The organism is Longispora urticae, assembly GCF_053902585.1.
Genome location: NZ_JAQZSH010000002.1, coordinates 227,507 through 309,208 on the forward strand (window position 1 = coordinate 227,507; position 81,702 = coordinate 309,208).

Genomic DNA, 81,702 nt, shown 5'->3' on the forward strand with positions numbered 1-81,702 from the left:
CGCTCGCCAACATCCTCACGGCCCTCCAGCTGGGGGTCACCGAGTACGACGCGGCGATCGGCGGCCTGGGCGGCTGCCCGTACGCCCCGGGGGCCACGGGCAATGTCGCGACCGAGGAGGTCGTGCACATGCTCGAGGACATGGGAATCGACACCGGCATTGATCTCGCGGCGCTGATTGAATCCGCGAAAATCGCTCAGGAGATCGTGGGTCGCGAGTTGCCTTCGGGGGTCCTGAAAGCCGGCCCGAGAATCTAATATCTTTTTCCCGAATAACCCGTGACGCCCGAGTTGGCCCCTTCGTTGAGTCAGTAGTTGCGAAAGACCAACGAAGGGGACGATTCAGCGATGACCACGCCGAAGACCGAGCGCGTAGCGCGGTCCTGGCGTGCGCACGCTCTGAAGGCGCTCACCATCGCGGGTTTCGCCGCAACCGCCTGGCTGCTCTCCGGTTCCGCCGCCCAGGCGGACCCCGGTGTCCAGGCCGACGCACTGAACGTCGCGCCGATGACGGAGACCGTCACGGCGCCGCTCGGCGCACCCGACACCGCCAAGGACGCCGGACTGGCACCGGCGAACTCCCAGGTCAAGGCCGCAGTTGAGCCGATCCTGGGTATCGTGCCCAGCATTCTGAGCACGGGATCCGAGGCGGACCGGGCATCTTCCCCCGGCACCACCAACCAGGTGGTGACGGTTCTCGCGCAGACCACGCGGGCTGTGGTCTCGGTCGTCACCGAGACCCCCGCCGAGACGGGTGACTCCTCTCTCCTGGCACCACTTTCCACGCTCACCGCGCCTGTGACGGACATGGTTCGTCCGCTCACGCAGCCGGTGTCGCGGACGCTGGGGCTGGGACTGGACAGGGGCACCGACGACACGCCGCGGTTGGTCATCCCGGCGAACAACGGTCAGGCACCCTCGCCTCTCGAGGCGAGTGCTCGTGCCGTCCGTGGCGGCCCCCCGGCCGCCCCGTGGGAGCGGACGCTCCCCGAGTACGACAGTGCGGCTCGCGACCTGGTCGCAGCTGTCGGCGACGCCACCTCACCGGTGGCGCCGCGCCCCCTGCCCGCACCGACGCCATTCGGCCACGGCATGGGCTCGACGGGAAGCACGGGCAGCCTGCCCGGTTCCCAGCAGGACGGTGGCTCTTTCGCCTCGTCTCCTGCCTCCGTCACACACGGTGCCCCGGTTTCCGGAGTGCTGCCTGTGACGTCCTTCATCGGGATCTCGCGGGACTCTGCCGCGGACCCGATGGTCTCGCCTGACTAGTTGACTAGCACTCTGCTCGCGCGGTTCTTCATTCCGCGGTAGGAGACCGTGCGCGCTGGGGCGAGACTTCTTTTCAAGAAATAGAAAATCTGTTCGCGACTATTCGCGGCCGGATGAATTGCGCACCAATAAAAAGCAAACCAATTTCTCAGTACCTTTATTGAAAGGTTCTACTTCAGTCATGAAGACTTGGATCCGCAAGACCATCAACGTCGGTGTTCTCGCTGCTGGCGCCATCCTGCTGACCGCCGGTGCGGCGTCGGCGGCCCCCGTCGGCGGCGGCCACTCCGCGGCTGGCAAGCCCACCCAGATCGCCCAGCCCGCCCGGCACGGCGGCGGACACGGTGGCGGCGGTGTCGCGCAGATCTCCTCGGACAACGACGGTGTCCTGAACGGCAACCAGGTTTACATCCCGGTGCAGGTGCCGGTCAACGTCTGTGGCAACGGCGTGGGCGTCGTCGGCGTGGGCGTCGGCCTCGCGGGCTGCTCCAACGGCGCGCAGAACAACGTCGACACCGAGTCGGCCCGCACCGAGGGTGCTGGCGTCGCGCAGGTCTCGCACGACAACGACGGTGTCCTCAACGGCAACCAGGTGTACGTGCCCGTGCAGGTCCCGGTCAACGTCTGCGGCAACGGCGTGAGCGTCCTGCTGGTGGCCGGCATCGGCATCGGCTCCTGCTCCAACGGCGCGGTCGACAACGTCGACAGCGGCGACCACAACGGCGGCCCGGACTACCGGCACAACAAGGAGGCCGGCGCGACCGACGCTCTGCCCTTCGCGATGCCGGGCGGCGACGGCAACATGCTCGGCAAGCTCCCGCTGGCGGGTGCCCTGGGCAACCTGACCCCGGGCAGCAACGCTGTGAACGTGGGCGGCCTGGACGCGGGCAACCTGCTGAGCAACGCGGGCGGCAGTGTTGCGCCGACCGAGGCTGCCAAGGACAAGAAGGCCAAGAAGGCCACCAAGGCCCCGGCCGCCCCGAAGATGAACCCGCAGGTCTCGCAGATGGCCAGCATCCTGCAGCCGGCTCCGGCCGCGCCGAAGGCCGCTGCCCCGCAGGTCGCCCCCGCGCCCCGCTACGACGGTGGCGACCACGGTGGCGCCGGCGTCCTGCAGCTCTCGGACGACAACGACGGTGTCGCGAACGGCAACCAGGTCTACGTGCCGGTCCAGATCCCGGTCAACGTGTGTGGCAACGGCGTGGGCGTCGTCGGCGTCGGCCTCGGCATCGCGGGCTGCTCCAACGGCGCGGTCGACAACGCGCAGGAGTCGGCTGGCCTGACCGAGGGCAACTTCCTCGCCGAGACGGTCACCGCCACGCGCGAGCTGTTCTAAGCACCACTGAGTTCCTTCTGAGCACGACGCACTGAGCACGACGCACTGAGCACGTAGCACTGAGCATGTAGTTCCCGGCGGGCCGGTCCGCGCTGGCCCGCCGGGAACCAGAAACTTCTTCGCTCGAGTACGGCCCTTGAGTACGACCCTCAGCAGACTCGCGAAGCCGCGCCGCCAGCACGGTAGACGTGTATCGATAAATTCGGGTGCAAGGCCCCAAGTTGGGGCCTTGCACCTTTTTTAACTTTTTACGGATATCACAGACTTTCAGGTCATGTATGTGTAAAGTTCCCCTGGTAAGCGAGGTCCCTCAGTAGTTCTGTCCTCCGAGAAAGGCATCTCTCTCATGAAGCCGTGGATCACCAAGAGCATCAGCGTGGGCATGCTGGCCGCCGCCATCGTGGCCGGCGGCGCGACGCAGGCCTCCGCTGCCGTCGTGACCGAGGGCGCTGGCGTCCACCAGGTCTCGATCGACAACGACGGCGTCCTGAACGGCAACCAGATCTACGCCGTGGTTCAGGTCCCGATCAACGTCTGTGGCATCGGCGTTGGCGCGGTCATCGGCCTCGGTGTCGGCGCCGCCTCCTGCAACAACGGCGCGTGGAACAACGTCGACGCCGGCTAGTCTGGCCCTCTTCGCCAGCTAATTTGTCCCTCACTGCCGGGTAACCAGCCCCGGTCGCACGTCGAAGGCGGGTCTCCTCGGAGGCCCGCCTTCTTGCGTGGGCGCGCCTTCTTGCGTTTGGCTGTACGCTGACCTAACGATCGTTTAGGAGGGCGGCAGCGGTGGAAGGTCTGGAGCATCTGCGGAAGCGGATCCAGGCGGGCGGCGCGGAGAAGTACCACGCGGCGAACGCGGCGAAGGGCAAGCTCTTCGCACGGGAGCGGGTCGCCCTGCTGGTGGACGAGGGCAGCTTCGTCGAGGACGGGATGTACGCGAACGCGCTGGCCGAGGGCCTGCCCGCCGACGGTGTCATCACCGGCTCGGCGACGGTGGACGGCCGGCCGGTGTGTCTGATGGCGAACGACTCGACGGTCAAGGCGGGCTCCTGGGGCGCGCGGACCGTGGAGAAGATCATCCGGATCATCGAGCGGGCGTACCAGACCGGTGTCCCGATGGTCTACCTCGTCGACTCGGCGGGCGCGCGGATCACCGACCAGGTCGACCTGTTCCCGGGCCGGCGCGGCGCGGGGAAGATCTTCTACAACCAGGTCAAGGCGTCGGGTTCGATCCCGCAGGCGTGCGCCCTGTTCGGGCCGAGCGCGGCCGGTGGTGCCTACATCCCCGCGTTCTGCGACGTGGTGGCGATGGTCGACGGCAACGCCTCGATGTACCTGGGCTCGGACCGCATGGTCGAGATGGTCACCGGCGAGAAGACCACCCTGGAGGCCATGGGCGGCGCGTCGGTGCACTGCAAGGAGTCCGGCGTCGGGCACTTCCTGTGCAAGACCGAGGCCGACGCGATCGAGACGATTCGCGCCTACCTGTCCTACCTCCCGTCGAACTGGGAGCAGGCCCCGCCGGTCGCCGAGCCGGTCGCGGCCAACGGCGTCGACCTGGCCGCGATGGTGCCGCCGAGCGAGCGCCAGGCGTTCGACATGCGGCGGTACGTGAAGGGCATCGTCGACGAGGGCACGTTCTTCGAGATCCACGCGCTGTGGGCCAAGGAGCTGACCATCGGCTTCGCCCGGCTCGACGGCGAGGTGATCGGCGTCGTCGCGAACAACTCGATGTTCAAGGGCGGCGTGCTGTTCATCGACTCGGCCGACAAGGCCAGCCGGTTCGTGCAGCTCTGCGACGCGTTCAACGTGCCGCTGCTGTTCCTGTCCGACGTGCCCGGCTTCATGGTCGGCTCCGTGGTCGAGCGGCAGGGCATCATCCGGCACGGCGCGAAGATGATCACCGCGATCAGCGAGGCCACGGTCCCGAAGATCTGCGTCGTCGTCCGCAAGGCGTACGGGGCGGGGCTGTACGCCATGGCCGGCCCCGGCTTCGAGCCCGAGGCGACCATCGCGCTGCCCACCGCCAAGATCGCGGTGATGGGCGCGGAGGCCGCCGTGAACGCGGTGTACGCGAACAAGATCGCAGCCCTTCCCGAGGAGGAGCGCGACCAGTTCGTGGCGGACCGCCGCCGGGAGTACGACGAGGACATCGACGTGGTGCGCCTCGCCAGCGAGCTGGTCATCGACACGATCGTGGAACCGGCCGACCTGCGGGGCGAGCTGATCCGCCGGTACGCGGCGGCCCGCACCAAGGACCGCTCCTTCTCCCGTCGCCGACACGGCGTCACCCCGGTCTAGGGCGCGACCCGCCCTCCCACCAGCCCAGCCGCCCGGCGGACCCCGGTCGCGGCCACGCCATGAGGAGTACACAATGGACTTCAAGCTCAGTGACGAGCACGAGGCCCTCCGCCAGAGTGTCCGCGAGTTCGCCGAGAAGGAGATCGCCCCGGTCATCGGGGACTACTACGAGCGGCACGCGTTCCCGTACGAGATCATCGCCAAGATGGGCGAGATGGGCCTGTTCGGCCTGCCGTTCCCCGAAGAGGTCGGCGGCATGGGCGGCGACTACCTCGCCCTCTGCCTCGCCCTGGAGGAGCTGGCCCGGGTCGACTCCAGCGTCGCGATCACCCTGGAGGCCGCGATCGGCCTGGGCGCGATGCCGATCTACCGGTTCGGCACCGCCGAGCAGAAGGCGCAGTGGCTGCCCGACCTGCTCGCGGGCCGCAAGCTCGCCGGCTTCGGGCTGACCGAGCCCGGCTTCGGTTCCGACGCGGGCGGCACGGCCACCCGGGCGGAGCTCGACGGCGACGAGTGGGTGATCAACGGCTCGAAGGCGTTCATCACCAACTCGGGTACGGACATCACGTGCCTGGTCACCGTCACGGCCGTCACCGGGATCGACGCGAACGGCAAGAAGGAGATCTCCTCCATCATCGTGCCGTCGGGGACGCCCGGGTTCACCGTGGCCCCCGGGTACTCGAAGGTGGGTTGGAACGCCTCCGACACCCACGAGCTGACGTTCGACAACGTGCGGGTGCCGGCGTCGAACCTGGTCGGCGAGCGGGGCCGGGGCTACGCGCAGTTCCTCCGGATCCTCGACGAGGGCCGGATCGCGATCTCGGCGCTGGCCGTCGGGCTGGCGCAGGGCTGCGTGGACGAGTCGGTCAAGTACGCGAAGCAGCGGCACGCGTTCGGGCAGCCGATCGCGAACTTCCAGGCGATCCAGTTCAAGATCGCGGACATGGAGCTGCGCGCGCACACCGGCCGGCTGGCCTACTACGACGCGGCCGCCCGGATGCTCGCCGGCGAGCCGTTCAAGCGCCAGGCCGCGATCGCGAAGCTCTACTCGTCCGAGGCCGCGGTGACCAGCGCCCGCGAGGCGACCCAGATCCACGGCGGCTACGGCTTCATGAACGAGTTCCCGGTCGCCCGGTTCTGGCGGGACTCGAAGATCCTGGAGATCGGCGAGGGCACCAGCGAGGTGCAGCGGATGCTGATCGCGCGGGACCTGCTGGCCTGACGATCGACGCGGCGGCCCCCGACCGTGGGGGCCGCCGCAAACCTCTTGACGGGTACTGGGCCGCGCGCGGCCGGTCATGGTGGCGCGACGACGCAGGTACCCGTGACCCCGACACGTGCGGCCCCAGCCGTCGGATGTTCGCCGGCAGCGCGGAGACGCCGTGACACGTCTCCGGCGGCCCGAAACGTTCGGTGATCCCGCCACGGAGCGCCCGTCCGATGACCGGCTGGGCGGAGTCTCAGCGCCGGCCGACCGACTCCGCGATGGCTGCCGCGGCGGCCCGTAGCCTGCCGGCACTGACATTCCCGTAGCCGATGACCAGGCCCGGAAAGGGCGCGGTCGTCATCGCGTACGCCGACAGCGGCGCCAGCAGGATCCCGTCTTCGGCCAACCGGTCGGCCAGCTCGCGGTCGTTCGTACCGGGCGGCAGGCGCAGCACGACGTGCAGGCCGGCCGCGATGCCGATCGGCTGCCAGTCCGGGACGCGGGCCGCCAGTTCGGAGAGCAGGGCGTCGCGGCGTTGCCGGTAGAGGCGCCGGGTGCTGCGCAGGTGCCGGTCGTAGCCGCCCGATCGGAGCAGCTCGGCGAAGCCCGCCTGTTCGAGTACCCCGTTGCCCCCTTCGTGCAGCCGTTTGCTCTCCACGATCGGCGCCCGGTGCGGCCCCGCCAGGACGAGCCAGCCGAGCCGGAGACCCGGTGCGAGCGTCTTGCTCGTCGTGCCGAGGTACGCGACCCGGTCGGGGGCGAGCGCCTGGAGGGCCGCGTGCGCCGGACGGTCGTAGCGGTGCTCCGCGTCGTAGTCGTCCTCGATGATCGTCCCGTCCACGGTGCCGGCCCACCGGACCAGCGCCCGCCGACGCCGGGGACTGAGCGCCACGCCCAGCGGGTACTGGTGCGCGGACGTGACCACCACGGCCCGACACCCCGTGCGCAGCAGCTCGGCGACGTTCAGTCCCTCGTCGTCGACCCGGACCGGCACCGGACGCAGCCCGTGCTCGATGATCAGTTCGAGCTGGCCGGGGTAGCTCGGATCCTCGACGGCGAGCTCGGTGTGGCCGGCCTCCCGCAGCGAGCGGACCAGGAGCGCCAGTCCCTCCGCCGAGCCGTGCGTGACCACCACGTCCTCGGGCCGGACGGCCATCGCACGGACCCGGGCCAGGTAGCCGGCGAGTTCCCGGCGCAGCGCGGGCAGGCCGGCGGCCTCCGGGTAGCCCAGGTCGTGATCGGACAGGCCGTTCAGGGCGGCCCGACAGGCGGAGCTCCACGCGGTCCTGGGGAACGCGCCGAGCGCCGGCATCCCGGTCCGCAGCTCGTGCTCCCAGCGCACCGGTCGCGCGGCAGGCGTCTCGGCGGCGGAGGTGACGGCGGCGGCGAGGGCGATCCGGGTGCCCGAGCCGCGCCGGGCCTCCAGGTACCCCTCGGCGGCGAGCTGGTCGTAGGCGGCGGTGACGGTGCCCCGGGCGATCCCGAGCTGCCCGGCGAGGTCCCGGGTGGAGGGCAGCCGCATGCCCGCGGGCAGGTGCCCGGCGCGGATCGCCTCCCGCAGGGCGCGCTCCAGGCCGCGGGGGCCAGCGGTGGGCAGCAGCAGTTCCCGGAAAGTGGACCAGTTTTCCTTCATTGAAGTGGAGTTTACTTTCGGTCCACCGGAAAACAAGATCACAGCCATGGAATCCTTGACCCGCTGGCTGCGGGAAACCACCGGCGGACTACCCAGGACCTTCTGGTACCTGTGGAGCATCACGCTGATCGGCAACATCGCCTCGTTCGTGCTGATCTTCCTCACCTTCTACCTGCGGAGCGCGCGGGGCTTCACGGCCACCGAGGTCGGCGTCGTGCTCGCGGTGGCCGGGGTCGGCAGCGTCATCGGCAGCACCCTGGGCGGCGTGCTCGCCGACCGGTGGAGCCGGCGCCGCACCGCGATCACGGGCTACCTGATCTGCATGGTGTCCCTGATCGGCACCGGACTGAGCCCCGACCTCCCCGTCGTCCTCGCGATGATGCTGCTCAACGGGCTGGGAATGTCGGTCGCGGGCACGGCGAGCAGCGCGCTCGTCACCGACGTGGTCGCCGAGGCCGACCGGACCAGGGCGTTCAGCATCAACTACTGGTCGATCAACATCGGCACCTCCGTCGCGGCCCTGCTCGCCCCGCTCGCGATGCGGGCGGATTTCTTCCTGCTCTTCGCGGTCGACGCGGCGGGGGTCGCGGTACTCGCCACGATCATGTTCGCCCTGGTGCCGGAGACCCGACCGGTCGCCGCCGGGTCCGGGCCGACCGCCCCGGGTTCGCTGCGCGACGTCCTCACCGACCGGGTCTTCCTGACCTTCGTCGTCCTCTTCTTCGTCTTCCAGCTGATCTTCAAACAGAGCAACGCCGGGCTGCCGCTGGCCGTGCAGGGCGACGGGCTGGACGCGACCGCCTACGGCTGGATCTACGTCGTCAACACCCTGCTGATCGTGGTCGGGCAGCTCTTCCTGCCCCGCCTGATCCGCGACCGGGCCCATTCGAAGGTCCTCGCGCTCGGGGTGTTCCTCGTCGGGGCCGGGTTCGGGCTGACCGCGCTGGCCGACGTGGCCTGGTTCTACGCCGTGACCGTCGCCGTCTGGACGCTCGGCGAGATGGCCTACTTCTCCGTGCTCGACGCCAGCGTCGCCGGCCTGGCCCCGGGTCACCTGCGCGGCCGGTACTTCGGGATCTTCTCGTCGGCGAGCCAACTGTCGAGGTTCGCCGCGCCGCTGCTGGCCGGGTACCTGCTGCACAGCCACGGCGAGGCGCTGTGGATCCTGTGCCTCGTCCTGGGCGTCTCGGCCGCCGTGGCCTACCTGGTCACCGCGCGGCTCCGGGAGCACCGGATCGCGCAGCTCCGGTCCGCCGAGCTGACGACCGTGGCATCGCCGTGAGCCCGACCCGGGCTCGGCCGGACCCGACCCGGGCTCGGCCGGACCCGACCCGGGCTCGGCCGGACCCGACCCGGGCTCGGCCGGACCCGACCCGGGCTCGGCCGGACCCGGCCCGGGGTGCCGGTCGCCCGACTTCGGACCGTACCCGGAGCCGCCGGCACTCTCCGTAACCGACTGGTGTCGATCTCCCCGGTCCGGTGCTGGTCCTCCCGCCTGCGCGCCGTTTGCTGGACCAGCGTCCCTTTCCTGGCGTCACGCTCCGTCGCATACCCGACCGGCGCTTCCACCCCCCGCCCCGGTGTGTTTTAGTGCCGGGGTGCTGGGTCGAGTTGGGTACAAGTTCCGCCACGGTGTCATCGCCTTCTGGCTGGTGGTCGCCGTGCTCGGTGGCACCCTCGGCGGGGGCGTTTTCGACCACCTGGGCGAGACCCCGACCCTCAGTCCGCACGCGGAGTCGAAAAAGGCCGCTGACCGGCTCGAACGGCTCATCCCCGAGGGTCCGGTGATCATCGCGGTGGTCGGCGGGCTGGACGTGTACGAGGAGCCGTTCGGCCGGGCCGTGCAGGACATCGTCACCAAGATCAAGAAGCTCGACCTCGTGGTGGACGTGGACGACCTGTACTCCTCGCCCGGCGGTCAGGTCAGTGGCGACAACCGGACAACGACGGTCCGGGTGACCCTGCGCCAGAACCTCACCGAGGACGAACGGCACGGCGTCGAGGACGAGGTGACCGCGCTTCTGCACACCATTCCGGCACCGAGCGTGCTCGTCGGCGGCAAGGAACTGGCCGAGCGCGCGTTCGAGGAACAGTCGGTCAAGGACCTGGCGGTCGGGGAGGGCGTCGCGTTCGCGCTGCTGGTCGTCGCGCTGTTCCTGATCTTCGGCGGGTTCCTGGGGGCGGCCACCCCGCTGCTCGTCGCGCTCGCGTCGATCAGCGCCACGTTCCTGGCCCTGGTCGGGCTGGCCCGGGTCGCGCCGGTCAGCGAGTACACCGTCAACATCGTCACGCTGCTGGGGCTCGGCCTCGCCGTGGACTACTCGCTGCTGATCGTCGCCCGGTTCCGGGAGGCCCGCGCCGCCGGGGCCGACGTCCCCGACGCGGTCGCCGAGGCCGGCAGCCGCGCGGGCCGCACCATCGTCGTCTCCGCGCTCACCATCGCCGCCGCGCTGCTCGGCCTGCTCGTGTTCGCCGAGCCGCTGCTGGTGTCCATGGCACTCGGCGGCTGCGTGGTCGTCCTGATCGCCGCGGCCACCGCCGTGACCCTGGTACCCGTGCTGCTCGGCGTGTGGGGGCACCGGATCAAGCCGGCGAAGGTGACCGACTCCGTGCTGCCCCGGCTCGCCGCGTTCGCCCAGAAGCGCCCCGGGCCCGTCGCGCTGTGGACCGTCCTGGTGCTCATCCTGCTCGCCGTGCCGTTCGCCAGCGTGAACCTGGAGAACTCCGACGCGCGGGCGCTGCCCCAGAGCCAGGAGGCGCGCCGGGCCCACGACGCGTACCAGAAGCTCACCGGGGGGCTCGCCCGGCCGGTGGAGATCGTCGCCGAGGTGGACGACGCGAAACCCGAGCTGCGCGCCTACCTCAACCAGCTCCAGCGCCTGCCCGGCCTGCACCGGCTCGCTCTCGACTCCGACGCGCCCGACGGCGCCACGGTCATCCAGCTCACCCCGAAGGGCGACACCGCCGGGGCCCAGGCCCGCAATCTCGTCGAGGCCGTGCGCGCCGTTCCGACCCCTTTCCGGGTACTGGTCGGCGGAGAGGCCGCCGAGATCGTCGACTACAAGTCCTCGGTCGCGCAGCGGCTGCCCTGGGCGGTGCTGATCGTGTTCGTGGCCACGTTCGGGCTGCTGTTCTGGTTGACCGGCTCGCTCGTCGTACCCGTCAAGGCCCTGGTCTTCAACGTTCTCAGTGTCGGCGCGACCTTCGGGCTGCTCAGCCTCCTGTTCGGCCGCCTCGACCTGACCACGCCGGTACTCCTCTTCGTGTTCGTCTTCGGGCTGTCCTGCGACTACGAGGTGTTCCTGCTGTCCCGGATCACCGAGGCGTGGCGGCGCGACCCGAACACCGACCGCGCCGTGCTCGCGGGCGTGACCAGCACCGGACCCGTCGTCACCGCCGCCGCGCTGTGCATCTGCCTCGTGTTCGCCGGCTTCGCGGTCGGCCAGCTCAGCGCCGTGCGCGAGATCGGGGTCGGCATGCTGATCGCCGTCGTCCTGGACGTGACGGTCGTGCGCGGCCTGCTGCTGCCGGCGTCGATGACGATGCTGGACCGCTGGAACTGGTGGCCGGCCAGGAGCAGGACATGACCTTCGCGGAACGGCTCAAGATCCTGCGCCGCGCGGCCGGCCTGACCCAGGTGGAACTCGCCACCCGGGCCCGGGTCGGCATCCGCACCCTCCGCGACATCGAACGCGGCCACGTCGCCCGCCCGCAACGCGCCACCGTCGAACTGCTCGCCGACGCGCTCGCCCTGACCGGGGTGGACCGGGCCGAGTTCGACGCCGCCGCCCGGGGCCAGGCCATCGTCGTGCAGGGCGCCGACCGCAGCCTGCCGCCCGTGCAGCCGCTGATCGGCCGGGACGCCGCCATCATCGAACTCGGCGACCTGCTCGTCGTCGCGGACATGGTCACCCTCGTCGGGGTCGCCGGGGTCGGCAAGAGCAGCCTCGCGCTGGCCGCCGCGCACCGGGTCGCCGACCGGTACCCGGGCGGGGTCGCCTGCGTGCCGATCACCGACGCGGCCGGGGACGCCGACGTGCTCGCCGCCATCGCCGCCGCCTACCAGGTGGTCCGGATCGAGGAGCTGCCCGAACGGCTCCAGGGCCAGCCCGCGCTGCTCCTGCTCGACGCCGTGGAACGCTCGCCGTCCGCCGTGGTGGAAGCACTGCGGGTACTGCGCCGGCACGTGCCCGGCATCCGGATCCTCGCCACCGGCCGGCACCCGCTCGGCCTCGCGGGGGAGTACCAGCGCCCGCTCCCGCCCCTGGAACCCCAGCCCGCCGCGCTCCTGTTCCTCGACCGATTACGCCGGGTCCGCGCGCACGAGGTGTCCGACGACGAACGCGACGCGCTCGGCGAACTGGTCGAGCGCCTCGGCGGCCTGCCGTACGCGCTCGAACTCGCCGCCGCCCGGGGCCGGGTCCTCAGCGTCGTGGAGATCCTCGCCCGGTACGGCAGCCGGGTCCTCGACCTCGGCGCCGGCCTGCGCGTGGCCGTGGCCAGCAGCTACCAGCTCCTCGACGAGCAGGAACGGCACGCCCTGCGGCTGCTGTCCACGTTCGCCGGTCGGTGGTCGATGGAGCTCGCCGAGGCGCTGGCCGAGACCGACATCGTGCCCACCGTCGACCGGCTCGCCTCGCTGGGCCTGGTCACCCTGCTGCCGGGTACCGACCTGCGGTTCCGGCTCCTCGACGTCGTCCGCGACTACGCCGTCGAGTGCACCTCCCCCGAGGAGCTGCGCGCACTCCGCGCCCGGCACGCCGCGCTGATCGCCGACCAGGTCGTGGCCCTGTCCGCCGGGCTGACCGGTGCCGGCCAGAAGGCGGCCATCACCCGGCTGTCGGACATCTACAGCGAGATCCGGTACGCGCTCGTCTGGGCCTCCGGGGAGGACCCGTGCGCGGCGCTGCGGATCGCCGCCCGCCTGCCCCGGTACTGGCGCGCCCGCGGCCGGAGCGAGGAGGGCGAGAAAGCCCTCGCCGGCCTGCTCGCGGACCCCAGGGTCGCCGATGTCGACCGGCTCACCCGGGCCTGGGCCACCCTCGGCCTCGTCATGCTCGCCCACGAACCGGGCCGGGCCAACGCCGGACTACCCGCGCTGCACTCCGCCATCGCCGTGTTCGTCGAGGCCGGGGACACGGCCGGCGAGCTCCAGGCGCACGGCATGGCCGCCGGGGTGTGCCAGGCGCTCGGGGACCACGCCGGGGCGTACCACCACGCGCACGCCGCGGTCGGGGTCGCCCAGCGCACCGGCCAGCCCCGGGACGCCGTGGTGGCGCAGAACAACCTGTTCTGGCACGACATCCGGGCCGGGGACCTCGCGGCCGGCCGGACCAGGCTCGAAGCCGCCGAACGCCTCGCCCGGCAGATCGACGACACCCGGCTGATCGTCATCGTCCGGATCAACCTCGCGGAGGTGGCCCGCCTCGACATGCGGTACGCCGACGCCATCCTCATCGCGCGCCAGGCCATGCCGCTGCTCGTGGACCTCGGCGAACCCGGGCTGCACCTGCGCCTGCTGTGCACGGCCGCGCTCGCGTACGCCCAGGACGGCCGGGTCGCCGACGCCGTCGCCGTGCTCGCCGACCTGCGGGCCCGGCCGGGCTACGACACCAACCGGGCCGTCCGGGGCCTGTGCACCTCCGTCGAGGGGTACGTGGCCCTGAGCCGGGGCGAACGGCCGCTCGCCGCGCTCCGGTTCGCCGCCGCCGTCGAGCAGCTGACCGAGCAGCACGACGCGCGCGACGCCCTCGAGGCGCTCGTCGGACTCGCCGTGAGCACCGAGGACCCGGCTGAACGGTCGGACGCGCTGACCCGGCTCGACCGGCTACGGAGCGTGTTGGCGATGAGCCTGGTACCCCGAGAACAGAAGGCACTTACCCAGCTGTTGTGACGTTTACCTGACGCCGGGGATTCGCGCAGCACTCGCGACCGGCAGAACTAGCGGCAGAAGTTCCGCCGGTTGATCTTCAGACGCCATCTTTTCGGGCAAAGCGGGGAATTCTCCCGGCTAGTGTCCCTTCCCGAGGGCACGTACATGGGGCCGAGTGGGTGGATTGCTGGGGGCATCACGGGGGTGACACCCACTCGGGAATGAGCTCCGGTTGGTCCTGGAGACGTCTTGGGGGCATCTCCAGGCCAACCGGAGCGTTACCGCCCGTCGCCGCCGCTGGCTAGAAGCCGAACTCCGCCACCAGAATCGCGCGCCCGATCGTGTGCGCCGTGACCGTGAAGCCCACCGACGGCGGCCGTGCTTCCTCCGACAGACCCAGGGTCGGCACATCCAGCGCGTGCACCGCGAACACGTACCGGTGGGCGGGGCCCGGCGGCGGGCACGGGCCACCGTAGCCCGACTGGCCGTAGTCGTTGGGGGTCGTCACCGAACCGAGCGGCCCGGCCGCACCCGCATCCAGACTGGTCACGTCGGCCGGCACGTCGAACAGCAGCCAATGCCAGAAACCGCTGCCCGTCGGGGCGTCCGGGTCGAAGCAGGTCACCGCGAAGCCCTGCGTCTCCGCGGGGAAGCCCGACCAGGACAGCTGGGGGGACACGTTGCCCCGGTTGTAGACCTGGGCGTCGGGAACCCGGCCGCCGTGCACCAGGTCGTCGCTCTTCAGGGTGAACTCCGGCACGGCCGGCAGGAACTCGTACGGAATAGGTGCTCTCATACCTCTTTGGTATCAGACCCCGTGACCGGACGGCGGGCCCGCCGCGAGCCGGGCGGCGCTGGCCTCGAAGATCTGCTCCTTCTCCAGCCCCCAGTTGGCCTCCAGCCAGAACGTGACCCCCGCGTCGGCCCACTGCCGGACCTGCTCGGCGGCCGCCGCCCGGTCGTCGGTGGGCGTGTGGCCCTCCATGACGATCTCGAACCCGTCGAGGGAACCGCGCTCGCTCCGCAGCCACTCGACCGCCTTCGGCACCTCCTCGACCGGGGGGATCCCGCCCTCGGAGGCGTCCTTCGGCAGGTAGTTGGGCAGCCAGCCGTCCCACCGGGCGGCCCGGCGCATCGACTTCGGCCGGGGCCACGCGCCGACCACCCAGACCGGCACCCGGGGACGCTGCACCGGCGGCGGCGGGACGTAGAAGTCGGTGGGCCGGACCTGGTAGTGCTTGCCGTCGTAGCTGAACGGGTCGCCCGACCACAGGCCGGCGACGATGTCGAGGCCCTCGTCGAGCTTCTCCGCGCGGGTCCGCAGGCCCTCGTCGGCCTCGAACGCCTTCCAGCCGTCGTGCAGCGCGCCCATGCCCACCGACAGGATCACCCGGCCGCCGGACAGGTTGTCGAGCGTCGCGACCTGGCCGGCGAGGTCCCACGGCTTGCGCCGGGCCAGCGGGGTGAGCATGGTGCCGAGCCTGATCCGCTCGGTGCGCGTCGCGGCGGCGGTCAGCGCGACCCACGCGTCGATGCCCCACACCGGCTCCCAGACGAAGAACGCGTCCCAGCCGGACTCCTCGGCGATCACGGCCAGCTCGGCGGTCTGGCGGGCGTCACCGTACGGCAGCACGAACCCATATCGCATGGGCCGACCGTAGCGGTGGGGTGTGACAATTCGCGGGTACACCCGGATTTCGTGTCCGGGTGTACCCTGGCCGGCCGTCGGGCACCTGTTCTGTGGGCGGGCGTGGCGCGTTCTGGGGCGGGCGTGGCGCGGCGGCATCCCTGGGCCGGGTCGACACGCCGGCCGACCTCCCGGTCCGGGCAACCCGGTCGCCATGTCCGGCGGGACCCCCACCTGACCTGACAATCTGAACGTCGACAACGCGAGAGGTGGGAACAGGTGACCTGGCACCCGGTGGAGATCGGCAAGTCCGGCGCGGTGGTCGAGTGGCGGGAGGGCATGTTCCGCAAGACCTCCGACGATCCGCGGCTGGACCTGGAGGCCGAGGGTGCCCGGCTGCGGTGGCTGCGCGACGCCGGCATCCCGACCGCGGAGGTGCTCGACTGCGGCCCCGGCTACCTGATCACGGCCGAGGTGCCCGGCCGGTCGGCGGCCGACCCGTGGCCCGTCGAGCTGCGGCCCCGGGTGATCGACGCGCTGGCCGACCTGCTGCTGAAGCTGCACGCCCTGCCGGTGGAGGAGTGCCCGTACGACCGGTCGCTGCACGTCACCCTGCGCGAGGCGCTCAACGCCGAACCCGACCTCGACGACCTGGACGTGGAGCGGGCGGGCTGGACGCGCGACCAACTGGTCGAGGAGCTGGGCCGGACCCAGCCGGCCGACGAGGACCTGGTCGTCACGCACGGCGACCTGTGCCTGCCGAATGTCCTGTTCGCGCCGGACACCTGCCGGGTCACGGGTGTGATCGACGCGGGGCGGATGGGCGTCGCGGACCGGTGGGTGGACCTCGCGATCGCGACCCGGTCGATGACGAGCGAGATGAACGCGCAGTTCGGGCCGTGGGCGGCGGAGCGGTTCCTCAGCCGGTACGGGGTCGAACCCGACCCGGCGAAGATCGCGTTCTACCGGCTGATGGACGAGTTCTGCTGATCGGCCGCGCGGCGACCCGGGACCGGGCGGGCAGCGATGGCACGGGCGCGGGCTGTCCGCCCATGGCTGCGGGGCCGCTCGGCAGGGGCTGACGCGGGTCGCGTGCCGCGCCTCCACCGGGCATGGGAGCCGACCCGGTCAGGCCCCGGCCGTCGCCCCGGGGTGCACCTCGTCGCGGATCACGCGCAGCGTACCCAGGAAGGTCTCCAGTTGTTCCGGGTCGAGCAGCCCCGTGAACCAGCGGTCAATGATCTTGACGTTCTCGGCGGCCAGCTCGTTGACCAGCGTGACCCCGCTCGGCGTGAGCACGGCGAACGCGCTGCGCCGGTCCGTCGGGCACGGCTCCCGCACGATCAGGCTCCTGGTCTCCAGCCGGTCGACGAGCCGGGTCACCCCGCTGGTCGACAGACTGGTCTGGGTGGCCAGGTCGGAGAGGCGGAGCTTCTGGCCGGGGCTGCGGGCCAGCCGGATCAACACGCTGAACTCGGGGGCGGACAGGCCACGGCCGGCCGGGTCCTGGGACAATCGGATCATTAGTCCGTTATGCACCTCAGTGAGCAGGCCGAACGCAGTGATGCGGGGGTCCTCGTACGCGTTCATGTGACCAAGCCTATCAGTAGTTGACAAGTCAATGATTGCTGTGTGTATAGTTGCCTGAGCAACGAAAACTTCGGACATTGAAGAGGGCATCCATGAGCAACGAAGCCGCCGCGATCGTCACCCGCGACCTCAACGGCCTGACCATCCCCACCGCCGGCACGTTCGCCCTGGATGTGGCGCACAGCCGGGTGGGCTTCCTCGCCCGTCACATGATGGTGAGCAAGGTCCGCGGTTCCTTCGGGGAGTTCGCCGGCGAGATCACCGTCGCCGAGAACCCGCTGGAGTCCTCGGTCAACGTGACCATCCAGGCCTCGAGCTTCACCACCAACAACGAGCAGCGCGACGGTCACGTCAAGACCGACGAGTTTCTCGGGATCGACACCTTCCCGACGATCACCTTCGTCTCCACCGGTGTCAAGGACGTGGACGGCAACGAGTTCGTCCTGGACGGCGACCTCACCATCCGCGGCGTGACCAAGCAGGTCGAGCTGGCGGTCGAGTTCGAGGGCATCGCCAAGAGCCCGTGGGGCCAGGAGGTCATCGGGTTCTCCGCGACGACCGAGATCGACCGCGAGGAGTTCGGCATGACGTTCAACGCCACGCTGGAGACCGGCGGCGTGCTCGTCAGCAAGAAGATCAAGATCGAGATCGAGGCCGAGGCGATCCGCTCGTAACTCCAGGTCAGCAAGGCAAGTGGGGCACCCGAGGGTGCCCCACTTTTTGTCCGATTAGCGACATGAGTGAATACGCTATGCGATTGGGTACTAGCCGTGGGTGCGCGATCCCCCTAACCTAGGAAGCTCACCGCCGCGACCGACCATCCAGGAGAATCGATGGGCAGGGACGTCCAGCAGCGTGAGTTCACACATGACGATCGGCAGAGATACCGACAGAAGGTCCGCCGTTGCCTCGACGTGTTCGCTCTCATGCTTGACGAACTTCGATTCGACGCAGACCGTCCGCTGACGGGGCTGGAGATCGAACTCAACCTTGTGGACGGAGAATCCAACCCGGCGATGAAGAACGCCGAGATCCTGACGTACATGGCCAGCCCGATGCTCCAGACGGAGCTGGGCCAGTTCAACCTCGAGATCAACGTCCCACCCCGGCTGATCGCCGAGGACGGTCTCGCCGCGTACGAGGCGGGGCTGCGCGCCACCCTCGCCCAGCTGGAGGAACGTGCCGCCAAGGCCGACGCGGGAGTGGCCCTGATCGGTATCCTTCCGACGCTGGAACCCGAGCACACGGTGCTGGAGAACCTGTCGGCGAACCCGCGCTACCGCCTGCTCAACAGCCAGATCATGAACGAGCGCGGCGAGAACATGGAGATCGACATCCGCGGGGTCGAGCGGTTCACGACCACGATGGACTCGATCGCCCCGGAGGCCGCCTGTACGAGCATCCAGTTCCACCTCCAGGTCTCCCCCGAACAGTTCCCCGCGTACTGGAACGCCTCCCAGGCCATCGCCGCCGTCCAGTTGGCGGTGGGCTCCAACTCGCCCTACGCGTTCGGGCACCGGCTGTGGTCGGAGACCCGGATCGCCCTGTTCACCCAGGCCACCGACGTGCGCCCCGAGGAGTTGCGGGTGCAGGGGGTCCGGCCGCGGGTCTGGTTCGGCGAACGCTGGATCACCTCGATCTTCGACCTGTTCGAGGAGAACGTCCGGTACTTCCCGCCGCTGCTCCCGCTGATGGAGGCCGAGGACCCGCTGGAGGTACTCCGCTCCGGCGGCATCCCCCGGCTCGGCGAACTCCGGCTGCACAACGGCACCGTCTACCGCTGGAACCGCCCGGTCTACGACGTCATGGACGGCCGCCCGCACCTGCGGGTCGAGAACCGGGTCCTCCCGGCCGGCCCCACGGTCGTCGACATGATGGCCAACGCCGCCCTCTACTACGGCCTGGTCCGCACCCTGGCCGAGGAGGACCGTCCGGTGTGGACGAAGCTGCCGTTCACCGCCGCCGAGGCGAACTTCTACTCGGCGGCCCGGCGCGGTATCGAGGGCGTCGGGCAGTGGCCGGGCGAGGGCGAGGGCCGGTTCTCCGACCTGCTGCTGGAGCGCCTGCTGCCGCTGGCCTACGAGGGGCTGGACCGGTTCGGCGTGGATCCGGAGGTCCGGGACCGGCTGCTCGGCATCATCGAACGGCGGTGCGCGCTGCGCCGGACCGGGGCGACCTGGCAGACCGCGATGGTCAACAAGCTGGAGAAGTCCGGGCTCGACCGGTCGGCGGCGCTCCGGGAGATGCTCGCCAGATATCGACGGTACTCAGCTGCGAATGCGCCCGTGCACACCTGGCCGCTCGAATAGTCTGAGATGGTGTCGCCGACGCGGGGGGTACTCGCCGTGGCCGTGGTCCTGGTCCTCGGTGGGTGCTCCTCGCCGGCCGGCACCCGTTGGGGCGCACCGCGACCGACCGCCGTCGCCTCGGCCGCCTCGACGTGGACCCCGCGCGAGTTCACGGTGCTCGGCGCGGGGGACGTGCTGCTGCACGAGTCGCTGTGGAACACGGCCAAACAGGACGCCGGCGGCACCGGGTACGACTTCGGGCCGATGTTCGCGGCCGTGAAGCCGGTGGTGTCGGCGGCGGACCTGGCGATCTGCCACATGGAGACCCCGCTCGGGGAGCCGGCCGGGCCGTTTTCGGGCTATCCGCTGTTCAACGTGCCGCCGCAGGTCGCGGTGACCCTCGCCGACGTCGGTTACGACTCGTGCTCCACGGCGTCCAACCACACGCTCGACGTCGGGGAACGGGGCGTGTACCGGACCCTGGACGTGCTGGACGCCGCCGGACTCCGACACGCCGGCAGCTACCGTGACCAGCGCGAACACGACACTCCCACTCTGGTGTACGCGCGAGGAGTCCAGATCGCGCACCTGTCCTACACGTTCTCCTTCAACGGCCTGCTCCGGCCGGAGGGCAAGGAGTGGATCGCCAACGCGCTCGACGTCCGGGCGGTGCTGGACGAGGCGCGCCGGGCCCGGGCGGCGGGGGCGGAGGTGGTGATCGTGAGCGTGCACTGGGGGACGGAGTACCAGCACGAGGCCGACGACTTCCAGCAGGCCACGGCGCGCGACCTGCTGGCCTCCCCGGAGGTGGACCTGATCCTGGGCGCCCACGTGCACGTCGTGCAGCCGTTCGAGGAGCTCGGCGACAAGTGGGTCGCGTACGGCATGGGCAACCAGGTCGCGTGGCAGAACCAGTCGCTGGTCACCCGGGACGGGGTGATGCCCCGGTTCACGTTCACCGAGTCCGCGCCCGGGGTGTGGCGGGTGTCGAAGGCCGAGGCGCTGCCGACGTGGATGCGGCTGGACAGCGGGCCGGGCCGGCTGGAGTACTGCCCCGGATCGGCCGGCGAGGCGTGCGCCGCCTCGGCCCGGAGATCGATGGAGATCGTCCGTTCGATGGGGGCTACCGTTCAGTAGGTTGGGGGCTACCGCCCGGTAACAAACGGGTCTACCCTGCGAACATGACGATTGTCTATGAGCGGCGCGGGAGCGGCAGCCCGTTGGTTCTGCTGCATGGCATCGGTCACCGGTGGCAGGCCTGGGAGCCGGTGATCGACCGGTTGGCCGAGGTGCACGACGTCATCGCGGTGGATCTGCCGGGCTTCGGAAGTTCGCCCAGGCTGCCGGTCTACGGCATGCCGCAGATCGTCTCCGCGCTGACCACGTTCTTCGCCGGGCTGGGGCTGACCCGGCCGCACGTCGCCGGCAACTCCCTCGGCGGGGCGCTGGCCCTGGAGCTGGCGGCCGGCGACCACGTCGCGAGTGCCACGGCGCTCGCCCCGGCCGGCTTCTGGACCACCTCCGAGAAGGGGTACGCGCTGAGTGTCCTGCTCACCCACCGGGCGCTCGGCTTCCTGCCCAGGCCGGTCGTCACCCCCTTCCTGAAGACGCCGAAGCTGCGCCGGATCAGCTGCGGGATGCTCTACGGCCGCCCCGAGCTGCTGGACCCCCTCGTGCCCTACGACGACCTGCGCGGACTGCGCGGCGGCCGGGGCTTCAACCCGGTGGCGTGGGCGAGCCGGGGGTACCGCTACACCGGGAAGCCGACCGCGCCCGTCACCGTCGCGTGGGGGACGAAGGACCGGATCCTGTTGCCCCGTCAGGCGGAGCGCGCCGAGGTGCTGCTCCCCGACGCCCGGCACGTCCGGCTGCCCGGCTGCGGCCACCTGCCGATGCACGACGACCCGACCCTGGTGACCAAGGTGATCCTGGAGACCACCGCCACCTGACCCCGGACTGGTCAGTTGGGTTGGGAGCGGGGCATCGAACGGCGGGGCTTCGACCGGCGACGGTGACCGGGACCGGGACGCCGGCCGCGCAGCCGACGGGCCGGGATCCCCGCGACCATGGCCTGGTGCAGCAACCCGGCCAGCGGATACTCCGGATCATCGGCCCGGGCGCGTTCCAACGCGAGGCTGGCGAGCGCCCCCTGCCCGTCCAGATACGCCGCGTACGCCAACAGGGTGGCCACCGGCGCGACCAACCCGGGCTGGGCGCGCCGGGTCAGGTCCGTCCACAGGGGAAGGTGCGGGTCGTCCGGCCGGTGCTCGACCAGGTGCGCGGCGGCGTCCCGCACGGGCAGGAGCAGCAGCAACGCGCACAGCCACGCGGCCTCGTCATCGGTGAGCGTGCCGCCCGCATAGTGCCGGTTGAGGGCCGCCTCCACGAACGCCGGCCCCTCGGCCGCCAACGCCGCCTGCCCGCCCGCCCCCTCCAGCGCCGCGATGAACCGGGACTCCGCGCGGTCCGTCGCCTCCTCCATCGCCTCCCGGACGGCTCCCGACACCGGTGCGATGACCTGCGCGAAGGCCGACCGGTCGGGCAGGGCGACCTTGCCGGCGAGCGTGGCCTCGGCGGCGACCACGGTGCTGCCCGGGTCGTACGCCCGGCCGCCGGGTGGGCAGCAGTCACCGCTCTCGCAGACGTACGAGAAGTAGCGGTTCTCGGTCACCCGGAGCGCGTCGATGATCGGGATGCTCCGGCCGGCCAGCGCGCGCCGGGCCGCGTCGACCACGGGGGTGACCTGGGCCGGCGCGCCGTAACCGATCACCACGGCCGCGTCGGCCCGCTGGTCGTGCAGCACCTCGGCGAGGTGCAGGGCCGCGTGGTCCGGCTCCTCGGCGCACTCGTCGAGGTCTACCCGGACCGCGAAGTGCAGCTTTCTGGCCCGGACACCGATGACCACGAGGCTGTCGGTCGGATGGAAACCGAGCACGTACGGCACGGAGGCCAGGAGCTCGGCGGGTTGGCTGACCCGGATATTCGGCATGCCGCGACAGTACTCAAAAAAGAGGTTTGTCTATTTTATCCCTGTGGACAACCCGACCCGATGGCCCGGGCCAGCGCCTAGTTGTCCACAGCCACGAGCCGGTGCGCCCCGGCATACACGTTCATCGTCTCGCCGCGCAGGAACCCGACCAGGGTCAACCCCAGCTCACCGGCCAGATCCACCGCCAGCGTGCTCGGAGCGGACACGGCGGCCAACATTGGCACCCCCGCCAACGCCGCCTTCTGCGTCAACTCGAAACTGGCCCGCCCACTGACCATCAGAATGTGCCCCCGCAACGGCACCCGCCCGGACCGCACCGCCCACCCCAGCACCTTGTCGACCGCGTTGTGCCGGCCCACATCCTCCCGGACGCACACCAGCTCCCCGTCCGCCGTGAACAGCCCCGCCGCGTGCAGCCCCCCGGTGCGCGCGAAGGCCTTCTGGCGCTCGCGGAGGGCGTCGGGGAACCCGTACAACAGACTGGGTCTGATCGTCAGCGGGTCAGCCTCGACGGAGAACGCCGAAGCCACCCGCACCGCGTCGATACTCGCCTTTCCGCAGGTCCCACACGAGCTGGACGTGTAGAAATGCCGGGTCGGGTCCGTCGCCGGGGGCGGCAGGTCGGGCCGGAGCGTGACCTCCAGGACGTTCAGGTTCGTGTCCGTGCAATGTTTGGCCAGCAGGATGTCGCCGGGCCCGGTGATCACGCCCTCGGTGAGCAGGAACCCGTGCGCCAGGTCCACGTCGTCGCCCGGGGTGCGCATCGTGACGGCCAGCGGGGCGCCGTTGACCCGCAGCTCCAGGGGTTCCTCGACGCTGAGGGTGTCCGGTCGCCGGCTCGCCCTGTCACCATCGAAGCGGACCACCGGCCGCCGATCCGTCACCCTGCCCATCCCCGAAGCCTATCCGAGGCCCGAAAACCCCAGTTCAAAGCCTTGACGGGTACTAGGCCTGGCCGGGCGCTCGGCCGTTCTAGGTCGCCAACCCCAGCCACGTGGTGAACCGGATCAGCTCAGGGTTCGCCCGGCGGTGCAGGCCGATGAGTGCCCGGGTCGTCTCCCGGACCATCGGGTGATACCGCGTCTGCTCGGGCGCGAGACGCCGGGCGGACTCCAACGCGGCGAGGGTCCCGGCCCGGTCCTCCAACAGGACATGAGCATGGGCGAGGTCGATGTAGTGGTGACCCGCCCGCGTGGCAGGCATCCCGCGCGGCGGCTCGAACCCCCGGCCACGTTCCACCGCCTGTTCGGGCTCGCCCAACTCGACACTGGCGGCGACATCGTGAATCCGGACATTCGCCGGCCCGTAGGTCAGGTGGTAGTGCACCGAGTCCGTGGGTGCGCGACGCAGCAGCTCGTAGGCCGCGTCGAGATGCGCCCGCGTGGTCGTGGCGTCCCCGGCCCGAGAAGCGAGGGTGACCGCGCGCAGGTGCATGCTGCCGTACACGGTCACGGCGGCCTGATCGTTGCCCGACAGCTCATCCGTGAGTTGGCCGCGCGCCGCGTCGAGAATGCGCAGCCCCCGGCCGTAGTCGCCAGCCGACTGGAACGTGGTGACCCGGGTCCACTGTGCGAGCCCGGCGGCCAGCGGATCACCGGACTGCTCGGCCGCCCAGATCAGCTTGTGCTCGATACTCTCGGCGAGATCGGCGTAGCCCAGGCGGTAGGCCAGGCCGTGGGACGCGTAGTAGACGCTGACCAGGAGCTGGAAGGCGCGCACCCGCCCGGCGCTGTCGGTGTCGTGCACCGCGAGGGTGAGTTCCTCGATGATCGCGGGAAGCCTGGCCGCGAGCCTCGCGTAGCGCCCGTTCCGGCGAAGCTCACTGATCTCGCGCACATCGGCTTCCAACTCCTCCCGCGGCCGGGGAACCGTGCCCGTCTCCGAGGGCAGGTCGTAACCCCGCAGGGCGACCCGGAGCGCGTCCACCGAGGCAGCGGAGTCGAACTCGCCGTAGGGCTGGCCGTAGACCCTTTCGATGGGTACCCGCAGGGCGCGTGCCACAGCCGCGACGAACGCGTGGCTCGCCGGCCGGTCATCCGTCTCGACCTTGGACAACAGGCTCAAGGACACGTTCGCCCGTTCGGCCAGTCGGCGCTGCGTCATCCCCGCACTCTTGCGCAGAGCCTTGATGTTGTCGGCCACGGTGCGGGTGTGATCCATGGCGGCCTCCGCTCGTCGGACTCCCGGCAGAAACCAGCCTACGACCATCGAAGTCCACCTTCGCCACTCAAACACGGAGCTTCCCGCCACCGGCCGGATCCCGGGGAGCGGGCGGAAGTGGTCATCGAGGGCGGGTGTGTGTTCGCCGCGGTCGTGTTCGTCGTCGCCTCGTTCGCCTATGCGGTGTGGGCGCTCGTCACATAGCCGGGCGTGGAAAAAGTTTCGGGCTCCGTACAACCGGGCTGGCCGACCGGGCGGTACATACTCGTGTCGCAACGAGAAGGAGCAGGTCGCATGGGGTTTGACGAGTTCGTGGTGGCGCGGTCGCCGAGGCTGGTGCGGCTGGCGTACCTGCTGACCCGTGACCACGGCCAGGCCGAGGACCTGGTGCAGACCGCGCTGGCCCGGTCCTGGTCGGCGTGGCGGCGGATCGACGACGATCCGGAACCCTATGTCCGGCGGGTGCTCCTCAACACCTACAACTCGTGGTGGCGCAGGAGGTGGCACGCGGAACGGCCGACGGCGATGCTGCCCGAACGGGTGCTGGCCTCCCCGCAGGCGGCCGTCGACGAGCGCGACGAGGTGTGGCGGGCACTGGACCGGCTGCCCCGGCAGCAGCGGGCGGTGCTGGTGCTGCGCTACTTCGAGGACCTGTCCGAGGTGCAGATCGCCGAGGCGTTGGGGGTGTCGGCGGGCGCGGTGAAGGGGTACGCCGCAAAGGGGTTGGCGAAGTTGCGGGTCGATCCTTCGCTGGTCGCGATGCCGGACGCGGAGCCGCCGGTCGGGGTCGAACGGCTGGCCGGGGTGCACGACCGGATCCGGCAGCGGCGCCGGAACCGGCTCGCGGTGGTGGGGGCCGCCGGCGCGGTGGTGGTGGCGGTGCTGCTCGGGTATCTGCTGGTCCCGGGCAGCCGGAACGACAGCCTGCCCCCGGCCTTGCCGACTCCGACCCCGACGGTGACGTCCGGGCCGACGACGGCTTTCGGGACGCCGGAGTTCTACGAAGGCTACCGTCGGGTCGGCGGGGTGGCCGGGCGGATCGAGGACCGGACCGCGAGCTTCGTCTGGACGCCGACCACGGTCGACGCGGTGCTGCTCCCGAAGTGCACCAGCGAGACGCCCGGCGTCGTTGGCTACCTCGACGCGACGGTCAACGGCGAGCGGACCGGTGGCGTGAGCTGCGAGAACCGGGACACCAGTTCCTTCGCCAACACAATCTCGCTCGGCCAGCGCTACAAACTGCGGGTGGGTGTCCCGGTCACCGTGGTGGTCACCGTCAGCGGGTTCGACGGCGGCCCGACCCCGACCGCCGGCCGGTTTCTCATGGAGGTCGGCGAGGCCGTGTCCTTCGCCGACTACCCGTTCCCGGCCCGCCCGTCGGAGCTGAAGGCGCTGCCCGTCCCCGCCCCGGATGCCCAGGTGCTGTCCGGCACCGGGCCGCGCACGGTGACGTTCCGCTGGCCCGCGAAACAGGAGCCGAAACTGGTGGCGGCGCCGCTCGTGGGGTGGTCACAGACGCCCGGCCGGCTACGGATCACCTTCAACGGGGTGGAGCACTCCATGGCGTGGTGGGCCTACGACGGCGGCGCGAGGAGCATCCACCTGTCCTCAGCCAAGACCCCGACCGTCGGGCAGGAGGTCACGGTGACCGTCGAACCCGAAAACTTCACCGGCGAGTGGTACCTCGCGATCATGAACACCTAGCCGGGTTTACTGGTACCCATGCGCACCACCTACGCGGCGGTCATCCTGGCCGGCGGATCGGCCCGGCGACTGGGCGGGCGGGACAAACCTGCTGTGACGGTCGGCGGGACGTCCCTGCTCGACCGGGTGACGGCGGCCTGCGCGCACGCCACGCGGGTCGTCGTGGTCGGCCCCGAGCAGCAGGGCGGCCCGGTGGCGGCGCTCGCGGCGGGCCTGCGGGCGCTGGGGGTGGCCGGCCCGGGTCCCGCCGAGCCGCACTCGGCGGATCCCCTGGTGGGCCCCGGGGTCGGGGCGGTCGCGCTGCTCGCGGCGGACCTGCCACTCCTGACCACCGGGGCCCTGGACGCGCTCGCCGGAGCCCTCCCGGATCACGACGGCGCGTTGTACGTCGACGGCGACGGCCGCCGGCAGCTCCTCTGCGGCCTGTGGCGCGTCGGGGCCCTCCGGGACCGCCTGGCGACGGCCGACCCGGACGGGATGCCGTTGCGGAAGCTGGTCGCCGGGCTGCGGATCGCGGAGCTGACCGACCCGGCCGAGCCGTGGTTCGACTGCGACACGCCGGAGCAGCTCGCGGAGGCGGAACGCAGGCTGCGCGCCTCCTGAGACAACGGCGACCCGAACCGGAGCCGGGTCGCGGCGGCGGGCACCAGCCCGCGAGAGCCGAGGCCGGGCGGCGGCACCAACCGGACCCGACCCGCAGCTCAGACCCACGCCGCGGGCCCGCGCAGCGCCGGCCTGAGCTGCGGGAGCTATGCGGCCCGCGCCGAACCGAGCCCCGACCCCAGGTCGGCCAGCACCTCGGTGTTCAGCTGGTACGCCACCAGGGTCTCCGCGACGATCCGGCCCTGCTCCTCGCCCGACCAGGGCGCGGAGTCCAGCGCCTCCCGGTAGCGCGCCTTGAACGCCTGGAGGTCGCCCAGCTCGGGGAAGTCGTAGAACGCGACGCCGTGGTCGGTGAGGCCGTAGATCCGGGCGACGGACTTGCGGATGAACTGGCCGCCGGACAGGTCGCCGAGGTAGCGGGTGTAGTGGTGGGCCACGAACCCGCCCGGCCAGTCGAAGCACACCTCGCGGAGGCGGGCGCAGTACCGGACGGTGGCCGCGTTCGGGGTGATCCGCTCGGCCCAGGTCGCGCCGTAGAGGTAGTTGAGGTCGGCTTCGAGGGCGGGCACCCGGTCCAGCTCGGGCACCGCGAACGGGGCGCCGACCGGGTCGGTGCGCATCGTGCGGGCGGCCTCTTCGAGTACCACGTAGGCGAAGTAGTGCTGGGCGACCATGTCGCCGTACTGGCCCAGGGTGAGCTGGCCGCGCATCAGGGCGTCCAGGTAGGCCGTGCTCTCGGCGTTCTGGTGCTCGGACCAGGTGGCGGCGCGCAGATCGGCGGAGAACATGACGGGCTCCTTGCAGGTGAGGGTGCCCTAAGTGTTGGGTGCCCGCTCAGCCCGTGTCAAGGATTTGCCGACAAGATGTAGGCAAAATCCCTACGTCTAGTCGGAAAGATGGGGCTACGAGTGTGCCGCGTCCCGAACGTCCGGAAGGCCCAGCTTCTCCCGGGCCTCGTGGTACATCCGGGTCACCTCGGCCCGGATCTCCGCCCGCTTGGTGAGGGCCCGTGACCAGGGCACCCGCACGACTGCGGGGGCATGGACGGCAGCCGCAGTCCTGCCCGCCGCCTCGGGTGCGGCCTTGGAAGCCGCCTCACGGCCGCCCGCTGCGGAGGGCGCCGAGGTCACCTCGAAGTCCATCCCGTCCCCGTCGAGCCCGGTCATCCGCACCGCCACAGCGGCCGGCACCCCACCGAACGCCCGCACGATCAGCACGGAATCGGCGGCGTGGTCGTCGTTCATGTGCCGCGCGACGGCGGCCACCACGTCAGGGCTGAACGGGTTCGTCATGGTCCTTCTCCAGTCTTAGCCCGGGATGGTCGGCGGGGAGCGAGCGGCGGAGCACCCACCAGCTCACGGCCAGGCATGCCGCGACCAGGGGCCAGGTCAGCGCCACCCGGGCGGTGGTCAGCGCGACGACCTGGTTGGCGGCCCACAGCGGCACGAAGACCGCGAGCCTGATCAGGTACTGCGCGACCCAGACCCAGCTCGCCCGCGAGTACGCCCGGAGCAGGGCCGGGTCGCGTCGCCATTTCGTCTTCTGCCCGAGCACCGCGCCGACGATCAGCCCCAGGAACGGCCAGCGCACCACGATGCTGACCACCCAGCCGAGCGCGCTGGCGGCGTTGGTGAAGATCTGGATCAGGAAGAAGTCGGAGGCCCGGCCCGTGTACAGCGCGACGAGGGCGGACACGCACACCGCGAGGGCGCCGACGAGTACCGCGCGGGGCTTGGCGCCCTGGCGGAGTCGCCAGCCGCCGATCAGTACCGAGACGACGAGCGCGGCGGCGGCCCCGATCCAGATGGACTGCCCGCCGAGCAGCCAGCCGGCCCCGAACGCGACGGGCGGCATCGTGGCGTCGATCGCGCCGCCCCGGCCGCCGAGCAGCGAGGCGAGGCTCTCGGGTTGCCGCGTGGTCGTCACCTCACAGCCCTTCCTGGGTCGACGGAAGGCCAGGCTAGCCTAACTGCGGGTGACAGGCTAGGGGCACACGTGCTGACCGGCCGATCGTAGCCGGCCCAGGTGGGGTGGCCGACCGGCCAGGCGTGGAGCCGCTGACCAGGCTGGCGGTGGGGCCGCCGACCGGCGAGGCGTGAGGCGACCGACCACCCGCTGACCGGCTAGGCGGCGGGCTCCAGTCGGACGATCACGGCCTTCGATGTCGGCGTGTTCGAGCCCACGGCCACCGAGTCCAGCGGAACCAGCACGTTCGCCTCGGGGAAGTAGGTCGCGACGCAGCCGCGCGCCGTCGGGTAGGCCACGGCCCGGAAACCCGCCGCCCGCCGCTCGCCGTCCGGCCACTCGCTGATGATGTCCACCATGGACCCGTCGGCGAGCCCCCGTTCGGCCAGGTCCTCGGCGTGCGCGAACACCACCCGACGGCCGGCCTTGATCCCCCGGTACCGGTCATCGAGCCCGTAGATCGTGGTGTTGTACTGGTCGTGGCTCCGCAACGTCTGCATCAGCAGCCGCCCCTCGGGCACGTCGATCGAGGTCAACGGGCTGACCGTGAACCGGGCGCGCCCGTCCGGCGTGTCGAACGACCGCGAGTCGCGCGGCGGGTGCGGCAGGGTGAACCCGGCCCCGTCGAGCCGGTTCTCGAAGTCAGCGAAGCCGGGCACGACCCGGGCGATCCGGGCCCGGACGGCCGCGTAGTCGTGCTCGAACGACTCCCACGGGATCGTGTCGTCCAGGGTCGCGGCCCCGAGCCGGCTGACGATCGCCACCTCGGACAGCAGGGTCTCCGAGGCGGGCTTGAGTGACCCCCGCGAGGCGTGCACGCAGCTCATCGAGTCCTCGACGGTGACGAACCCGGCCGGGTCGGCCTCGGTGCGCCCCAGGCAGGGCAGGATCAGCGCCGTCCGACCGGTGACCGTGTGCGACCGGTTGAGCTTCGTGGAGATCTGCACGGTCAGCTCGCAGGTGCGCAGCGCGGCCTCGGTGGCGGCCGTGTCGGGGGTGGCCGCCGCGAAGTTGCCGCCCATGCCCACGAACACCCTGACCTGCCCGTCGCGCATGGCCCGGATGGTCTCGACGGTGTCGTGGCCGGTCGCCGCCGGTACCGTGAAACCGAATTCCGCGCCGAGCGCCGGACCCCAGGCGGGCACCCGTTCCCACACGCCCATCGTCCGGTCGCCCTGCACGTTCGAGTGGCCCCGGACCGGGCACAGGCCGGCGCCCGGCTTGCCGATCATGCCGCGCAGCAGCTGGACGTTGACGACCTCCTGGATGGTGGCCACGGCGTCCCGGTGCTGGGTGAGGCCCATCGCCCAGCACACGATCGTCGCGTCGCTGGCCGCGAACAGGGCCGCCGTCTCCTCGATCTCGGCCCGGGTCAGCCCGGTGGCCTCCTCGGTGACGGCCCAGTCGACCTCGCTGACGTTCGCGGCGTAGCTGTCGAAGCCCGTGGTGTGCGCGGCGATGAACTCCCGGTCGGCGTGCGGCAGCAGCAGCGTGCCGAGCGCCTGGAACAACGCGAGGTCGCCGCCGACCCGGATCTGGAGGTACTGGTCGGCCAGCGTCGTCCCCGAGCCCACCACCCCGGAGGCCTTCTGCGGGTTCTTGAACGCCAGCAGCCCGGCCTCGGGCAGCGGGTTCACCGCGATGATCTTCGCGCCGGCGCGCTTGGCGTTCTCCAGCGCGGTGAGCATCCGGGGATGGTTCGTGCCCGGGTTCTGGCCGACGACGACGATCAGCGAGGCCCGCTGGATGTCCTCCAGGGTCACCGAGCCCTTGCCGATCCCGATGGTGGCGTTCAGCGCGGTACCCGAGGACTCGTGGCACATGTTCGAGCAGTCGGGCAGGTTGTTCGTACCGAAGGCTCGCGCGAACAGCTGGTAGAGGAACGCGGCCTCGTTGCTGGTCCGGCCCGAGGTGTAGAAGGCGGCGGCGTCCGGGGTGTCCAGGCCGCGCAGCGTCGAGGCGGTCAGCGCGAACGCGTCCGGCCAGGAGATCGGCCGGTAGTGGGTGTCGCCGGGGCGCAGCACCATCGGATGGGTCAGCCGGCCCTGCTGCCCGAGCCAGTAGTCGGACTTCTCCGCCAGCTCGGCGACGGGATGTGTGGCGAAGAACTCGGGGGTCACCCGGCGCAGGGTCGCCTCCTCGGCGACGGCCTTCGCCCCGTTCTCGCAGAACTCGAAGGGCGTGCGGTGCCCGGCGGTTTCCGGCCACGCGCAGCCGGGGCAGTCGAAACCGGACTTCTGGTTGACCTTGAGCAGGGTCAGCGCGCTGCGCCGGACGCCCATCTCGCCGACCGCGGCCTTCAGGCTCGCGACCACGCCCGGTATTCCGGCGGCTACCCGTTTCGGCTCGCTGACGCGCAGGTCACGGTCGCCAACATCATCCCGGGGAGCTTTCTTGGCCATGACCCCGAGACTAGTCGTTAGGGTAGGGCCCATGCTCTACGACGATGTCGACACCGTGGACCTCAAGTCGAAGGTCACCGCAGCGTGGCAGGACTTCACCCGGGCCCTGGCCCGGGCGCTGCCGACCCTGCCCCCGGACGTGCGGCTGGACCTCACCCTGGACCCGACGGCCTCCGGTACCGGCGAGGCGATCTACGAGATCAACGTCATCATCGGCGCCGACAAGCAGATGGCCGGCTACGCCGTCGGAAACGCCAACCTCCCCGAGGGGTACCGGCTGGACCGCACCGCCGTCGGCCACATGATCGAACTGGGCTGGTCGCCCCCGGGCGTCGTCGACGGTTCGGAGGGCAACTTCGGCCTGCACGCGACCGCCGAGGAGGGCCCGCAGCTCGCCGCCCTGCTCAGCCGCACCATGCGCGACGTGTACGGCGCGCCGCACCCCGCGTTCCTCACGTACACGGTCCGCCCGCTGAACGAGGCGATCGAGGCGGCTCCCGCCGGCCCGGCGACCCTGGCCACCGCCCGGCCCGCGCCGACCCTGCCGGAGGTCGAGACCGCCGGCCAGGACGCCGTGCTGTCCCAGGCCATGGAGGTGGCGTCCGCGCTGCCGCTGGCCGACAAGGTGCGCACCGTCGTGGCGGCCCTGCTCAAGACCGAGCCGGACAAGCTGGAGGTGGACGAGGAGGGCGAGATCGGGGTCCGCGCCGGTTCCGCCATGGTCTTCGTCAAGGTGCACGAGAACCCGGCCGTCGTGGACGTGTACTCGCCGATCCTCACCGAGGTCGCCCCCGACGCGAAGCTGTACGAGCGGCTCGCCCAGCTGACCCGCCGGATGCCCATCGGCCGGCTGTACTGCACGGACAAGACCGTCTGGGCCTCCGTCCCCGTGTTCGGCCGCGACTTCCAGCCGACGCACCTCATGCTGGCCGTGCAGGTGATGATGGGCCTGGCCGACGAGCTGGACGACCGGCTGCACGGCGAGTTCGGCGGGAAGCGGTTCTTCGGCGAGGGTGACGTGGTGCACAAGCCGACGGGCGAGGAGCGCACGGGGATGTACCTGTAACGGCGCGCGCACCAGGGCGGTCGGGCCGTTCCGGCCCGGTCCCGGGCTCCGCCCGGGACGCGGCGGCTCCGCCGCCGCCCGCTACACCGAGTCCACCAACCTCGTCAGCACGATCATCGACCGCGACGAGGTGACGAACGGCTCCCCGCGCAGCCGCTCCAACACCTGCTCCAGGTGCGCGATGTCCGCCGCCCGGATGTGCACGAGCGCGTCGGCCTCCCCGGAGACCGTGTAGGCCTCGACGACCTCCGGGTGCCGGCGCACGGCCGCCGCGAGCTGCGCGGGCGTGGTCCGCCCCGTGCAGAACAGCTCCACGAACGACTCGGTGGTCCAGCCCAGCGCCGCCGGGTCGACGATCGCCGTGAACCCCCTGATCACGCCGGTGGCCCGCAGCCGGTCGACCCGGCGCTTCACGGCGGGCGCGGACAGGGCGACAAGTACGCCGATATCCGCATACGACTGCCGCGCATCCTCGCTGAGCGCGGTTACGATCCGCCGGTCGATGTCGTCCATGGGCTCACCGTAGTCGACTGCAACCTTCCCTCCGGGTGGGACGTGTTGCTGCCGTCACGAGGACCTGACCGGGGAGAACGCGAGCAGATGATGGTACGAGCGGCGCCGCCCACCGACGTGGGGACGGGCGATTTCGAGGAGTTGTACGCGGCGCACTTCCACAACCTGACCGTCCAGTTGTACGCGTACGCGGGCGACATGGGTCAGGCGCAGGAACTCGTGCAGGAGGCGTTCTGCCGGGCGTACAGCCGGTGGAAGCAGATCTCCACCTACGACGACCCGGTCGCCTGGGTCCGCAAGGTCGCCTGGAACCTGGCGACGAGCCGCTGGCGCCGGGCCAGGACCGCCGCGAACTTCCTCCGCAGGCACCGCGAGCAGCACGTCTCCGCGCCCAGCCCGGACCGGGTCGCCCTGGCCGCCGCCCTGGCCACCCTGCCGGAGAAACAACGGGGCGCCGTCGTCCTGCACTACCTGGCGGACATGCCGATCACCGAGATCGCCACCGTCCTGGGCGCGGCCGAGGGCACCGTCAAGTCGTGGCTGCACCGGGGCCGGACCGCCCTGGCCGCCCAACTCTCAGAGCAGGAGAACTAGATGTCGGACTTCGAGCAGGAGACGAAGCTGCACGGCGCGTTCGCCGCGTTCCGGGCGGAGAGCATCCACGACGTGTCCCCGGCGGGTACGGACGCGGTGCGGTCGACGGTGCGCCACCAGCGCAAGGTGCGCAACATCGCCCTCGGGGTGTTCGCGCTGACCGTGATGGCCGTGCCCGTGGCGGCGTACGCGACCCTCCAGGGCGACCCGCACGGCCCACCTCCGGGGGTACCGGGCACGACGGCCCCGGCGACGACGACCCCGCCGGTCCGCCCGACCGGCCCGCCGCCCGCGGAACCGAGCCTGTCCGTCCTCGCCCCGGACCTGGCCAACGCGAAGATCACCGTGCCCGCGTGGCCGGGCGGCGAGAACATCACCCGGTTCTGTCCGGCCGGGTCGTACACGTTCACAGGCGGGGCGGTTGTCTTCGCGAAGAAGGACGGTTACGACAGCAGCTACTCCCTGTCCCTCGACGCCTATGCCCCGAAGCGCGCGGAGCTCGATGGCGAGCCGGGCGACGAGGTGCTCGTGGGGCTGCGGTGCTCGGGCCCGGGTTCGTTCCACCCGGTCCAACTGCTGGCGCTGAAGCCGTTGGCGGACGGCACGGTGCGCACCCTCGGTTTCGTGATCGCCGCGGCGCCGGGCGAGATCTACGCGTACGACGAGGAGGACGTCGAGGTCTCCAACCGGGACGTGCTGGTGCGGCTGCTGGGCAAGTACCAGACCAATGGGACGTACACCCGCAGCGAGCCGCGCGTCTACCGGTACGGCAAGGACTCGTTCAAGCAGGTCGAGGGTCCGACGAGGTTCAGCGCCGGCCCGGCGGCCATCAAGGACACGGATCTGCGCTTCCAGCAGATGTTCCTGGTCGGCTTCGAGTGCCACAACGGGAGCTGCATGGGCAGCACGCTGCCGTTCTTCGACGGCACGGCCACGGACACGGTCGTGACGGACAGCGTCGCCCGGCCGTACAAGCTGGCGACCTACGAGTACACGGTGGCCCCGCTCGCCATCGTCAAGCCTGGTGACGTCACCCACGCGCTCATGGTGGTGACTCGGCGCAGCACGGACGGGACGGTCATGCGCGGGGTGTTCGCCGCGTCGATCATCTCGACCGCCACGGGGAACGGGGTGTTCGCCAGGGCGGTCGTGGGCAGCGGCGAAGACGGGGTGCTCGATGTCACGTCGCAGCGGGTGGACGGCAACTCCATCGTGGTGACGGTGAAGACCGACACGGGCGGCCAGGAATCCCGGACCTACGCCTGGGACGGCACGGCTATGTGGTGGACCTACAAGTAGGGAAAAGAAGGGACGCCGTACCGCCTTCCACGGGGGAAGAAGGCGGTACGGCGTCTCTACCCACCAGCTTACGGACGAGGTGGACACTTGTCGAGTGCGACTCATCTTTCGTACCGGATAAGGGTTTTCGCGGGTTATCAACGCATCGCATGCCATCGATATTGAGAAGTATTCACATTCATCCCCTCGGGCATTACCGTGCGGTAACACGCACGTATCGAGAGGAGTTCGTCGATGCGCCTCATGCCCCGCCTGGCTGCGACCGCAGTCGGCTTCCTGGCCGCCGCGGCACTCGCCGCACCTGCTCAGGCCGCAGTGGACACCCGCCCGGACATCCAACCCCTCCCCGCGAATCTCGAGGCGCAGCGCGCCACCGAGGCGACCAGCCTGTACGGCAACCCGGCCATCAAGCCCATCGACTCGCGCAAGACCGGCGTGATCACGATGGGCGACAGCGAGATCTCCGGCGAGGGCGCGGGCAACTACGAGCCCGGGACCCACCAGGACGGCAACTGGTGCGACCGGTCCAGGGACCAGGCCGTCTGGCGGCTGACCATCCCGGTCGACGTGCGCTACAACGTGGCCTGCTCGGGTGGCCAGCCCTCCGACCTGGTCTACGGCGGCACCCACCAGTGGCAGGAGCTCAACCAGGGCGAGAACCTCGCGATCAAGGCGCGCAACACCAAGCTCAAGCTGATCTGGGTGGTCGTCGGGGCCAACGGGTCCGGCAACATCGAGTTCGGGCCGGTCGCCACCGACTGCGCCAAGCGGCGGATCTTCTTCCAGGGCGTGTGCTGGCCGACGTACACCGACGCGTGGAAGGCCCGGGCCGAGCACACCCGGCAGCAGGTCGAGTGGGCGGTCAACGACATCAAGCAGACCATGACCAACGCCGGGTACCTGGCCAGTGACTACAAGATCTCACTCATGGGGTACCCGAGTCCGATCAGTCCCGACGTCGAGGACAACCCCAACTTCCCCGGCTGGTACGCCGGCGGCTGCACCATCTACCTCGCCGACGCCGCGTTCGGGCGCAACAAGGCCGTGCCGATCTTCGAGTCCGCCGAGCGGAAGGCCGCCCAGAACACCGGCGTCATGTACCTCGACGCCAGCCGGCTGTTCCACGGCCACGAGGTGTGCACCGAGAGCCCCTGGGCCCTGGGCATCTACATCGAGAACGGCAACATCTTCGACGAGAACGCCGCCCGGCAGTCCGCGCACCCCAACGCCAGCGGGCACGGCGCGTTCGCCGAGTGCATGAGCGCGTTCTACAACTCCGGGCTCCAGACCGCGACCTGTGTGGACCCGGGCAACACCAACCACGGCGCGATCTTCCCGGGGCTGTTCGAGTTCAAGCAGCTGCGGGTCGGCGGCCAGTGCCTCGACGCCGAGGGCTACAACGCCCGCTACGACACCCAGCTCCTGGCCTGGCCCTGTCACGGCGGACGCAACCAGGGCTTCTGGTACGACACGGCCACCAGGGCGTTGCACGTCGAGCTGAACCACGACCGGTGCGTGGACGCCTCCGGCGGCACCCTCGGGGTCGGTACGAAGCTGATCCTGTGGGACTGCCACCTCGGCGCGAACCAGAAGTGGACCCTCGACGCGAACGGCATCCACCCGGCCAGCCGGACGGACCTGTGCGTGGCGTTCGACGGGGCGGCCAACGGATCGTGGGCGCGGCTCGCGGCGTGCAACGGCGGTACCGGCCAGAAGTGGTCCTTCGAGTCCCGGAACTTCCCGAACCCGGCGGGCTACAACTACAACGACTTCATCGGCTCCCGGGTCTACTGATACTCCCGGATTCCCTGACCTAGAACCGGATCGTGAAGCGGGCTCCGCCCTCCGGGGCGTGGCCCGCTTCGATCTTCGCGCCCATCCGGCTGATCAGGCGCGCCGCCAACGCCAACCCGAGCCCGGACCCCACCGGCCGCACATCCCGGTACTTCTCGTGCAGCACCCCCTGGTGGAACGCCACCGCCAGGTCCTCGTCCGCGAGCCCCGGGCCGCCGTCGCGCACCTCCAGCACGTCGTACCGCGCGGACAGCACCAGCGGCGCGCCCGTCGGCAACGCCCGCACCGCGTTGGACACCAGGATGTCCACCACCTGGCGCAGCCGGCCCGGGTCGGTGTTCACGAGCACCGGTTCCGAGGGCAGTTCCGTCCGCAGGTCGAGGCCCACCTCCAGGCACCGGGGCCGCCAGGCCTCCGCCGTCGCCTGGACCAGCGAGCCCAGCTCGACGGCCACCAGCTCCACGGGGAAGTCGGCGGCCTCCAACCGGGCCAGGGACAGCAGGTCGGACACCAGCCGGTCGAGCCGGTCGGCCTCGGCGAGGATCGTGCGGCCCGCCCCGAAGGTGCCGTCGTCGGAGATCACGCCGTCGGAGAGCGCTTCCGCGTACCCCCGGATGGTGGTCAGAGGTGTTCTGAGCTCGTGGGAGACCGACATCAGGAAGTCGCGTTGCCGGCCCTCGCTGGTCGCCAGCGCGGCGGCGAGGTCGTTGAGCGCCCGGGCCAGGTCGGCGACCTCGTCGGGCGGTTCGACCGGTAGTCGGACCGTCCGGTCGCCCGCGGACATCCGCCGGGCCGCCGCCGCCGCGTCCCGGATCGGTTTCGCCTGCCGCCTGGCCAGCATGAACCCGGCGACCAGCCCGGCCAGCAGGCCCGCGCCGAGGGCGAGCCACAGCCGGCCCCACACCGCGTTGGACGTGGTGGAGATCGCCGGCTCCAACAGGACGATCGCGTCGCCGGGGGTGTTCAACGGCCGGCCGTCGGCGATCACCCGACGGCCCTGGAACAGGACGATCTTGCAGTCGACGGTCTTGCCGATGCTCACGTCGCGGATCACGTCGATCGGCAGGCCGGGCCGGTCGGGCTTGCCGTCGAGCACCAGGACGATGTCGATCCGGCTCGCCCGCAACCGCCGCACGATGTTCAGTTGCTGCTGCTGTCCCGGCGCCGTACCCAACATCGCCGTGGCGATCTCGGTCTTCGACTCCAGCTTGCCCCGGGCCTCACTCTGCGCGGCCCGCAGGCCGAGCGGGAGCGCCACCAGTGCCGTGACGACCACGGCGATGATGGCGACCGTGCAGGTGACGAGCATCGCCCGCGCGGTCAGGCCGGAACTGCGGAGTGTCACGGCTCGGTGCTCTCCGCGCCACCCTCGACCGAGTAACCCACGCCCCGGACCGTGCGGATCGGGCTCGCGTCACCGAGCTTGCCGCGGACCTGGGCGACGTGTACGTCGACGGTGCGGGTGCCGGCCAGCGCCGCGTACCCCCATACGGAGGCCAGCAGCTCCTCCCGGCTGAACACCCGGCCGGGCCGGCTCATCAGCCGGGCCAGTAACTCGAACTCGGTCGGGGTCAGCGCGATCTCGACCCCCGCCGAGTAGACCCGGCGTTGTTCGTTGTCGAGCCGCACCCCGCCGACCTGGCGGATCTTGTCGGCGCTCGGCGGACCCTCGGTGCGGCGCAGCACGGTACGGATCCGGGCCACCAGCTCCCGGGGGCTGAACGGTTTGGTGATGTAGTCGTCGCCGCCCAGCTCGAGACCGACCACCCTGTCGACCTCGTCGTCGCGCGCGGTGAGGAACAGGACCGGGGTCCAGTCGCCCTCCTCGCGCAGGCGGCGGCAGATCTCCAGGCCGTCGATGCCGGGCAGGCCGATGTCGAGAACGATCGCGATCGGGCGCATCCGGCGGGCCGCAGCCAGGGCGGACTCGCCGTCGTACTCGGTGTGGACTCCGAAGCCTTCCCGGGTCAGGTACAACCGCACCAGGTCAGCGATCGGTCGCTCGTCGTCAACGACGAGCACGAGTCCTTTTCCAGGCGTGTCGGTACCCATTGGCACATCGTGCCTGATCAGAAGCCAGATCCTGTAACGCCACTGTGCGAGTCGGGTTAAACCGTAATTGGCACCGGAGCGAAGAGCCCGCTGAACTGGGCATTCACCCGCCAGAGCTGTCGGGAGCGACCCCGGTTGATGAAGAACCGGTGCCGCGTGTCGCCCGTCGTGGCCGCGAACTCGACCGCCGACTGGCGTTCGTTGGTCCGCCAGACCACGTCGTCGAGGTCCGACAGCGGGGTGTCCAGGTGCAGCTGGACCTTTCCGGTCAGGCGGGACTGGCGGGTGACGACGAGCCGCTGACGGGTCAGGAGCAGCAGGTACTCCCTGGTCAGGGACACCTCCGGCCGCTGGCACCCGGTAACCAGGAAAACCGTGTCGTCGTGGTCGATGCAGCGCCGGAAGACAGGCATGTGCATGGTGAGGACGATGCTGCGGATGCCGGACTCGGCGGCAGCCGGTAGCACCGTACGGGAGAATTGATCCACGTGTTGGTCAACGGCCCAGGTCAGCGGGGGTGACGGTGACCGCCCGGGGCGTCCGCAGGAATTTGCAGGCCGCAGACGGGTACGGTGACTCCGGGATGGCTAATATTACTCGCGGGTAATAAGTCGCGCGGAGGGTGAGCAGCACATGGGAGTCACGCAGATCGTGGCCACGGTCGTGGCGGTCCTGGTGACCGTGGTGGCAATTGCTCTGTTTGCCCGGTCTGTCGGGTCGATGGTGAAGATCATCAAACTCGGCCAGCCCGACCCGACGCGGTCGAAGCCGCTCGCCCAACGGCTCGTGAACATGCTGAAGGAGACCCTCGGGCACACCCGGATGCTGAAGTGGACCACGGTCGGCATCGCGCACTGGTTCGTGTTCATCGGCTTCGGCACCCTGGCGCTCACCCTGGCCGAGGCGTTCGGCGAGGTCGTGGACCCCGAGTTCGAGCTGCCGCTGATCGGCGGCTGGGCGCCCTACGGGCTGTTCATCGAGTTCATCGCGGCCGCGCTCCTGGTCAGCATCGTGACCCTGATCGTGATCCGCCAGGTGCACCGGCGCCGGCCGCAGTCGCGGTTCCGGGGCTCGGCGATGGGCCAGGCCTACTACGTCGAGTTCACCATCACCGCCATCGGCGTGTGCATCTTCCTGATCCGGGGCTTCAAGGACGCGGCCGGCCACTTCGAGTACCCGGTGTGGTCCGCCCCGATCTCGCACGGGATCGGCGCGCTGCTGCCCGCCAAGGGCGCGCTGACCGCCGTCACGATCGTCGCCCTGATCAAGATCATCATCTCCTGGCTGTTCTTCATCGTGATCTCGCAGAAGCTCACGATGGGCGTCGCCTGGCACCGGTTCGCCGCGTTCTTCAACATCTTCTTCAAGCGGGAGGCCGACGGGCGCACCGCCCTCGGCGCGCTCAAGCCCGTCATGTCCGACGGCAAGCCGCTCGACTTCGAGGAGGCCGACCCGGACAAGGACCTGTTCGGCGTCTCCAAGATCGAGGAGTTCAGCTGGAAGGGCCTGCTCGACTTCAGTACCTGCACCGAGTGCGGGCGCTGCCAGTCGCAGTGCCCCGCGTGGAACACCGGTAAGCCGCTGTCCCCGAAGCTGCTGATCACCTCCCTGCGCGACCACGCGTACGCCAAGGCGCCCTACCTCCTCGCCGGCAGCCCCGACGACCACTCGAAGATCGACGCCCTCGGCCTGGCCGCCTCGCTCAAGGAGGCCGGCCGCCCGCTGGTCGGCACCGAGGAGGAGGGCGGCATCATCGACCCCGACGTGCTGTGGTCGTGCACCACGTGCGGCGCGTGCGTCGAGCAGTGCCCCGTCGACATCGAACACGTGGACCACATCGTCGACATGCGGCGGTACCAGGTGATGATCGAGTCCAGCTTCCCCAGCGAGGCCGGCGTCATGCTGAAGAACCTGGAGAGCAAGGGCAACCCGTGGGGCGCGAACCCCAACTCCCGCGAGGACTGGACGAAGGGCCTCGACTTCGAGGTGCCCCGGGTCGACGGGGAGACCGAGTTCGAGTACCTGTTCTGGGTCGGTTGCGCCGGTGCCCTGGAGGACAAGGCCAAGAAGACCACCCGGGCCGTCGCGACCCTGCTGCACGAGGCCGGCGTCTCCTACGCGATCCTCGGCAACGGCGAGGGCTGCACCGGTGACCCGGCCCGCCGGATCGGCAACGAGTTCCTGTTCCAGATGCTCGCCCAGCAGAACGTCGAGACCCTGACCGAGGCCGGGGTCAAGAAGATCGTCGCCACCTGCCCGCACTGCTTCAACACCATCGGCAACGAGTACCCGGAGTTCGGCGGCCGGTTCGAGGTCGTGCACCACACCGAGTTGCTCAGCCACCTCGTCGCCACCGGCAAGCTCAAGCCGGTCGTGCCGATCGAGGGCGGCCTGACCTACCACGACCCGTGCTACCTGGGCCGGCACAACAAGGTCTACAGCCCGCCCCGCGAGGTGCTGGGTGCCGCGCTCGGGGCCGGCGAGCTCACCGAGATGCCGCGCAACACCGAGCGGTCCTTCTGCTGCGGCGCCGGCGGCGCGCGGATGTACATGGAAGAGACCATCGGCAAGCGCATCAACATCGAACGCGTCGAGGAGGCCCTGACCACCGGGGCGCAGACCATCGCTGTCGGTTGCCCCTTCTGCTTCACTATGCTCGGCGACGGCGTGACCGGAAAGAAGGCCTCCGGCGACGCCCCCGAGTCGGTGGAGGTCGTGGACGTGGCAACGGTGCTGCTCAGGTCGATCAAGACATCATGATCCCCAAATACCTGAAACGACCCAAGTACGCCGTCTTCCTCGGGGTCTTCGTCGTGCTGGTCGGGGCGATGTTCCTGACCCCGCGCAAGAGCAACACGTGGAAGCCGGCCGCCGACTGCGCCAAGCCGTCCCTGACGACGCTCGGCGACCGGATGGCCACGGGCGCCAAGGTGTACTGGGCGGCCACCGGCCCCGAGGGCAAGTACGCGCTCACCGTCGGGGCCGCGGAGCTCACGCTCGACGCGGCCCAGACGGTGACCGTCACGAAGACCGACTCCGACGTGCCGCCCATCACGGGCCTCACCGACCTGTCCGGCTGCCTCAAGTCGGGCTCGATCGACGGGGTGCTGCCGGCGGGCGACCACATCCTGCGGCTGTTCCGGATCGACGGTCAGACGGCCACGGAGGTCGCGCGGAAGGACTTCAAGGTCACCGGATGACGAGCCCGGTAGGATCATCCTCCGAGGGGTGATTTTTCAGTGGGTGATCTACTGCCGTTAGCCGCTTTCGTGTTGCTTACGGCGGGGTGCGCGTTCTTTGTTGCGGCCGAGTTCTCCCTGGTCACGGTTGACCGGGCGGCCATCGAGCAACAAGCGGCCTCCGGCGACCGCAAGTCCAGGACCGTGCAGAAGGCGCTGCGGACCCTGTCCTTCCAGCTCTCCGGGGCGCAGCTCGGCATCACGCTGACCGCCCTGCTGAGCGGGTACCTGTCCAAGCCCGCGATCACCCACCTGATCCACCCGGTGATCAGCAACGACGGGGTCGCGACCGGCATCGCGCTGGGCATCGCGACCCTGTTCTCCATGCTGTTCGGCGAGCTGGTGCCGAAGAACGCCGCGCTGGCCAGGCCGATGCCGATCGCCCGGGCCACCGCGCCCTGGCAGCGCCGGTTCTCCACCGCGTTCGGCTGGCTGATCAAGATCCTGAACGGCTCCGCGAACTGGCTGGTCCGCCGGATGGGCATCGAGCCCCAGGAGGAACTGGCCAGCGCGCGTTCGCCCGAGGAACTGGGCCTGCTGGTGGCCATGTCCGCCAAGGCGGGCGCGATGGACGCCGAGACCGCCGCGCTGCTCCGCCGCACGATCCGGTTCGGGGACAAGCGGGCCGCCGAGGCCATGACCCCCCGGGTCGACGTCGTGGCGCTGCCCGCCGACGCCACCGTCGCGGACATGATCAGCCGGGTACGCGAGACCGGCCGCAGCCGCTTCCCGGTGTACGTGGACACCCTCGACCAGGTCGTCGGCGTCGCCACCATCGCCGACGCGCTGGCCATCGACCCCGCGCACCGCGCCTTCGTCCGGGTCCGCAACGTGGCCCGCGAGCCCGTCTTCGTCCCCGAGTCCCTCGACCTCGACGCCGTCCTCGACGAGCTGCGGCGCGGCGACTCGGACCTCGCGATCGTCGTCGACGAGTACGGCGGCACGGACGGCGTCGTCACCATCGAGGACCTGGTCGAGGAACTGGTCGGCGAGATCGTCGACGAACACGACCGCCGCGAACTGGCCGCCCCCGTCACCGAGACGGTGTCCGGGGTGCTCCGCGAGGACGAGGTCCAGGAGCAGACCGGCTTCTCCCTCCCCGACGGCCCGTACGAGACCCTGGCCGGCTTCCTCCTCGCCCAACTGGGCCACCTCCCGGACGTCGGCGAGCGCGTCGAGTACGAGGGCTGGGAGTTCACGGTGACCGAGATGGACAAGCACCGGATCGAGCAGGTCAAGGTGCAGCCGCCGGTCTCCGAGGACGACGAGGAATCATGAACCTGCTGCTGACCCTGATCCTCCTGGTGGGCAACGCGTTCTTCGTCGCCGCCGAGTTCGCCCTGATCGCCTCGCGCAGCACGATGCTCGAACCGATGGCCGAGAAGTCCCGGGTCGCCCGGTGGGCGCTGTCCGCCATGCGCCAGCTGCCGCTGATGATCGCGGGCGCCCAGCTCGGCGTGACGATCTGTTCCCTCGGCCTGGGCGCCGTCGCGGAACCGGCCCTCGCGCACCTGTTGGAGGCCCCGTTCCACGCGGTGGGGATGCCGGAGAGCGCCGTACACCCCACAGCCTTCGTCCTCGCTCTGGCGATCGTGGTCTTCCTGCACACCGTGCTCGGCGAGATGGTGCCGAAGAACATCACCCTCGCCGGCCCCGAGCAGGCCGTGATGTGGCTCGGGCCGCCGATGCTGGTGTTCTGCCTGGCGCTCAAGCCGCTGCTCGTGGCGCTGAAGTGGGCGGCCAAACAGGTGCTGCGGATCTGGCGGATCGAGGCCGCCGACGCGGTCAAGACGATCTACACCGCCGAGGAGCTGGCCGGGCTCGTCGCCGAGTCCCGGACCGAGGGCCTGCTCGACGCCGAGGAGCACGCCCGGATCACCGGCGCGCTCGCCCTGCGCCGCCGCACCGCCGCCGACGCGATGCGGACCTGGTCGCAGGTCGTCTCCGTCGAGCCGTCGATCACGGCCGCCGAGGTGGAGGCGCTCGCCACCCGGACCCGCCGGTCGCGGTTCCCCGTCGTGGACGAGGCCGGCCTGGTGCGCGGGTTCTTCCACGTCAAGGACGTACTGGGCGTCTCCAGCCCGCCGCTGCTGCGCCCGCTGCCGACCGTCACCCCCGGCGTCACCCTCGCCGAGCTGCTGCTGCACATGCGGCGCGAGCACCGGCACATCGTGCTCGTCGCCGACAGCGGCCGCCCGTTGGGCATCGTGACCCTCGACGACGTGCTGAACGCGGTCGTCGGCACCCGGGCGGTCCCGGCCACGTAGGTCGCCGGGACCCGCGCGGTCCCGGCTCCCGACAGCTGGCCGGATCCTGACATCACGTTGACGTCACCGTGCCGCCGACCGTACCGTTTGCCGCATGGGCATCACTGATCTCGAACGCGCACCGGCAGCAGAGGCGCTGCAACGAGCCTGCGGCGAGGGCCGGATCAGTCTCGAGGAGTTCAGCGTCCGGGTGGGCGCGGTGTGGGCCGCCGACGAGCACGACGAACTGGTGAAGGCGCTCGACGGCGTGGTGGCCATGCGCCAGCCCATCGTCGGGGAGTCCCGCTCCCTGGCGGAGACCAACATCCGCACCATCATGGGCGAGAACCACCGGTCCGGCCGGTGGAACCTCTCGCGGTACCTGAAGATCTTCGTCCTGATGGGCGAGATGAAGCTCGACCTGTGCGACGTGGCCCTGAGCCAGGAGGCGCTGTCCGACGGCATCGTGGACATCAAGGGCACCTGCGTGATGGGGGAACTGACCATCACGGTCCCCGAGGGCGTCGACGTCGAGCTGTACGGCTCGGTCATCATGGGCGAGCGCAGCCTCAAGCTGGCCCCCGTGCCCCGGTTGCCGGGCACCCCGACGATCCGGATCCACCTGAACGTCGTGATGGGCGAGGTGAAGGTCCGCAGTACCGGTCTGGTCAAGAAGGGCGTTCTGCCCCGATGGGCCCGAGAGCTCCTCGGCGGATAAGTCAATACCCGCTCGCACTTTCGTCGGTAGTTGTCACGCAAAGGAACTTGGGGGTTACCTGGAGTCGCTGGCTCTGGCACTCTCTAGGAGATTCCGTTCCGAACCCGCGGAGGTCACGATGGGCAAGCACAGCTACATCGGCTCGGGCGGCGAGAACCTCGCCGACTCCGACAACTCGGCGTACGGCCCCGAGTCCGAAGACCTGAACACGAAGCCCGGCAGACACGCGTTACGGGAGTCCGTCAGCGCGGGATCGGCTCCGACCTCCGCGAAGCAGAACACCGAATAGCCCTTTTGCGGGTACGGGTCCCGGCCGGTCGGTCGGGGCGCGCACCGACAAGTGAGGCCCCGACCAGAGTGGTCGGGGCCTTTCACGTGGAGCGGGTGACGGGAATCGAACCCGCGCCGTCTGCTTGGGAAGCAGAAACTCTGCCATTGAGCTACACCCGCCAGCGGAGCTACTGTACCCGATCCGCCAGTTTCGCGCTCTCCAGGGCCCGCCACGTCCGGTACTCCGGGGGCCAGCCGCCCCGGCTCCGGTACGTCGCGAGCATCGCCGTCTCCACCGTGAACTCGAACAGTTTCCAGTTGCCGTGCGGGGCCGCGTCGTACGTGGACGCGAGGCGAAGCACCAGGGGCACGTCGAGCACGGGGACGGCCACGCCGGTCAGGTAGGCCTCGTCGTCGACCTCCTCCGAAGGGTACGAATGCAGGGCGTAGCGGCCGTCGCGTTCCAGGTCGCGGCGCTTCGGGGAGTCGACGACGAAGCAGTAGAGGCCCTCGTCGGTGATGACGGGGGAGACGGGGTGCAGACGGGGGCCGCCGTCGGGGCGGACGGTGGCGAGGTAGGCCATTCCTGGCCCGTACTGATGCAGCAGGGCGGCGATCGCGGCGGCGAGCGCGGGATCGGACGCGTTGAACTGGGACCACGTGGTCATGCCTACATACTATCGAACACCTGTTCGACTTGTACGTAGGACACCCGGTCATCGATGCCATTCCTGGCGCGGATCGGGCGCCGGGGGCCGGCGCCGGGCGTGACCTGGCGTCCGCCGGTGGGGCCGGGTTCCCGGCGGCGGGAATGACCTGTCCCATCCACAGGAAGGCCCATGCCGTGTACGTCACCGGGCCGACTACCCTCGACTTATGCTGCTCTCCGACCGTGACCTGGTGTCCGAGCTCAAGTCGGGCCGCCTCGGCCTGGAGCCCTTCGAGCCCGCCCTCGTGCAGCCGTCGAGCATCGACGTGCGGCTGGACCGGTTGTTCCGGGTGTTCAACAACCACAAGTACACCCACATCGACCCGGCGATCCAGCAGGACGAGCTGACCGAACTCGTCGAGGTCGAGGACGGCAAGCCGTTCGTGCTGCACCCGGGGGAGTTCGTCCTCGGCAGCACCCTGGAGGCGGTCACCCTCCCCGACGACCTCGCCGGCCGGCTGGAGGGCAAGTCGAGCCTCGGGCGGCTGGGGCTGCTCACCCACTCCACGGCCGGGTTCATCGACCCGGGCTTCTCGGGCCACGTCACGCTGGAACTGTCCAACGTGGCGAACCTGCCGATCAAGCTGTGGCCGGGTATGAAGATCGGCCAGCTGTGCATCTTCAAGCTGTCCAGCCCGTCGGAGCACCCGTACGGCTCGGCGATCTACGGTTCGCGGTACCAGGGCCAGCGCGGCCCGACCCCGAGCCGCTCGTACCGCAGCTGGCGCACCTGGTCGACGCGCTAGTCGGCCACCGACACGAACGCCGCCGCCAGTTCCCCCGAGAACTGGTCGTTGTTCGCCCCCGCGTCCTTGCCGCCCAACCGGAGCGGCTCGTCGTTCTCGACGCTCAGGTCCTCCGGGATGGTGATCTGCCCGGTCCGCGCGCCGTCGACCGTGACCGTCAGCGTCCCGCCGTCGCGTTCGCAGGCCACGTCGTGCCACTGGCCGTCGGCGACCCCGGTGCCGGACAGCGCCATCCAGATCGGGCCGTCCCCGACGAACACGCAGCTCGGGTGCCCGGCGAGCCCGTCGACCTGCAACTTGTACTGACTGCCCTGCAGCGAGTACCCCTTCTGGAGGATGTTGGAGCCGTCCGTCGTCTCGGCGGGTGACATCCGCAGCGTCGCGCCGAACCTGAGCCGCCGCTCCCCGGGGTTGAGGTCCTCGGCGGCCCCGCCCTGCAGGATCGCGTGCGGGCAGTGCCGGTCGGCGTCCCGGCAGGGTGCGGGGAAGCGCAGCCGGGGCCGGTCCCCGTCGCGGACCAGGGTGATCGCGCCGCCCCGGGAGGTCTGCGCGGACAGGTCGTGGCCGTGGCCGCTGGCGTCGCGGAGGACGAGTCCGGCACCGTCCGCATCGGCCGTACCCACATTGATCTGGTACGTGGCGAGCGGCTCCCACGGATCCCCGTCGGCGACCGCGGAGTCGGCGGCCAGGACGACGAACAGCATGCCGGTGACGGCCGCGAGGTGTCTGAAGTGCACGTAGCAAATTGTGCACCAATCGCGACTAACGGTAGTAAAGGCTGGGCCGATCAGCCGACCCCACCCCCGGACCGACCAGCTATTTAACCGGACAAGGTTACCAATTTGGGGTCTGTCCAGTTGAGCTACTGGTGACTGTGTGTCTACGGTCGCCAGGTCCTGTCGTCTAGGAAAGGTTCACCTCTTGACCGGCCATCAAGCCGTAGAAGAAGAACCCACCCCTAAGTCTCACCGCTTCCAGTCGCGCCGGCTACAGATCATCACCGGCACAGCGGTACTCGGAATCCTGGCCGGCGTGGGCTTCGCCACCGTCCAGTTGACGTCCGCCCCGGACACCCGGAACACCTCCTCCGTCCGTGAGATCGCGGACCGCGCCGACCGGGACAAGCGGCCCACCGCGTCGCCGTCCCCGTCGCTGTCGCCCTCCGCCTCGCCCAGCCCCTCGCCGAGCGCGTCGCCGACCCCCTCGCTCTCGCCGAAGCCGGCGCCCCCGAAGACCACGAAGGCCGCCCCGCCGGCGAACGTGACCAACTCGGGCTCCTGCGCCATGTCGTACTACGGCGACGGCGACGGTTTCGACGGCGGCACGACCGCCAACGGGGAGAAGTTCGACGCCAACGCGATGACGGCGGCCCACAAGTCGCTGCCGTTCAACACGAAGGTCCGGATCACCAACCCGGCCAACGGCAAGTCGGTCATCGTGCGGATCACGGACCGGGGTCCGTACTCCGGAGATCGGTGCATCGACCTCTCCGCCGGGGCATTCGGAGCGATCGCGCCGAAATCCCAGGGAGTACTGAAATCGGCCAAGTGGGAAGTATTGGGCTGATCGTTCGGCGGGTCTGACCGTAAAGCTCTTCTGATGCCCGCTTCGGCGAGGCATGCTGAGACAACCGTCTTCGCCGCGGAGAGGCTATGTCACTGCAGCAGACCCGTCGCACACCCAGGCCGGAGGCGCGCGCCGGCCTGGGTGCGGCATTTGTGCTGCTTGCGTTGATCATCATCATCGAGATCGCGGACGGCGACCGGCCGAACTATCTCGGCCTGCTCTCCCTGCCGCCCCTGCTGTCCGCCGCGTTCGCCGGCTGGCGTTCCGTCCTGGTCACGGGAGCCGCGAGCTTCGGGGTCGGATGCGCCTTCGTGATGGTGCCGGACCCCGGCCAGTGGTACGCCGCGGCCGTGCTGCAACTGGTCGCCGTGTGCCTGAGTACCGGGATCGGGATCGGGGTCGCCAAGTTCCGGGGGCGCCAGCTCGAACAGCTCGCCACCCTGACCCACCTCGCCTCGGTCGCCCAGCAGGCGATCCTGCGCCCGATCGGCCCGCAGGCCGGCAACCTGGCCATCTCCGGCCGGTACGTGTCCGCGAGCGCCGAGGCCGACATCGGCGGCGACCTGTACGAGGCCCTCGACACCCCGTACGGCACCCGGCTGCTGATCGGTGACGTCCGGGGCAAGGGCCTGGAGGCCGTCCGCCTGGCCAGCGGCGTACTCGGCTCCTACCGGCACGTCGCGTACGAGCGCTCGGACCTGCGCGCCATCGTCTCCGACCTGGACCGCGCCGTCTCCCGCTCCGTCGGCTACGAGGACTTCGTCACCGCCGCCATCATCGAGGAACGCGGCGGCACCCTGACCGTGGTGAACTGCGGCCACCCGCCGCCGCTGCTGCTCCGCCGGGGCCAGGTCATCTCCCTGGACCCGCCGGCCCCCGCGCCGCCGCTGGGCTTCATGCCGGCCCCGCCGCCCCGGGTCGAACGCCTGGAGCCCGGCGACCGCCTGCTGCTGTACACGGACGGGCTCACCGAGGCGCGCCGGTCGGGGGAGTTCTTCCCGATCCAGGAGCGCGCCTGGGGGCTGCTCGGCCACGGGACGGTCGCCGACGGGCTGGCCTCGCTGGAGACGGCGCTGCTGGACTGGGTGCACGGGGTGCTGGACGACGACATCGCCATGGTGCTGCTGGAGTACACGGCGACCAGGCCGCCGGTCGAGCCGGCGACGCCGAGCTGGGCGGTCGGGGAGAACTGAGCCGGTGGCCCGGGCGGTGCGGGGTCCGGGTGGGCGGGGCTCCGGCACGGGCTTTCATGGCGGGAGTGGCGCGCCTCCGGGTGGGAGCGGCACGGTTCCGAGCAGGGAAAAGGGGCCCGGGTGGCGTAGTCCCGGACCCCTTTGGGTTGTTCCCCCAGCGCGCTAGGACCCAGCGCGGTGGCGGCCGCGGTAGCGCCCAGTGAAGATGCGCTTCATTCTCTTCAGCATCTCGCTCGCCTCCCGATCGACTCACGTCACCGTGTTTGAGTAGGAAACGAGCATTCACGTCAATGGGTGACGCTCTGTCGGGATGCCGTCACCCTGGAGAAACTGTGATGCGCATCACATCAAACTGGCCCGGCAGGAGGCTACTCCCAGGTAATATACTTAAGTTACCGGGAAGTAACATGACTCTGAGGCCACCGGGGAGCGGTACCGATGACGCATTACAAGAGCAATCTGCGGGACCTTGAGTTCAACCTGTTCGAGGTGTTCGGCCTGGGCGACGTGCTCGGCACCGGGCCCTACTCGGAGCTGGACCGCGACACCGCGCACAGCATCCTCGCCGAGGTCGAGCGGCTCGCGCGCGAGGACCTCGCCGCCAGCTTCCTCGACGGCGACCGCAACCCGCCGGTCTTCGACCCGGCGACCAGCACCGCGCTGCTGCCCGAGTCCTTCAAGAAGTCGTTCAAGGCGATGATGGACTCCGAGTTCTGGCGCCTCGACCTGCCCGAGGGCCTCGGCGGCACCAACGCGCCGCGCACCCTGTGGTGGGCGATCGCCGAGATGGTCCTGGGCGCCAACCCCGCCATCTGGATGTACGCGGCCGGCCCGTCCTTCGCCCACACCCTCTTCCGCGAGGGCACGCCGGAGCAGAAGGAGTGGTCGAAGCTCTTCGTCGAGAAGCAGTGGGGTGCCACGATGGTCCTCACCGAGCCCGACGCGGGTTCCGATGTCGGCGCGGGTCGCACCAAGGCCTACCTGCAGCCCGACGGCTCCTGGCACCTCGAGGGCGTCAAGCGGTTCATCACCTCGGGCGAGCACGACCTGTCCGACAACATCATCCACTATGTCCTCGCGCGCCCGGTCGGCGTCGAGGGCGTCGGTGGCCCCGGTACCAAGGGACTCTCGCTCTTCGTCGTGCCGAAGCACTTCTTCGACGCCGAGACCGGTGAGCTGACCGGCCGCAACGGCGCGTACGTCACCAACGTCGAGCACAAGATGGGCCTGAAGGTCTCCACCACGTGCGAGCTGACCCTCGGCGAGAACGAGCCCGCCAAGGGCTGGCTGATGGGCGAGATCCACGACGGCATCCGCCAGATGTTCCTCATCATCGAGTACGCCCGGATGATGGTCGGCACCAAGGCCATCGCGACCCTGTCGACCGGCTACCTCAACGCGCTGGACTACGCCAAGCAGCGCGTGCAGGGCGCCGACCTGACCAACCCCGGCCAGGCCGCCCCCCGGGTCACGATCACCCACCACCCGGACGTCCGCCGCTCCCTGATGCTGCAGAAGTCCTACGCCGAGGGCCTGCGCGCGCTCGTCTTCTACACCGCCCAGTGGCAGGACAAGGTCAAGCTGGCCGAGGCGTCCGGCGACACCGACGCGGCCGAGCTGGCCACCCGGGTCAACGACCTGCTCCTCCCGCTCGTGAAGGGCTGCGGCTCCGAGCGCGCGTACGAGCTGCTCGGGCACGAGAGCCTGCAGATCTTCGGCGGCTCCGGGTTCCTCCAGGACTACCCGCTGGAGCAGTACGTCCGCGACTCGAAGATCGACACCCTCTACGAGGGCACCACGGCCATCCAGAGCCTCGACCTGATCTTCCGCAAGGTGGTCAAGGACGGCGGCGTCGCCCTGGCCACCGTCGCGGGCGAGATCCAGGCGTTCCTGGAGTCCGGCGCCGGCAACGGCCAGCTCAAGGAGGAGCGCGCCGCGCTCGCCAAGGCCGCCGGTGACGTGCAGGGCATGGTCGGCATCCTCGGCGGCTTCCTCGGCGAGGCCCAGCAGACCCCGACCGAGCTGTACAAGGTCGGCCTGCACTCCCGCCGCCTGCTCCTCGCCGTCGGCGACCTGATCGTGGCGTGGCTGCTCCAGCGCCAGGCCGAGATCGCGCTCGCCCGGCTCAACGAGAACCCGGCCGACACGTTCTACCAGGGCAAGGTCGCCGCCGCGCGCTTCTTCGCCCGCGAGGTGCTCCCGCGCCTGACCTCCGACCGCAAGATCATGGAGAACGCCAACGGCGACCTGATGGACCTCTCGGAGGACGCGTTCTAGACCGCTCGTAGTCCGATTCGGCCCTCGCACACCGACCCCGGTGCGAGGGCCGATTCGCGTCCGCCGCTGGGCCCGCGTCGCGGTGCTGGGCGCCAGTTCGGCCTACTGGGGCCGGTCCTCCTAGCCGCGCCGAAAGCGGTACTCGCGTTCCACCCGGGCGATCCGCACCTCGTACGCCTCGTACCAGCGCTCCCGGCCCAGGCGCTGCGCCACCAGGTGTTCGGCGTGCTCGGCCCACCGGCGGATCGAATCCTCCGTGTCGTAGTACACGACGGTCAGCTCGTGGCCGTCCTTGCCGTCCAGCGAGTCCCGGCCGAGGTATCCGGGCTGCGCCTCGGCGAGTTCGGCCATCCGGGCGCCCATGTCGGCGTAGCCGTCGGGATCCTCGCCGGAGAGCCAGGTGCTCAGGATCGCGGCGTAGTACGGCGGTTCCGGCCGGGTGGCGGCGGGTTCGGTGGGCATACGGCTCGACTCCAGCTCGCTCTCGTCACGACCAGTGGATCGTAGGGGTGGTCCGGTGACGCACCGTAATAGATAATGATCTTTGTTTGGTACCGGCCGGGTGAAGTGCCTGCGTGTGGCCGATGTCAGTAGGGTGCAAGCGGCGTTTGGGAGGCTGTTTGCGGCGCGTGAGTACTCTCCGCGCATATCCCTCACGCGAAAGGCACGAACCGCATCATGAACCGTCGCCACCTCCTCCAGATGCTCGGACTAGCGGCGGTCGGCACCGCCACTCTGACGGGCTGCAAGAGGCGGTCCCGGGTCCGGACCCGCACCAACACCAGCACGCCGACCCCGACGCCGACCCGCACGACCGGCACGACCTCGCGCACCACCGCGCCGACCCGCACCACCGGAACGACGCGGACGTCGACGCCGGCCCGCAGCACCGCCACGCCGACCCGCCGGGCAGGGTTCCCGACGGCCTCACCGACCCGCTGAGCCGGTGCCGGGCACGCCGGGTGGGCCGGTGTGCCCGGAGGGGGCGTCAGAGTCGGCACGCCCGGCTCCGGCCCGCGCCGCTCCGAGCCGCGCAGCAAAGCCGGCGCCGGTCCGGGCCGCGTACCCCGGGAATTCGGGTGATTGTGAGACGAAGCATGTTTGTCGCGAACCTACGGGACCGTAACCTTGGGGAGTGACGACTCAGGTCAGCCCGCCTGCTGAGCGGTTCATCTTCCACAAGCCCCGCGCCAGGGGCTGGTTGCACGTCTACGCCTTCTTCACGGCCATCGTGTGCGGCATCGTGCTGACCTCGCTCGCCGCCTCCCGCCCCGGCTGGGCCCCCCTCGTCTCCACCGCCATCTACTGCCTGACGATCTGCGGCCTCTTCGGGGTCAGCGCGCTCTACCACCGCCGGTGGTGGACCCATCGCGGGTTCAAGATGATGCGCCGGCTCGACCACTCGATGATCTTCGTGTTCATCGCGGGGACGTACACCCCGTTCAGCGTCCTCCTGCTGCCCAGGAGCACCGCCACGGTCATCCTGTCCGTCGTGTGGGGCGGCGCGCTGCTCGGCGTGGCCCTCAAGATGGCCTGGCCGGACTCGCCGCGCTGGCTGGCCGTCCCGCTGTACCTGGCGCTCGGCTGGGTCGCCGTCTTCGCGCTCCCCACGTTCCTGAGCGCGGGCGGCGTCACGGTGCTGGTGCTCCTGGCGGTCGGCGGGGCGGCGTACACCGTCGGGGGCGTGCTCTATGCCCTCAAGCGTCCCAATCCGTGGCCCGACACCTTCGGCCACCACGAGTTCTTCCACGCGTGCACCCTGGTCGCGGCGCTCGCCCACCACATCGCGGTGTACTTCGCGCTCTACGCCTAACCGCCGCCGCTGCCCGGTAACCTGAACGCGTGTCCACCTCCACATCGGAACGCACACTCGTCCTGTTGCGGCATGCGAAGGCCGAGGATCCCGGTTCCGTGCCCGACGCGCAGCGTTCGCTCACCAAACGCGGCCTCCTCGACGCCGCCGCCGCGGGTGCCTGGCTCGCCGGGCAGGGCATCGCGCCCCAGCTCGTGCTGTGCTCGCCCGCGCGCCGGACCAAGGAGACCTGGCACCAGGTGGCCGGCGCGCTGACCGAGGCGCCCGAGGTGGCCTACGTCGAGGAGATCTACTCCGGCGGCCCCTGGGAGCTGCTGGAGCTGCTGCGGTCCGTGACCGCCGGGACGGTGCTGGTCATCGGGCACAACCCGACGCTGGAGCTGTTGGCGGCGCTGCTGGACCCGGAGGGCGGGGACAGGATGCGGACGGCCTCGTTCAGCGTGCACACCCAGGCGGGGCCGTGGGCCGAGCTGGGGGCCCGGACGGCCCCCGTCTCGGTCACGCACGTGTCGCGGGGCTAGTCCAGGCCCCGGAGCACCAGCGCCAGCCGGGTCGCCCCACCCTCGACGACCCGGATCGGCACACCCCAGTCCTGCCGGGTCAGGTGGCACGCCGGGTTCTCCGCCTCCGCGTCGCACGTCGCCGCCTGCGCGACCACCTGCAACACCCCGGAACCCTCGGCGAGTACCAACTTGCGGTGCAGGTCCGTGTGCACGCCCGTGCCGTCGAGCAGCAGCCCGGTCGGGGACGCCGACACGTCGAGCCGGGTCGACGGGCCGTACGTCTCGTCCAGCTTCTGGCCCGGCGCGGGTTCGAAGACGATCTGCAACTCCACCGGGCCGGGGGCCAGGTCCGTCACGGGCCGCTCGACCCGGAGCCGGGAGCCGGTGACGTTCAGGCCGCCGACGACCGGGCGGGTCAGCCGGTGCGCGGCCGACTCGACCACCACGAGCTCGTCGGCGACCACCAGCACGTCGCTCGGTTCGGCGAGATCCGTCGCGAGGGTACTGACCGTGCCCGTGACCGGGTCGTAGAGCCGCAGCGCCCCGTTGTACGTGTCCGCGACCGCCACCGTGCCGTCCGCGAGCGCCGCCACCCCCAGCGGGTGCTGGAACAGCGCGCCGGCCGCCGGCCCGTCCACGTGCCCGAAGTCGAACAGCCCCTGGCCGACGGCGGTGTGCAGCACGCCGTCCTCCACGTACCGCAGGGCCGAGGTCTCCGCGTCGGCCAGCCACAGCCGGCGGCCGTCGGGGCTGACGGACAGGCCCGAGGGCTGGGCGAGCCAGGTGTCGGCGAGCGCGCCGTCCTTGAGGGCCTCGACCGTGGTGCCCGCGTAGCAGCCGGCGGTGCGCTTCACCGGGTCGAACCACCACAGCGTGTGGGTACCGGCCATGGCGATGACGACCTTGCCGTCGTACCAGGCGACGTCCCACGGGGAGGACAGGTCCACCGCCCGCGCGTCGTGGGCGTGGTAGTCGAGGGTGCCGCGCCACTGCCGCCCCGTACCGGCGACGGTGGTGACCGTGCCGTCGGAGAGCTTCACGCCCCGGAGCAGGTGGTTGACGGTGTCGGCGACCACCACGTCGTACCCGGCGATCGAGGCGATGGGGGCCGGCAGCAGGCACAGGCCCTGCGGCTCGTTGAACTGGGCCGGGGAGTCCAGCCGGCCGCGCTGGCCCACGCCGATCCGGCGGAGCACGGTCTCGCCGTCGGTGCCGAGCTCCACGAGGGAGTGGTTGGCGGAGTCGGAGACGAGGAGGGTTTCCTCCGCGGCGCCCCGGCGCGCGGCCGGCAGCACGATCGCCTTCCCCGGGAACCGCAACGCCGTCTCCGGCGGCGGCGGGGCCACGTACGGCCCGTCGCCGCGGTGCAGGGTGCCCTTGCGCCCGTGCTCGTCGACCAGCTCCGTCAGCAGCCGGTCGAGGCCCTCGGCATGCCCCTCGCCGGCCATCGACGCCACGAGGTAGCCCTCGGGGTCGACCACGGCCAGGGTGGGCCACGCGCGGGCCGCGTAGTTCTGCCAGGTGATCAGCTCGGGGTCGTCGAGGACGGGGTGGGCCACGCCGTAGCGTTCCACGGCCGCGGCCACCGCCGCCTCGTCCTTCTCGTGCTCGAACTTCGGCGAGTGCACGCCGATCACGACCAGCACGTCGGAGAACTTCTCCTCCAACGGGCGCAGCTCGTCGAGGACGTGCAGGCAGTTCACGCAGCAGAACGTCCAGAAGTCCAGCAGCACGATCTTGCCGCGGAGGTCCGCGAGGGTCAGGGCGTTGCCGCCGGTGTTCAGCCAGCCCCGGCCGCGCAGCTGGGGCGCCCGGACCCGGGCCTCACGTCGCGTCATGCCTTGACTGTAGCCAGTTCCGGTTCGGTCGGGGTGAGGTCACGGCCGTCCTGCGCGGGGGTGAGCAGCGGCCGCAGTGACACGGCCAACACGCACGCCACGAGCGACCCGCCGACGACCAGCGCGACCCACCAGCCGCCGTGCCCGCCGCCGATCAGCGGACCGGCGCTGACCGGGCCGATCACGCCGCTGACCCCGAAGACCATGGAACCCATCGCGTTGTACCGGCCGCGCAGCTCCGGCTTCGCCAACGCGTTCGTGATCGCGGGCATCACCGGGGACATCATCGTCTCGCCCAGGGAGAAGATCACGGCACAGGTGAGCACCGCGCCCGCCGCCGCGACCGTGCCGGGGACGAGCCCGCCGAGCCCGAGCACCGCCCAGGACGCCGCGAACAGCGCCCCGGTGCCGGCGAGCCCCAGCGCGCGGCTCCGGCCCTCCAGCCAGCGGAGCACGAGCAGCTGCACCGACACGATGGTCAGCGCGTTGCACGCGAACGCAGCGCCGATCACCTTGGGGGAGACGTCCGCGACCGTGCTCGCGTAGGCGGTGAAGCCGATCTCCATCTGCGCGTACCCGCAGATCGCGAGGACCAGGCTCAGCGCGATCAGCCGGCGGAACGGCTTGTCCCGCAGCACCGTGAGGTAGCCGCCGGAGGGGACGGGCGCGCCGTCCTCCTGCCGGGCCCTGGCCACCCGGTGCCCGATGTGCGGCATGGTCAGCAGGATGATCGCGGGGATGATGTTGCCGATCCCGCTGAGCACGTAGACCAGCTCGAACGAGGCCGGCCGGGCGACGTCGACGATCACGCCGGACAGCAGGCCGCCGATGCCGATGCCGAGGTTGACCAGGGTGAAGTTCAACCCGAAGGTCTTCTGCCGCTCCGGCTCGCTGGTCACGCTGGTCATCACGGTGTTCATCCCGGACCACAGCACCGCGCCGCCGAGCGCGACACCCGTCATCGACAGGTACGCGTGCCAGGGCTCGTGCACCAGCGCGATCGAGCCGACGCCGACCGCCTCGATCAGGAACCCGGGCAGCAGCACCTTCCGCGCGCCGAACCGGTCGATCAGCGAGCCGCCCACCGGGGCGAGGGCGAGGGTGAGCACGCCCATCCAGCCGACGGCGAAGCTCACTGTTGTCGCGGACAGGCCGCGCACCTCGTGCAGGTAGACGAAGAGGAACGGCAGCGTGAGCCCGCGGGCGACCGTGGACAGCAGGGTGCCGAGCAGAAGGCGGCGCGCCTCGGGGCGGGAGGGGAGTGACGCACGGAACATGCCCGCAGTCTGCGCCTCCGGTACGACAAGACGCCAACGGAATAGCGCCCCACTGTGATGTAAGGAACAGTGGGGCGCTGAATCGTTACTTGGACGGCTTGAGGCAGAGCACCTTCTCGGTCTTGTCCTTGTTCGTCAGAATGACCACGGGCTGGGTGGAGTCACACTTTTCCTGGGAATCCACCGACTTCGTGATCTTGTACGTGTCCTTGGCCCCGCACTTCGCCGGCTTCGCCTCCGCGCCCTTGCGGGCCACGCACGAGCCCACCGAGTAGTCGGTGCCCCCGAACGCCCAGTAGGCGATGCCGGCCGCGCCGACGGCCAGGAGGACGAGCCCGAGCACCAGGGCCGCGACCTTGAGCCCCTTGCCCTTCTTCTTGGCCGGCTCGGCCGCCGGGTACTGCTCCGACGGGAACGGCGACGGCGCGTACGGGGCCGGCTGCACCGGGGTGCCGTACGTGGCGGTGCTGGGCGGCGGAACGGTCGGCGTGCCGTACGCCGACGGGATGGCCGCCGGGGGGATGCCGGGGGCCGTGGGTGCCGTGGGGGCCTCGGGCGCGGCGAACACCGAGGTGGTCGGCTCGGCCGGGGCCTGGCTGTGCGCGAGGGTGTCGGGGTCGACCGGGGTGCCGTACACGCCCGCGGTCGGGGCCGTGGGCGGCTCGGGGGTGACCGGCGCGCCGGAGTGCATCCACGCGGTCTGGTCGTCGGCCGGCGCGGGCTGGGTCCACGCGGTGGTGTCCTCGGCCGGGGCCGGGACCACCGGGCCGGCGGCCATCGTGGCGGTCTCGTCGTCCGCCGGCTGGGGCTGCGCGGCCGGCGGCGCCTCGAACACGGCGGTGGCCGGCTCGGCGGCCTCGACGGGCGGGGCGACCGGGTCGCTGGGCTCGACCGGGGTGGCCGGAACGCTCTGCGCGGCCGGGACGGAGACCGTCTGCTCCTCGACCGGCGCGACAGGCTCGACCGGCTCCACCCGTGCGGCGGACTCGACCCGGGTCGGGGGCTCCACCGGCGCGGCGGGAGCCGTCACGGGCTCGTGGGCCGCTGCGGGAGCGGAGGGGGTGGCGGAGGGCGCGGACTCGACCGGTACCGCCACCGTCGCGCTCTCGGCGGGCTCCACAGCGGACGCGGTCTCCACCGGGGCGGCGGGAGCGGCGGGCGCGACCGGAGTGGCCGGGGCGGCGGAGTGGTCCGGGGTGACAGCGGCAGCGGGCGCGTCGACGGCCTCGGTGGGGGCGGGTGCGGCCGGCTGGGCCAGCGTGGGCTCCTCGGCCGACTGCGCACCGCCGGACTCCGCACCAGCACCGGCCGCGGTTTCCGGACCGGCACCGGCAGCTGAACCGGACGGGTCGCCAGCCGGGGACTCCGCACCGGCAGAGGCTCCGGACGCGGCACCGGCATCCGCACCACCGGCGGGCAGCGCCTCGGTGGCGCGCTCCACGCCGGCATCCGCACCGGCGCCGTGCTCCGGACCGGTGCCCTGCGCGCCGGCGGCGGGCTGCGCGACGGTGGCATCTGACGCGCGGGCGCTGTCGTCCGCGGCCGGCCGGTTGGCCGAGGTCGGGTCCTCGGACGTCATGGGTGTCTCCCTCAGGTCAGTTGATCCGGAGCCACGGTAGCCCGGGGACAGGGCGGCGTCCCAGGAGGTTCCGCACCGGTCCCGGGATCATGCACCGGATACCCACGGTTTATACACCGAAGCCCCGGCAGGCGGTGGCCTGGCCGGGACTTGGTCGAGAGGGAAGTCAGTTTTTAGTAGCGATTCGCAATCGTCAGCAGCTCGTCGCGCAGCGACTGCGAGGGGCAGTTCTGCAGTGCGCGCTCGATGGCACGAGCGCGTCGGTGAGCGGCCCGCCGGTTGCGGAAGTTGTCCATCAGCTTGTTCATCGTCTGTCGCCTCGCCCTGTAGCGCGTCTCTTCGTCTTCTCTATTAAAGCTTGTAGAGAGGCCTTCACGCCACCGATTCTTAGGTGTGCTCCCTCACGTTGCCTACGAATCGTCTGTGTCAGCTGGGTGACAGGCAGGTTATCGAAAGGGGCTAGCGTCTTCGGCTATGCGCTGTCTCCTGGCTCTGCTGCCCGCCGTCGCGTACGCGGGCGCGGTGGTCGCGATGTACCCCTCGCGGGGGAATGTCGTCGCACCCTTCCGGTTGGCGCTGATCCGGGCGGCGGTGGTCGTCGGGGCGTACGCGGTGGGCGGGGTCGAGCTTCTGTCGCGGTACCAGGCGATTGGTTCAAAGGGTTTCGTGTATTTATGGGTGGTGGGCGCGGGGCTGGCCGTCGGGGCCGGCTGGTGGCGGCGGAAGGGATTCCGGCGGCCCGAGCCGGGCAGGCTCGACCGGGCGGCCGCGGTGCTCCTCGGCGGGCTCGGGGCCGTGCTGCTCGGCGCGCTCGTGCTCGCGCTGACCTACCCGCCGAACAACTTCGACTCGATGACCTACCACCTGCCCCGGATCGAACACTGGGTCCAGCAGCACACCGTCGAACTGTTCGCGGTCCGGATCCACCGGCAGGTCACGTACCCGCCGGGGTCGGAATACCTGATGCTGCACCTGCGGGTGCTCACCGGCGGGGACCGGCTGCACAACCTCGTGCAGTGGGGCTCGGCGGTCGGCTGCGCGCTCGCCGCCAGCCGGATCGCGGCCCAGCTCGGCGGCGCGCGGCTCGCCCAGATCCTCGCCGCCGTCGTGGTCGGCAGCGCGCCGCTCGTCGCCCTGGAGGCCAGCAGCACCCAGAACGACCTGGTCACGGCCCTGTGGGTCGCCGTCATCGCCACCGTCGCCCTCGACCGGGGCCGCGACCTCGGCACGATCGTGGTCCTCGGCCTGGCCACCGGGCTCGTCGCCGTCACCAAGATGACCGGGCTGTTCGGGGCCGCGCCCGTGCTGCTGGTCTGGGGCCTCGTGGCGCTGCGCCGGGCACCCGTCCGCGCGGTCCTCGGCGGGCTCGGGGTCCTCGTGCTCGGCGGGTTGGTGGTGGCGCCGTACCTCGCGCGGACGTACGCGGAGTTCGGGAACGTGCTCGGGCCGGCGTACCTGAGCGACTCCGTGACGATGGGGAAGCACAGCCCGGCGGTGCTGCTGGTCAACGCGTTGATGGTGGTGCAGAGCCTGTTCGACAACCCGCTGACCGTCGGGTTCGCGGAGGGGATCGTGACGCTCGCCCGGTGGCTGGGGGTCGATCCGCATGATCCGGCCACGAGCTTCGGGCCGGCGTTTCCGCAGATCACCTGGTATCCGGACGAGGACCGGTCCTCCTATCCGCTCCAGGCCTTCCTGGTACTGGCCGGGGTGGTGGCGGCTCTGGTCCGGCCGGTCCGGGATGGGCTGGGCGCGGGGTCTGCGGCTGGCGGGGGTGCGGCCGAGGCTGGGGCGGTCGCCCCGGACGGGGCGAGCGCGCTGGTCGCGGGGTGGATGAACCCGGCGCGGGTCTACGCGTGCTGTTTCCTCGCCGCCGCCGCGCTGCACGTCTCGATGATCAAATGGCAGATGTGGGGGAACCGGCTCACCGCGTACCTGCTCGTCCTCGGCGCGCCGCTCGCCGGCCTCCTGCTCGCCGCGCTGTGGCGGCGCCGGGCGGTCCTCGTCGCGCCCGTCGTCGCCGTCGCGCTCCTGCTCGGCCTGGCCTCCGTCGGGTACGGCTGGCCCCGGCGGCTCGTCGGCGACAACTCGCTCCTCACCCTCGACGAGGACCAGCGCCGGTTCTCCCGGCGGCCCCTGTGGCAGGCCGACTTCGAGTGGGCGGCGCGCCGGGTCGGCGGGGCGCGGGTGATCGGGATCGCGCAGGACAACGACTCCTGGGAGTACCCGTGGTGGTTCCTGCTGCCCGGGCGCGAGTTCCGCGCACTCCAGAGCCAGGTGCCCAGCAAGCCGGCGACTCCGGCGGGGGAGACCGACGCCGTGGTGTGCACGATCATCCCGGTCGACAAGTGCGGGTACTACCGGCCGGCGGGGTGGTCGTACGAGACGCACGGGACCGTGACCGTGATCCTGCCGCCGGGGCGCTGAGGCCGGGGTGGCCTCCCCGCAGAGGTGCCGATGCCCTCGGGCCGGAAACGCGGCGTAACCATCAAAAAGGTCTGGGCCCCGGTGATCGCTCACCGGGGCCCATCCTCTGACTACTAGCTCCAGCCCAGCAGGGCCGTCTCCGGGTCCGCGAGGAACGCGCCGATGTCCGCGAGGAACTTCGAGCCCAGTTCGCCGTCGATGATCCGGTGGTCGAACGACAGGCCCAGCGTCGTCACCTGACGCGGCTTGACCTTGCCCTTGTGCACCCACGGCATCTCACGGATCGCCCCGAACGCCAGGATCGCCGACTCGCCCGGGGGCAGGATCGGGGTACCGGTGTCCACGCCGTACACGCCGACGTTGGTGATCGTGAACGTGCCGCCGGACATGTCCGCCGGGGAGGTCTTGCCCTCCCGGGCGGTGCCGACCAGCGCGGTGAGCGCGCCCGCCAGCTCCAGGAACGACAGCGAACCGGCGTCCTTGATGTTCGGCACGATCAGCCCGCGCGGCGTGGCGGCGGCGATGCCCAGGTTGACGTAGTCCTTGACCACGATCTCCTGGGCGGCCTCGTCCCACGACGAGTTGACCATCGGGTGCTTCTTCAGCGCGGCCGTCACGGCCCGCATGACGAGGAGCAGCGGGGAGATCCGCACGTCCCGCCACTCGCGGTTCTTCTTCAGCCGCTCCAGGGCGTTGACCCCGCGGGTCACGTCCAGGGTGAGGAACTCGGTCACGTGCGGCGCGGTGAACGCCGACCGGACCATGTTCTCGGCGGTGAGCTTGCGGACGCCCTTGATCGGGATCCGGGTCTCACCACCGGTGGAGGTGACCCGGACCGGGGCGGCGGTCGCGGGCGCGCTCAGGGCGGCCTGCACGTCGTCCCGGGTGATCGAGCCCTGCGGGCCGGTGCCGACGATCCCGGCGAGGGTGACGCCGAGGTCCTTGGCGAGCTTGCGGACTGGGGGCTTGGCCAGCACGTGCAGGGCTGCGCCGTTGAGCGCGGCCGGCTGGGTGACGACCGGCTGGGTGACGACCGGAGCGACGGCCACCGGGGCCGGGGCGACGACAACCGGAACCTCGACGGGTACCGGGGCCGGGGCCGGAGCGTGCGCCGGGGCACCCTTGCGGGCCCGCCGGGTCGCCGTACCGGTCCGGGGACCGTAGCCGACCAGGTTCGCCTCACGCTCGGGCTTGCCGGCCGCCGCCGGGGCAGCCGGGGCCGCCTCGGGGAGCGCGCCCGCACCCGGGTCCGTGTCGTACTCGATGATCGGCGCGCCGACGTTGACCGTGGTGCCCTCGCCGTGGAACAGCTGGGTCACGACGCCGACGTACGGCGACGGGATCTCCACGGCCGCCTTGGCCGTCTCGACCTCGACGATCGGCTGGTTCAGCTCGACCGTGTCGCCGACCTTCACCAGCCAGGTGAGGATCTCGCCCTCGGTGAGGCCCTCGCCCAGGTCCGGCAGCTTGAACTGCTTGATCCGCGACATGCTCACCACCCGAACGACTTGTCGACGGCGTCCAGCACCCGGTCGAGGTCCGGGAGGAACTCCTCCTCGACCCGCGACGCCGGGTACGGGATGTCGTAGCCGGTCACGCGCTGGACCGGGGCCTCCAGGGAGTAGAAGCACTCCTCGGTGACCCGGGCCGAGATCTCGGCGCCGATGCCCAGGTTGCGGGACGCCTCGTGCACGACGACCAGCCGGCCGGTCTTGCGGACCGAGTCGAAGATCGGGCCGAGGTCCAGCGGGGACAGGCTGCGCAGGTCGATGACCTCGAGCGAACGGCCGTCCTCGGCGGCGGCGGTGGCCGCTTCCAGGCCGACCTTGACCATCGGGCCGTACGCCACGACGGTCGCGTCCGTGCCCTCGCGGAGCACCTTCGACGTGAACAGCGAGCCGGCCGGCTCGACGGACAGGTCGACGGACGCCTTCTCGTAGTAGCGCCGCTTGGGCTCCATGAACACGATCGGGTCGTCGCTCTGGATCGCCTGCTGGATCATCCAGTACGCGTCGGCGGGGTTGCTACACGAGACCACCTTGAGGCCGGCGGTGTGCGCGAAGTACGCCTCCGGGGACTCCGAGTGGTGCTCGACCGCGCCGATGCCGCCACCGAACGGGATCCGGATGACGACGGGCATCTTCAGCTTGCCGCCCGACCGGTAGTGCATCTTGGCGAGCTGCGAGACGATCTGGTCGTACGCCGGGTACACGAAGCCGTCGAACTGGATCTCCACGACGGGGCGGTAGCCACGGATGGCCAGGCCGATCGCGGTACCGACGATGCCCGACTCGGCGAGCGGCGTGTCGATGACGCGGTCCTCGCCGAAGTCCTTCTGCAAACCGTCGGTGATCCGGAAGACACCGCCGAGCTTGCCGATGTCCTCGCCCATGAGCACGACCTTCGGGTCGTCCTCCATGGCCTTGCGGAGCCCGGTGTTGAGGGCCTTGGCCAGGGTCAGGGTCTCAGCGGCCATCAGTGGTTACCCCCCTCGAACGAGTTCTCGTACGCCACGAACTCGGCGCGCTGGGCGTCGAGGAGGTGGGAGCCACCCGCGTACACGTTGTCGAACATGCTCACCGGAGCCGGGTCCGGCAGGGCCAGCACCCGCTCGCGCAGGTGCACGGCGACCTTGCCGGCCTCCTTCTCGACGTCCGCGAGGAACGCGTCGTCGGTGAGGCCGCGCTTGTTGAGGTAGAGGCCGAGACGCAGGATCGGGTCCTTCGTCTTCCACTCCTCGACCTCCGCGCCCTGGCGGTACCGGGTCGGGTCGTCCGAGGTGGTGTGCGCGCCCATCCGGTACGTGTACGCCTCGATCATCGTCGGGCCGTTGCCGCGCCGCGCGTTGTCCATGGCGGCCTTGGTGACCGCGTGCACCGCGAGGACGTCGTTGCCGTCGACCCGGATGCCCGGGAAGCCGAAGCCCTGCGCGCGCTGGTACAGCGGCACCCGGGTCTGGCGGATCACGGGCTCGGAGATCGCGTACTGGTTGTTCTGGCAGAAGAACACGATCGGCGCGTTGTACGCGGCCGCGAAGACGAACGCCTCGTTCACGTCGCCCTGGCTGCTGGCCCCGTCGCCGAAGAACGCGATCACGGCCTCGCCGTTGTCGTCCCCGACGTTGCCGTCCTTCTGGATGCCCATCGCGTACCCGGCGGCGTGCAGCGTCTGGGCGCCGATCACGATCGTGTACATGTTGAACTTGTACTCGTTCGGGTCCCATCCGCCCTGGTCAACGCCACGGAACAAGCCGAACGGCATGATCGGGTCGATGCCCCGGGTGTACAGGACGCCGTGCTCCCGGTACGTCGGGAAGGCCATGTCCTGCGGGCGCATGGCGCGCCCTGCTCCCACCTGTGCGGCCTCCTGGCCGAGCAGCCCGGCCCACAGGCCCAGCTCGCCCTGGCGCTGGAGTGCGGTCGCCTCGGCGTCCAGTCGACGGACGGTGACGAGGTCGCGGTACAGCCCGCGGAGCTCGTCGTCTGTGAAGTCGACCGTGTAGTCGGGGTGGTCTACGCGGTCACCCTCAGGGGTGAGCAGCTGGACGAACTCCGGCTCGCCGCTCTTGCGGCGTCCGGCTTTCGCCTTGGCGTTGGCCCTCTCGGCCATACGGTTTTCCCTTCTCCCTCGCGAGGTGCGCCGACGCAGGGGTGGCGCGCCGGAGCGTGAACGTCTGCCGCGGGAGTTCTGGTCGAGCACCGCGCGGCGGGAGCGCCGGCACGAAAGGCCCGTTTACGCACGGTAGTGCGCCTCGGGCCTCGGTGCCGTCAAGTGCAAGCATCGCACGCCCGGTGAGCGCGACCACAGTCGCGGATGGCTCTCTGTGCACGCCGCGCCGCCATAAATCAACCATAACGGGTGGAACGTGTGATAACTCCACATCAGAAAACGGTCAAGTAAGGGATCGCGCACAGCGTGCGATTACGTCATCCTGTACCAGGGAGGACACGAGGGAGGCACGGGGATGAATATCCGCGCGGTCGGGGGACTCGTCGCGGTGGCCACTCTGGCAACCGCAGTCGTGATATCTGCCGGCGCATCGAGCATCGATGACACCAGGACCAACTCCACAACCACTCCGTACCTGGCGGCACCGCCACCAGGCCCGATGGTGATCACGGTCGGCCCTACGACGGCCGTGGCCCCGATACCGCCGGCGCCGGTCGAGCAGCCGCCCGTCGCCGTGCCCGTACCCGAGCCGAAGAAGGTGGACCGGGTCAGGCCGCCCGTCAAACCTGTACCCACCCCGGTCACCGCGGTGCCCGCCGGGCCCAAGGTGCCGGAGGGGCTCGTGCCGATCCAGTCGCCGCCGCCCGGCCGGCCGCTGCGGCCCGACCCGCTCGGCCCCGGCTCGCTGTCCCCGATCGGGACCGGCCCGTTGGCGGAGACGCTGGTGGACGGCCTGTACCTGGGCTTCCTGCCCGACGGCACCCCGCTGTGCCCGGAGCGGGCGTACCGGACCGGCATGGTCACGATCCGCATGCTGCCGCCGGTCACGCGGGCGGGCGTGCCGACCCTCCGCCGGGTCGAACCGGTGACGCCCCGCAGGACCGAGGCGGTGACCTCCCGCCGGGTGGTCCCGTCGGAGGCCCACCCGGTCGTGTCGTACCGCTACTGGACGCGCTGACTCACAGCGCGTCCAGCGCCTTGCGGGCGTCGTCGTAGCAGGTCAGCTCGGCGCGGACCGGGGCCACCACATGCTCCTCGGTGACCCGGTCCACGGCGGCGAGCAACGCGGACGTGGCCCGGCGCTCCGTGCGCCGGGCCCCGATCCCGATCAGCGGCCGGGTCACGACCGTCAGCAGCAGGCCGGCGAGCAGCCCGGCCCCCAGCAGCAGGGTCGGCACCGGCACGATGCCCTGCTTCGGCAGCGGCAGGTCGATGCCGAGCGCGCCGAGTCCGAGCCGGACCAGCAGCCAGCCCACCCCGACCAGCGCGCACAGCGCGAACACCCACTGCAACCCGCCCACGAACCGCCACCAGCGGGGGTTACGGGCCGTGATCGCCGTCGAGCCCACGGCCCGGTCCAGCGCGTCGGCCAGGTCGGCCTCGTCGGCGCGGGCCGCCGTCCGCACCGAGGCGGGCCAGGGCTCGGGTAGGCCGACGCTGGCCTGGTCGGCGAGGTCCCGGACGGCCAGGGTCGCCGCCGCGCGCCGGGCCGGGGTCGGCGGCGGCACCGAGGTGCGGGCCACCGGGTCGAGGTGCAGGCGCTTCAGCGGGTCACGGCGGAGTCTGCCCAGCCAGCGGGTCAGGGGCCACCCCGTGGCGGCGACCCCCCTCTTCCGGTACGACGCGCCGGCCGCCTCCGCGACCGCGTCCACCCCGGCCGTGGCGGCGAGGGCGGCGCTGGCCCGGCGGACCAGATCAGAGGTGATCTTCGCCGGGGGCGGGCCGACGAAGGCGCCGAGCCGGCCGGCCATGGTGTCCACGTCGGCGCCGAGCCGGTTGGAGGCCGCGCGCTTGCCCGCGACGGCCTTCTCGATCAGGGCGCGCAGCTCGGACACGCCCGCGCCGGTGGTGGTGGAGACGCCGAGCACCGGTACCCCGCTGAGTCCGTGGGTTTTCAGCAGGCCGGTCAGGTCCTCCAGGCAGGCCCGGGCCCCGTCGGGCGGCAGGGTGTCGACCTTGTTCAGCACGACGACCGTGACCTCGCGGTGCCGGCGGAACTGGCTCAGGTACCGCTCGTGCACCAGGTTGTCCGCGTACTTCTGCGGGTCCAGCACCCAGACCACCAGGTCGACCAGGTCCAGCAGCCGCTCCGCCTCCTCGCGGTGCGCGGCGGCCGTCGAGTCGAAGTCGGGCAGGTCCAGCAGGATCAGCCCGCGCAACGCCGCCTGCTCGTCGGCGTCCAGCACCGTCTCCCGGGCGTGCCAGCTGGGCAGCCGCAACCATTCGAGCAGCTCACCGGAGCCGTTCGGGCCCCACACGCACGCCTGGGTCCGGGCCGTGGTCGGCCGGCGCACCCCGACGTCGGACAGCTCCAGCCCGGCGAGCGCGTTGAACATGCTCGACTTGCCGCTGCCCGTCGCCCCGGCGAGCGCCACCACCGTGTGCTCCCGGGACAGGTCGAGGCGCTGGCCGGCGCGTTCGAGCACCGACCGGACCGGGGCCAGCTCGGCGGCCGGCAGCCGGTCCCCGACCACCTCCACGAACCGGCGCAGGGACTTCAGCCGCGACGGCAGGGCCACGGGGCGCGGGCGGGGCATCTTCACCGGAGCATCCCCCACGCCTTGCGGGCCCGGTCGACCTCGGACGCAAGTTCGCGCAGATCGACGGGTACGGCCAGTGGCGGGTCGAGCAGCAGCGGGGTACGGCGCTCGTCGTAGAGGGCCTCGACCCTGGTCAGCAGGTCCTTGCGGGCCTTCGCGGCGAGCGTGCGGACCGCCTGGTCGCCGAAGATGGCCTCCAGGATCTTCTGGCCCACGACCGTCGTGCCGGCGGCCACCCCGACCTCCGCGCCCGTCGGGATGAAGCTCGTCGCCGTGAACACCGCGATCATGACCAGCAGACCCGTGGCGTTCACCGTGTACGCGGCGACCCGGGCCACCCCGCGCTTGCTCGCGCCCTCCACCCGGACCAGCTCCAGGACGCCCGCCTGCCAGTCCCGGACCAGGCGCTCGGCCTGCGCGGGGGTGACCGGATCGGGCTCGGGCGGATCCGGGACCGCCGCGCGCGCCCGGTCGTCGGCCTCCACCCCGGCCGCGGTGATCACGGCGGCCACCCCGCTGGTCAGCGCCTCGCGGAGCGGCTCCCCGGCCACCTGGCGACCCGTGACGGCGGCGGTGACCCGGTCGCGCCAGCGGCCCAGCCGGGCCTGGAGCGCGCGGAGCAACTCCCCCGTACCGACCAGCTCCTGCCACCGGGCCAGCACCTCGCCCTTGAGTAGCGCCCCGTCGGACAGGTCCCGGCGCACGGTGTCCAGCGCCTCGGCGTACGCGTCGTCGACGGCCCCGTTGACCCGGTCGCGCTCGGCGGCCTGCTCCTCGGACGCGTCGGCGAGCGCGCGCACCCGGTCGGGAACGGACCGCACCGCGCCGTCCAGGGTGCGGCGGACCACCTCGGCCCGGCTGGTCGCGTCGCCGGCCAGCTTCGCGAACCACTCCGACAGCGGCCGGATCGTGGCCTCGGGGAGCAGGCCGTGCGAGTCCAGCGGGGTCTCCGAGATCGTGAACAGCTGCTCCTCGTCGAGGCCGTGCTCGGCGAGCAGCTCCTCGAAGTGCGCGGTCACCTCGGCCTCCGCGCCCGGCGGCACCCGGTCCATCACGAGGGCGAGGGCGACGTCGCGCTCCTTCGCCGCGTGCAGGAACTCCCAGGGCACCGCGTCGGAGTACCGCGCCGCCGTCGTCACGAACAGCCACAGGTCGGCGGCGGCGAACAACTGGCCGGCCAGTTCCCGGTTGGACGCCACCATCGAGTCGATGTCGGGCGCGTCGATGAACGCCAGCCCCGGGGTGAGCCCGGTCGCGGTGACCAGGTGGATGTTGGCGGCCGGGTTGGGCCGCTCGTCCTCGTCCTGGATCGCGCGGAACATCCCGGTGTCCATGCCCGTCGCCCGGGACATCTTCGGCAGGATGTGGAAGCCCCGGAACCACTGGCTGTCGGCGGGGTGGCTCACCAGTACCGGTGAACGGGTCGTCGGGCGCAGCACCCCGGCGGCGCTCACCGGGGCCCGGACCAGGCTGTTGATCAGGGTCGACTTGCCGGCACCGGTCGAGCCGCCGACGACGACCAGGACGGGCGCGTCGAGCCGGGCGAGCCGGGGCAGCAGGTAGTCGTCGAGCTGTTCGGACAGGTCGTGCGCGACGGTCCGCGCCTGGGACGCACCCGGAGTGTCAAGGGGAAAACGGGCACCACGGACCATGCCACGCAGCTCTTTCAGCGTGGCCCCGAGCTTGTCTGCGCCCGTCACAGCCTCATCTTCCGCGTCGGCGTGCCTCGTTCATACCCTGTTTCACCGAAATCACGGTATCCGATCTTGCAAGGTTGCGCGGGTGTGACTCAACTCTGGTTTGACTCTGCGCAATCGTCTGGCAATATTGAGTCCGGTTCACTCAACTCGGGAGGCACATCAACATGGCACGTGCGGTCGGAATCGACCTCGGAACGACGAACTCATGCATGAGCGTTCTGGAGGGCGGCGAGCCCACGGTGATCGCCAACGCTGAAGGGTCGAGGACGACCCCGTCCATCGTGGCGTTCGCGAAGAACGGCGAAGTTCTCGTCGGCGAGGTAGCCAAGCGTCAGGCGGTCACCAACCCGGACCGGACGATCCGCTCGGTCAAGCGGCACGTCGGTACGGACTGGAAGATCGACATCGACGGCAAGCCCTACACCGCCCAGGAGATCTCCGCCCGGGTGCTGATGAAGCTCAAGCGCGACGCCGAGTCGTACCTCGGCGAGCCGGTCACGGACGCGGTCATCACCGTCCCGGCGTACTTCAACGACGCCCAGCGCCAGGCCACCAAGGAGGCCGGTGAGATCGCGGGCTTCAACGTCCTGCGGATCGTCAACGAGCCCACCGCGGCCGCCCTGGCGTACGGCATGGACAAGCACGACGAGATCATCCTCGTCTTCGACCTCGGCGGCGGCACGTTCGACGTGTCCCTCCTCGAGGTGGGCGACGGCGTGGTCGAGGTCAAGTCGACCGCCGGTGACAACCACCTGGGCGGCGACGACTGGGACGAGCGGATCATCGCGCACCTGATCAAGACCTTCCAGGGTCAGCACGGCATCGACCTGGGCAAGGACAAGATGGCCCGCCAGCGGCTCCAGGAAGCGGCCGAGAAGGCCAAGATCGAGCTGTCGGCGACCCCGCAGACCGGGATCAACCTGCCGTACATCACGGCCGGCCCCGACGGCCCGCTGCACCTCGACGTGACCCTGACCCGGGCCGAGTTCCAGCGCATGACGCAGGACCTGCTCGACCGGTGCAAGAAGCCGTTCCAGGACGCGATCAAGGACGCCGGCATCCCGCTGGCGAAGATCGACCACATCATCCTCGTGGGCGGCTCGACCCGGATGCCCGCCGTCACGGAGCTCGTCAAGGAGCTGACCGGCGGCAAGGAGCCCAACAAGGGCGTCAACCCGGACGAGGTCGTCGCCGTCGGCGCCGCTCTCCAGGCCGGCGTGCTCAAGGGCGAGGTCAAGGACGTCCTCCTGCTCGACGTGACCCCGCTGTCGCTGGGCATCGAGACCAAGGGCGGCATCTTCACCAAGCTCATCGAGCGCAACACCACGATCCCGACGAAGCGCTCGGAGATCTTCACGACGGCCGCCGACAACCAGCCGTCCGTGCTGATCCAGGTGTTCCAGGGTGAGCGCGAGATCGCGGCGTACAACAAGGCGCTGGGCACCTTCGAGCTCACCGGCCTGCCCCCGGCGCCGCGCGGCGTCCCGCAGGTCGAGGTCACGTTCGACATCGACGCCAACGGCATCGTGAACGTGCACGCCAAGGACCTGGGCACCGGCAAGGAGCAGAAGATGACGATCTCCGGCGGCTCCGCGCTGCCGAAGGACGACATCGAGCGCATGATGCGCGACGCGCAGGACCACGCCGACCAGGACAAGAAGCTCCGGGACGACGCGGAGACCCGCAACCTGGCCGACTCGCTCGTCTTCCAGACCGAGAAGTTCGTCGCCGAGAACGGCGACAAGATCCCGGAGGACAAGAAGACCGAGATCAACGACGCGCTCGGCGAGCTGAAGGGCGTCCTCGGGGGTACGGACATCGACGCCATCAAGGCCGGTACCGAGAAGCTGTCCAAGGTCTCCCAGGAGGCCGGCTCGGCGATGTACGCGGCGAGCGCGGCGGCTGGCGAGGCCGGCCCGGGCGCGGGCGCTCCGAACGACGCCCCGAACGCCAACCAGCAGGGTGAGGACGTCGTCGACGCCGAGGTCATCGACGACGAGAAGAAGAAGTGATGGCGGGCTCGCCCACCGGCGGGGACCGCCAGGAGGATGAGCCGGTCGTGATCCGCGACAAGCGCAGGATCTCCGCGGACGGCGCCACTCCGGCGCCGGCCGCGGAGGCCCCCGCGGTCGAGATCCTGGAGGAGGACTCCACCCAGGACGCTCTCGACGAGCTCACCAAGGACCTCCAGCGGGTCACCGCCGAGTACGCGAACTACCGCAAGCGCGTCGACCGGGACAAGGGCTTCGTCGCCGAGCAGGCCACGGGTGCGGTGCTCGCCGCCCTGCTGCCGATCCTCGACGACCTCGACCGGGCCCGCGACCACGGCGACCTGGTCGGGCCGTTCGGCACGTTGGCGGAGCAGCTGTCCCAGGCGGTGGCGAAGTTCGGGCTGGTCGGTTTCGGGGAGAAGGGCGATCCGTTCGACCCGAAGCTGCACGAGGCCGTCGCGCACTTCACCTCGCCGGACGTCACCGAAGCGACCTGTGTGGACGTGATGCGCCGGGGCTACCTGCTCGGCGAGAAGCTCCTCCGGCCCGCGATGGTGGCCGTCGGGGAGCCCGCTGCGGCCGACGAGACCGCAGAATAGAACAACGCATGACGGAGGGAGGCGCTCGATGAGTTCGAAGGACTGGCTGGAGAAGGACTTCTACGCAGTACTCGGGGTGTCAAAGAGCGCCTCCGCCGACGAGATCAAGAAGGCCTACCGGACCCTGGCCCGCTCGCTGCACCCGGACCACAACCCGGGCAACGCGGAGGCCGAGGACCGGTTCAAGGCCGTGTCGGAGGCCTATGACGTGCTCTCCGACGACACCAAGCGCAAGGAGTACGACGAGCTGCGCTCCCTGTTCGGCAGCGGGGCTTTCCGGGGCGGCGGTCCCGGGCCGCGCAGCCAGCAGGACTTCGGCAACTACACCGGTGGCGCCGGTGCCGGGGGCGGCTTCGGCGACCTGTTCGGCAACCTGTTCGGCGGCGGTGCCGCCCGGCGGCGGACCGGCCCGGCCCGGGGGCGCGACGTGGAGGCCGAGCTGATGCTCGACTTCGACAGCGCGGCGCTCGGCGCGACCCTGCCGCTGACCCTGCGCTCGCCCGGCACCTGCGACATCTGCCACGGCAGCGGCGCGAAGCCGGGTACCACGCCGCGGACCTGCCCGACGTGTGGCGGCCGGGGCCTGGTGACCCGGGCGGAGGGCGCGTTCAGCATGAGCGAGCCGTGCCGGGACTGTCAGGGTGTCGGTTCGATCGTGGACGACAAGGACAAGTGCACGGAGTGCGGCGGTACGGGCGGCGTAACGAAGGCCCGCACCCTGAACGTCCGGATCCCGGCCGGCGTGGCCGACGGGCAGAAGATCCGGTTGAAGGAACGCGGCGAACCCGGTGAACGGGGCGGCGCGCCCGGCGACCTGTACGTGCTGATCCGGGTCCGCCCGCACGAGGTGTTCGGCCGGATGGGCGACGACCTGCTGCTGACCGTGCCGGTGACCTTCCCGGAGGCGGTGCTGGGCACGGAACTACGGGTGCCGACCCTGGAGGGCGGGGTGACCGTCCGGCTCGCGTCGGGTACGCGGAGCGGCCGCACCCTGCGGGTCCGGGGCAAGGGCATCCGACGCAAGGACGGCTCGGCGGGCGACCTGCTGGTCACCATCGAGGTCGACGTGCCCAAGGACGCCTCCGAGGAGGCGCGTAAGGCACTCGCGGAGTTCGCGGCGGCGACGCCGTCGGCGGACCGGAGCAAGCTGGATGCCGAGGTGCGACGGCGGGAGAGGTCATGAACGCCCACGCGAAAGTCCTGATCATCTCCGTGGCGGCGCGCCTGGCGGGCATGCACCCCCAGACCCTCCGGCAGTACGACCGGCTGGGGCTGGTCGAGGCGGGCCGGGCCCCGGGCGGCGGCCGGCGGTACAGCGCGCGGGACGTGGACGTGCTCCGCGAGATCCAGCGGCTGAGCCAGGAGGAGGGCGTCAACCTCGCCGGCATCAAGCGGATCATCGACCTGGAGAACATGGTCGACGAGTTGCGGCACCGGCTGGCGGCGACCGAGGCCGCGCTGGCGGAGTCGGAGCGGCGCGGGGCGGAGTTCGCGGCGTTGCACCCCGGGTTCGCCCGGCGCGCCGTGGTGCCCAGTCACGAGACGGCCCTGGTGGTCTGGCGGCCGAGGCGCTCGCCCGAATCCAGGTAACTCCCGCCTATCCAGAGTTATACTCATGAGTGCTGGCAATTCGGGCAAATGGGCCCGAAGCCGGTTTCAGGGGGGTAGCACAGATGGGCATCTTTGACGACATCAAGAAGAAGGCCGAGGACGTCCTCGGCGGCACCAAGGACAAGGCCGCCGAAGCTACGGACAACGCCCAGGACCAGGCCGGCGACATGAAGGACAAGGCCGGCGGCGCGATGGGCAACATGGCTGGCAAGGCCGGCGAGATGGTCGACAAGGGCGCCAACATGGCGGACGAAAAGACCGGCGGGAAGTACACCGAGCAGATCAACAAGGGTGCCGACACCGCCAAGGACGCCATCAACAAGATGGGTAACCGCGACAAGTAGTTGTCCGGTGCCTAGAGCACCGGAACCCCACCCAGGAGTGGGGGTTACGCCGACGTCGTATCACTGACCTCGGCGTCGGGCGGGGCCGCTCCAGGCTCCGCCCGCTCTCTGTCTACGTCAGGAGGCGGCGGGGCTTGCGGACCAGGCCGCCCTGGCACCACTCGGCGTAGTCGAACAGCTCGGGGTGGCTGATCAGGGCCTGCGCGTTGGCGGCCCACATCCGCAGCTGCTCGTCGGGTTCGCCGCCCGCCCGGTCGATCATCTTCTTCAGCCGGCGCTTCGGATGTGCCCGGAAGTCGGTGCGGACCGCGTCGGCCGTGTAGATGTACAGGCAGTGCAGGGCGAACCGGCGGGCCGGGCACTGCGCGTCGGCGGCCAGCTCGTAGAGCGTGGGGATCAGGGAGTCCTGCGCGACCAGCAGGTCCCAGTCCGGCGGGAGCCCGGCGAGCGAGACCGAGTCCGGGTGGTACGCCCACTCGCGCATCTCGGCGCCGGTCGGGTCGACCGGGTTCGCGAAGCCGTGGAACGTGGCCTGTTCGTTCACGACTCCCCCTCTTCCCAAAACACCAGTCAGCGGCGACAACTTAGCCGGATCGCGGGGCGCGGGGCTATCCCCCGCGCGGTGACGATGATGATTGTCTGAGGGACAATGGGTGCAGATCAGGGGGTTTCGGGACGCCAACGTTGGTGTCGCGTGCCCGAATCGTTACCGCGCAGCAACTCCAGGCGCGGCTTCGGGCCGTCGGTTCGCCCGGTCTGCGGCTTACGGCTGCCCGCGGCGTACGGCGACGGCCAGGCCATCCTGTGCTCCTGCTCGGCCGCCGCGTGCAGGGTCCAGTGCGGGTCGTACAGGTGCGCGCGGCCGATGGCGCACAGGTCGGCACGGCCCGCGAGCAGGATGGAGTTCACGTCGTCGTACGAGGAGATGGCCCCGACGGCGATCACGGCGGGCCCGGGCACCGAGTTGCGGATCTTGTCGGCGTACGGGGTCTGGTAGGACCTCCCGTATGCCGGGCGCTCCGCCGCGAGGACCTGACCGGTGGACACGTCGATCGCGTCCACCCCGTGCTCGGCGAACGCGGCCGCGATCCGGACCGCCTCGTCGGCGTCGACCCCGCCCGCGTGCCAGTCGGTCGCGGAGATCCGGACCGACATCGGCTTCTCGGCCGGCCAGACCGCGCGGACCGCGTCGAACACCTCCAGCGGGAACTTCAGCCGGTCGGTGCCGTAGGCGTCCGTGCGCAGGTTGGCCAGCGGGGACAGGAACGACGACAGCAGGTAGCCGTGCGCGCAGTGCAGTTCGAGCAGGTCGAAGCCCGCCCGGTCGGCCCGGACGGCGGAGGCCACGAACTCGGCCGTGATCGCTTCCAGGTCCTCGGGGGTCAGTTCGCGCGGGACGGCGCTTCCGGGGCCGTAGGGCAGCGGTGACGGGCCGACCACGGGCCAGTTGCCCTCCGGGAGTGGCTCGTCCATCCCCTCCCACATGAGCTTCGTGGACCCCTTACGTCCGGAGTGCCCGAGCTGGACGCCGATCCTCGCGCCGTTGTCGTGGGCGAACCGCACGATCCGGGCCCAGGCGTCGCCCTGCTCGTCGGTGTACAGCCCGGTGCAGCCCGGGGTGATCCGGCCCGGCTCGGACACGCACACCATCTCGGTCATCACCAGGCCCGCGCCGCCCAGGGCCCGCGCTCCGAGGTGCACCAGGTGGAAGTCGTTGGGCATGCCGTCGACGGCCGAGTACATGTCCATCGGGGAGACGATGATCCGGTTCGGCAGCTCCAGGCCGCGCAGCCGGAAGGGCTCGAACATCGGCGGGGTACCGCTGGCCTGCACCCGGGCCACGAACTCCGGATCGCGCAGCTTCAGGTTGTCGTACGTGATCCGCCGCGACCGGGTGAGCAGGTTGAACGCGAACCGCAGCGGTTCCTGGCCCACGTAGTCGGCGAGGTTCTCGAACCAGTCGAGGCTGGCCCGGGCCGCGCGCTGGGTGGACACGACGACGGGCTTGCGTTCCACCTCGTACGCGGTCAGGGCCAGGTCCAGGTCGGGCTGCTCGGCCAGGCACGCGACCAGGGCCAGCGCGTCCTCCATGGCGAGCTTCGTCCCGGAGCCGATGGAGAAGTGCGCGGTGTGCGCGGCGTCGCCGATCAGCACCACGTTCTCGTGCTGCCAGCGCTCGCAGCTCACCGTCGTGAAGTCGATCCACTTCGAGTTGTTGCTGACCAGCTTGTGCCCGCCGAGCAGGTCGCCGAACAGGGCGCCGATCCGCTCGATCGCGTTCTCGTCGGTGAACCCGGCCCGCTCCCACACGTCGGCCCGCATCTCGATGATCAGCGTCGAGCCGTGGGTGTCGTACGGGTACGCGTGCGCCTGCATCACGCCGAACTCGGTCTCCAGCACGTCGAACGTGAACGCGTCGAACACCTTGTCCGTGCCGAGCCAGATGTAGCGGCAGTCGCCCGTCTCGTACTTCGGCCGGAATTCTGCGGCCAGGGACCTGCGGGTGGCCGAGTGCACGCCGTCGGCCGCCACCACCAGGTCGTACGCGCCATGGTCGCCGGGGAACTCGGTGTTGTGGTGCAGCACGACGCCCAGGTCCCGGCAGCGCTCGACGAGCAGGCTCAGCAGGAGTCGCCGGCTGACCGCCGCGAAACCGTGGCCGCCGGAGGTGATGACCTCGCCCCGGTACCGCACGTCGATGTCGTCCCAGCGGGCGAACGAGCTGGCCAGGGACGCGTAGAACGCCGGGTCGGCGGTCTCGATGCCGCTGAGGGTCTCGTCCGAGAAGACGACGCCGAACCCGAACGTGTCGTCGGGGGCGTTGCGCTCCCAGACGGTGATCTCCCGGGTGGGGTCGAGCTGTTTGGCGAGCGCGGCGAAGTAGAGCCCGCCGGGGCCGCCGCCGATGACCGCTATACGCACGGGCCAAGGTTATGCTGTCTTCGCGACGATCGTCAACGGTGCGACATGTGACGAGGTCGCGCGAGGTGGGCGGCGTTCGGTCGGGTGTGAGGAGAGTAGTCGTGCGGAGAGTGCTGGTCACCGGTGGGAACGGCGGGATCGGGCGCGCGGTCTGCGCCGCCTTCGAGGCCCTGGGCGACACCGTCCTGGCCGCCGACCTGCCCGAACACGATGTTCGGGACGCCGCCGCCGTGGCCGCGCTGATGGCCGACTTCCGACCCAATGTCCTGATCGCGCTGGCGGGGGGCTCGTTGGGGACCCCGCGGGACGAGTACACAGAAGAAGATCTCGATCTGGTTCTCGACGTCAACGTCAAGGGCACCCTCTACTGCGTCCGCGAGGCCGCCCGGCACATGTCCCCGGGCGACGCGATCGTCACGTGCTCCTCGATCGGCGGCCGGCAGCCGTCCCCGGTGACCGGCGCGCCCTACGCCGCCGCCAAGGCCGCGATCGGGGGTCTGACCAGGAAGTTCGCCCGGGACCTCGGCCCGCGCGGCATCCGGGTCAACGCCGTCGCGCCGGGGCTGTTCCTCACCGGCCGGTTGCAGGGCATGTTCGACGGGCTCAGCGACCGGGAGCGCGCCGACGTCCTCGACGCCATCGCGCTCGGCCGGATGCCGGAACTCCGCGAGATCGTCGACCCGATCGTGTTCCTCGCGGGCGACGGGGCCAGCTTCATCACCGGCGTGACCCTCGACGTGAACGGCGGCCGCTACCTCCCGCTGTAGCGCCGCGCCCTCGATGAACTGGGCAAACACCGAAAACCAACGAGCTTCGACGATTACGCCGCGCGTGTGACCCCGACCTGGAGGCACTCGAAGGGTGGTCACCCCACCACCTACGCCGAGCGTGTGACCCCGTCGCCGAGGCACTCAACGGGTGGTCACCAAGCCGCGCGCCGGACATGTGCCCCCGCCCCGCAAGCACGCGCAGGCCTCCGCACCCGAGATAGGCTCGGCCGCCATGACCCTCTTCGACGAGCTCTACGCCAAGGGCCGGGCGGCACTCCTCTCCGGCCAGCCCAAGCGGGAGACCCCGCCGGTCGACGGCGGCCCGGCCTGGGGCCTGACGGTCGCGTTCCGCCCCACCCCGCCCCTCGCGGCCCGGATGGCCGAGGTCGGCGCCGAGGCCCTGGCACTCGCCGGCCTTGGGCACTGGGCCACCGGCAACGCGCACTCCTCACACTTCACGGTGCGCTGCCTGGAGCCGTACCGGACCGGGCTGCCGGCCGGCGACGCCACGGTTCAGCGGGTCGGCGACGCGCTCCGCAAGGCCGCCGTCGGGCTCCGGCCGTTCCGGCTCGCCGTCACCGGGCTGACCCTGACCCCGGGCAGCGTGATGGCCTGCGCGGCGGCCGAGGGCGACACCGCCGAGCTGCTCAAGGACCGGTTCGGGGCGGCGCTCGGCCCGGACGGGTACTACGAGGCCGACTTCCACCGCACCATCTGGTACTCGAACCTCGTGCACTTCGCCGGCCCGGTCGCCGAGCCGGCCCGCCTGGCCGACTGGGTCGGCGAACGACGGCAGCTCCACCTCGGCGACGCGCTGGTCACCGAGGTGGAGCTGCTGCGCTGGGATTATGACGGGTCCCAAATGGTGCCGGTCGTGTTCGAGACGGTGCCGCTCGGGTAAGTGGCTGCTCGATCGACCGGGTTCTCGAGGGGCGCCTGCCGGCTCACGGGGCCGCCCGGCTCACCGGGCCGCCGCCGGGTCAGCTGAGGGACGCCGCCACGATCTTGTCGGCCGTCGGCGTGCGCTCCCCGCCCATGTGGATCGTGTTGATCGAGTACGAGAGCCGGAACGCGCCGTCCTCGGTGACCGCCGTGCCGCTCTGGTAACCCGGCCGGTCACCGGTCTTGCCCCACAGCACCAGCTTGCCGACCTTGAGCTGCATGATGCCCGCGCCGAACACGGCGTCCTGGTTCGGGTTGCCGTACATCTTCACCGGCGGGATGGCCTTCAGCTCGGCCTGCTGCGCCGGGGCGAGCAGCTTGCCGGAGACCAGGGCGACCATGAACGTCTCCAGGTCGGGCGCGGTCGAGATGATCTCAGCGGCGGACCACTGGTAGGTCGGGTTCGCCTCGGTGATGTCGACGTACCGGCCGTCCATCAGCTCGTAGCCCCTGGCGTGCGGGCCGGGGATGCCGGTGCAGACGCCGGGTACGGAGGTGCCGTGCAGGCCGAGCGGGTTGATGATGCCGCGCTTGACGGCGTCCGCGTACGGCCGGCCGGTCACCTTCTCGATCAGCATGCCGGCGACGAGGTGCCCGCTGTTGTCGTACTTCTGGAACTCGCCCGGCGTGAACAGCAGCGGCTTCGTCCGGTCGATCAGCGACTCCGGCGCCCAGGTGTCGAACCGGTGCGCGAGGAACCAGGCCGGGTCCTTGTGGTCGATGTCCAGGCCGCGCAGGCCGCTGGTGTAGTTCAGCACGTTGCGGACCTTGATCGGCGCGTAGCTGTCGGGCAGGTACCCGGGCAGGTAGTGCTGCACGGTCTCGTCGAGGTCGATCTTCCCCTTGGCGGCGAGCTGGAGCACCGCCACCGTGGTGAACGTCTTCGTCATGCTGCCGATCCGGTACCGGCTGTCCTCGCGGATGCCCCGGCCGGTGCCGAGGTCCGACACCCCGTTGGCGCCCCGGAAGCACCCGCCGGCGCCGGTGAACCGGACCAGCGCGCCGGTCGCCTCCCCGTCGAGGACCGAGATGGCCTGCTTCAGGGCGGCGGTGTTCCTGGACGGTGCGCACTGCGAGGGGGTGGCCATCGCGGGGGTCGCGAGGCCCAGGACGGCCATGGACGCGGCGGCGAAGGCGACTGCTGTGCGGCGGAGAGTCATGTGGATCATCCTGGGCGCGTTCGGCGCCGCACACCTCAGGGATTGACCCGCCCTGGACCCTGATTCGCCCATCGGGGGTTTCCCTGGGGCAATATGAGGGCGTGGACCTGGCGTACCTGCGCGCGAACCCGCACCTGCTGCTCACGTTTCTGACGCACCAGCGGCTGCGCACCACCCCCGTGGCGGGTGGCTCGATCTGCTCAGCCGAGCGGATCACCCTCGACGACGGTACGGACCTGCTGCTCAAGACCTGGCCGGGCGGGGTGTCCGGCTCGCCGACCGAGGAGCGCCGGGCCGCACCGCCGGGGCTGTTCGCGGCCGAGGCGCGCGGACTGCGCTGGCTCCGGGAGGCCGGCGGGGTCGCGGTGCCCGAACTGATCTCCGCCACCGACGAGCTGCTCCTGATGGAGTGGGTCGAACACGGCCGGCCGACCGCGCTGGCCGCCGAACGGTTCGGCCGGGAACTCGCGGCCACCCACCGGGCCGGCGCGCCCGCGTTCGGGGCGGCCGAGGACGGGTACCTGGGGAACCTGCCGCTGGACAACACGACGGGGACGGACTGGGCCACCTGGTACCGGGAGCGCCGGATCCTGCCCTACCTGCGGCTGTCCGTGGACAACGGCGCGCTCGACACCACCGACGCGGCGCGGATCGCCGGCATCTGGATCGAGGCCCCCGAGGAGCCGCCCGCCCGGCTGCACGGCGACCTGTGGCCGGGCAACATCATCTGGGGCGAGGGGGACACCCCGTGGCTGGTCGACCCGGCCGCGTACGGCGGGCACCGGGAGTCCGACCTGGCCACGTTGTTCCTGTTCGGCGGCACCCCGCACCTGGAGACGGCGCTGGCCAGCTACCACGAGGCCTGGCCGCTGGCCGACGGCTGGCGGGACCGGGTCGCGCTGCACCAGCTGCACCTGCTGCTCGCGCACACGGCCCTGTTCGGAGCGAAATACCGGTCCGCGGTACTGCGCGCTACCCGCCAGTACATGTAGCGTCTGGCGCCATGGACAAGCGGCTCACCGACCTCGCGCTCGCCGTCACCGTCGCGGCGACCGCCGGCGTCGGCACCCGGGTGATCATGCAGGCGGCCAGCACCGGCTGGGGCGGCGGCCTCACGGAACCCCTGGTCGGGATCCTGATCGGGGCCGTGGCCGGCGGGTGGCTGGCCAAGTTCGGCTGGGCCCGCTGGGCGGTCACCGCCGGGCTCGGGGTGGCGGCCGTGCTGCTCGCGGGGAACGCGTACACGACGGTCGAGCTCTTCGGGCAGTCGCTCGCGCACGGGGTGCCCTACCTGGCCGGGGCGGTCGCGTTCGGCGCGATCCTGCCGCAGGCCGTGGCCCCGCTCGCCAAGACCCGCAGGCCGAACGCCGCCGGACTGGCCGCGTGCTGGGGCGGCGCCGTGCTGGGCACCCTGCTGGCCAGCTCCTGGCTGGAGGCGAACGTCAACGGCCAGCTCTACGTCTGGATCGCCGTCCTCGGCTTCCTGACCAGCCTGCTGCCCACGCCCTACGAGAACGTGAAGAAGCGGCCCGTCGATCCCGGGGCCGGCCCGCTGCTGCCGCTGCTCGGCGGGCTCGCCGTGTTCGCCGCCGTCGGCCCGCTGGTCCAGCCGATCCAGCCGACCTCCGCCGGCGACCTGATGATCCTGTACCTGACGCTGCTCGCCCTCGCCGGCTACGCCCTCTACGCCTCGGTGCGCAGCCGGGGCCCGCTGCTCGCCGGGGTCGCCCTGCTCGGGGTGGTCCTGTTCGGCACGGCCGTCCAGGTCACGCTCCAGATGCAGAAGATCGCCCTCAAGGGGTACGGGGTCGCGTTCGTCGTCGCCGGGGTACTCGGCGTGGCCGTCGTCGTGGCCGCCGCGCTCGCCCCCGACCGGTTCCGCCGTCCGCTGCTCATGATCGGGCCGGGCGTCGCACTGGCCGGGCTGCTCCCCGTGCTCGACATCGGCGGCAAGCCCCGGGTCGCGCTCTGGGCCATCGTGGTGGTGGCGGTCGGGGTCGCGGCGACGGTGGGCGCGGGGCTGCGCGACGCGAACCGGACGACGACGGTGCTCGCCGGGGGGCTGCTGGTCAGCGCGATCGTGATCGGGGTGAAGCTCGCCCAGGGCATCCGGATCCTGGCGCTGCTCACCGGGGGCACGCCCGGGGGAGTGTTGGCGCACTGGTTCGCGCCGTGTGTGGTGCTGATCGCGGTGGCCGGGTTCGTGGGGTACCAGCGGCGCAAGGGGTAGCGGGGCCCGAGGCTTCGTACCCGTCGGATGGTTTGTGCTCGTGGCGCCCTAATCGCATTTCCAGAGCGCCCGCCCGGGCGCATAGGGTCCCGGAGTCATGATGGGGTCCGGCCCAGTCGGTCACTGAGGAGGTTTCACGTGAAACGTGTCAATCCAGCGGAGCTGGCAGCGCCGAGCGGGTTCGCGCACGCCGTGGTGGGGACCGGCACCATGGTCTTCCTGGCCGGTCAGACCGCCCTCGACCAGGAGGGCCGGATCGTCCCCGGCGGCATCGTCGAGCAGTTCGAGCAGGCGCTCGGGAACCTGTTGACCGCGCTCGCCGCGGCCGGGGGCCGGCCCGACCAGTTGGCGAAGGTGACCATCTACATCGTGGACGTCGAGGACTACCGGGCGCACGCGCGGGACATCGGCCGGGTGTGGAAGCGGCTCGCCGGACAGGAGTATCCGGCGGCGGCGGGGATCGGGATCGCGCGCCTGTGGGATGCCGAGGCGCTGGTGGAGATCGAGGGGATCGCTGTTCTGTAGCGGGGTGCCGGGGTGGGCGCGCCTGGCGGCGCGCC

The 81,702-nt window shown here is 70.9% G+C and carries 75 protein-coding genes, 1 tRNA gene and 1 pseudogene (1 of these 77 running past the window's edge); 45 read left to right on the forward strand and 32 right to left on the reverse strand.

The features are described from left to right. From PT931_RS01190 to PT931_RS01215, 6 genes are all read left to right on the forward strand, one after another. Positions 1-257: the final stretch of a hydroxymethylglutaryl-CoA lyase gene (locus PT931_RS01190; RefSeq protein ID WP_456243911.1), read on the forward strand. The gene continues 634 nt to the left of window position 1, outside the view; the window shows 257 of its 891 coding nt (coding positions 635-891); its start codon lies beyond the left edge, outside the window; it ends in the stop codon at positions 255-257. A gap of 90 nt (positions 258-347) precedes the next feature. After that, positions 348-1,268 carry a hypothetical protein gene (locus tag PT931_RS01195; RefSeq protein ID WP_456243840.1) on the forward strand — a complete coding sequence of 307 codons (921 nt, stop codon included), beginning with the start codon at positions 348-350 and terminating at the stop codon, positions 1,266-1,268. Positions 1,269-1,449: 181 nt separating this feature from the next. Beyond that, the gene (locus PT931_RS01200) at positions 1,450-2,604 is read left to right on the forward strand and encodes a chaplin family protein (protein WP_456243841.1); all 1,155 of its coding nucleotides are present in this window, start codon (positions 1,450-1,452) and stop codon (positions 2,602-2,604) included. 346 nt (positions 2,605-2,950) lie between these two features. Next, positions 2,951-3,229, forward strand: a complete 279-nt coding sequence (locus tag PT931_RS01205) for a chaplin family protein (protein ID WP_456243842.1) — start codon at positions 2,951-2,953, stop codon at positions 3,227-3,229. Positions 3,230-3,390: 161 nt separating this feature from the next. Beyond that, complete coding sequence (locus PT931_RS01210; protein ID WP_456243843.1) at positions 3,391-4,905, forward strand: acyl-CoA carboxylase subunit beta; 1,515 nt, start codon at positions 3,391-3,393, stop codon at positions 4,903-4,905. 73 nt (positions 4,906-4,978) lie between these two features. Next, positions 4,979-6,127 carry an acyl-CoA dehydrogenase family protein gene (locus PT931_RS01215; protein ID WP_456243844.1) on the forward strand — a complete coding sequence of 383 codons (1,149 nt, stop codon included), beginning with the start codon at positions 4,979-4,981 and terminating at the stop codon, positions 6,125-6,127. Positions 6,128-6,365: 238 nt separating this feature from the next. Here the strand turns inward: PT931_RS01215 and pdxR are convergent, their stop codons facing one another. After that, positions 6,366-7,745, reverse strand: a complete 1,380-nt coding sequence (pdxR, locus tag PT931_RS01220) for a MocR-like pyridoxine biosynthesis transcription factor PdxR (RefSeq protein WP_456243845.1) — start codon at positions 7,743-7,745, stop codon at positions 6,366-6,368. A 46-nt stretch (positions 7,746-7,791) separates the two neighbouring features. Between pdxR and PT931_RS01225 the strand changes: the two genes are divergently transcribed. The 3 genes from PT931_RS01225 (at position 7,792) to PT931_RS01235 (ending at position 13,638) form a co-directional block, all read left to right on the forward strand. Continuing rightward, positions 7,792-9,027, forward strand: a complete 1,236-nt coding sequence (locus PT931_RS01225; protein WP_456243846.1) for an MFS transporter — start codon at positions 7,792-7,794, stop codon at positions 9,025-9,027. A gap of 316 nt (positions 9,028-9,343) precedes the next feature. Further along, a complete protein-coding gene (locus tag PT931_RS01230; protein ID WP_456243847.1) occupies positions 9,344-11,332 on the forward strand; it encodes an MMPL family transporter in 1,989 nt (662 codons plus the stop codon). Next, a complete protein-coding gene (locus tag PT931_RS01235; RefSeq protein WP_456243848.1) occupies positions 11,329-13,638 on the forward strand; it encodes an ATP-binding protein in 2,310 nt (769 codons plus the stop codon). Before PT931_RS01230 ends, PT931_RS01235 begins: the two co-directional genes overlap by 4 nt. 280 nt (positions 13,639-13,918) lie before the next feature. Here PT931_RS01235 and PT931_RS01240 read toward each other — a convergent pair whose 3' ends face one another. Together PT931_RS01240 and PT931_RS01245 are read right to left on the reverse strand one after the other, a co-directional pair. Next, positions 13,919-14,413, reverse strand: coding sequence for a YbhB/YbcL family Raf kinase inhibitor-like protein (locus PT931_RS01240; RefSeq protein WP_456243849.1), 495 nt, complete (start codon positions 14,411-14,413; stop codon positions 13,919-13,921). A 12-nt stretch (positions 14,414-14,425) separates the two neighbouring features. Next, positions 14,426-15,265 carry an LLM class flavin-dependent oxidoreductase gene (locus tag PT931_RS01245; RefSeq protein ID WP_456243850.1) on the reverse strand — a complete coding sequence of 280 codons (840 nt, stop codon included), beginning with the start codon at positions 15,263-15,265 and terminating at the stop codon, positions 14,426-14,428. Between the two features lie 252 nt (positions 15,266-15,517). Here PT931_RS01245 and PT931_RS01250 point away from each other — a divergent pair. Next, a pseudogene (locus PT931_RS01250) lies at positions 15,518-16,234 on the forward strand (APH(3') family aminoglycoside O-phosphotransferase); the annotation flags it as partial. A gap of 138 nt (positions 16,235-16,372) precedes the next feature. Here the strand turns inward: PT931_RS01250 and PT931_RS01255 are convergent. Then, positions 16,373-16,834, reverse strand: coding sequence for a MarR family winged helix-turn-helix transcriptional regulator (locus PT931_RS01255; RefSeq protein WP_456243851.1), 462 nt, complete (start codon positions 16,832-16,834; stop codon positions 16,373-16,375). A gap of 92 nt (positions 16,835-16,926) precedes the next feature. Here PT931_RS01255 and PT931_RS01260 point away from each other — a divergent pair, with 92 nt between their 5' ends. From PT931_RS01260 to PT931_RS01275, 4 genes are all read left to right on the forward strand, one after another. Beyond that, positions 16,927-17,508 (forward strand): YceI family protein, encoded by a 582-nt coding sequence (locus PT931_RS01260; protein ID WP_456243852.1) that lies wholly within the window; start codon positions 16,927-16,929, stop codon positions 17,506-17,508. 159 nt (positions 17,509-17,667) lie between these two features. Continuing rightward, positions 17,668-19,143, forward strand: a complete 1,476-nt coding sequence (locus PT931_RS01265; RefSeq protein WP_456243853.1) for a glutamate--cysteine ligase — start codon at positions 17,668-17,670, stop codon at positions 19,141-19,143. Between the two features lie 9 nt (positions 19,144-19,152). Further along, a complete protein-coding gene (locus tag PT931_RS01270; protein WP_456243854.1) occupies positions 19,153-20,259 on the forward strand; it encodes a CapA family protein in 1,107 nt (368 codons plus the stop codon). A 44-nt stretch (positions 20,260-20,303) separates the two neighbouring features. Next, complete coding sequence (locus PT931_RS01275; protein WP_456243855.1) at positions 20,304-21,071, forward strand: alpha/beta fold hydrolase; 768 nt, start codon at positions 20,304-20,306, stop codon at positions 21,069-21,071. An 11-nt stretch (positions 21,072-21,082) separates the two neighbouring features. Here PT931_RS01275 and PT931_RS01280 read toward each other — a convergent pair whose 3' ends face one another. The 3 genes from PT931_RS01280 to PT931_RS01290 all read right to left on the reverse strand — a co-directional run bounded on the left by PT931_RS01280 (position 21,083) and on the right by PT931_RS01290 (position 24,271). Beyond that, complete coding sequence (locus PT931_RS01280; protein ID WP_456243856.1) at positions 21,083-22,111, reverse strand: DUF4192 domain-containing protein; 1,029 nt, start codon at positions 22,109-22,111, stop codon at positions 21,083-21,085. 77 nt (positions 22,112-22,188) lie between these two features. Further along, on the reverse strand, positions 22,189-23,004 hold the full coding sequence (fdhD, locus tag PT931_RS01285) for a formate dehydrogenase accessory sulfurtransferase FdhD (RefSeq protein WP_456243857.1): 816 nt from the start codon (positions 23,002-23,004) through the stop codon (positions 22,189-22,191). A gap of 79 nt (positions 23,005-23,083) precedes the next feature. Next, positions 23,084-24,271, reverse strand: a complete 1,188-nt coding sequence (locus PT931_RS01290) for a helix-turn-helix domain-containing protein (RefSeq protein ID WP_456243858.1) — start codon at positions 24,269-24,271, stop codon at positions 23,084-23,086. A 294-nt stretch (positions 24,272-24,565) separates the two neighbouring features. On the opposite strand from PT931_RS01290, the gene PT931_RS01295 reads away from it, so the two are divergent. After that, positions 24,566-25,975: a SigE family RNA polymerase sigma factor gene (locus tag PT931_RS01295; RefSeq protein WP_456243859.1), complete on the forward strand. Its 1,410-nt coding sequence runs from the start codon at positions 24,566-24,568 to the stop codon at positions 25,973-25,975. Positions 25,976-25,993: 18 nt separating this feature from the next. After that, on the forward strand, positions 25,994-26,578 hold the full coding sequence (gene mobA, locus PT931_RS01300) for a molybdenum cofactor guanylyltransferase (protein WP_456243860.1): 585 nt from the start codon (positions 25,994-25,996) through the stop codon (positions 26,576-26,578). Between the two features lie 146 nt (positions 26,579-26,724). On the opposite strand, the gene PT931_RS01305 is transcribed toward mobA, so the two are convergent. The 4 genes from PT931_RS01305 to PT931_RS01320 form a co-directional block, all read right to left on the reverse strand. After that, entirely contained in the window at positions 26,725-27,366 is a 642-nt protein-coding gene (locus PT931_RS01305; RefSeq protein ID WP_456243861.1) for a biliverdin-producing heme oxygenase, read from the reverse strand. Between the two features lie 114 nt (positions 27,367-27,480). Continuing rightward, a complete protein-coding gene (locus PT931_RS01310; RefSeq protein WP_456243862.1) occupies positions 27,481-27,870 on the reverse strand; it encodes a DUF2470 domain-containing protein in 390 nt (129 codons plus the stop codon). Continuing rightward, positions 27,848-28,504: a DUF3159 domain-containing protein gene (locus PT931_RS01315; protein WP_456243863.1), complete on the reverse strand. Its 657-nt coding sequence runs from the start codon at positions 28,502-28,504 to the stop codon at positions 27,848-27,850. Before PT931_RS01315 ends, PT931_RS01310 begins: the two co-directional genes overlap by 23 nt. Before the next feature lie 197 nt (positions 28,505-28,701). After that, complete coding sequence (locus PT931_RS01320) at positions 28,702-30,945, reverse strand: FdhF/YdeP family oxidoreductase (RefSeq protein WP_456243864.1); 2,244 nt, start codon at positions 30,943-30,945, stop codon at positions 28,702-28,704. 31 nt (positions 30,946-30,976) lie between these two features. On the opposite strand from PT931_RS01320, the gene PT931_RS01325 reads away from it, so the two are divergent. Further along, complete coding sequence (locus PT931_RS01325; RefSeq protein WP_456243865.1) at positions 30,977-32,011, forward strand: T3SS (YopN, CesT) and YbjN peptide-binding chaperone 1; 1,035 nt, start codon at positions 30,977-30,979, stop codon at positions 32,009-32,011. A gap of 81 nt (positions 32,012-32,092) precedes the next feature. Here the strand turns inward: PT931_RS01325 and PT931_RS01330 are convergent, their stop codons facing one another. Next, positions 32,093-32,524, reverse strand: a complete 432-nt coding sequence (locus PT931_RS01330) for an Lrp/AsnC family transcriptional regulator (RefSeq protein ID WP_456243866.1) — start codon at positions 32,522-32,524, stop codon at positions 32,093-32,095. Between the two features lie 87 nt (positions 32,525-32,611). Between PT931_RS01330 and PT931_RS01335 the strand changes: the two genes are divergently transcribed. The 3 genes from PT931_RS01335 (at position 32,612) to PT931_RS01345 (ending at position 36,211) form a co-directional block, all read left to right on the forward strand. After that, on the forward strand, positions 32,612-33,118 hold the full coding sequence (locus PT931_RS01335; RefSeq protein WP_456243867.1) for a SigE family RNA polymerase sigma factor: 507 nt from the start codon (positions 32,612-32,614) through the stop codon (positions 33,116-33,118). Further along, the gene (locus PT931_RS01340; protein ID WP_456243868.1) at positions 33,119-34,417 is read left to right on the forward strand and encodes a hypothetical protein; all 1,299 of its coding nucleotides are present in this window, start codon (positions 33,119-33,121) and stop codon (positions 34,415-34,417) included. 234 nt (positions 34,418-34,651) lie between these two features. Further along, a complete protein-coding gene (locus PT931_RS01345; protein ID WP_456243869.1) occupies positions 34,652-36,211 on the forward strand; it encodes a ricin-type beta-trefoil lectin domain protein in 1,560 nt (519 codons plus the stop codon). 19 nt (positions 36,212-36,230) lie between these two features. Here the strand turns inward: PT931_RS01345 and PT931_RS01350 are convergent, their stop codons facing one another. The 3 genes from PT931_RS01350 to PT931_RS01360 are packed head-to-tail and all read right to left on the reverse strand — an operon-like array spanning position 36,231 to position 38,682. After that, the gene (locus tag PT931_RS01350; RefSeq protein WP_363729181.1) at positions 36,231-37,556 is read right to left on the reverse strand and encodes a sensor histidine kinase; all 1,326 of its coding nucleotides are present in this window, start codon (positions 37,554-37,556) and stop codon (positions 36,231-36,233) included. Beyond that, positions 37,553-38,263, reverse strand: coding sequence for a response regulator transcription factor (locus tag PT931_RS01355; RefSeq protein ID WP_363729182.1), 711 nt, complete (start codon positions 38,261-38,263; stop codon positions 37,553-37,555). The genes PT931_RS01350 and PT931_RS01355 overlap by 4 nt, the downstream gene beginning before the upstream one ends. Before the next feature lie 56 nt (positions 38,264-38,319). Next, positions 38,320-38,682 carry a hypothetical protein gene (locus PT931_RS01360; protein WP_456243870.1) on the reverse strand — a complete coding sequence of 121 codons (363 nt, stop codon included), beginning with the start codon at positions 38,680-38,682 and terminating at the stop codon, positions 38,320-38,322. Between the two features lie 214 nt (positions 38,683-38,896). On the opposite strand from PT931_RS01360, the gene PT931_RS01365 reads away from it, so the two are divergent. The 6 genes from PT931_RS01365 (at position 38,897) to PT931_RS01390 (ending at position 44,755) form a co-directional block, all read left to right on the forward strand. Further along, positions 38,897-41,023: a (Fe-S)-binding protein gene (locus PT931_RS01365; protein ID WP_456243871.1), complete on the forward strand. Its 2,127-nt coding sequence runs from the start codon at positions 38,897-38,899 to the stop codon at positions 41,021-41,023. Continuing rightward, positions 41,020-41,463: a hypothetical protein gene (locus PT931_RS01370; RefSeq protein WP_456243872.1), complete on the forward strand. Its 444-nt coding sequence runs from the start codon at positions 41,020-41,022 to the stop codon at positions 41,461-41,463. The genes PT931_RS01365 and PT931_RS01370 overlap by 4 nt, the downstream gene beginning before the upstream one ends. A gap of 69 nt (positions 41,464-41,532) precedes the next feature. Then, positions 41,533-42,780, forward strand: coding sequence for a hemolysin family protein (locus tag PT931_RS01375; RefSeq protein WP_456243873.1), 1,248 nt, complete (start codon positions 41,533-41,535; stop codon positions 42,778-42,780). Continuing rightward, positions 42,774-43,769: a hemolysin family protein gene (locus PT931_RS01380; RefSeq protein WP_456243912.1), complete on the forward strand. Its 996-nt coding sequence runs from the start codon at positions 42,774-42,776 to the stop codon at positions 43,767-43,769. Before PT931_RS01375 ends, PT931_RS01380 begins: the two co-directional genes overlap by 7 nt. 94 nt (positions 43,770-43,863) lie before the next feature. Then, a complete protein-coding gene (locus PT931_RS01385; protein WP_456243874.1) occupies positions 43,864-44,466 on the forward strand; it encodes a DUF1707 SHOCT-like domain-containing protein in 603 nt (200 codons plus the stop codon). 118 nt (positions 44,467-44,584) lie between these two features. Then, entirely contained in the window at positions 44,585-44,755 is a 171-nt protein-coding gene (locus PT931_RS01390) for a hypothetical protein (RefSeq protein WP_363729188.1), read from the forward strand. 87 nt (positions 44,756-44,842) lie between these two features. Here the strand turns inward: PT931_RS01390 and PT931_RS01395 are convergent. Together PT931_RS01395 and PT931_RS01400 are read right to left on the reverse strand one after the other, a co-directional pair. Further along, positions 44,843-44,916: transfer RNA gene (locus PT931_RS01395), tRNA-Gly, on the reverse strand. A gap of 8 nt (positions 44,917-44,924) precedes the next feature. After that, positions 44,925-45,404 carry a hypothetical protein gene (locus PT931_RS01400; protein ID WP_456243875.1) on the reverse strand — a complete coding sequence of 160 codons (480 nt, stop codon included), beginning with the start codon at positions 45,402-45,404 and terminating at the stop codon, positions 44,925-44,927. 208 nt (positions 45,405-45,612) lie between these two features. Here PT931_RS01400 and dcd point away from each other — a divergent pair, with 208 nt between their 5' ends. Continuing rightward, positions 45,613-46,191, forward strand: coding sequence for a dCTP deaminase (dcd, locus tag PT931_RS01405; protein ID WP_363729190.1), 579 nt, complete (start codon positions 45,613-45,615; stop codon positions 46,189-46,191). Here dcd and PT931_RS01410 read toward each other — a convergent pair. Next, entirely contained in the window at positions 46,188-46,928 is a 741-nt protein-coding gene (locus PT931_RS01410) for a laminin G domain-containing protein (protein ID WP_456243876.1), read from the reverse strand. The two genes, dcd and PT931_RS01410, sit on opposite strands and share 4 nt — an antisense overlap. A 228-nt stretch (positions 46,929-47,156) precedes the next feature. Then, entirely contained in the window at positions 47,157-47,477 is a 321-nt protein-coding gene (locus PT931_RS01415) for a hypothetical protein (protein ID WP_456243877.1), read from the reverse strand. On the opposite strand from PT931_RS01415, the gene PT931_RS01420 reads away from it, so the two are divergent. From PT931_RS01420 to PT931_RS01430, 3 genes are all read left to right on the forward strand, one after another. Continuing rightward, complete coding sequence (locus PT931_RS01420; RefSeq protein WP_363729193.1) at positions 47,476-47,757, forward strand: septal ring lytic transglycosylase RlpA family protein; 282 nt, start codon at positions 47,476-47,478, stop codon at positions 47,755-47,757. The two genes, PT931_RS01415 and PT931_RS01420, sit on opposite strands and share 2 nt — an antisense overlap. 86 nt (positions 47,758-47,843) lie before the next feature. Next, a complete protein-coding gene (locus tag PT931_RS01425; protein ID WP_456243878.1) occupies positions 47,844-48,950 on the forward strand; it encodes a PP2C family protein-serine/threonine phosphatase in 1,107 nt (368 codons plus the stop codon). Positions 48,951-49,388: 438 nt separating this feature from the next. Then, positions 49,389-51,227, forward strand: coding sequence for an acyl-CoA dehydrogenase (locus PT931_RS01430; protein WP_456243879.1), 1,839 nt, complete (start codon positions 49,389-49,391; stop codon positions 51,225-51,227). A 120-nt stretch (positions 51,228-51,347) separates the two neighbouring features. Here PT931_RS01430 and PT931_RS01435 read toward each other — a convergent pair whose 3' ends face one another. Next, complete coding sequence (locus tag PT931_RS01435) at positions 51,348-51,689, reverse strand: antibiotic biosynthesis monooxygenase family protein (RefSeq protein WP_456243880.1); 342 nt, start codon at positions 51,687-51,689, stop codon at positions 51,348-51,350. Positions 51,690-51,905: 216 nt separating this feature from the next. Here PT931_RS01435 and PT931_RS01440 point away from each other — a divergent pair, with 216 nt between their 5' ends. From PT931_RS01440 to PT931_RS01450, 3 genes are all read left to right on the forward strand, one after another. Continuing rightward, on the forward strand, positions 51,906-52,169 hold the full coding sequence (locus PT931_RS01440; RefSeq protein WP_456243881.1) for a hypothetical protein: 264 nt from the start codon (positions 51,906-51,908) through the stop codon (positions 52,167-52,169). Between the two features lie 193 nt (positions 52,170-52,362). Next, entirely contained in the window at positions 52,363-53,040 is a 678-nt protein-coding gene (gene trhA / locus PT931_RS01445; RefSeq protein ID WP_456243882.1) for a PAQR family membrane homeostasis protein TrhA, read from the forward strand. A 29-nt stretch (positions 53,041-53,069) separates the two neighbouring features. Further along, positions 53,070-53,561 (forward strand): SixA phosphatase family protein, encoded by a 492-nt coding sequence (locus PT931_RS01450; RefSeq protein WP_456243883.1) that lies wholly within the window; start codon positions 53,070-53,072, stop codon positions 53,559-53,561. Here PT931_RS01450 and PT931_RS01455 read toward each other — a convergent pair. The 4 genes from PT931_RS01455 to PT931_RS01470 form a co-directional block, all read right to left on the reverse strand. Further along, positions 53,558-55,381 carry an NHL domain-containing thioredoxin family protein gene (locus tag PT931_RS01455; protein ID WP_456243884.1) on the reverse strand — a complete coding sequence of 608 codons (1,824 nt, stop codon included), beginning with the start codon at positions 55,379-55,381 and terminating at the stop codon, positions 53,558-53,560. The two genes, PT931_RS01450 and PT931_RS01455, sit on opposite strands and share 4 nt — an antisense overlap. Then, positions 55,378-56,658, reverse strand: a complete 1,281-nt coding sequence (locus tag PT931_RS01460) for an MFS transporter (RefSeq protein WP_456243885.1) — start codon at positions 56,656-56,658, stop codon at positions 55,378-55,380. The genes PT931_RS01455 and PT931_RS01460 overlap by 4 nt, the downstream gene beginning before the upstream one ends. An 85-nt stretch (positions 56,659-56,743) precedes the next feature. After that, on the reverse strand, positions 56,744-58,237 hold the full coding sequence (locus PT931_RS01465) for an LppU/SCO3897 family protein (RefSeq protein ID WP_456243886.1): 1,494 nt from the start codon (positions 58,235-58,237) through the stop codon (positions 56,744-56,746). Between the two features lie 173 nt (positions 58,238-58,410). Beyond that, positions 58,411-58,545: a hypothetical protein gene (locus PT931_RS01470; protein ID WP_267919994.1), complete on the reverse strand. Its 135-nt coding sequence runs from the start codon at positions 58,543-58,545 to the stop codon at positions 58,411-58,413. Between the two features lie 166 nt (positions 58,546-58,711). On the opposite strand from PT931_RS01470, the gene PT931_RS01475 reads away from it, so the two are divergent. Beyond that, on the forward strand, positions 58,712-60,664 hold the full coding sequence (locus tag PT931_RS01475) for a hypothetical protein (protein ID WP_456243887.1): 1,953 nt from the start codon (positions 58,712-58,714) through the stop codon (positions 60,662-60,664). Positions 60,665-60,777: 113 nt separating this feature from the next. Here the strand turns inward: PT931_RS01475 and PT931_RS01480 are convergent, their stop codons facing one another. Genes PT931_RS01480 through pdhA form a run of 3 tightly spaced genes read right to left on the reverse strand, consistent with a single transcriptional unit; the run spans position 60,778 to position 64,273 of the window. Further along, positions 60,778-62,154, reverse strand: coding sequence for a dihydrolipoamide acetyltransferase family protein (locus tag PT931_RS01480; protein ID WP_456243888.1), 1,377 nt, complete (start codon positions 62,152-62,154; stop codon positions 60,778-60,780). A 2-nt stretch (positions 62,155-62,156) separates the two neighbouring features. Continuing rightward, a complete protein-coding gene (locus PT931_RS01485; RefSeq protein WP_456243889.1) occupies positions 62,157-63,140 on the reverse strand; it encodes an alpha-ketoacid dehydrogenase subunit beta in 984 nt (327 codons plus the stop codon). Continuing rightward, entirely contained in the window at positions 63,140-64,273 is a 1,134-nt protein-coding gene (gene pdhA, locus PT931_RS01490) for a pyruvate dehydrogenase (acetyl-transferring) E1 component subunit alpha (protein ID WP_456243890.1), read from the reverse strand. Before pdhA ends, PT931_RS01485 begins: the two co-directional genes overlap by 1 nt. Positions 64,274-64,772: 499 nt before the next feature. On the opposite strand from pdhA, the gene PT931_RS01495 reads away from it, so the two are divergent. Beyond that, positions 64,773-65,291 carry a hypothetical protein gene (locus PT931_RS01495; RefSeq protein WP_456243891.1) on the forward strand — a complete coding sequence of 173 codons (519 nt, stop codon included), beginning with the start codon at positions 64,773-64,775 and terminating at the stop codon, positions 65,289-65,291. Position 65,292: 1 nt separating this feature from the next. On the opposite strand, the gene PT931_RS01500 is transcribed toward PT931_RS01495, so the two are convergent. Beyond that, positions 65,293-66,870, reverse strand: coding sequence for a GTPase (locus tag PT931_RS01500; RefSeq protein ID WP_456243913.1), 1,578 nt, complete (start codon positions 66,868-66,870; stop codon positions 65,293-65,295). Positions 66,871-66,872: 2 nt separating this feature from the next. Next, the gene (locus tag PT931_RS01505) at positions 66,873-68,573 is read right to left on the reverse strand and encodes a dynamin family protein (RefSeq protein WP_456243892.1); all 1,701 of its coding nucleotides are present in this window, start codon (positions 68,571-68,573) and stop codon (positions 66,873-66,875) included. 164 nt (positions 68,574-68,737) lie between these two features. On the opposite strand from PT931_RS01505, the gene dnaK reads away from it, so the two are divergent. The 5 genes from dnaK (at position 68,738) to PT931_RS01530 (ending at position 73,118) form a co-directional block, all read left to right on the forward strand. Further along, the gene (gene dnaK / locus PT931_RS01510; protein WP_456243893.1) at positions 68,738-70,585 is read left to right on the forward strand and encodes a molecular chaperone DnaK; all 1,848 of its coding nucleotides are present in this window, start codon (positions 68,738-68,740) and stop codon (positions 70,583-70,585) included. Further along, a complete protein-coding gene (gene grpE / locus PT931_RS01515; RefSeq protein WP_363729210.1) occupies positions 70,585-71,163 on the forward strand; it encodes a nucleotide exchange factor GrpE in 579 nt (192 codons plus the stop codon). Before dnaK ends, grpE begins: the two co-directional genes overlap by 1 nt. A 28-nt stretch (positions 71,164-71,191) precedes the next feature. Beyond that, positions 71,192-72,346 carry a molecular chaperone DnaJ gene (dnaJ, locus tag PT931_RS01520; protein WP_456243894.1) on the forward strand — a complete coding sequence of 385 codons (1,155 nt, stop codon included), beginning with the start codon at positions 71,192-71,194 and terminating at the stop codon, positions 72,344-72,346. Then, positions 72,343-72,753 carry a heat shock protein transcriptional repressor HspR gene (locus PT931_RS01525; protein ID WP_363729212.1) on the forward strand — a complete coding sequence of 137 codons (411 nt, stop codon included), beginning with the start codon at positions 72,343-72,345 and terminating at the stop codon, positions 72,751-72,753. The genes dnaJ and PT931_RS01525 overlap by 4 nt, the downstream gene beginning before the upstream one ends. An 83-nt stretch (positions 72,754-72,836) precedes the next feature. Continuing rightward, positions 72,837-73,118 carry an antitoxin gene (locus tag PT931_RS01530; protein ID WP_456243895.1) on the forward strand — a complete coding sequence of 94 codons (282 nt, stop codon included), beginning with the start codon at positions 72,837-72,839 and terminating at the stop codon, positions 73,116-73,118. Positions 73,119-73,230: 112 nt separating this feature from the next. Here the strand turns inward: PT931_RS01530 and PT931_RS01535 are convergent, their stop codons facing one another. Both PT931_RS01535 and PT931_RS01540 read right to left on the reverse strand, forming a co-directional pair. Beyond that, positions 73,231-73,602, reverse strand: a complete 372-nt coding sequence (locus PT931_RS01535; RefSeq protein WP_456243914.1) for a hypothetical protein — start codon at positions 73,600-73,602, stop codon at positions 73,231-73,233. A gap of 176 nt (positions 73,603-73,778) precedes the next feature. Beyond that, positions 73,779-76,040, reverse strand: a complete 2,262-nt coding sequence (locus PT931_RS01540) for a bifunctional salicylyl-CoA 5-hydroxylase/oxidoreductase (RefSeq protein WP_456243896.1) — start codon at positions 76,038-76,040, stop codon at positions 73,779-73,781. A 101-nt stretch (positions 76,041-76,141) separates the two neighbouring features. On the opposite strand from PT931_RS01540, the gene PT931_RS01545 reads away from it, so the two are divergent. Together PT931_RS01545 and PT931_RS01550 are read left to right on the forward strand one after the other, a co-directional pair. After that, complete coding sequence (locus PT931_RS01545) at positions 76,142-76,807, forward strand: SDR family NAD(P)-dependent oxidoreductase (RefSeq protein WP_456243897.1); 666 nt, start codon at positions 76,142-76,144, stop codon at positions 76,805-76,807. Between the two features lie 235 nt (positions 76,808-77,042). Further along, positions 77,043-77,711: a hypothetical protein gene (locus PT931_RS01550; RefSeq protein WP_456243898.1), complete on the forward strand. Its 669-nt coding sequence runs from the start codon at positions 77,043-77,045 to the stop codon at positions 77,709-77,711. Between the two features lie 79 nt (positions 77,712-77,790). On the opposite strand, the gene PT931_RS01555 is transcribed toward PT931_RS01550, so the two are convergent. Beyond that, positions 77,791-78,912 carry a serine hydrolase domain-containing protein gene (locus PT931_RS01555; protein ID WP_456243899.1) on the reverse strand — a complete coding sequence of 374 codons (1,122 nt, stop codon included), beginning with the start codon at positions 78,910-78,912 and terminating at the stop codon, positions 77,791-77,793. A 101-nt stretch (positions 78,913-79,013) separates the two neighbouring features. Between PT931_RS01555 and PT931_RS01560 the strand changes: the two genes are divergently transcribed. The 3 genes from PT931_RS01560 to PT931_RS01570 all read left to right on the forward strand — a co-directional run bounded on the left by PT931_RS01560 (position 79,014) and on the right by PT931_RS01570 (position 81,667). Continuing rightward, complete coding sequence (locus PT931_RS01560) at positions 79,014-79,904, forward strand: fructosamine kinase family protein (RefSeq protein WP_456243900.1); 891 nt, start codon at positions 79,014-79,016, stop codon at positions 79,902-79,904. An 11-nt stretch (positions 79,905-79,915) separates the two neighbouring features. Then, the gene (locus PT931_RS01565) at positions 79,916-81,142 is read left to right on the forward strand and encodes a hypothetical protein (protein ID WP_456243901.1); all 1,227 of its coding nucleotides are present in this window, start codon (positions 79,916-79,918) and stop codon (positions 81,140-81,142) included. 138 nt (positions 81,143-81,280) lie between these two features. Beyond that, positions 81,281-81,667: a RidA family protein gene (locus PT931_RS01570; protein WP_456243902.1), complete on the forward strand. Its 387-nt coding sequence runs from the start codon at positions 81,281-81,283 to the stop codon at positions 81,665-81,667. Positions 81,668-81,702: the final 35 nt, after the last annotated feature.

Bases quoted from the DNA above. Each gene is read 5' to 3' on its own strand.
- PT931_RS01355 (WP_363729182.1), bottom strand. From the start codon at position 38,263: ATGGGTACCGACACGCCTGGAAAAGGACTCGTGCTCGTCGTTGACGAC.
- PT931_RS01320 (WP_456243864.1), bottom strand. From the start codon at position 30,945: ATGGCCAAGAAAGCTCCCCGGGATGATGTTGGCGACCGTGACCTGCGC.
- PT931_RS01480 (WP_456243888.1), bottom strand. From the start codon at position 62,154: ATGTCGCGGATCAAGCAGTTCAAGCTGCCGGACCTGGGCGAGGGCCTC.
- PT931_RS01240 (WP_456243849.1), bottom strand. From the start codon at position 14,413: ATGAGAGCACCTATTCCGTACGAGTTCCTGCCGGCCGTGCCGGAGTTC.
- PT931_RS01485 (WP_456243889.1), bottom strand. From the start codon at position 63,140: ATGGCCGCTGAGACCCTGACCCTGGCCAAGGCCCTCAACACCGGGCTC.
- PT931_RS01335 (WP_456243867.1), top strand. From the start codon at position 32,612: ATGATGGTACGAGCGGCGCCGCCCACCGACGTGGGGACGGGCGATTTC.
- PT931_RS01295 (WP_456243859.1), top strand. From the start codon at position 24,566: ATGGGGTTTGACGAGTTCGTGGTGGCGCGGTCGCCGAGGCTGGTGCGG.
- PT931_RS01200 (WP_456243841.1), top strand. From the start codon at position 1,450: ATGAAGACTTGGATCCGCAAGACCATCAACGTCGGTGTTCTCGCTGCT.
- PT931_RS01310 (WP_456243862.1), bottom strand. From the start codon at position 27,870: ATGACGAACCCGTTCAGCCCTGACGTGGTGGCCGCCGTCGCGCGGCAC.
- PT931_RS01195 (WP_456243840.1), top strand. From the start codon at position 348: ATGACCACGCCGAAGACCGAGCGCGTAGCGCGGTCCTGGCGTGCGCAC.
- PT931_RS01555 (WP_456243899.1), bottom strand. From the start codon at position 78,912: ATGACTCTCCGCCGCACAGCAGTCGCCTTCGCCGCCGCGTCCATGGCC.
- PT931_RS01455 (WP_456243884.1), bottom strand. From the start codon at position 55,381: ATGACGCGACGTGAGGCCCGGGTCCGGGCGCCCCAGCTGCGCGGCCGG.
- PT931_RS01280 (WP_456243856.1), bottom strand. From the start codon at position 22,111: ATGCCGAATATCCGGGTCAGCCAACCCGCCGAGCTCCTGGCCTCCGTG.
- PT931_RS01530 (WP_456243895.1), top strand. From the start codon at position 72,837: ATGGGCATCTTTGACGACATCAAGAAGAAGGCCGAGGACGTCCTCGGC.
- PT931_RS01475 (WP_456243887.1), top strand. From the start codon at position 58,712: ATGCGCTGTCTCCTGGCTCTGCTGCCCGCCGTCGCGTACGCGGGCGCG.
- PT931_RS01255 (WP_456243851.1), bottom strand. From the start codon at position 16,834: ATGAACGCGTACGAGGACCCCCGCATCACTGCGTTCGGCCTGCTCACT.
- PT931_RS01365 (WP_456243871.1), top strand. From the start codon at position 38,897: ATGGGAGTCACGCAGATCGTGGCCACGGTCGTGGCGGTCCTGGTGACC.
- pdhA (WP_456243890.1), bottom strand. From the start codon at position 64,273: ATGGCCGAGAGGGCCAACGCCAAGGCGAAAGCCGGACGCCGCAAGAGC.
- PT931_RS01550 (WP_456243898.1), top strand. From the start codon at position 77,043: ATGACCCTCTTCGACGAGCTCTACGCCAAGGGCCGGGCGGCACTCCTC.
- PT931_RS01470 (WP_267919994.1), bottom strand. From the start codon at position 58,545: ATGAACAAGCTGATGGACAACTTCCGCAACCGGCGGGCCGCTCACCGA.
- PT931_RS01290 (WP_456243858.1), bottom strand. From the start codon at position 24,271: ATGGATCACACCCGCACCGTGGCCGACAACATCAAGGCTCTGCGCAAG.
- PT931_RS01235 (WP_456243848.1), top strand. From the start codon at position 11,329: ATGACCTTCGCGGAACGGCTCAAGATCCTGCGCCGCGCGGCCGGCCTG.
- PT931_RS01205 (WP_456243842.1), top strand. From the start codon at position 2,951: ATGAAGCCGTGGATCACCAAGAGCATCAGCGTGGGCATGCTGGCCGCC.
- PT931_RS01440 (WP_456243881.1), top strand. From the start codon at position 51,906: ATGAACCGTCGCCACCTCCTCCAGATGCTCGGACTAGCGGCGGTCGGC.
- PT931_RS01525 (WP_363729212.1), top strand. From the start codon at position 72,343: ATGAACGCCCACGCGAAAGTCCTGATCATCTCCGTGGCGGCGCGCCTG.
- fdhD (WP_456243857.1), bottom strand. From the start codon at position 23,004: ATGGGCAGGGTGACGGATCGGCGGCCGGTGGTCCGCTTCGATGGTGAC.
- PT931_RS01425 (WP_456243878.1), top strand. From the start codon at position 47,844: ATGTCACTGCAGCAGACCCGTCGCACACCCAGGCCGGAGGCGCGCGCC.
- PT931_RS01385 (WP_456243874.1), top strand. From the start codon at position 43,864: ATGGGCATCACTGATCTCGAACGCGCACCGGCAGCAGAGGCGCTGCAA.
- PT931_RS01245 (WP_456243850.1), bottom strand. From the start codon at position 15,265: ATGCGATATGGGTTCGTGCTGCCGTACGGTGACGCCCGCCAGACCGCC.
- pdxR (WP_456243845.1), bottom strand. From the start codon at position 7,745: ATGAAGGAAAACTGGTCCACTTTCCGGGAACTGCTGCTGCCCACCGCT.
- PT931_RS01225 (WP_456243846.1), top strand. From the start codon at position 7,792: ATGGAATCCTTGACCCGCTGGCTGCGGGAAACCACCGGCGGACTACCC.
- PT931_RS01305 (WP_456243861.1), bottom strand. From the start codon at position 27,366: ATGTTCTCCGCCGATCTGCGCGCCGCCACCTGGTCCGAGCACCAGAAC.
- mobA (WP_456243860.1), top strand. From the start codon at position 25,994: ATGCGCACCACCTACGCGGCGGTCATCCTGGCCGGCGGATCGGCCCGG.
- PT931_RS01265 (WP_456243853.1), top strand. From the start codon at position 17,668: ATGGGCAGGGACGTCCAGCAGCGTGAGTTCACACATGACGATCGGCAG.
- PT931_RS01535 (WP_456243914.1), bottom strand. From the start codon at position 73,602: ATGCGCGAGTGGGCGTACCACCCGGACTCGGTCTCGCTCGCCGGGCTC.
- grpE (WP_363729210.1), top strand. From the start codon at position 70,585: ATGGCGGGCTCGCCCACCGGCGGGGACCGCCAGGAGGATGAGCCGGTC.
- PT931_RS01420 (WP_363729193.1), top strand. From the start codon at position 47,476: ATGTCGTACTACGGCGACGGCGACGGTTTCGACGGCGGCACGACCGCC.
- PT931_RS01565 (WP_456243901.1), top strand. From the start codon at position 79,916: ATGGACAAGCGGCTCACCGACCTCGCGCTCGCCGTCACCGTCGCGGCG.
- PT931_RS01400 (WP_456243875.1), bottom strand. From the start codon at position 45,404: ATGACCACGTGGTCCCAGTTCAACGCGTCCGATCCCGCGCTCGCCGCC.
- PT931_RS01325 (WP_456243865.1), top strand. From the start codon at position 30,977: ATGCTCTACGACGATGTCGACACCGTGGACCTCAAGTCGAAGGTCACC.
- PT931_RS01340 (WP_456243868.1), top strand. From the start codon at position 33,119: ATGTCGGACTTCGAGCAGGAGACGAAGCTGCACGGCGCGTTCGCCGCG.
- PT931_RS01330 (WP_456243866.1), bottom strand. From the start codon at position 32,524: ATGGACGACATCGACCGGCGGATCGTAACCGCGCTCAGCGAGGATGCG.
- PT931_RS01260 (WP_456243852.1), top strand. From the start codon at position 16,927: ATGAGCAACGAAGCCGCCGCGATCGTCACCCGCGACCTCAACGGCCTG.
- PT931_RS01415 (WP_456243877.1), bottom strand. From the start codon at position 47,477: ATGGCGCAGGAGCCCGAGTTGGTCACGTTCGCCGGCGGGGCGGCCTTC.
- PT931_RS01430 (WP_456243879.1), top strand. From the start codon at position 49,389: ATGACGCATTACAAGAGCAATCTGCGGGACCTTGAGTTCAACCTGTTC.
- PT931_RS01390 (WP_363729188.1), top strand. From the start codon at position 44,585: ATGGGCAAGCACAGCTACATCGGCTCGGGCGGCGAGAACCTCGCCGAC.
- PT931_RS01370 (WP_456243872.1), top strand. From the start codon at position 41,020: ATGATCCCCAAATACCTGAAACGACCCAAGTACGCCGTCTTCCTCGGG.
- dnaK (WP_456243893.1), top strand. From the start codon at position 68,738: ATGGCACGTGCGGTCGGAATCGACCTCGGAACGACGAACTCATGCATG.
- PT931_RS01460 (WP_456243885.1), bottom strand. From the start codon at position 56,658: ATGTTCCGTGCGTCACTCCCCTCCCGCCCCGAGGCGCGCCGCCTTCTG.
- PT931_RS01465 (WP_456243886.1), bottom strand. From the start codon at position 58,237: ATGACGTCCGAGGACCCGACCTCGGCCAACCGGCCGGCCGCGGACGAC.
- PT931_RS01435 (WP_456243880.1), bottom strand. From the start codon at position 51,689: ATGCCCACCGAACCCGCCGCCACCCGGCCGGAACCGCCGTACTACGCC.
- PT931_RS01360 (WP_456243870.1), bottom strand. From the start codon at position 38,682: ATGCACATGCCTGTCTTCCGGCGCTGCATCGACCACGACGACACGGTT.
- dnaJ (WP_456243894.1), top strand. From the start codon at position 71,192: ATGAGTTCGAAGGACTGGCTGGAGAAGGACTTCTACGCAGTACTCGGG.
- PT931_RS01215 (WP_456243844.1), top strand. From the start codon at position 4,979: ATGGACTTCAAGCTCAGTGACGAGCACGAGGCCCTCCGCCAGAGTGTC.
- PT931_RS01500 (WP_456243913.1), bottom strand. From the start codon at position 66,870: ATGCCCCGCCCGCGCCCCGTGGCCCTGCCGTCGCGGCTGAAGTCCCTG.
- PT931_RS01275 (WP_456243855.1), top strand. From the start codon at position 20,304: ATGACGATTGTCTATGAGCGGCGCGGGAGCGGCAGCCCGTTGGTTCTG.
- PT931_RS01495 (WP_456243891.1), top strand. From the start codon at position 64,773: ATGGTGATCACGGTCGGCCCTACGACGGCCGTGGCCCCGATACCGCCG.
- PT931_RS01345 (WP_456243869.1), top strand. From the start codon at position 34,652: ATGCGCCTCATGCCCCGCCTGGCTGCGACCGCAGTCGGCTTCCTGGCC.
- dcd (WP_363729190.1), top strand. From the start codon at position 45,613: ATGCTGCTCTCCGACCGTGACCTGGTGTCCGAGCTCAAGTCGGGCCGC.